The following is a 115,343-nucleotide window of genomic DNA, read 5'->3' as shown; positions in this document are numbered from 1 at the left end:
CGTCGACGACTCCGCCGTGTACCGCTTCCTCGAGGCCCACGCCGACCAGTAGTCCGCACCCCGCGCCCCCTCACGCGCGACCCCTCACGCGCGCCCCTCCCGCGCTGCCCCTCGCGCTCGCCGAGCCTCCTCCATCGCCGAGTCGGCGGATGAAACGCACGACACGCCGGCGCGACTCGGCGTGTCGCCCGGTTCATCCGCCGACTCAGCGGGCGCGAGTTCGACTGAGGCGACCGGTCGGCGTGCCCGCGGCATCCGCTGCACTATGAAGTCTCTGTTGCAATAGTGTGTGACACACAGTATCGTGTGACTCATGAACTTCGACGAGACGACCGCCGCGCACCTGCAGGAGCTCCGCCGCGGCACCGTCGTGCTCGCCTGCCTCGTGCGGCTGCGCACACCCGACTACGGCTACGCGCTGCTCGAGTCGCTGAACTCGCTCGGCATCCTCGTCGATGCGAACACCCTGTACCCCCTGCTGCGGCGACTCGAGAAGCAGGGCCTGCTCACGAGCGAGTGGAACACCGCCGAGGCCCGGCCTCGCAAGTTCTACCGCACGAGCCCGACCGGCGAGCTGCTCGCCGACGCACTCATGACCGATTGGCGACGCATCGACGACGCGCTCGCCGGACTCACGACCGGAGACGAATGATGACCAGCCTGACCGACCGCTACGTGTGGGCCGCCGCCCGCACCCTCCCCGAGGCACAGCGCACCGAGTTCGGCCGCGAACTGCGCGAGCGCATCGGCGACGCGACCGACGCGCTCGTCGAGACGGGCTCCTCCCCCGACGAGGCCGAGCGCGCGGCGCTCACCGAGCTCGGCGACCCGGCGGCACTCGCCGCACAGTACACCGACCGTCCGCTGCAGCTCATCGGCCCGAAGTACTACCTGACCTGGCTCCGCCTGCTGAAGCTCCTGCTCGTGATCGTGATCCCGTGCGCAGTGCTGGGCGTCGCGATCGCCCAGGCCGTGACCGGGGGCTCCATCGCCGACATGTTCGCCGGCGCGATCGGTCTCTCCATCTCCGTCGGCGTGCACGTGGCGTTCTGGACGACCCTCGTCTTCGCGATCCTCGAACGCACTCCCGCGAGCGCGGGACCGCGCGGCGTCGACGTGGCGTGGTCGCTCGACATGCTGCCTGCCGTGCCCGAGCCCGGGAAGGCCTCACGGCTCGCAGACCTCATCGCCTCGGTCGTCTTCCTCGCGGTGTTCGCCGTGGCACTCGTGGTGCAGCAGTTCGGCGTGCCGTGGGTGTCCGACCTGCAGGGCATCCCGATCCTCTCGCCCGAACTCTGGAGCTTCTGGCTCCCGTACTTCCTGGTGCTGATCGGCATCGAGATCCTCTTCGCCGTCGCGATCTTCGCCTGGGGCTGGAACTGGTGGCTCGCCGGCGCGAACCTCCTGCTGAACATCGCCTTCACCGTTCCCGCGCTCTGGCTGTTCCTCACCGGGCAGCTCATCAGCCCCGCCGCGCTCGAGGCCATGAAGTGGCCCTGGGGCGCCGCGGGTCCGGTCATCGTCGGCATCGTCGTGGTCGTCGTGGTCGCGGCAACCACCTGGGATGTCATCGATGGCGCCGTCAAGGCCTACCGGGCGGGCCGCGCGGCGTCCGCCGCCAGGCAGAGGGCCGCAGCAACCTCCGGCGCGACGGCATGAGGGAGCACACGATGAACGCCGCCACCGAGCTCACCGATCGCTACGTGCTCGCCGCGTCGCGGAGCCTGCCGCGCAGGCAAGGCCGGGAGTTCGCCCGCGAGCTCGAGGAACGCATCCGCGACGACATCGACGCCCGCATCGACTCGGGCTCGTCGACGGCCGAGACCGCCGAGTTCGATGCGCTCGCTGCGCTCGGCGAACCGACCCGGCTCGCCGCGCGCTACGCCGACCGCCCGCCGATGCTCATCGGTCCGCGCTGGTACGCCTCGTGGAAGCGGGTGCTCACCATCACGGAGTGGAGCGCCGTGCCGGCGATCACGGGCGCCTACCTGCTCGCCCAGTTCATCGCGGGCGACGTCGATGCCGGCACCATCGGCACGACGTGGTTCGTGCTGCTGACCACCGGCATCTACATCGCGTTCTTCACGACCGTGGCCTTCGCGGCGATCGACCGTGCGCCCGCGAGCGAGTCGGAGGTGGTGGCGTGGTCGCCTCGCGACCTGCCCGTCGTCGCTGGGGCGATCTCGGCCGAGCGACGCAGCGGCCTGATCGCCACGCTCTTCTGGCTCGCCGTCATCGTCGCGTTGCTGCTCTGGCAGCAGTTCGGGCCGAGCCGCTGGGGCGATCTCGACGGCATGCTGCCGGTGCTCGACCCGGCCCTCTGGTCGTTCTGGCTGCCCTACTTCCTCGTGCTCGTCGGGCTCGAGGCGGTCATGGCCGTGTGGATCTTCCGATCCTCCTGGACGTGGCCCGCGGCGGCCGCGAACATCGCGCTCGACCTCGCCTGGGCGGTGCCGTCGGTCTGGCTGATCGTGACCGGTGCGATGTTCGCCCCCGGGTTCGCCGAGCTGTTCGAGGCGAACCTCGACGCCGACGCGCAGCAGGTGCTGCCGATGCTGCTCATCGCAGGCATCGTGGCAGGTGCGCTCGCGGACGCCATCCTCGGCGTCGTCAGAGCGGCGCACAGGAGCCGTCGCGACGCGCTCGGTCTCGGGCGCGCCGGCGCGGACGCGCGGGCCTGACCGGCATCCGTCGTCGGCCGTCCCGACCGGCGACCGCGGCCGGCGGCGGGCGGCGGGCGGCGGGCGGCGGGCGGCCGTGCCTACTTCGGCTGCATCCGGATGGCGCCATCGAGGCGGATCGTCTCGCCGTTCAGCATCGGGTTGGCGATGATCGAACGCACGAGCGCCGCGTACTCGCTCGGGTGGCCGAGCCGCGACGGGTGCGGCACCTGGGCCTCGAGCGAGGCGCGCACGTCGTCTGGCATGCCGGCCATCATCGGCGTCTCGAAGATGCCGGGTGCGATCGTGACGACGCGGATGAGCAGCTTCGACAGGTCGCGGGCGATCGGCAGGGTCATGCCGGCGACGGCCGCCTTCGATGCCGCGTAGGCGGACTGCCCGATCTGGCCGTCGAACGCCGCGACCGAGGCCGTGCTCACGATGACGCCGCGCTCGGGAGTCGCCGGGCCACCGGGCACGCCGCTGCTCACGGGCTCGGTCGCAGCCATCGCGGCGGCCGCGAGCCGGGTGACGTTGAACGTGCCGATGAGGTTCACCCGAATGGTGCGTTCGAACGCGTCGAGCGGCGCAGGCCCGTCGCGACCGACTGTGCGGTTCGCCGTCACGATGCCGGCGCAGTTCACGGCGACGCGCAGGGGTGCCAGAGCGGATGCCGCGTCGATGGCCGCCTGCACCTGGGCCTCGTTCGCGACATCCGCTGCCACGAACCGTGCCCGGTCGCCGAGCTCTGCCGCGGCCTCCTCGCCTCGCGGGCCGGGCAGGTCGACGAGCACGACGGATGCTCCGCCGTCGATGAGTGCTCGTGCCGTCGCGCGCCCGAGGCCGGAGGCCCCGCCGGTGACGATCGCCGATGCGCCGTCGAGTTCCATGTGTGGTCCTTTCGTGTTGCTCCGAGACGGGTCAGATGCGTTCGATGATCGTGGCGTTGGCCATGCCGCCGCCCTCGCACATCGTCTGCAGGCCGAAGCGGCCGCCGGTGGACTCGAGCTGGTTGACGAGCGTCGTCAGCAGCCTCGTGCCCGAGGAGCCGAGCGCGTGCCCGAGGGCGATCGCGCCGCCGCGCGGGTTCAGCTTCGCGGCATCCGCCCCGGTCTCGCGCAGCCACGCGAGCGGCACCGACGCGAACGCCTCGTTGACCTCGTAGGCGTCGATGTCGTCGTGCGTGAGCCCGGCGCGCGCGAGCACCTTCTCGGTCGCCGGGATGACGCCGGTCAGCATGTAGAGCGGGTCGCTGCCGACGACCGAGAACGCGCGGAACCGGGCGCGCGGCGTGAGGCCCAGTTGCTCGGCCCGCTCGGCGCTCATGATGAGGGCTGCCGAGGCGCCGTCGGTCAGCGGCGAGGAGTTGCCGGGCGTGATGCGCCAGTCGAGTTCGGGAAAGCGTTCGGCGAGGTCGTCGGTGCGGAACGCGGCGTTCAGCCCGCCGAGCGCCTCGGCCGAGGTGCCCGGCCGCACGGTCTCGTCGGTCAGCGAGTCGACGCCGGGAACGGGCACGACCTCGCTCGCGAACGCCCCGGTCGACTGCGCGACCGAGGCGAGGGTGTGCGAATGTGCGGCGAAGTCGTCGAGCTCGGCGCGCGAGAAGCCCCACTTCGCCGCGATGAGCTCAGCCGAGACCCCCTGGTTGACGAGCCCGTCGGGATAGCGGTTGCGGATACGCGAGCCGTAGGGGTCGGCGCCCGCGGCGCTCGAACCGAGTCGCACACGGCTCATCGACTCGACGCCGCACGCGATGACGATGTCGGCCTGGCCGGCGAGCACGGCCTGCGCCGCGAACGTCGCGGCCTGCTGGCTCGAGCCGCACTGCCGGTCGATCGTGGTGCCGGGCACGTGCTCGGGAAAGCCAGCCGCGAGCACGGCGTTGCGCGTGATGTTGTAGCTCTGCTCGCCGATCTGGCTGACGCAGCCGCCGATCACGTCGTCGATGAGCGCCGGGTCGAGGTCGTTGCGATTGACGAGCGTGTCGAGCACCCCGGCGAGGAGGTCGACGGGGTGGACCTCCGAGAGGAGCCCACCGGGCTTGCCGCGACCGACGGGGGTGCGGATGACGTCGACGATGACGGCTTCAGTGCTCATGCGTCCAGCCTACGACGGTGCGAGAAGCACGGATGCCTCGGGCGCACACGCGCACCGAGGCATCCGGAATCTCGAGTCAGGCCGCGGCTCAGACCGCGGCGACGACCTCCGGCTCGAGCGCGACCGAGCGGCGCTCGGGCAGCACGACGGGGTGGGTGCCCGCCATGGCCTCGATGACGCGCACGACCTGGCAGGAGTAGCCGTACTCGTTGTCGTACCAGACGTAGACGATCGCGTCGGTGCCGTCGGCGATCGTCGCGAGACCGTCGACGATGCCCGCCCGGTTCGAGCCGACGAAGTCGGTCGAGACCACCTCGGGCGACTCGATGTAGTCGATCTGCTGGCGGAGCGGCGAGGTGAGCGACACCTGGCGGAGGTAGCGGTTCAGCGACGCCTTCTCGGCCGGCTGCTCGAGCTGCAGGTTCAGGATCGCGAGCGACACGTCGGGCGTCGGCACGCGGATCGCGCTGCCGGTGAGCTTGCCGGCGAATGAGGGCAGCGCCTTCGCGACGGCCTTCGCAGCACCGGTCTCGGTGATGACCATGTTGAGCGCAGCCGAGCGCCCGCGCCGGTCGCCCGAGTGGAAGTTGTCGATGAGGTTCTGGTCGTTCGTGAACGAGTGCACGGTCTCGACGTGGCCGCGCACGACGCCGTAGGCGTCTTCGATCGCCTTCAGCACGGGCGTGATCGCGTTCGTCGTGCACGAGGCGGCCGAGAGGATCGTGTCGGCGTCGGTGATGTCGGCGTGGTTGATGCCGTGCACGATGTTCTTGATCGCGCCCTTGCCCGGAGCCGTCAGCAGCACGCGGGCGACGCCCTTCGACTGCAGGTGCTGCGACAGCCCGGCCTCGTCGCGCCAGCGACCGGTGTTGTCGACGACGATCGCCTCGTCGATGCCGTAGGCGGTGTAGTCGATCGACGCGGGGTCGTTCGAGTAGATCACCTGGATCAGCGTGCCGTTCGCGAGAATCGTGTTCGCCTCCTCGTCGACCTCGATCGTGCCGGCGAAGGGTCCGTGCACCGAGTCGCGGCGCAGGAGGCTCGCGCGCTTGACGAGGTCGTTGTCGGATCCCTTGCGGACGACGATCGCGCGCAGGCGCAGGCCCTTGCCGTTGCCGGCGTGCGCGATGAGGATGCGGGCGAGCAGGCGCCCGATGCGGCCGAAGCCGTAGAGCACGACATCGGTACCGGATGCCTCGGGCTCGCCTTCGGCCGCGATGACCGGCGTGAGCTCGTCACGCACGAAGTCGGCGAGCTCGCGGGCGTCGCCCTCGCCGACGGCGTCGGCATAGCCGGAGACGAGGCGGGCGACGTCGATCGACGCGGGGCCGGGTGCGATCTCGCGCAGCACCTCGAGCACGCGCATGGTGTCGGCGAGGTCGAGCTCGACCTCACCGGCCTGGCGCGCGAAGCGGTGCGCCTTCAGCAGGGCGATCGGCGAGCGGTTGATGAGGCGCCGGCCGTGGATCGACGTCACCACCCCGTGGTCTCGGTAGAGGCCGCCGATGAGCGGGATCATCCGCTCGGCGAGCTCCTCTTTGGCGATCCATTCCGTGCGGCGGGCATCGAACTCGTGGCTCACGATCTTCCTTCCAGGTCGCGCCTGCCCTGGTGGGCAGCATCGACCACGTTCCTTCTCAGCCAACGTGCAGTGGGCGCCGTCGACCAGGGTCCTCGCGGGCGAGCCTGCCGGTGGGCAGCATCGGCCGCATTCTCTTCCGGGGATTGAGTCGATTCTACGGATGTCTCGCTGCGGGTGCGCTGTACACGGTGTCGAGCGGGCCTGGGTCGACGAGACGCGCGGTACGTCGTGCCGGTCTCGGCGAGACGCTCGGCGAGACGCTCAGTACGTCTCGACGAACGAGAGCCGCATCGACGCGACGCGGTCGGGCAGCCCGTCGAACACCGCCGCGCGTTCGGGCGACACCTTGTACGCGGCATCCACTCGCTCGAATTCGGCGACGTCGCCCGGCACGCTCACGGCCCAGGTGAACTCGTTCGACTCGGGCGAGCCGTAGGCGAACTCGACGATGAATCCCATCGCGGGCCGGAGCACGGGCATGGTCTCCTGCCACCAGGCGACGAACTCCTCGTAGAGTCCGTCGATGATCACATACTGGCGCAGCTGGGTGGTCTTCATGGCACCATCATGCCGTGCGCGGATGCCTCAGCCGCTCGGGTACACTCGTCTCGTCCAGGCGCTCTGCTGCGCCGGTGCTCGAAAAAAGGGCACGAAGCCGGTCGCGGGTCCCGCCGCCGCGCGAGACACATACGGAATCCGCATCCGTCATCGTCTCGAATGGACACCGCCATGTCTTCGGTCTCCGCGCACGTCGCGCACGCCCTCTCCGCCCACGTCGACCACGTCTTCGGCGTCATGGGAAACGGCAACGCCTACTTCCTCGACGCGATCGAACGCGCCACGGATGCCTCGTTCACCGCCGTTCGCCACGAGGCGGGCGGCGTCGTGGCCGCCGACGCCCACTATCGCGCCTCGAACCGTATCGCCGCGGCGACCTCGACCTACGGCGCCGGGTTCACGAACACGCTCACTTCACTCGCCGAGGCGGCGCAGGCCCGGGTGCCCCTCGTGCTCGTGGTGGGCGACGAGCCGACCTCCGGCCGTCGCCCCTGGGACGTCGATCAGATTGCGCTGGCCTCGGCCGTCGGCGCCCGAACGTACACGGTCGGCCGCACCGACGCGCAGGCGACGACGATCATCGCGATCGAGCACGCGCTGGCGTACCGGATGCCGGTCGTGCTCGCGATCCCCTACGACGTCGCCGCAGCCGAGGCCGGCCCGCTGCACGAGGCGACGAGCCCGCGGCTCCCGGCTCCGCTCGTGCCGACCGGTGAGTTCGCGCACCGTCAGATCGCCGAGATCGCACTCGCGCTGGCCGGTGCGAGCCGTCCGTTCCTCCTGGCCGGCCGCGGTGCCTGGCTCGCCGGCGCCGGCGAGGTGCTCGGCGAGCTCGCCGCCGCCACGGGCGCCGTGACCGCCTCGTCGGCGCTCGGCCGCGGCGTGTTCCCCGACGCGAGGCACGATCTCGGCGTCACGGGCGGGTTCGGCGCCGAGGGCGCGATGGAGCTCGTGCGCGAGGCCGACGTCGCGGTCGTGTTCGGCGCCTCGCTCAACCAGTTCACGATGCGCTTCGGCGAGCTGTTCGCGCCGGGCACCCGTGTGTTCCAGGTCGACGTCGCCCCCTCGGCGACGCACCCGAACGTGGGCGGCTACGTGCGGGGCGATGCGGCCGTCGTGGCCCGCGCGATCGTCGACGAGCTCGAGTCGCTCGGCGCGGAGCCCTCCGGCTGGCGCGATTCGATCGACGCAGCGGCCCTGCGGGCGTACGCGCCGGGCGACGAGCTCGCCGCCGACGGCCGTCTCGACCCGCGCAGCACCGCTCGCCGCATCGCCGAGCTGCTGCCAGAGGACCGCGTCGTCGTCTCCGACGGCGGGCACTTCATCGGCTGGGCGAACATGTACTGGCCCGTGGCGTCGCCCGACCGCATGATGATGGTCGGTACGGCGTTCCAGTCGATCGGGCAGGGGTTCCCGAGCGTCGCGGGCGCCGCGACGGCCAAGCCCGACGCCACCGTCGTGCTGACCACCGGAGACGGCGGCGGCCTCATGGCGATCGCCGACCTCGAGACGGCCGTCCGCACCGCAGGAGGCCGCGGCATCGCGGTCGTCTGGAACGACGCCGCATACGGCGCCGAGGTGAACCTCTACGGCCTCAAGGGCCTCGCCGAAGCACCGATGCTGATCCCGGAGGTCGACTTCGCAGCTGCGGCCGCCGCGTTCGGCGCCGAAGGCGTGATCGTGCGTCGGCTCGCCGACCTCGACCGACTCGCTGATTGGGCGACGACGCCGTTGGCGGATCGCCGCTTCCTGCTGCTCGACTGCCGCATCTCGGGCACGGTCGTCGCGCCGTACCAGGAGGAGATCATCCGGGTGAACTCGCGCTGACGGCCCGGCGCCGCGAACGACGGATGCCTCGGCGGGAACGTTCCCGCCGAGGCATCCGTGATGCTGCTGTGCTACTTCACGCCGTAGATCGCGCTCGCCGACTGCTCGGCCTCGTGGTCGGGGCCGAGCGGAATGCCCGTGCGGTCTTTCAGGAGCAGGGTCGCGATGAACGCGACGACCATGATGCCCGCGATGTAGAACGCGACCGAGGTCGCGGTGCCGGTCGCCTGCACGAGCCACGCCGAGATCATCGGGGCGAACGCGCCGCCGAGGATCGCGCCGAGCGCGTACGTGATCGAGACACCCGAGTAACGGATCGACGCGGGGAACAGCTCGGTGAAGTACGCGGCCTGCTGCCCATAAGTGAAGCCGTTGCCGATCGTGAAGAGCGCGAGCCCTGCGAAGAGCAGCCAGACGTTGCCGGTGTTCACGAGCGGGAACAGCAGGAACACGGTCGCGAGGAAGGCGATCCAGCCGATGATGTAGGTGTTGCGGCGACCGATGCGATCGGAGACGGAGCCGGCGATCCAGGTGACGATCAGCCACACGACCGCGGATGCCGCGACCGCGAGCAGCACGGGCGTGCGCTCCATGCCGACGTGGCCGCCGTCGGCGACCGGCGTGGTCGCGTAGTTCTGGATGTAGCCGCCGGTCGTCATGTAGCCCGCCGCGTTGTTGCCGGCGAAGGTCAGCGCAGCGAGGACCACGAGCAGCCAGTGCCGCTTGAAGAGCTGCTTGATGGGCGTCTTCGTCTGCTCCTTGCGGGCGGCGATCTCGGTGAAGACCGGGCTCTCGTCGACCGAGCGGCGCACGATCATGCCGACGATGATCAGCACGAAGCTGAGGAGGAACGGGATGCGCCAGCCCCACTCGAGGAAGGCGTCGCCGGGCGAGATGACGCCCGTCATGAGGGCGAGCACGCCCGAGGCGAGCAGGAGCCCGATCGGCACGCCGATCTGCGGGAACGCGCCGTAGCGGCCGCGTTTGCCGTCGGGTGCGTGCTCGACCGCCATGAGCACGGCGCCGCCCCATTCGCCGCCGGTCGAGAGGCCCTGCAGGATGCGCAGGAGCACGAGCAGGAGCGGCGCGAGGATGCCGACCTGCTCGTAGGTGGGCAGCACGCCGATGAGCGTCGTCGCCGCGCCCATGAGCACGAGGGTGACGACGAGCATGGCCTTCCGGCCGATCCTGTCGCCGAAGTGGCCGGCGAGGAAGGCGCCGAGCGGGCGGAACAGGAAGCTCACGCCGATCGTCGCGAACGACAGGATCGTCGCGAACTCGGGGCCGGCGGGGGCGAAGAACAGCACCTGGAACACGAGGCCGGCCGCGCTCGCGTACAGGAAGAAGTCGTACCACTCGATGGTGGTGCCGATCACGGTGGCGAAGGCGACGCGGCGGAGTTCCCGTCGTCTCGCGTCGCTCTGCGCCGGGGCGGGGGCGGATGTCGTGGTGGTCATGCGGGGGCGACTCCTCTGTCGTGTCCGCGGTCATGGGCAACTCGTCGTCGAGCCCGAGACGAGCTATCCCGACATGGTATACGATTTGAAATACGAAAAGTGACATGGGTGTCGCGGGGTTCGGATCGGGCTCGCTGCGACCGCGCGTGATCGTATACGATCAAGCCAATGCCCTGACGACGAAGTGGAGCCCGCGTGCTAGATCAGTCCACCATCGAGGCGATCGCCGACGAGCTCCTCGTCGCCGATCGTGACGGCTCCACCGTGCCGCGGCTCACCGCCCGGCACCCCGGAATGACCGTCGAGGACTCGTACGCGGTGCAGCAGCTCTGGGCCGAGCGCCGCGCCGCCGCAGGCCACCGCGTCGTAGGCCGAAAGATCGGACTCACCTCCAAGGTCATGCAGGTCGCCACCGGCATCACCGAGCCCGACTACGGCGTCATCTTCGACGACATGGTCGTCGAGTCCGGGGCATCCGTCGACTTCGACCGCTTCTCGAACGTGCGCATCGAGGTCGAGCTCGCCTTCGTGCTCGCAAAACCCCTCCAGGGCCCGGATGTCACGATCTTCGACGTGCTCGACGCCACGGCCTACGTCGTGCCGGCGCTCGAGATCCTGAACTCGCACATCGAGCTCGAGGGGCGCACGATCGTCGACACCATCTCCGACAACGCCGCGATGGGCGCGATGGTGGTCGGCGGGCGGCCCGTGAAGGTCGACGAGGTCGACCTGCGCTGGGTCTCGGCGCTGCTCTACCGCAACCAGACCATCGAGGAATCCGGCGTCGCCGCCGCGGTGCTCGGCCACCCCGCCATGGGCGTCGCCTGGCTCGCGAACAAGCTCGCCCAGCACGGGCAGTCGCTGGGCGCCGGCGAGATCATCCTGGCCGGATCGTTCACCCGGCCCATGTGGGTCGAGCGCGGCGACACCGTCCACGCCGACTACGGACAGCTGGGAGCCGTGACATGCCGATTCGAATGAACCTCCCCGAGACGCTCACGGCCCGCATCGCGGCCTCCGACCGCCCACTCGTCGGCATGTGGGTCTGCTCGGGCAGCCCGATCATGGCCGAGCTCGCCGCGGGCAGCGGCCTCGACTGGGTGCTCATCGACGCCGAGCACTCCCCCAACGGACTCGAGTCGATCCTCGCGCAGCTCTACGCGGTGTCGGCCTACCCGGTCGCGCCCCTCGTGCGCCCCCCGATCGGCGACACCGTGCTCATCAAGCAGTACCTCGATCTCGGCGTGCAGAACCTGCTCGTGCCGATGGTCGACTCGGCCGCGCAGGCCGCCGAACTCGCGCGGGCAGTGCGCTACCCCTCCGACGGCGTGCGCGGCGTCGGCGCCGCCCTCGCCCGCTCCTCGCGCTGGAACCGGGTCGACCGGTACCTGCACGACGCCTTGTCGACGATCAGCCTCACCGTGCAGATCGAGTCCGCCGCCGCCGTCGAGGCGGTCGAGGAGATCGCCGCCGTCGACGGCGTCGACGCGCTCTTCGTCGGCCCCGCCGATCTCGCCGCCTCGATGGGGCTGATCGGCCAGCAGTCGCACCCCGACGTCGTCGAGGGAGTGATGCGCTCGATCCGCGCCGGCGCCGAAGCCGGCAAGCCCGTCGGCGTCAACGCCTTCGCACCCGCCGACGCCGATCGCTACCTCGCCGCCGGCGCAGCCTTCGTGTCCGTCGGAGCGGATGTCGCGATCGTCGCCCGCGCCTCGGAGGCGTTCGCCGAGCGGTTCATCCCAGCTGGTCCTCCTGCGGCCGAATCGACGGATCCCTCCGAATCGACGGATGCCTCGACGCCCGACGGCCCCGGCGCACCGGCGACCTCCCGCCCGAGTTACTGACGAGCCGGTTCCCGACACTGCTCGACAGACCCGTTCAGATCGTATATCATTTGAGATATCAAGAGACGAGGATGTCCATGGACTTCGGCATCGCCACCCCCGGCAAGATCATCGCCGTGCACCTCAACTACCCGTCGAGGGCCGCGCAGCGCGGTCGCACGCCCGCGCAGCCGAGCTACTTCCTGAAGCCGGCCTCCTCGCTCGCACCGACCGGCGCGACGCTCGAGCGCCCCGCCGGCACCGAGCTGCTCGCGTTCGAGGGCGAGATCGCGATCGTCATCGGCGAGCCCGCCCGCCGCGTCTCCCCCGACGACGGCTGGCAGCACGTGGCATCCGTCACCGCGGCCAACGACTTCGGCCTCTACGACCTGCGCGCCGCCGACAAGGGCTCGAACGTCCGCTCGAAGGGCGGCGACGGCTTCACCCCGATCGGGCCCGTCGCGATCCCGGCCGCGGGCCTCGGTGAAGGCGACTGGCGCGTGCGCACGTGGGTGAACGGGCAACTCGTGCAAGAGGACACCTCCGACACCCTGCTCTTCCCGTTCGGCCGGCTCGTCGCCGACCTCTCGCAGCTCATGACCCTCGAGACCGGCGATGTGATCCTCACCGGCACGCCCGCCGGCTCCTCCGTCGTGCTGCCCGGCGACGTCGTCGAAGTCGAGGTCGATGCCCCGGGCGCCCCGGGTGCTCCGAGCACCGGACGACTCGTCACGACCATCACGCAGGGCGAGGCCGAGTTCGGCGACTTCGGCACGAAGCCCGCGACCGACGAACTGCAGCGCGTCGAGGCCTGGGGCGGCGACGACGAACTCGCTGCTGCGGTCGCCGCCGGGCGCGCATCGGCACCGCAGCCGGCTCCTCCGTCGTCCAGCGCGGCGGATGCCGCGGCTCCCGCCGCCGGCACCGCTCCCGCCTTCCAACTCACCGACGAGCTGCGCGCCGACTTCGGGCGCGTCGCCGTCGCGACCCTCTCGGTCGCCCTCCGCAAGCGCGGCTACCACGACATCTTCATCGAGGGCGTCGCCGCCAACCACCCGGGCGACCGCATCGTCGGCCGTGCGAAGACGCTCCGGTTCATCCCGTTCCGGCCCGACCTCTTCCAGAGCCACGGCGGCGGCTTCAACGCCCAGAAGCTCGCCTTCGACACCGTCGCTCCCGGCGAGGTGCTCGTCGTCGAGGCCCGCGGCGAGCGCGGCACCGGCACCGTCGGCGACGTGCTGGCCCTTCGCGCCCAGGTGCGCGGCGCGGCGGGCATCGTCACCGACGGCGGCGTCCGCGACTTCGACGCCGTGTCCGGGTTCGAGATCCCCGTCTTCTCGCAGGGCGCGCACCCTTCGGTGCTCGGCCGACGCCACGTGCCGTGGGAGGTCGACGTCACGATCGCGTGCGGCGGCGCCGCCGTGCAGCCCGGCGACGTCATCGTGGGCGACGGCGACGGCGTCATCGTGATCCCTCCGCAGCTCGCCCTCGAGGTGCTCGCCGAAGCACTCGAACAGGAACGGCAGGACGCGTACGTGGCCGAGCAGGTCGCGGCCGGGGCATCCGTCGACGGGCTCTTCCCCATGAACGCCGAATGGCTCGCCCGCTACCGCGCCGCGCAGGAGGCGTGATGAGCACCGAGACGATCCGCGCCACCGAGAGCAAGTCGCAGCAGGCGTACCGCTTCATCCGCACGCGCATCGACGACGGACGTTACGTGCCCGGCTACCGGCTCGTGCTCGGGGCGATCGCGCGCGAGCTCAACGTCTCGGTCGTGCCGGTGCGCGAGGCGATCCGCCTGCTCGAGGCCGAGGGTCTCGTGACGTTCGAGCGCAACGTCGGTGCCCAGGTCGCCCTCATCAAGGAGACCGAGTACCTGCACACGATGCAGACGCTCGCGCTCGTCGAAGGCGCGGCCACGGCGCTCTCGGCGCCGTTCGTCTCGCCCGACGACATCGCGCGAGCGCGCGAGATCAACGAGCGGATGCGCCGAACTCTCGACGACTTCGAACCGACGCGCTTCACCGAGCTGAACCTCGAGTTCCACGCCGTGCTCTTCGAGGGGTGCCCGAACCCGCACATCCTCGACCTCGTGCATCGCGGGTGGAACCGCATGAAGGTGCTGCGCGACTCCTCGTTCAGCTTCGCGCCGGGCCGCGCCCATGAGTCCGTCGATGAGCACGAGCGCATCCTCGCGCTCATCGAAGCGGGCGCCGACGACCTCGAGATCGAGCTCGCCGCGCGGCGCCACCGCACCGCGACGCTCGACGCCGTGCTCGCCGCCCAGTCGCGGCATCCGCGCCCCGCAACCTGACCGCTGCCTCCCGACAACGAAAGCCGCATGACATGACGCACTACATCCCCGAGGGCCTGCCCGACCGCATCCGCCACTTCATCGACGGCGAGTTCGTCGACTCGGTCGGCGGCGAGACGTTCGACGTGCTCGACCCCGTCTCGAACGAGACGTACGTGCAGGCGGCGGCCGGCCAGCAGGCCGACATCGACCTCGCCGTCGCCGCAGCGAAGCGCGCGTTCGAGGAGGGCCCTTGGCCTCGCATGCTCCCCCGCCAGCGCTCGCGCGTGCTGCACCGGATCGCCGACCTCGTCGAGGCCCGCGACGCCCGTCTCGCCGAGCTCGAGACCTTCGACACCGGGCTGCCGATCACGCAGGCGCTCGGACAGGCGCAGCGCGCCGCCGAGAACTTCCGCTTCTTCGCCGACCTCATCGTCGCCCAGCGCGACGACACCTACAAGGTGCCCGGTCGCCAGGTGAACTACGTGAACCGCAAGCCGATCGGCGTCGCCGGTCTCATCACGCCGTGGAACACGCCGTTCATGCTCGAGTCGTGGAAGCTCGCCCCGGCGCTCGCCACCGGCAACACCGTCGTGCTGAAGCCCGCCGAGTTCACCCCACTGTCGGCGTCGCTCTGGGCCGAGATCTTCCGCGAGGCGGGCGTGCCCGACGGCGTCTTCAACCTCGTCAACGGACTCGGTGAAGAAGCGGGCGACGCGCTGGTGAAGCATCCGGATGTGCCGCTCATCTCGTTCACGGGCGAAAGCCGCACCGGGCAGATCATCTTCGGCAACGCGGCGCCCTTCCTGAAGGGCCTCTCGATGGAGCTCGGCGGCAAGTCGCCCGCCGTGGTCTTCGCCGACGCCGACCTCGACTCGGCGCTCGACGCCACCGTCTTCGGCGTGTTCTCGCTGAACGGCGAGCGCTGCACGGCCGGCTCGCGCGTGCTCGTCGAACGCTCGATCTACGACGACTTCGTCGCCCGCTACGCCGAGCGTGCGAAGAACATCGTCGTCGGCGACCCGCACGACCCGAAGACCGAGGTCGGGGCGCTCGTGCACCCCGAGCACTACGAGAAGGTCATGAGCTACGTCGAGATCGGCAAGACCGAAGGCCGGCTCGTCGCCGGCGGCGGCCGTCCCGAAGGCCTCGACACCGGCAACTACGTCGCCCCCACGGTGTTCGCGGATGTCTCGCCCGACGCCCGCATCTTCCAGGAGGAGATCTTCGGGCCCGTCGTCGCGATCACGCCGTTCGACACCGACGAGGAGGCGCTCGAGCTCGCGAACAACACGCGCTACGGACTCGCCGCCTACATCTGGACGAACAACCTGAAGCGTGCGCACAACTTCGCCCAGTCGGTCGAGGCGGGCATGGTGTGGCTGAACTCGAACAACGTGCGCGATCTCCGCACCCCGTTCGGCGGCGTCAAGGCGTCGGGCCTCGGCCACGAGGGCGGCTACCGCTCGATCGACTTCTACACCGACCAGCAGGCCGTGCACATCACGCTCAACGAGGCGCACTCGCCGCGTTTCGGCGCGAAGTAGCGCCGACCCCACCTGCCACCACCGACCGCTCCACAACTGAAGGACGAACCAATGTCTGCGCTCAACGACCGAGTCAAGACCTCCTCCGGCTTCTACGTCACTCAAGAAGCCCCGATCCACACCGACAACCCGATCCCCACGCCAACGGCGGCGGCGCCCGACATCCTGCGCTGCGCGTACATGGAACTCGTCGTCACCGATCTCGCGGCATCGCGTGAGTTCTACGTCGACGTGCTCGGACTCCACATCACCGAGGAGGACGACGAGACGATCTACCTCCGCTCGACGGAGGAGTTCATCCACCACAACCTCGTGCTGCGCAAGGGCGACGTCGCCGCGGTCGCCGCGTTCTCGTACCGGGTCCGCTCGCCCGAAGAGCTCGACGTCGCGGTCGCCTTCTACAGCGAACTCGGCTGTCGCGTCGAGCGTCGCTCAGAGGGCTTCACGAAGGGCATCGGCGACTCGGTGCGCGTCGAGGACCCGCTCGGGTTCCCGTACGAGTTCTTCTACCAGACCGAGCATGTCGAGCGGCTGTCGTGGCGGTACGACCTGCACACCCCCGGCGAACTCGTGCGCCTCGACCACTTCAACCAGGTCACCCCCGACGTGCCGCGCGCCGTGAAGTTCATGCAGGACCTCGGCTTCCGCGTGACCGAAGACATCCAGGACGACGAGGGCACGGTGTACGCCGCCTGGATGCGCCGCAAGCCCACCGTGCACGACACCGCCATGACCGGTGGCGACGGCCCTCGCATGCACCACGTCGCCTTCGCGACGCACGAGAAGCACAACATCCTCGCGATCTGCGACAAGCTCGGTGCACTCCGTCGTTCCGACGCCATCGAGCGCGGCCCAGGACGCCACGGCGTGTCGAACGCGTTCTACCTGTACCTGCGCGACCCCGACGGCCACCGGGTCGAGATCTACACGCAGGACTACTACACGGGCGACCCCGACAACCCCGTCGTGACCTGGGACGTGCACGACAACCAGCGGCGCGACTGGTGGGGCAACCCCGTCGTGCCCTCGTGGTACACCGAGGCATCACTCGTGCTCGACCTCGACGGCAACCCCAAGCCGGTCGTCGCCCGCACCGACGATTCCGAACTCGAGGTCACGATCGGCGCCGACGGCTTCTCGTACACCCGCGAGGGCGACGAGGAGAAGGGCTTCAAGCTCGGCAACACTCTGTAGGCGGGCGACTCGCTCGCGGCCTCCGCCGCGATCGGGTCCTCGTCTCCTTCCGGTGTGCACAACTTCGGAATCGTCGCGCAACACGCCGCGGACGCGCCAGCAATCGCGGAGCGGCGCGTGATGGTTCCGAAGTTGTGCGCAAGGACAGGCGCCCCCGGCAGATGGCTTCGACCCGAGCGGATGCCGCGGAGCACCGCAGCTCAGCGGCACGACGGCATTCGCGACAGTGGGCCCCGCACGTCCGCCGGGCTCAGCCCCATTCGTGCAGGCCGCGCCGCATGAGCATCCTCACCACATCGAGCACCATGTCCCACTCGTGCAGGATCTGGCTGTGGCTGAACGACACGTACGTGTAGCCGATCGCCTTCAACCAGCCGGCCCGCGCCCGATCTCGGTCGAATGCGCCAGGGGCCGTGTGCGGCCCTTCGCCATCTGCTTCGAACACGAACCGATCGCCGATGAGCAGATCGGCGAAGAACCCGCCCGGCAAGGGTACTTGGGTCCTGACCTGGATCCCTGCAGCCCGGAGCCCCTCTCGCGCGACGGTCTCCGCGATCGATTGGCTCCCGGCATCGGATCGGACCGCGATCGCGCGTGTCGTGGCAGGCAGCCGCTCGAGAAGTTGCTCGAATGCGGTGTCGTCGAGCAACTGCGTCCGTTCGGGGCGCCACGCAACGCGCTCTCGAGCGGAGTCGAGCGCGCAGAGCGCATCGATCGAGGGAAGGCACCCGAGCATCTGCACGAGACAGTCCTCCAGCGAGACGATAGCGCCGCGCGTCGCCGCCGCCGAACCACCGCTCCAATGCACTCGGGGTCCGGGTACGGCCCCACGCCCGGGCATCGAGTGTTTCTCGTCGGGCGGTCGCAAGAGCGATGCGTGCCGATCCACTTCGACATGGAGCGCTCGCGGTGCTTCGAGTACCCGCAGCCCGAGCAGTGGCGCGGCGGAGACGCAGTCGAGCCTCCCGCCGACGCGGACCGCGCGCTTCAGCTGGTCGGGGATCCGTGGGTCGACGTAGACGCCCTTCCTCACCCGCTCGAGTTCGCGACGATCGAGCGCGACGGCGATGTCCTTGCGCGTGACTCCGTCGGCGAGCAGCTCCGCGTACGTGCAGACGCCACCGCGTTGCGAGGCGACATTCCGGGCTGTGTACATGTCGTGAGCATGGCGAGCGCCGACCGTCATGCGGCGCTCGGCGATGATGCGGTGGGCCGATCGCCGACCCCACCGCCTGTGGAGGCACAGTCGGCGAGTTCGCACCCGCACAACTTCGGAACGGACGGGTGACTCGCCGCGACCGCGGCCCGCGAGCGCGGCGCGGCGTGCGAACGTTCCGAAGTTGTGCTCGGCCGCCGTGCCGTGTGACGCCCCTGCAGCCCTGCTCCCGTGCAGCCTGCATCTGATGGCGCCGGCTCGAGGCATCCGTTCACCTGCAGGCCCCCGGCCAGTCATCCGCCATCCCTAACGTCGACCGCGGCGCCCTGCCGCGCCGCCACCGACGAACAGGAGAACGATCGATGCCAGGCATGCCGCCCGTCAGCCGCCGGACCATCCTCACCGCGGGAGGCCTCGGCGTGCTCGGCGCCGCCGCACTCCCGACGGCCGCCAACGCCGAAGCCGGCGACGCCGACCGCGGCGCCACCGGCAGTCCGCACGCGAAGGCGCCGAAGCTGCGCTTCCGCGACGACGGCACGTTCAAGGTCGTGCAGTTCAACGACACGCAGGACGACGAGCTCACCGACCGCCGCACCGTCGAACTCATCGAGAAGACCCTCGACGCCGAGGCTCCCGACTTCGTGCTCATCAACGGCGACGTCATCACGGGCGGCTGCGAGACGCGCCTGGCCGTCAAGCAGGCGATCAACAACGTCGTGTGGCCGATGGAGAGCCGCGGCATCCCGTGGGCCGTCACGTATGGCAACCACGACGAGGACTCGCTGCCGCAGTCGGGGGTCGACGAGGCGATGATGCTCGACTTCTACCGCAGCTACGACTTCAACATGAACGCCGAGAACATCGCGGGCGTCACTGGCACCGGCAACACGATCGTCCCGATCCGCTCGGCGGGCCGCGGCAACGACACGGCGTTCAGCCTCTGGCTCCTCGACTCCGGCCGCTACGCTCCGGGCACGATCGACGGGCAGGACTTCGCCGGGTACCCCGCGTGGGACTGGCTGCGCATGGACCAGGTCTCGTGGTACCGCGAGGAGTCGCAGCGCCTCGAGAAGAAGTTCAAGCGCAAGGTGCCGGGCCTGATGTTCATCCACATCGCGCTCTGGGAGCACCGCTTCATGTGGTGGGGCGGCGTCGACACCCGAACCGAAGCGGATGCCGCGCGCGGACGCACCCGTCACGCCATCGTCGGCGAGCGCAACGAGGACGAGTGCCCCGGGCCCTTCAACTCGGGCATGTACAACGCGATCCTCGAGCGGGGCGACGTCAAGGGCGTCTTCGTCGGCCACGACCACGTCAACGACTACGTCGGCAACTACTACGGCGTGCTGCTCGGCTACGCGCCCGGCACGGGATTCGGCGCCTACGGCCTGCCCGGTGCGGAGCGCAACCGCATGCGCGGCGGGCGTGTCTTCGAGCTCACGCAGGCGGGCGCGGAGGTCGACATCGCGACGCGCGTCGTCTACGCACGCGACTACGGCATCGACCTGACGGCGAACGACCAACCGATGGAGCCGACGCCGCTCGCGCCGAAGCAGGCGGCGATCTGACGAGTTCTGCGTCACCGCGGGCCCGGTGCTTCGGCGCCCGGCCCGCGGTCAGTTCTCGCCGAGGAAGGCGATCGCCGCCGACTTGAACGCCCGCGACGTGAGCGTCGAGACGTGGTCGCGACCGGGCACCGAGACGAAGTCGGCGCCCCACTCGCGGGCGAGCTCCTGCGCACCGGCGGGCACGGGATCGTTCTCCCCCGCGACGAACAGCACGGGGATGCCGCCCGGAATCGACAGCGGCGCGCCCGAGACGCCCTCGATGACGGCCAGCAGCGCCTCGCGGTCGGCGCCCGCCGTGATCGCGGGGCGCAGCACCTGTTCGATGACCGGGTCGCTCGGCGCCTCATCGCGGAGCAGCAGCGCGCGGGCGTCGTCGATCGACCACGAGGCGAAGAGCTCATTCGGTCCGGCGCCGCCGACGACGACGCGGCGCACCCGCTCGGGCGCGCTCGCCGCGAGCGCGGAGACCACGCGATTGCCCATCGAATAGCCGACGACATCGGCCGTGTCGGCGCCGGCGGAGTCGAGCACCGCCATGAGGTCGCCGCCGAGCAGATCGGGCGCGTACGAGGCGGCGTCGACGGGCTTGTCGCTCGCGCCGTGGCCGCGCAGGTCGACCGTGATCGTCGAGCGTCCTGCCTCCTCGAGCGCGCGCACCCATCCGGTGCCGTCCCAGGTGATCGCGGCATCGGAGGCGAAGCCGTGCACGAGCAGCACAGGCGGCAGCGAGGGGGCGCCGTCGCCGGCGCCGTCGACCGGATCCACCTCGTCGACCGGCTCGTCCGGCTCGACCGCATGCACGCGGTACCCGATCAGCACACCGTCGGGGCCTTCCGCATAGAGGGTCGGCGTCGCCGACGGACCGGCCTGCCTCACGATGCGGCCTCATCGAGCGCGGTCGATTCGGCGATGACGACCCCGGCGTGTCCGAGCTCGGCGAGCGCGTTCGCCGACGACTCGGCACCGACACCCGCGATGAGGTCGGTGAAGACCCGTACGTGCTGGCCGTGCTCCACAGCGTCGAGCGCGCTCGCGCGCACGCAGTGGTCGGTGGCGATGCCGACGATGTCGATGTCGGTGATGCCCCGTGCGGCGAGCACGTCGCTCACAGTGTCGCCCGCGTCATCCGTGCCCTCGAAGATCGAGTAGGCGGGCACGCCCTGCCCCTTGCGGATGTGCACGTCGACCTCCGACGTGTCGAGGTCGGGGTGGTACTCGGCGCCTGGTGTGCCCTCGACGCAGTGCGCCGGCCAGGTGCCGACGAAGTCGGGCTCGGCGTCGACGGCGAAGTGGCCGCCGTTGTCGTTCTCGCCCGAGTGCCAGTCACGGGATGCCGCGACGAGCTCGTAGTCGCCCCGATGCTGCTGCAGCAGGCGGGTGACGCCGGCGGCGACGGCAGCCCCGCCGTCGACCCCGAGCGCTCCGCCCTCGGTGAAGTCGTTCTGCACGTCGATGATGAACAGGGCCCGGGTCATGGCTCGCTCCTTCGCTCGTCACACTCGGCACGGCTCGGCCGATGCATCCATTCTTCCAGTGATCGGGGGCGGTGCGCAGGGGCCGGTGCGCGGTTCAGCGTTCGGCGAACCGCGCGAACAGGAGTTGGCGCGCGATCAGGAGTTCGAGAGATTGTCGCCGCAGAGGTAGAAGCCCGTCGTCAGCGTGTCGATCGCCTGCTTCGCCTCGTCGGTGACGTCGCCGAGGGCGTAGATCGCGAAGGTCAGCGTGGAGCCGTCCTGCGCACGCACGACACCCGAGAGCGTGTAGCCCGTGTCGATCCATCCGGTCTTGGCCGAGACGGCGCCGTCGGCGACCGCGTTGTCGCCCGAGAACCGGTCGTCGTACCCGAGCGAGCCCCGCTCGCCCGAGACCGGCAGTCCATCCATGAGCACGCCGAGGTTGCCCTCGCGGGCGTTGATCTTCACGAACAGCTGGGTCAGGTACGACGGCGGCACCGCGTTGTTGTCGGACAGGCCCGAGCCGTCGACGACGATGATGCCGGTGGTGTCGATGCCGTACGCGGCGAGTCCCTGCAGCACCCCGGCGTTGATGGCGCCGAAGCTGTTGCCGGCGCCGGTCTCGATCGCGACGAGGCGGGCGAGCATCTCAGCGGCGGTGTTGTCGGAGACGACGAGCGCCTTGTCGACGAGCTGCGCGACGGTGGGCGACTGCACCTGGCCGAGCTGCTGGGCTCCGGCGGGAGCGACGCCGCGTTCGATCACGCCGATGCCGCCGAGCTCGCTCGCGAACGCGTCGCCGGCGCGGCCCACCGGGTCGGCGCTGCGCCACGAGGTGTTCGAGCCGGGGTTGTCGCGGTCGCCGTCGACCATGAGCGCTGCGATGTTCGACATGTAGCCGTCGTCGCGTTCTTTGAGCGCCCAGCTCGGCTCCCACTCGTCGCCGCTGAAGTAGCTCGCGTCGAGGATGAGCTTCGTGAGCGGTGGGTTCGCGGGGTCAGCCGCCCACGCGGCCTCGACCTGGGCGGCGAGGTCGTCGAGGTGGGCGGCGCCCGGGTAGACGGTCTCCGTGCCGCTCGGCGTTCGGGAGAGCGTGACGTCGCCGCCGCCGACGAGCACGACCGAGCCGGGCTCCGAGCCCTTCACGACGGTCGTCGGGGTGCGATAGTCGGGCCCGAGCACCGAGAGCGCAGCGGCGGAGGTCAGCACCTTCATGACGCTCGCCGTGCGCGAGGGCGTCGTGCCGCCGCGGTCGTAGAGCACCTCGCCGGTCGCGGCGTTCATCACGTGCGCCTGCATGTTCGCGAGACGCCCGTCGGCTGCGCGGTCGGCGACCGAGCAGGTGCGCAGGCGGGCCGCCGCCGCGATCGTCGCCGGCACGGGCCGTGCCGGATCGACGGTGGGCGTGGGCGTCGGGGTCGTCACGGCCGCAACGGATGCCGCTGCGCCGCCGTTGCTCGCGACGCCGGCCGCGACCGCGCCGGCGCCGATCAGGCCGAAGGCGACGACGCCGCCTGCGATCACGAGGGGCAGTCGGTGCTTCCGCGCGAAGGCCGCGATCGAGGTGAGCACGCCGGTCTTCGCGGAGTCACCGGAGTTCACGGAGTCACCCGAGGAGGGGTCACCGGCGCCGGGGGTCTCCCCCTCGTCGGGGGCTCGCCCCGCGGCATCCGTCTCGTCGATCACCCGGGAATCCTACGCGAGCCATCCTCAAGAGAACCTGATCATGCGGCTGATCACGCTCACCGACGGGTCATTCGCCCGGGTAGGCGAGCCCGATCTGCCGGCGGATCTCGTCGAGCGACGCCATGATCGCGACGGTCTCGTCGATCGGAAGCAGGTCGCCGGTGAGGTTGCCCGCCGCGACGAGACGCTCGACCGCCTCGGCCTGGAAGTGCATGCCGCGGCCCGTGACCTCGGATCGGTACTCCTCGAGCACGGTTCCGTCGGCGGCGATGACCCTGAAGGTCGTCGGCGTGTACCAGACGTGGTCGATCTCGATGCGGGCCTCGGTGCCGAGCACGACGGCCAGGTTCGCCCCCTTCGCATCGCTCGCCGAATGCGTGACCGCCATGCGCCCGCCCTCGTACCCGTAGACCACGGCGATCTGCGCGTCGGCACCCGTCGGCCGGAAGGTCGCCGAGGCATGAGTGCTCTGCGGCGCTCCGAAGAGGTCCCACGCGAAGGAGACGGGGTAGATGCCGAGGTCGAGGAGCGCCCCGCCGCCGAGCTCGAGCGCGTTGATGCGGTGGGCCGGGTCGTCGGAGAGCAACTGCGTGTGGTCGGCGATGAGGGTGCGAAGGTCGCCGAGCGTGCCTTCGGCGATGATCTCGCGGATGCGCGCCATGTGGGGCAGGTATCTGGTCCACATCGCCTCGAGCACGAGCAGGCCCTTTGAGGCCGCGAGGTCCGCGATCGCTCGCGCCTCGGCGGCGTTGACCGTGAACGCCTTCTCGACGAGCACGTGCTTACCGGCCTCGAGTGCGAGCCTGGCACCTGCGGCGTGCATCGGATGCGGCGTGGAGACGTAGATCACGTCGACCTCGGGGTCGGCGACGAGGGCCTCGTAGCTGCCGTGCGCGTTCGGGATGTCGAACTCGGCCGCGAAGGCGTCGGCGCTGCCCTGCGAGCGGGACCCGACCGCCTGCACGGTGAAGCCGTTGACCTTCAGGTCGCTGGTGAAGAGGTGCGCGATGCCGCCGGTCGCAAGGATTCCCCATCGAAGTCGTTCCGTCATGCTGCCAGCCTAGGGGCCGGCGGGACCCTCCCCTGTTCGGGGACCGTGTGGATTCCTCATGATCGGTCTAGCGTTCAGCCATGACGGCCGTTCCCGCTTGGAAGGGCCGCGTCACCGGCATCGCCGCCGCGGCCATCATCGCCCTCGTGGCCATCCCTGCGGGGATCGCCGGCCCGGCAGCTGCCGTGCCACCCTCATCTCCCCCATCATCGTCATCGTCGGCCGTCGCCAAGTACGTCGCCCTCGGCGACTCCGTGGCGGCCGGCCAGGGTGCCGGCGGCTACATCGACGCCTGCCTCCGAAGCCCGAGCGGCTACCCGGCGCTCCTCGACGCCGCGCCGCGCACCAACCTGCTGCGCAATGCCTCCTGCAGCGGTGCCACGATCGCGGATGTCGCGGCGAGCCAGCTCTCGCAGGTGAACCGCGGCACGACGCTCGTGACCCTCACGGTCGGCGCGAACGAGGTCGACCTGACCGGCATCCTCGTCGCGTGCACACCGCCGTCACCGGTCGAGGCGTGCATCGCAGCCGTCGGCGCCGCGCAGGCGTACCTCGCTTCGGGCAAGCTGGCCACCGACGTCTCGGGACTCGTCGCCGTGATCGCCGACCGATCACCGGGCGCGGAGATCCTGGTGACCGGCTACGCCATCCCGTTCGCGCCCGGGTACAGCCCGTTGACCGATGACGTGAACGCGCTCACCGCGGTGATGAACGGGCTGATCCGAGCGGGCGTCGCGGGCGTCGCGGCATCCGGGATCGATGCGGAGTACGTCGATGTGACCCCGCTGTTCGCCGGCCACGGCGTCGGCAGCGTCGACCCCTGGCTCGGCGCCGACCCGAGCGACCCGCTGTCGTTCCTGCACCCGAACGCCGCCGGCTACCTCGCGTACCGCGACGCGATCCTCGCTGCACTGGCATTGCCGTGATCGCAGCATCCCGACACCGCGTCGTCCTCGCCGCGGCGGCCATCACCGCGATCGTCGCACTCGGGTCGATCGCCTCGCCGGCCCTGGCCGCCACCACCGGGAAGGGCAAGCCCGGCGGTGGGGGCAATGGCGGAGGCCACGGAGGCGGCGGCAGCTCCCAGCTCGCCTACGCGGCCCTCGGCGACTCCTACGCGGCCGGTCTCGGTGCCGGCAGCTACCTCGAGACGAGTTGCTACACGAGCTCGAAGGGGTATCCGGCGCTGCTCGACGCCGATGCGAACCTCGCCCTCGCGGCCCGGCCGGCCTGCCGCGGTGCGACCACCGCCGATGTGATCGCGATCCAGGTGCCCGCACTGCCGGCGAATGCCGTGCGGGTGACGCTCACAGGGGGCGGCAACGACGTCGGATTCGCGAACGTGATGCAGAACTGCTTCGTGCTGGTCAACAGCTCGTGCGAGTCGCACATCGTCGCCGGCGAGACGATGGTGCAGAACGGCGCACTCGCTCAGAACATGGTCGGCGCCATCGCCTCGATCAGGGCGAAGGCGCCGGCCGCCCGGGTCGTCGTCACGGGATACCCGTTGCTGTTCGCGCCGACATCGCGCTACCACTGGGCCTCGCGGGTCAACACCGGCACCATCGCGCTGAACGACGCGATCGAGGCCGCTGCCGCGCAGGCCGGCGCCGTGTACGTCGACGTCGAGGCGCCGTTCACCGGGCACGGCATCGGCAGCACCGCGCCGTGGATCAACGACTGGAACTGGCTGCGCTCCAGCGACTCGTTCCATGCCAACGCAGCCGGCTACCAGGCCTACGCGGTCGCGCTGCGCCCCGCGCTGAACTGAATCGCCGTGTCGCCGGCGCTCGGCCCTGGCTCAGGGCGAATCCGAACGGTGCGTCAGGAGGAGGTCGACTCGCGCTCGATGAGATCGATCGGGATCAGCGTCTCACCCTCGATGTGCGCGCCCTCGATGAGGCGCACGAGCGTCGCGACCATCGTCGCGCCCTTGTCTGAGGTGTGCAGGTCGACGGTGGTCAGCTGCGGGGCGGTGCTCGTCGAGAAGACGTTGTTGTCGATGGTCGCGATGGCAACATCGCCCGGCACGTGCCGACCGTGCGCCTGCAGCACCGGCAGCGCCCCTGAGGCCATCTGCGCCGACGCGATGAAGATCGCATCGAACGGGGTCGTGCCCGCGAGGAGTCGTTCGGCCGCCGCCGCTCCGCCGCTCGGCGTGTAGTCGCCCTCCTCCGAGGCGATCGCCTCGAGTCCGGCCGCGACCAGGGTGTCGCGCCAACCATGCAGTCGCTCTCGACCGGCCGAGGTGGCGAGCGGGCCCGTGATCGTCGCGATGCGCCGGCGACCCCGGTCGATGAGGTGCTGCGTCGCGAGCGCCGCCGCCGCGACGTTGTCGACGTCGACCGTGTGGATCTCGACGTCGAACTCGCCCGGCGGACGCACGCCGAACACGACCGGGAGCGTTCGGGAGAGCTCGAGGTACGCCGATGACGCGCTGTGGTGCGACAGGATCAGCGCGCCGTCGACGTTGCCCCGTCGCAGGAACTGATGGGTCTTCTCGGGATCCTGCTCCGACTCGATCAGCAGTGTCAGCGAGTAATCGGTCGACGACGCGTACATCGCCGCGCCCTGGATCACCTCGGCGAAGTACGGATCGGCGAAGAACTCCGCGGTGCGCTCGGGGATCATCATCGCGATGCTCTGCGTCTGACGGCGCACGAGGCTGCGAGCGGCCCGATTGGGCACGTACCCGAGCTGCGCGATCGCGTCGTTCACGCGCGCCACCGCGCTCTCGGTCACCTGAGGCGACCCGTTGATGACGCGCGACACGGTCGAGCTGGAGACGCCGGCCAGCGCCGCGACCCCTTCCAGGGTCGGGCTCGCGGTCGGCGCCATGCGGGGCGTCTGCGTCGTCACGTCTCGTCTCCTGCCGCCCGTCGGGCGCATCCGGTGGTTCCTCGCGTCGGAGGTGGAATCCCTTCACCGTACGTCACAACGGTGCCGTGACTCACTCCGGGATGACGTGCCCGTCGATGAGGCGGGCCAGCCATCGCCCACTGTCCTTGATCGTGCGCCGTTGTGTGTCGTAGTCGACGTGCACGATTCCGAAGCGCTTGCTGAATCCGTAGCCCCACTCGAAGTTGTCGAGCAGCGACCACACGAGGTAGCCGCGCAGGTCGACGCCGTGCTGCATCGCCCGGTGCGCGGCTGTGAAATGCCGGCGCAGGTAGTCGATGCGCTCATCGTCGACCACTCGGCCGTCGACCACCTCGTCGTCGAAGGCGGCACCGTTCTCGGTGATCATGAGCGGCAGGTCGGGATGCTCCTCGCTCAGCGACAGCAGCAGCGCCTCGAATCCGTCGGGGGCGATGTTCCAGCCCATGGCCGTGTACGGGCCCTCCTGCTGGAGGAATTCGACCTGGTCGCTGCCGGGCCACGGAGAGCCTCCGACGTCCTTGTGACCATCGGCGCGCTCCCGGGGCGAGACGCCGTCCCACATGCGGACCCGGGTCGTCGAGTAGTAGTTGACCCCGAGGAAGTCGAGCGGCTGCCGGATGATGTCGGTGTCGCCCGGGTGCACGAACGACCAGTCCGTCACGTCTGCCGTGTCCTCGATCAGGTCGGCCGGGTAACCCCCCACGAGCATGGGCTGGGTGAACGACCGGTTCGCCAGCGCCTCGATGCGGCGAACGGCCTCCGAGCTGCCAGCTCCGTCGCCTCGGACGACGTGGAAGTTCAGCGTCACCGAGACCTCCGCCTGCGGCACGACCTCGCGGAGCACCCGCACGGCGAGGCCGTGTGCGAGGTTGAGGTGGTGCATGGCGGCGAGCGCCGCGGCGCCGTCGGTGCGACCCGGCGCGTGCGCGCCGGAACCGTAGCCGAGGAACGCACTGCACCACGGCTCGTTCAGCGTCGTCCAGACCGGCACGCGGTCGCCCAGCGCCTCGGCGACGTGGCGCGTGTACTCAGCGAAGCGGTACGCGGTGTCGCGGTTCGTCCATCCACCGGCATCCTCGAGCGCCTGCGGGAGGTCCCAGTGGTACAGCGTCGCGATCGGGCGGATGCCGCGGGCGATCAGCCCATCGACGAGGCGGCGGTAGAAGTCGAGCCCCGCCTCGTTCACTGCACCGGAGCCGAGCGGCTGGATGCGCGGCCAGGCGATGGAGAAGCGGTAGGCCTCGAGCCCGAGTTCGACCATCAGGTCGAGGTCGGCGTCGAGCCGGTTGTAGTGGTCGTCGGCGACGGCGCCCGTGTCGCCGTTCACGATCTTGCCGGGCGTGGCGCTGAACGTGTCCCAGATCGACGGCCCGCGTCCGTCCGCCGTGGCCGCGCCCTCGATCTGGTACGACGCCGTGGCGGAGCCGATGACGAATCCGGTCGGGAACTCGAGCCCTACGTCCCGGTAGTCGGGTCGGTCCCTGGTGCGCGTCGGAGTCTCGATGGTCATTTCAGCCTTTCACTGCGCCTTGCATGATGCCAGCCACGAGCTGCTTGCCCGCGACGAAGAAGAGGATGAGGAGCGGGATGACCGACAGTACGGCGCCCGCGAGCACCATCGCGTTGTCGGGGTTCTGGCCGCCGCTGGCGCTCAGTGCCGCGAGGGCGGTCTGGACGCTGGGATTCCGGGGGCTCAGCACGAGCATCGGCCAGAGGTAGTCGGTCCACGCCGCCATGAAGGTGAACAGCGCGAGCACTGCCATCGCCGGCCGAGCCGCCGGCAGCGCCACGTGCCGGAAAGTGCCCCACATGCTCGCACCGTCCATGCGCGCGGCTTCGATGAGCTCGTCGGGGATCACGTCGACGAGGTACTGGCGCATGAAGAACACGCCGAACGCCGTGACCATGCCCGGCACGATGACCGCCTGGAGGGTACCGATCCACTGCCATTCGGCCATGAGCATGAACAGCGGGATGATGCCGAGCTGGGTCGGAATCGCCATCGTCGCGATCACCGCCAGCAGCATGCCGGTGCGACCGCGGAATCGCAGCTTGGCGAACGCGTATCCCGCCAGTGTCGAGAAGAACACCACCGAGATCGTGATCGCTCCCGAGATCACGATGCTGTTCAGCAGCGCCTGCAGGAACGGAACCGTGTCGAAGACCTTGGCGGCGTTCGAGAGGAAGTTCGGCCCGGGCAGCACCGCCGGGGGCACGAGGTTCGTGTCGGATGACTGGCGGCTGCCGATCACGAACGACCACCACAGCGGGAACGCCGAGCCGACGAAGAACGCGATGAGGAGGGCGTACGTGAGCACCCCGGGTCGCTCATAGGCGCGCTTGCGCTTCGCGCGACGTTCGGCGTCGACGATCCGGCGATCCGGGGCGGAGGGCGACTTGGGCGGCTTCGACGACCTGGGGGTCGTGACGGTGGCGGTCATGACTCTCCCTGCTGCGCGCCGACGGAGGCGGCGCTGATACGGGTCGGTTTCACGTCGGCGGTGCGGATGGCGCGGGTGATGGCGTAGCTGATGAGGCCGACGAGCACGATGATGAGGAACAGGATCCACGCGGTCGCTGAGGCCCGGCCGAAGTCGCGACGCGGGAAGGCGAGCTCGTAGAGGTAGAGGACGATGGTCTGGAACTGACGATCGCCGCCGCCGTTCGTGCGACCGTCGAACAGCTTGGGCTCCGTGAAGATCTGCAGGCCGCCGATGGTCGCGGTGATGACGACGAAGATCAGGGTCGGCCGGATCATCGGGATGGTGATGGACCAGAAGCGGCGGATCTTGTTCGCGCCGTCGAGTGCGGCCGACTCGTAGACGTCGCGGGGCACGGCCTGCATCGCGGCCAGGAGGAGGAGGGCGTTGTAGCCGGTCCAGCGCCAGTTGACCATGCTCGCGATGGCGACGTGCGAGGGGAAGACGTCGAATGCCCAGCGGATGGGATCGAGGCCGAACAGCTCGAGAAGCCCGGCGATGGGCCCGTGGTACTGGTTGAAGATCTGCAGGAAGATCACGGTGACCGCGACCGGCGCCACGATGTACGGGAGCAGGATGCTCATGCGCCAGAAGGTCTTGCCGCGGATCGCCTGGTCGAGCAGTGCCGCGATTCCGGTCGCGACGACGAGCTGCGGAATGGCCGAGAGCAGGAAGATGCTGACCGTGTTGCCGAAGGCGTTCCAGAAGAACGGGTCGCTGAGCACCGAGGCGTAATTCGCCAGGCCGACGAAGTCGCCCTGGCCCTTGAGCAGGTGCCAGTCGTAGAGCGAGACGTTCAGCGTATACGCGATCGGGAAGACGCCGATCAGGGCGAACAGGATGAAGAACGGCGCGACGTACAGGAACGGGGAGAAGGTGTAGTCGAAGCGACTGACCTTCTGTCGGAACGTGAGTTCCGAACGGGCCGGTCGGCCCAGGGTGGAGCTGATCATCGTTGAGCCAATCCGCGAGACGATGAATGGTGCAGTGGAGGGTGGTGAGCGGGCGGCCCGGCGTGACACCGAGCCGCCCGTAGGATCAGCCGACGAGCTGGTTGAGCAGCTCCATGGCCTCATCCCAGGCTTCGTCGGGATCGGTGACCTCGCCCTGGCTGACCCGGTCGAAGACCGGACCGAAGACGTTGTCCTGAATGTTGGAGTCCTCGGGACCCTTGACCTGGGCGATCACGCCCTCCGAGCGTGCCGCGAAGATCTCGCCGACCGGGGCGTCGTTGAAGAAGGCGTTCGTGGTGTCGGCGACGAGCTTCTGGCCCTCGGGCGTGCTCGGGAACGGCCCGGCGACCTCGAACGCGGCCCCCTGCTGCTCGGGCGAGGCGAGCCAGAGCGCGAGCTTGGCCGCCTCCTCCTTGTGCTCGGACGACTCGGCGACGCCGAGGAATGCTCCACCCCAGTTGGCCGCGCCGCCCGGGAGGACGTCGGCGAAGTCCCATCCGCTGTCGGTGGTTCCCTCGTCGTAGTATCCCTGCACGATGCCGAGCATCCAGCTCGGGCACATGTAGACGGCGAAGTCGCCCGCCTTCGCCTCGGGGCCGACCTCCCAGCCGGGAAGTCCGGCGCCGAGCTCGTTGTTCTCAGCCTCGACGATCTTCGCGAACTGGGCCTTCAGAACCTCGTTGTCCTCGATGTTCAGCGTCTCGCCGTCCTTCTTGTAGTAGCCCTCCTCCTGCTGGTTCACGAAGGAGTTCCAGAAGAATCGGGGGCTGTGGTAGAAGGCCTTGCCGGTGTTGTCGACGTATTCCTGGCCGACCTCGAAGAAGCGGTCCCACGTGGCATCCTCGCCGCCGAAGTACTCGGCGACCTCGGTGCGCTCGCTGGGCAGGCCCGCGGCCTCGAAGAGGTCGCCGCGGTAGCAGAGGCCCTGCGGGCCGATGTCGAGGCCGGCGCCGAGCACCTTGCCGTCGGTGGTCGTGCCCTGGTCGTACTTCCACTCGAGCCAGGTGTCCTTGACATCTTCGATGCCGTAGTCGCTCAGGTCGACGAAGGAGTCGGAGACCTCGGCGATGGTGCCGAGCCATCCTTCCTCGATCGCCACGATGTCGCTGAGGCCCGTTCCGGCTGCGATCTTGGCATACGCGTCATCGCGCGCAGCCCCGCCGCCTTCGAGGTTCGTCGCCTCGATCGTGATGTTGGGGTTCTCCTCCATGTACTTCTCATAGCTCGCATCGACGCCCATGGTGCCGAAGGTCGTGATGGAGAGGGTGATCTTCTCGTCACCGCCGCCCCCACCCCCGCCCGTCGAACAGCCAGTCGCGATGAGGGCCAATGCTGCGGCGCCGGCGACGGACGCGGCGATCCTGCTTCGTGATGAGTTCACGTCACTCCCTTGTGTGTGCGGTCGAACTCATGGGAGCGCTCCCATGATGCGCCATGGGAACGCTCCCATGAGTTCGACGCAACCATACGCGACTGCCGCCTGCGCAGTCAACAATTTTGTGGGCGCGCTCCCATCGGCATGAAATCGGGCTTCAGTGAATTCCGTGCGCGGGCCGAGGACGCGGGCGAGCTGCACGACCGCACGTGCTCTTCCCACCGAGGCGCGAACGACCCACCTGGGCGCCGATGTGCGAGCAAGCCCCCGTTCGGGGCGCTGCGGCGCAGGCCACCGCGGGTTAGCGTCGACAGGCGTCTGGCTCTTCCTCCTGCGCACGCGACCGGCCCGGAGACCCCGGGCCGTTCGTGCGCCGGCGACGCGATCGATCGCTCCGTTTAAAACGACGAAGGGCCCGGATCTCTCCGGGCCCTTCACGTGGAGCCGCCTGTGGGAATCGAACCCACGACCTTTTCATTACGAGTGAAACGCTCTGCCGACTGAGCTAAGGCGGCGTGGCATCCGGAGCGCTGAAGCGCACCGACTGGCACGAGAATCCATGTTAGCGGGTTTCGGGAGCCTCGTTGACCACCATCAGCACTTCGGGTCGCTGGAGGGCACGGTGCCGTCGATGAAGTATGCCTCGACCGCGTCGTTCACGCACGGATTCGACTTGTTGTATGCCGTGTGCCCTTCCCCCTCGTAGGTGATGAGTGCGCCGCTCTCGAGCTGCTCCGCCAGGGCGACCGCCCACTCGTACGGGGTCGCGGGGTCGCCCGTCGTGCCGATGACGAGGATCGGCGCGGCACCCTCCGCGTGGATCTCGGTCCGCTCCGCTTCGCTCTGGTGCGGCCAGTTGATGCAGCCGAGGTCGCCGAACCCGAAGTAGGGTCCGATGATCGGTGCGACCTCCGCGGTCGCCGCCGCCTTCTCGCGCATCACCGAGACATCGGATTGGTACGTGTAGTCGAGGCAGTTCACTGCAGTGAACGCCTCGGCCGAGTTGTCGAGGTAGGTGCCGTCTTCGCTGCGGCCGTTGTAGCCGTCGGCGAAGGAGAGCGCGATGTCGGCATCGCCGAACATGACCGACTCGAACAGGTCGTTCAGGTACGGCCAGGAATCCGCGCTGTACAGGGGGTAGATGATCGCGGTGACGAGGGTGTCGGCGCCGACGAGGCGGCCGTCGGTACCGCGAAGCGGGCTCGCGTCGACGGAGGCCAGGAGCCGGCTGATCTCGTCGACGGCGTCGTCGACGGTGCCGTCGAACGGGCACTCACTGCCCGCGAGGCAGTACTCGAGGTAGGCCTTCAGCGCGTTCTCGAAGCCGATGGCCTGCGCCTGACCCACCTCGGTCTCACTGGCCGAGGGGTCGATCGCCCCGTCGAGCACGAGCTTGCCGACCTTGTCGGGGTAGAGCCCGGCATAGGTCGCGCCGAGGAACGTGCCGTACGAGAAGCCGAGGTAGTTCAGCTGCTCGTCGCCGAGGATCGCGCGCAGCAGGTCCATGTCGCGCGCGGCGCTCTCGGTGTCGACGTTGCCGAGCAGTTCACCCGTGTTCTCGGCGCACGCTTCACCGAAGGCGCGCTCGGTGGCCTCGATCTCGGCGATCCATTCGTCGCTGCCCCGTTCTCCGGGCGTGGTGCCGTAGAGGTACTCGTCCATCTCGGGGGCGTCGTAGCAGGCGACACCCGCCGAGCGGCCGACGCCTCGGGGATCGAAGCCGACGACATCGAAGCGCTCCTGGAGCGGCTGGCCGACCGCGTAGTCGAGCGAGTCCATCACGAAGTCGTAACCCGAGCCCCCGGGGCCGCCTGGGTTCACGAGCAGCGAGCCGAGCTTCTCACCCGTCGCGACATGGCGCACGAGAGCGAGTTCCGTTTCGCCTGCCGAGGGGTCGCTCCAGTCGAGGGGTGCCTTCGCCGTCGCACACCCCATGCCGTCGCCGCAGCGCTCCCACTCCAGCACCTGCGTGTAGAAGGGCTCGAGCTCCGCCGCGACGTCTTCACCCGTCGGCGTCGAGACCGGTTGCTCCGGGCTCAGCAGCTCGGGCACGCAGCCGCTCAGCGCGAACATGGCCGCGAGGGCGCCGACGATCGCGATCGCGCGCGTGCCACGCGGCATCCGACGTGCGCTGGTCGATTCGGTCATGCGGCCCCTCGTTCGGTCGTTCGTCGGATGGCGGAGATGAGCATCGCCTCGAGCGCGAGCGCCGGCGACACGTTGCCGTCGATGCGGGTGCGCGCCTGCTGGATCGCGTCGAGCGTCGCGAGTGTTCGGGCGGGCGCAGCGGATGCCGCGGCCCGCTGCATGCCCGCTTCGAGCTCGCGGTTCACGAGCGGCACGTCGGCGTCGAGCTGGATGAGCAGGATGTCGCGGTACAGCGACGCCAGATCGACGAGGATACGGTCGATGCCGTCGCGGAGGCTCCGGGTGGCGCGGCGCTTCTGGTCGTCTTCGAGCGCCTTCAGCTGCGGTCGGAGCGCGTTCGGCACGGCCTGCCCGGGCGCGACGCCGAGCGAGTGCAGCGCATGCGCCCGCTCTTCCGCGTCGCGCAGCTCGCCGATGGCCTTGGCGTCTTCGCCGGCGATCTCGATGAATCGAGCGGCGGTGGCCACGGCACCCGACGCCGAACGCACCGCGAGCGCGAGTTCGAGCGTCTCGGAACGGCGGCGCCGAGCCTCTTCGTTGGTGGCCAGCCGGTGCGCCATGCCGATGTGGCTCTGCGCCTCTCGGGCGGCGCGCTCGGCGAGCACGGGATCGACGCCGTCTCGACGTTCGAGGAGCGCTGCGACATCCGCGATGCTCGGCACCTGGAGCCGCACCGAGCGCACTCGCGAGCGGATCGTGGGGATCAGGTCGGCCTCGCTCGGCGCGCAGAGGATCCACACGGTGCGCTCGGGCGGCTCCTCGAGTTCTTTGAGGAGGAAGTTGGAGGTCTGCTCGGTCATGCGATCGGCGTCTTCGACGATGATGACCCGGTGCCGGCCGATCGACGGCGCGTAGTGCGAGCGGCGCACGATGTCGCGTACGTCGTCGCGCTTGATGATGACGCCCTCGGTCGCGAGCACGTGCAGGTCGGGGTGGCTGCGCGCGTCGACCTGCGCCTGCGTTCGCTCGTCGCCGTCGGGCGAGCCCGAGATGAGCGCCGTAGCGAAGGCGTACGCGAGGTTCGAGCGGCCCGAGCCCGGTGGGCCGGTGACGAGCCACGAGTGGGTCATCTGCTGGGCGCCGGGGCCGGAGGTGGAGCCGGCGGTCGCGGTCACGCCGGCGGATTCGGCGGCTGCGCGGAAGAGCGCGATCGCGGCGTCCTGGCCGGTCAGTTCACTCCACACGCTCACGATTCCACGCTACCGTCAGCGGCTGACGATGCGCTCGACGCGGATGGCGCGTACGCTCCGACCGACGCACCCGATCCTCTGCTCGCGCTCAGAGCAGACCGGCCACTCGGGCGCGGATCGCCGCGGCGATCTCCTCGACCGGTTGCGCCGCGTCGACCACGAGGAAGCGCGCAGGTTCGGCGGCCGCGATCTCCAGATAGGCGCCGCGGACCCGGTCGTGGAACTCGGATGCCTCGGCCTCGAGCCGGTCGTAGCGCGTACGGGCGTCGTCGAGCCGCGTGCGCGCCGACGCGGCGTCGAGGTCGAGCAGGATCGTCAGGTCGGGTGCGAGCCCTTCGGTCGCCCACTCGGAGAGCCCGCGCACCGCCTCGGCGTCGAGCACCCGGCCGGCCCCCTGGTAGGCGACCGACGAGTCGATGTAGCGGTCTTGGAGCACGACGTCGCCGCGAGCGAGCGCCGGCCGCACGACGGTCGCGACGTGATGCGCCCGATCGGCGGCGTAGAGCAGCGCCTCGGCGCGCGGGGCGATGTCGCCGCGGTGGTGCAGCACGATCTCGCGCACCTCGACGCCCACGTCGGTGCCGCCGGGCTCACGCGTGCGCACGACCGTTCGGCCGGACTCGGCGAGCCAGGCCCCGAGCAGCTCGGCCTGAGTCGTCTTGCCCGACCCGTCGCCGCCCTCGAGGGTGATGAAGAGCCCGTCGCTCACTGGTCGGTCGCCGGCTTCTTCGCGGGAGCCTTCTTGGCAGCAGGCTTCTTCGCGGCCGGCTTCTTCGCAGCCGGCTTCTTCGCGGCGGGCTTCTTGGCTCGCGGCGCCGCGGGGCCCTTGTCGCGCTTGATCTGCAGCAGCTCGACGGCGCGTTCGAAGGTGATCTCCTCGACCGACTCGGCACGCGGGATGGTCGCGTTCGTCGTGCCGTCGGTGACGTAGGGGCCGAAGCGGCCGTCCTTCACCTTGATCGGCTTGCCGCTCACGGGGTCGGCGTCGAACTCCTTCAGCGCGCTCGACGCGGCGCGGCCGCCGTACTTGGGCTGGGCGAAGAGCTCGAGCGCACCGTCGAGGCCGATCTCGAAGATCGCGTCCTCGCTCGGGAGCGTGCGCGTGTCGGTGCCCTTCTTCAAGTACGGGCCGTAGCGACCGTTCTGCGCGGTGATCTCGGTCTCAGTCTCGGGATCGACGCCGACGACACGCGGCAGGTTCAGGAGCTTCAGCGCCGTCTCGAAGTCGATCTCGGCCACCTGCATGCTCTTGAAGAGCGACGCCGTGCGCGGCTTCTCGACCGGAGCCTTCTTCGCAGCTCGCTTGGCCTTCGGCTTCGGCGCGTCGACGACCTCACCGGTCGCCGGGTCGACGGATGTCTCGGCGACGGCCTCAGGAGCGACAGCGGGCTCGGGGTCGAGCTCGGTGACGTACGGGCCGAAGCGGCCGTCCTTCACGACGACCTCCTTGCCGTTCTCGGGGTTCACTCCGAGCACGCGCGCCTCCTGCACGGGTGCGTCGATGAGCTCGCGGGCCTTCGCCTCGGTGAGCTCGTCAGGCGCGAGGCCTTCGGGGAGGTTCACCCGTCGGGGCGTCGCGTCGGGCGCGGCGCCCTCGTCGACGACCTCGAGGTAGGGACCGTACTTGCCGATGCGCAGCGTGATGTCGGGCGCGATCCGCACGGAGTTGATCTCGCGCGCGTCGATCTCACCGAGGTTGTCGACGACCTGACGCAGGCCCCGGTGCTTGTCGGAGCCGAAGTAGAAGCTCGAGAGCCAGTCGACGCGGTCGGCCTCGCCGGCCGCGATGTGGTCGAGGTCGTCCTCCATCTCGGCGGTGAAGTCGTACTCCACGAGGTCGCCGAAGTGCTCTTCGAGGAGCCGCACGACCGAGAACGCGATCCAGCTCGGCACGAGCGCCTGGCCGCGCTGGGTGACGTATCCGCGGTCCATGATCGTCGAGATGATCGAGGCGAACGTCGACGGACGGCCGATGCCGAGCTCTTCGAGTCGCTTCACGAGGCTCGCCTCGGTGTAGCGCGGGGGCGGCGACGTCTCGTGGCCCTTGGCCTCGAGGTCGGCCATCGCGAGGGTCTGCCCCTCCTTCAGCGGGGGGAGCTTCGCCTCGCCGGGCGTCTCCTCGGCGTTGCGCTCCTCGTCGCGACTCTCCTCATATGCGGCGAGGAAGCCGCGGAAGGTGATGACGGTGCCGCTCGCGGTGAACTCCGCGATCGTGCCGCCGACCGGTGCCGATGCCTCGGCGGGAGCTGCTGCATCCGTCGCCGTCGGACCGACCTCGATCGTGACCGTGGCCGTCTGACCCTTGGCATCGGCCATCTGCGAGGCGACCGTGCGCTTCCAGATCAGGTCGTAGAGCTTGAACTCGCTGCCGCGCAGCACGCTCTGCAGTTCGGACGGGGTGCGGAACACCTCGCCCGACGGGCGGATGGCCTCGTGCGCCTCCTGCGCGTTCTTCGACTTGCCGGCGTAGACGCGGGGCTTGTCGGGAATCGAGTCGGCGCCGTAGAGCGCGGTCGCCTGGGCGCGGGCGGCGGTGATCGCCTGCTGCGACAGCGACGAGGAGTCGGTGCGCATATAAGTGATGTAGCCGTTCTCGTAGAGCGACTGCGCCACGCGCATCGTGTCGCGGGCCGAGAGACGGAGCTTGCGGGCTGACTCCTGCTGCAGCGTGGAGGTCGTGAAGGGCGCGGCGGGGCGACGCGAGTAGGGCTTCGATTCGACCTTGGAGACGGTGCGCGAGACCGATTCGGCCGACAGGGCGGTCACGAGTGCGGCGGCGGTCGCCTCGTCGAGCACGACGGCCTTGCTCTTCAGCGTTCCGGCGTCGTCGAAGTCCCGGCCGGTCGCGACGCGCTCGCCGCCGAGACGCACGAGCTTCGCCTCGAACGAGGTCGCGGTGTCGGATGCCTCGTCCGAGAAGCGTCCGGCCAGATCCCAGTACCCCGCCGCGACGAAGGCGAGGCGCTCGCGCTCGCGGTCGACGACGAGTCGGGTGGCCGCCGACTGCACGCGGCCGGCCGAGAGGCCGGGCCCGACCTTGCGCCAGAGCACCGGCGAGATCTCGTATCCGTAGAGCCGGTCGAGGATGCGACGGGTCTCCTGAGCGTCGACGAGTGCGGTGTCGAGGTCGCGGGTGTTGTCCTTCGCCTTCTGGATGGCGTCCTTCGTGATCTCGTGGAAGACCATCCGGCGCACGGGGACCTTGGGCTTCAGCTCCTGCAGCAGGTGCCACGCGATGGCCTCGCCCTCGCGGTCCTCATCAGTTGCCAGCAGGAGTTCGTCGGCGTTCTTCAGCGCGCGCTTGAGCTCGGCGACGGTCTTCTTCTTGGAGTCGGAGACCACGTAGTACGGCTCGAAGCCGTTGTCGACGTCGACGGAGAACTTGCCCAGGGGGCCCTTCTTCAGCTCGGCCGGCAGGTTCTTGGGCTCGATGAGGTCGCGGATGTGACCGACGGACGAAAGCACCTCGTAGCCGTCACCCAGATACTGGGCGATCGACTTCATCTTGGTGGGCGACTCGACGATGACCAGTTTTTTCGCGCCTGACACCAGACTCCTCTTTGTTGACAATTGGGACGGGAACGCACATTCGAAGCCGCGCCCCCGAGCGGTGTGCCAAAGCCGGCGAAAATGCTGCGCCGACAGCCACACCATACACACACCAGCCGGGAGGAAACGCACTCACCGAGCGGGCGATCGAGTTCTGCGGTGCTCATCGCGCCCCCTTGCGGTTCTCGGAACGCCGAGGAGAATGGCCATCATGGACACCTCAACGACGAGTTCGTACACGGCGATGCTGGTCGACGGGCCGCTCGAGGGAAAGACGGTGGCCACCGCCTTCCTCGAGTCCGGAGACCCTCGGCCGCGAATCGAGCTGAACACCGACCAGGGCAAGCACTACGTGTACTCGCGCGCGGCGGGCATGGAGTTCGCGGCACCAGGAGACGACCGGCCCAGCGCCGTCGAGTACCGCTTCGTGGAGACCGTCTTCGACTGAGTCCAGGGCGGCACGGCCACGGCGGCACGGCGCATTCACGGCGGCACGGGTGCGCCCGATCCGGGCGGCCCGGCACGAGCCGACGCGCTGACCGCGAACCCCGGCACCGCCTCGATGTGCACGGTGACGGATGCCACGGCGCCGTCGCCCTCGCACGTGCCGAGCCGTGCGCCGTTGCGAGCGGCAACGGCGCCGGCGAGCCGGCACGGCACGCCGGCGACGGCGCCCGACATGGCGTCCGCAGCTGCGAGCGCGGCGGCATCGGCGGCGTTCGCTGCGCGCTGCGAGACGACGAAGACGCCGAGCAGTGCGAGCAGTGCAACGGCGAACGCGGTCATCGCGCCGATGATGCCGACGGCGACAACGGATGCCGCTCCCCTCTCTTCGGCTCGCATGCGACCGGGGACGGCGGCGACTCGGTGAGCGGCAGTGCCGCACCGGATCATCACCGGCCGCCCGTCACTGCGCAGGACTCGGCACGCAGCTCGATCGCGGCGAGCAGGCCCGCTCCGGAACTGGTGAGCGTCGCGCAGACGAACTGCGCGTCGGTCGCCGCCGAGAGCACAGCTCCGCCGGAGACGCGATCGGCGATGGCGGCCGCGTCGGCCTCGGATTCGCCGCGGCCCAGCGCCCGAGCCGCGTCGGCCGCGGCATCCGTCAGCCGCACCTGCTGCGCCGCCAATTGCACCGAGGCGAGGCAGGCCGCGAGCACGAGTGCGATGGCGGGCAGCGCGACCGCGAATTCCGCGGTCACGCTGCCGCGTTCGCGCTCAGCCGACCGTGAGCGCATTCCGCACGAGGTCGGTGAGGATGCCGCGCACCTCGTCGCCGCGGAGGATGATGACGAGCAGCCCGGCGAATCCGACGGCCGCCATCGTCGCCACGGCGTACTCGGCGGTCGCGGCGCCGCGCTCGCCGGCCAGCCGAACGGCGACGCGGCGGGCGATGCGGCGGGCGCGACTCCGCAGGGCGCCGCCCCGGGCGCGACCTCGGGGCGGTGCGGTGGTCGAGTCTTCGTGCATGGTGTTCCCTTCTGTGGTGCCGGCTGACCGGCTCTCGAGTGGCACGAGTCGGGTCGGGTCAACGGGCACCGCCGAGGGTGCCGGTGACGACCGAGATCATGAGCGGCGCGACGCCGAGCAGCACGAATGCCGGGAGCACGCAGAGGCCGAGCGGCAGCATGAGCCGCACCCCGAGCGCCGCCGCCCGCTCGGTGCCGGCCGATCTCGAGGCTCGGCGCAGCCGGAACGCCTCGGCGCGCAACAGTTCGGCGACCGGGGCGCCAGCCCGCGCCGCGAGGCCGAGTACGGCGTCGATCTCGGCGCCGTCGCCGGCGTGCGGAACGAAGCGCACGATCGAGTCGCGAGTGAGTGTCCGCGCCCGATCGATCGACACCCCGCTCGACATCGCGATCGCGAGCAGCTCGAGCTCGAGACCGGCATCGACGCGCGAGCGACCGGCTCGTGCGGCGAGTGCGCGGTTCCACCGACGGCCGCCCCAGAGGCAGACGAGCCCCAGCGCCAGGCAGGCGAGTCCGAGCGGGTTGCCGAAGAGCACGCCGATCGTGTCGAAGCCGAGGGTCGCCCCGAACAGCACCGCGATCACCGGCAGCGCCATGACGAGCCGGGCGCTCGCGGCGGGTCCGGCGAGCGCAGCTCGCACCTCCCGGCGGAGCTGCGCCTCATCGCGCAGCACCGCAGCGAGCTCGCGAAGGCTGCCGGCCAGCGGTGCACCCGACTCCGCCGCGACCGCCCATGCGGCGGCGAGTACCGGCCAGGCGGCCGACGCGGTCGGGCGTTCGGGGAGGGAATCGGCAATGGCCGGCGCGACCGGGTCGCCCCGCCGGGCCGCCGAGGCGGCGAACTCGAGCACTTCGGCGTCGGCGCCTGAGGCTCCGTCAGCCCCGACGTTGCTCCATGCACCCGGGGCGGGCACGCCGGCGGCGAGCAGCACCGCGAGACGCTCGGTGACGGCGGCCACGGCATCGATCTCGGCCGCCGGGTCGATGCGCCGTCGGTCCTCGAGCCGATCGAGGAGGCGCGGGCGCCGCGGCATCCGCTCGCTCACATCGCCTCGACGACGAGCCGGTCGCCCGATTGCTCGAACCGCCCCATCTGGGCCAATCGGCGTCGACCGCCGACCCGGTCGAGGTGGAGCACGAGATCGAAGGCGCTCGCTGTCTGACGGGCGAGCGCATCGGGAGAGAGCCCGGCGATCGAGCCGAGCGCCTCGAGCCGAGCGGGCACATCGGCGAGCGAGTTGGCATGCAGGGTGCCTGCGCCGCCGTCGTGCCCGGTGTTGAGCGCAGCAAGGAGCTCTCGGAGCTCTGCGCCGCGGCATTCGCCGACGACCAGGCGGTCGGGGCGCATGCGCAGCGCCTCCCTGAGCAGCGCGTCGAGCCCGACCCGGCCCGTGCCCTCGAGATTCGCCTGCCGCGCTTCGAGCGAGACCACGTGCGGATGATCGACCTGCAGCTCTGCGACGTCTTCGATGACGACGAGGCGCTCCCGTTCGGGAGCCTCGGCGAGCAGCGCAGCGAGGAGCGTGGTCTTGCCGGTGCCGCCGGCGCCCGTGACGAGCAGGTTCTTGCGGGATGCCACGGCGTCTCGAAGCACCGCCTCCTGCGCCGCGTCGACCATGCCCGCGCGGGAGAGGGCCGCGAGCGAGAACCCGCCGGCCCGCGGTACGCGCACCGAGATCGTCGTACCGCTCGCCGACACGGGTGGCAGTACCGCGTGCACCCGGATGCCGGCGCCCAGCCGCACATCGACGGCGGGCGAAGCCTCATCGATGTGGCGCCCGCCGCGGGCGACGAGCTGCACGGCGAGCGCACGAACCTCGGCCTCATCGGCCGCCCAGCTCGGGTCTCGCTCGGCACCGGCACCTCGATCGACCCAGAGACCCCGGTCGCCGTTCACGAAGAGATCCGTGACCGGTCCGTCGGTGGCGAACGCCTCGAGCGGACCGAGGAGGGAGAGGTCGGTGCCGTTGCGATGGGTCGGCCGGGCGGACGAGGCTCGCAGCGAAGCAGCGACGCCCACGTCGACGTCGACGTCATCGAACGCATCATCGCGACGTTCGGCGCCGGCCGTCGCGGCGGTGAACGACGACGCGGCACGAGACGACTCCGGGGGTGACGAGTCTGCACGTGACGAGCCGGTGCGCGGCCCGAACGCGCGCTCGGTGGCGGGCGAGACCGGCGGTTCCCGCAGCCAGGACGGCGACGCCACGAAGGGATGAGTCATGTCGCGAGCGTAGGAACCGACTCGGGCACCGCAGCATCCGATCGGGCCCAGATACGGAAAGAGCCTCCCCCACACCGTTGTGGAGGAGGACTCGATCTGTTCGCGGCGCACATCGTGCACTGCCTGTTAACGAAAGGGGGCGGCACCCATTGGGGGGAACAGGTGCCGCCTCGGCAGCGCAAGGATTGGGGGGAATCACGAGCGCTGCAGGCCACGAAACGAGTGTTCGGGCGGTACTCAGCATACGGCCTGCAGAAGGATGCGCAAGCATTTTTTGTCCTCATTTGTGCCGACATACAGAATTCTCTGCGCTTAGACACAGGAAGGCGCGCCGTTCGGCCGCGAATCCACTCTGCGACGCTACAGGACGACACGATTCCTCGCCTGATCGGAGCGGCGGGTAGTGTGCTGCGTGGGGCAGGCGACCCATCCGAAGAACACTCGCGAAGGAGCGACTGAAGAACCATGACCGTTCAGATCGATCACGCGCTCGAGGAGATCCGGCGATTCCGCCCGAGTCCCGAGTTCGCCGCCCAAGCCGTCGCCGATGAGCGCCTCTACGAAGAGGCCGCGGCCGACCGGCTCGGCTTCTGGGCCGACCAGGCCCGCGACCTCCTCACGTGGAGCACGCCGTTCACGCAGACCCTCGACTGGTCGACCCCGCCCTTCGCCAAGTGGTTCCACGACGGCGAGCTGAACGTCGCCTACAACTGCCTCGACCGTCACGTCGAGGCGGGCCTCGGCGACCGCGTCGCCCTGCACTTCGAGGGCGAGCCAGGCGACAGCCGCTCCATCACCTACGCCGAACTGACCGCTGAAGTCAAGCGCGCCGCGAACGCGCTGCTCGGGCTCGGCGTGCAGGCCGGCGACCGCGTCGCGATCTACCTGCCGATGATCCCCGAGGCCGTCATCGCAATGCTCGCCTGCGCCCGCATCGGCGCCGTGCACTCCGTGGTCTTCGGCGGGTTCTCGTCGAAGAGCCTGCAGTCGCGCATCGACGATGCCCAGGCCGAGGTCGTCATCACCGCCGACGGCGGATACCGCAAGGGCAAAGCGTTCCCGCTGAAGCCCACGGTCGACGAGGCCATCGAGGCCGCCGAGACCACCGTGCGCTCCGTGCTCGTCGTGAACCGCACCGGCGGCGAGGTGGCCTGGGTCGAGGGGCGCGACGTGTCGTGGAGCGAGCAGCTCGCCGCGGCCGACGCCGACCACGAGGCGCAGGGCTTCAACGCCGAGCACCCGCTGTTCATCCTCTACACCTCGGGAACGACGGGCAACCCCAAGGGCATCCTGCACACCTCGGGCGGCTACCTCACCCAGACGGCGTTCACCCACAAGAACGTCTTCGACCTGCACCCCGAACGCGATGTGTACTGGTGCACGGCCGACGTCGGCTGGATCACCGGTCACTCTTACGTCGTCTACGGGCCGCTCGCGAACGGCGCCACGCAGGTGCTCTACGAGGGCACGCCCGACACGCCGCACCCCGGCCGCTGGTGGGAGATCATCGAGAAGTACCGCGTCTCGATCCTCTACACGGCGCCGACCGCCATCCGCTCGTTCATGAAGCAGGGCCGTGACGTCGTGCGCGACTACAACGTGCGATCGCTGCGCCTGCTCGGCTCGGTCGGCGAGCCGATCAACCCCGAGGCCTGGATCTGGTACCGCCACGTCATCGGCGGCGGCTCGATCCCCGTCGTCGACACGTGGTGGCAGACCGAGACGGGCGCGATCATGATCTCGGCGCTGCCCGGCGTGACCGACCTGAAGCCCGGGTCGGCGCAAGTACCGGTTCCCGGAATCTCGATCGACATCGTCGACGACGAGGGCACCCCGATCGAGGGCGAAGGCGGCGGCCTCCTCACGATCACCGAGCCGTGGCCCTCGATGCTCCGCGGCATCTGGGGCGACCCCGAGCGCTTCAAGGAGACCTACTGGGAGAAGTTCGGCGACAAGTACTTCGCCGGCGACGGTGCACGACGCGACGAAGACGGCGACATCTGGCTGCTCGGCCGGGTCGACGACGTCATGAACGTCTCTGGCCACCGTCTCTCGACCGCCGAGATCGAGTCCTCGCTCGTCGCCCACCCGTGGACGGCCGAGGCTGCGGTCGTCGGCGCGTCCGACGAGGCGACCGGCCAGGCCGTCGTCGCGTTCGTGATCCTGAAGGCCAGCCAGGCCGATCAGGTGAACGATCTCGCGGCAGCCAGCGACGAGCTCCGCAAGCACGTCGCCCAGCAGATCGGCGCGATCGCCCGCCCGCGTCAGGTCTTCATCGTCAACGAGCTGCCGAAGACGCGCTCGGGCAAGATCATGCGCCGGCTCCTCCGCGACCTCGCAGAAGGCCGCGAGATCGGCGACACGACGACGCTCGCCGACACCTCGATCATGCAGGTCATCAGCGAGCAGGTGAAGTAGGGCATCCCGGCCCTGAAACGACGGATGCCGCGTCGGGATCGCTCCCGACGCGGCATCCGCTGTTCGTGGCTGCTGACTGCGTCTACTCGAACTCGACCACGAGTTCGAGCTCGACCGGCGAGTCGAGCGGCAGCACGGCGACGCCCACTGCGGAGCGTGCGTGGCGGCCGGCCTCGCCGAAGATCTCGCCGAGCACTTCGGATGCCCCGTTGATGACGCCGGGCTGGCCGGAGAATGAGGGATCGGATGCCACGAAGCCGACGAGCTTCACGATGCGGGTGACCCGGTCGAGCGTACCGATCTCGGCGCGCACCGCCGCGAGCGCGTTGAGCGCCGCGGTGCGGGCGTACGTCTTCGCGTCGTCTGCGGGAACGAGCCCGTGGCCGTCGCCGACCTTGCCGGTCGCGGGCAGCACGCCCGCGGTGAAGGGCAGCTGACCCGAGGTGTAGACGTGGGCGCCGGTGACGACCGCCGGCACGTACGCGGCGACGGGCGGTGCGACGTCGGGCAACTCGATGCCGAGTTCGGCGAGGCGCGCCTCGATGGCGGCCATCAGGCGTGTCCCTCGCCCTCGAACTGCTTGGCGGCCTGCGCGGCGGCCGCTGCGCCGGCGGATGCCGCGGCAGACGACTCGCCGCCGGTCGGGCGCTTCAGGTAGGCGACGAGGCCGCCCTCGGGGCCCTGCACGATCTGCACGAGCTCCCAGCCCTCGGAGCCCCAGTTGTTCAGGATCGCCGCCGTGTTGTGGATGAGCAGCGGAGTGGTGATGTACTCCCAGGTCGTCATGGTTCCTCGTCTCTGTGTCGCATGCATCGACGGTGCGGTCGATGCGGTGCGGCGATGTCGAACGGAGCGCGGGATTCGCGTGGATCGGCGCGCCTCCCCTCCGACGACGCGTTCAGCGTGCATAGCGGGATTTGTCAGCCTTCTCCGTTAAGCTCCACTATATGTCTGCCCAAAAACGTACGATGAGCGACGTCGGCGCCGGAATCCTCGGCTTCGTCGGCATGAGCGCTCTCGCCGGCGTGCTCGTCACCGCCGCGGTGACTCCAGCCCTCGCCGTCACCGGCATGGCCACGAACAACAGCATCACCATGTTCGAGAACCTGCCCGGGTACCTCGAACCCGGCGAACTGTCGCAGAAGTCGAACATCTATGCCACGCAGCCCGACGGCTCGCGCTACCTCCTCGCCTCCTTCTTCGATGACAACCGCGAAGAGGTCGGTTGGGAGGCGATCAGCCAGTACGTCAAGGACGCAGCGATCGCCGGCGAGGACCCGCGCTTCTACGAGCACGGTGGCGTCGACATCCAGGGCACGATCCGCGGCGCCCTGAAGACCGTCACCGGCGAAGACACGCAGGGCGGCTCGTCGATCACGCAGCAGTACGTCAAGAACGTGTTGATCAACAACAACACGAAGAAGGCGAGCAACCAAGAGGAGTTCGAGAAGGCGTACGACGAGGCGACCGAGGTCAGCGTCTCGCGCAAGCTCAAGGAGATCCGCTACGCGATCGCGCTCGAGAAGGAATACACGAAAGACGACATCCTCAAGGGATACCTGAACATCGCCGGGTTCGGCGGGCGCGTGTACGGCATCGAATCCGCCGCCCAGTACTACTACTCGAAGACGGCAGCGACGCTGTCGCTGCCCGAGGCCGCCAGCCTCATCGCCATCGTGAACTTCCCCGATGCGCTTCGCCTCGACCAGCCCGAAGACGAAGAGAACGGTGTGGCGCCCGTCGATGAGAACGGCGTGCCCGTCGTCGACGAGGCTGGCGCTCCTATTCCGTATGTGAAGAACAAGGAGCGTCGCGACTACATTCTCGGCGAGATGCTCGAATACAAGAAGATCACGGCGGAAGAGCACGCGGCCGCCGTCGCGACTCCCGTTACACCGGTGATCGCCCCGCCGAGCACCGGCTGCCAGACCGCGGGCGGCTCGGCCTTCTTCTGCGACTACGTCACCTGGGTGATCAAGCGCCACTACGACGACCCGACGACCCCCGACGTCAACGAGGGCACCCAGATGCTGCAGACCGGTGGTCTCGACATCGACACGACTCTCGACCTCGAGTTGCAGAACCGCGCTGAGGCCGCGATGACCGAGAACGTGCCGATGGTCGACGAACGGTTCGACGTCGGCTCGGTTGCCGTGAGCATGGAGGTCGGTACCGGCAAGGTGCTCGCGATGGTGCAGAACAAGAAGTACTCGCAGGACGAGGAGCAGTTGAACTCGAGCGCCGAGTTCGAGTCGATCAACTACTCGACCGACTTCGCCCACGGCGGCTCGAGCGGGTTCCAGCCCGGGTCGACGTTCAAGGTCTTCACCCTCGGCGAATGGCTGAACGAGGGGCACTCCCTCCGTGAGACCTTCAACGGCAAGCGCCGCGTCTTCACCTCCTTCCCCGACAGCTGCAACGGCACCTGGCAGGGCAGCTACGACCCGAAGAACGACGATGGGACGGGGGCGAACAACGCCGTCGACGCGACGAAGTACTCGGTGAACACCTCGTTCGTCGCCATGGCCCAGCAGCTCGACCTCTGCAAGATCAAGCAGACCGCAGAGGCATTCGGCGTGAAGCGCGCCGACGGCCTCGAGCTCGGCCAGAAGTTCGAGTACGACGACAACGGCCCCGTGTACAACGAAGACGGCACGCGCAAGATCAATCCCAACGAAGTCTTCAGCCCGAGCGCAGTCCTCGGCACCGAAGAGGTCTCCCCTCTCGCGATGGTCGGGGCCTTCGCGGGCATCGCGAACAACGGGTCGACCTGCTCGCCGATCGCGATCACCGCGATCACCAAGGCCGATGGCGAAACGGTTGCGCCGCCCGCCAGCACGTGCACGCAGTCAGTCGCACCGAATGTCGCCGCGGGCATGGCCTACGCGATGGCCCAGACGTTCAGCGGCACCGCGAGTGCCTCGAACACGGGTACCGGGGTGCCGCACATCGGCAAGACGGGTACCACCGACGAGAACAAGGACACCTGGATGAACGGCGCCTCGACGCGCGTCGCCACCGCGGTGTGGGTGGGAAGCGTCACCGGCAAGGCCGACCAGCGGAGGCTCGACTCGTGGGACAGCGGTCCGGTCGCCACGGCCCGCCACCGCATGTGGAAGTCGATCATGACCCTCGCCGACGAGAAGTACGGCGGCGCGGAATTCACTCAGCCCGATCAGTCGCTGTTCAAGCAGGTGCTGGTCGACATCCCGCAGGTCGCAGGGCTCTCGTTCGACGCTGCGAAGCAGGCGATCGAGACGGCCGGCTTCGTCGCCGAAGACGGCGGCCAGCAGGACTCCAACCTGCCCGCCGGCACGGTGTCGGGCACCGATCCGGCCGGCCAGGCCGGCAAGGGCACGACGATTCGCATCTTCACGAGCAATGGCTCGATGACCGGAGTACCGAACGTCGTCGGCATGACGGGTGAACAGGCGGAAGCCGCGTTGAAGCAAGCCGGCTTCAAGGTGCAGCGCCAGAACGAGAACACGGTCGATCCCACGAAGGTGGGCGTCGTGATCTCGCAGAACCCCGCCGGCGGTGGTTTCGCCAAGCCCGGCGACCAGATCACGATCAGCGTCGGCAAGCTCGGCGGGGGCGGCGACGCCCCCGGCGACGACTAGTCGCGGGCATGGCGAACACTCGCATCCCGCCGGTCGCGACGATCGCCCTGTCGATCGCCGCGGCCGGCGCGGCCGCTTTCGCGTACGGATCGCTCGTCGAGCGCACGCGATGGACCCTCCGCCAAGTGGACGTGCCTGTGCTTCCGCCCGGCTCGGAGCCGATCCGCGTGCTGCACCTCTCCGACCTGCACATGGCGCCGTGGCAGCGCGACAAACAGGAGTGGGTGCGCAGCCTCGCCGACCTGAAACCCGATCTCGTCGTCGACACGGGTGACAACCTCGGCCACGAGCGCGGCATCGAGGGCATCCGACGCGCGCTGGAGCCGTTCCGCGGCGTTCCCGGCGTGTTCGTCAACGGCTCGAACGACTACTTCGGCCCCGTCGCGAAGAATCCGTTCGCCTACTTCACAGGGCCGTCGCGCCTCGGTCGCAGCGCGAAGCGACTCGACATCGGCGAACTGCACGACTTCTTCGCAGAACTCGGGTGGCGCGACCTCGACAACACCGCGACCGCCCTCGACCTGCGTGGCACGCACTTCGAGTTCTTCGGGGTCGACGATCCGCACAAGGGCTATGACCGGCTCGATCTCATCACCGCGGCGATCGACGAGTTGCGCGCCGACGACCCGCTCGGCGACGAGACGTGGCCCGACGAGGCATCCGTCGTCGACCGCCCGACCGTGACCGTGGGCGTCGCCCATGCCCCCTACCAGCGGGTGCTCAACTCCTTTGTGAACCACGGCGCGCAGTTGCTGCTCGCCGGTCACACGCATGGGGGTCAGGTGTGCGTGCCCGGTTTCGGCGCACTCGTCACGAACTGCGACATCCCGCGCGACCAGGTCAAGGGGCTCAGTGTCTGGCGCCACGGCCTGCGGTCGGCGTTCTTGAACGTCTCCGCGGGGCTCGGCACCTCGATCTACGCCCCTGTGCGTTTCGCCTGCCCGCCCGAGGCCACGCTGCTGACGCTCGTGCCCACGGCATGACCGAGGTGGTCTGACGGCCGCCATTTATCGGCTATCCTTGTTGAGGCTCGCAAGGGCCGGCCCGGGGTGTGGCGCAGCTTGGTAGCGCGCGTCGTTCGGGACGACGAGGTCGCAGGTTCAAATCCTGTCACCCCGACCGGGTGAAACCCCCTCCTTCGGGAGGGGGTTTTCTCATTCCCGATCCGACCCGACCCGATCCGATCGGGCTACGGCCGGCCGATCCCGCGGTAGTGCCAGCCCGCGGCCCTCCATGCAGCCGGATCGAGAACGTTGCGTCCATCGATGATCCGCCGCTCCCCTACGAGCCGACCGGTCGCTTCCGGATCCAGCGTGCGGTACTCGTTCCACTCGGTGGCGAGGATCACGAGATCCGCCCCGAACAGAGCCTCCCGGGTCGTCGATGCCGTGACCAGGTCGGGGCGTCGCGCGAGAGCGCTCTCGATGCCCTCTGGGTCGGTGACGACGACGTCGGCGCCGTGCTCCTGCAGGCTGACCGCGATGTCGAGGGCGGGCGAGTCGCGCACGTCGTCGGAATCGGGCTTGAAGGTCACACCGAGCACGGCAACCTTCTTCCCGGCCGCCGAACCGCCGAGGTCCTGCACTGCGAGCTCCACGACTCGACGGCGCTGCCTGAGATTAACCTGGTCGACCTCGCCGAGGAACGCGAGGGTGTCGTTCAGGCCGAGCTCCTCGGCCCGAGCGATGAATCCACGGATGTCCTTCGGAAGGCAGCCGCCACCGAAACCGACGCCGGCGTTCAGGAATCGCCGACCGATGCGGACGTCGTGCCCGATCGCGTCCGCGAGCGCCGTGACGTCTGCGCCGGTGGCATCTGCGATCTCCGACATCGCGTTGATGAAGCTGATCTTCGTCGCAAGGAAGGCGTTCGCGGCGACCTTCACGAGCTCGGCGGTAGCGTAGTCGGTGACGATGCGAGGCGTGCCGGCCTCGATCGCGGCTCGATACACGTGATCGAGCACGGATGCCGCGTGGTCATCGCCCGGTGCGACGCCGTAGACCAGCCGATCGGGCGAGAGGGTGTCCTTCACGGCGAAGCCCTCGCGCAGGAACTCGGGGTTCCACGCGAGACTCGCGTGAGGGGCCTCGAATGCGAGCTGAGCGGCGAGGCGAGCAGCCGTGCCGACGGGCACGGTGCTCTTGCCGACGATGAGTGACCCTGCGGTCAGGTGCGGCAGCAGTGCGGTGAAGGCCGCATCGACGTATGACACATCGGCGGCACCGGTCTCAGCCGCCTGCGGGGTGCCGACGGCGAGGAAATGGACCTCGGCATCGGCGGCAGCAGCGATGTCGGTGCTGAAGCGCAACCGTCCGCTCGCCGTGGCCGAGGCGAGGATCTCGGGGAGCCCCGGCTCGTAGAACGCGGGCCGACCGGCCGCGAGCGCCGCGATCTTGCGTTCGTCGACATCGATGCCGACCACGTCGTGGCCGAGCTCGGCCATCGCAGAAGCATGCACCGCGCCGAGATAGCCGCAGCCGATGACGGAGATGCGCATGGAGATCCTCCCGATCGAACCGTTCCATTCTGCCGTACCGCCGCTGCGCCGACGCCGGACGGAGCGGTGCGCTACCGGAACGCCCGCTGCCGTTCACTTCGGAGGTGTCACACGCGCGGCATCCGCTCGGCCGCGACCGCTCGCCCACCTGAGCAGACGCTCGAGCGGACCCCGGCCGAGGTAGCGCCGCCACAGCCAGGCGAAGACCATCGATCCTGCGATGAGCCCGAACAGGAGCTCGCCGGAGTCGTCGGTGTAGTAGCCGTTCTCGATGCGGATCGACGCGGCGAGCACGAGCAGGTGCAGCGTGTAGATCGTCAGCGGCATCGCCCCCATCGCGATGACCGGCGAGAGCACGGCACCGGCCACCCGGCGCACCGACGGGCGTGCGAAGAAGGTGAGCAGCAGCATCCCCGCCACGATGACGACGCCGACACCGACGTTGCCGAGCGCCTCGAGCGAGGTGCGCAGCGCCGAGACGCCCGGATCGACCTCGCCGGCGAACGAGGAGGCACCGCCGCCGGGCATCAGGGCGACGAGGGGCAGCAGCACCGATGCCGTCGCGGCCCCAGTGACGGCCGCGACCGTGACCACACGCGGCGATGCGAGGTCGAAGCGCACGAGGGCGAGGCCGATCATCATGACGGGAACCCACTCGACGACGGGATAGGCGCCGCTCACGAACCAGTCCGCGACGATCGCGAACGAACCCGACTGCAGATCGGCGACGACCTCGGTGGTGCTCGCGAGCTCGGCGAGCCCCGGCATGACCGCGAGCAGGGCGATGCCCGCGGCGAGGGCCGCACGAGCAGGGATGAACAACAGGGGCAGCATCACGAGGAAGGCGACCCCGTAGACATCGAGGATGATGAACACGAGCGGATGCAGCGTCACCGCGATGAGCACCCCGAGCGCGATGAGAATCACCGCCCTGATCGCGATCTGCCGCCGCAGCGGGCCCCGGCCCGTCACGATCGGGCGGACGCCGCCGGAGATGAAGGCCAGGCCCATTCCAGCGGTCAGAGCGAACAGCAGTCGAGGACGCTCGTCGGCGATCGCCAGCAGCGAGGCCAGGTCAGCGGATGTCGCAGCAGGCGCGACGTGCGCGATGAACATGCCGATGAGCGCGAGCCCCCGAGCGGCGTCCACGCCGTCGACTCTCCTCGCGGTGGGCACGACGGACGACACGGTGTCGAGACGGGCGGCGCCGGTCACCTGAGCACGATCGTCGGAGCCACGAGATCGGCGAGCACGCCCTGACTGACGGATCCGAGCAGGAATCGCGCGAGTGCCCCGCGTCCGTGGCTGCCGACCACGAGCATGCTCGCCTCCGAGGCGGCCTCGGTGAGATCGTGCACGGGATCGCCGGCCACCACCGAGCGACGTACCTCCAGTCCGGGGTGCGCGGCGACGACCGGCGCGAGCGCAGCGTCGAGGATCTCGGACTCCGCCCGGGCGAGGTCGTCGGCGGCGACGAGCGGGGCGCCATAGCCGTACTCGCCGCCGACCATCGCGACCACGTCCCAGGAGTGCACGGCGATGAGCGGTTCGCCCGTTCGCGCGGCCTCGTCGGCCGCGAATGCGAGGGCGTGATCGGAGATGTGCGAGCCGTCGACTCCCACGACGACGCCCCGGCGATCGCCGGGATCGAGGTCGGGGATGACCGCGACCGCAGCTCGACTGACCGCGGCGATGCGAAGGCTCAGTACTCGGCGGCGGCTCGCCCGGCGACCTCCGTGCCAATCGCTGCCCACCACGAGCATTTCGGCGTCGGCCGAGATCCGTTCGAAGACGTCGACGGGCGACCCGTGTTCGAGCGTCGTGACGATCGAGATGCGGTCGTCGATGCCCAAGACGAGCGCCGCGGCTTCGTCGAGGCACTGCCGCACCTGGCGTTCGGCGTCGATGCTGTCGACGCTCGTCGCCTCCCCCGGTGCGGCTGCGGCGCGCGCCACGATCGCCGAATCGTCGTCGACGACGTGCACGAGGCGCAGGCTGCTGCCCGACGCCGACGCTCGCTCGGCCGCCCAACGCACGGCGCGCATCGTGGCGGATCCGCCGGTACTGACGCCCACTGCGATCTCGTTCATGGCGCACCTCCGTGGAGTCTCACTCCATCTTCACGCGCCGCGCACCGAAAGCGCCAGCCCCGCTTCACGCGCCGCGCACCGAAAGCGCCAGCCCTCGCGGCATCCGCTCAGTGGCGCCCGTTCAGCACGCCGCCGCTCTCTTCGAGGTAGCAGACGCCGCAGAGCGATTCGTAGGTGACGGCCTCGCCGTCGATCGCGACCTGGTCGCCGTCGAAGACGAACTCCCCATCGATGAGCCGCGCGTTGAAGATCGCCTTGCGACCGCAACGGCAGATGGTCTTCAGTTCCTCGAGGCTGTGCGAGATCTCGAGCAGCCGTCTGCTGCCGGGGAACGCCACCGTCTGGAAGTCGGTGCGAATGCCGTAGGCGAGCACCGGCACACCGTCGATGAGCGCGATGCGCAGCAGATCGTCGACCTGATCGGAGTTCAGGAACTGGGCCTCGTCGACGAGCAGGCAACTCACGTCGCGACCTCGCTGTTCGATCACCCGATCGCGATGCGCCGCGAACAGCTCGCGCACGCTCGAGTCGGGGGCGATGGTGAAGTCGACCTCGCGCACCACTCCGAGCCGGGAGACGATGTCGCAATCACCCTTCGTGTCGACCGCCGGCTTCGCGAGCAGCACCTGGTGCCCGCGCTCTTCATAGTTGAATGCCGCCTGGAGCAACGCCGTCGACTTGCCGGAGTTCATCGCCCCATAGCGGAAGTACAGCTTCGCCATCTACTCGAGGTACCCGTCTTCCGCCGCGCGACGGATCAGCTCGGCCTTGCGGCTCGCCGGCCGGCCCGCCTTGGCGTACTTCTCGCGCACACGTCGCAAGTAGGTCTTCGCCGTCTCGTAGCCGACCTCCATGCGTCGGCCGACCTCCACCGTGCTGAGTCCTTGCGCGTAGTAACGCAGCGCCTTCTCTTCGGCCGCGCTCAGCGCCACGCCGTGCCGGTCGGGTGGATCGCCGTCGCCGGCGGCGTCGGCGCGCACCGCGGTCGACGGATGCCGCTGCACCCGCTCGCCTCGCATGACGCGCCGCGCGTAGTCGACGAGTTCATCGGCCGGCAGCGTCTTGGAGACGAAGCCGGCTGCACCCGCCACGAGCGATCGGCGGCGAGATTCCTCGTCGTCGATCGCGGTGACGACGATCACCTTCGCCCCTGCGGCGCGGCACGCCCTGATGCGCGACTCGATGGAGACGGTGTCGCCGAGTTGCAGGTCCATCAGAACGAGGTCGACGGGGAACTCGGGGTCCCGCACAAGATCCAACCAGCTCGTGACACGGATGACGACCGTGAAGTCAGCGGCGAAGTCGGTGAACCACCGTGCGAGCCCGTCGACGATGAGCTCGTGGTCGTCGAGCAGGGCCAGTCGGTACGGCGCTGCCGGGACCGCTGGCGGTGCGTGCTCAATCGATGTCATAACTCAACCCCACCGTCACATTCTCTCGCGTCAGCGTCGCATCCGCACGTAAGGCGACTGCGCGCGCCACGGCGACGAAGCGATCGAGTTCGCGTCGGCTCGGCGGCGAGGCCCCGGAATCGGAGACGAGCACGATGTCACCATGCCCGTCACCATCGCCCGCGCCGGTGAACGCGACCCGGATGAGCTGTGATCGGGAGGCATCGCCGAGCCACGAGATGAGGGCGGTGAGCGCCGAGCGTTGGTCGGCGGTGAGCGCCGCTGCGGCACCCGTCGGGTCGTCGATGATCGTGTCCACGCCCCGATTCATCCGGATGTTCATAGCGAGGTCATCGAGCCAGGTCGACTCGATGCCCGCCCGCAGCGCCCGGCGGAGGGCTTCGGCGAGCTCGCGCGCCCGGTCGGCGTCGGCCACCGAGATGCGTTCGGCCGTCATGACGCCGGCGAGGAAGGGCAGCACCTCCCGCCCGAGCACCGAGACCCGGCTCTGCTGCACCGAACGGGCGATGCCGGCGCGCAGCTCGGCGTCGCGCTGCAACGCCGCCCGGTTGGCCTCGCGTTGCCAGGCGAGGGTCTCGGCGACGATCCCGTACGAGTAGCCGGCCGCCGCCGCCGACATCGCGAGCACGGGCGCCGAGTTCAGGGTGATGAGCGCGGCGATCGGCGCCTCGGACGACGCGTACATCGAGGCTCCGATGACGAGGATCGAGAGGACCGCAGCAGACAACACTCCGGCGAGCGCGAGCGACACCCACGTGCAGAACGGGGCGAGCGCGAGAATGAGCATGCCGATGACGGTCGGCCCGAAGTCGTCGGAGAGCTGGCGATTGTTGCCGATCGTGCTGACGTACTCCGCGATGGCGCCGCCCACCGCCAGCGTCACGATGATCCAGAGGCGCTCGTTGGTGAACGGGGCGCGCGCCGGCGACGAGGCGATCACCGCTGCAGCGCCCGCCGCGGCCACGAGCACGAGCGCGATGCCGGCCGCCAGCGGTGAGCCCACTTCGCTCCGATGCGACCAGGTCAGGCCGGTGGCGAGCAGGAAGGCGAGGATCGAGCCGACGGTCACGATCGGCGACGCGCTGATGGCCCCGATCGGATCGGCCTCCTGCGGGGTGAGCCGCAGGTGCCCGCTCATTCGCCGCCCTCGGGCACGGTCAGCACGATGGTCGTGCCGATCCCCTTCGTCGACCAGAGGCGAACCGTGCCCTGCTCCTGCTCGATGCGGGCACGGATCGAGGTGCGCAGGCCGATGCGATCGGGCGGCACCTCGCTCTCGTCGAAGCCCACGCCGCTGTCCATGACGGCGACCGTCACCTCGCCGCCCCCCAGTCCGAGCGCGAGTTCGGCCTGATCGACTCCAGCGTGGCGGGCGACATTGATGAGGCACTGCGCGACCGCGGCGTCGAGCGCTGCGACCCGGCGTGGACCCAAGGTGGCGAGCACCGAGAAATCCCCGGTCACTCGCACGTCGAGGCCCGCGTTGGCCGCAGCCGAGAACGCATGCGAGAGCGATGGCACGGTCTCCTCCACAGGTGTTCGGGGGTCGGTCGCCATGCCGTTGGCTCGCGCTCGGCCGCGCCATCCGCTCGCCCGCCCGCCCCGTGCAGTCGCACCCGGCGGCGTCGATGACGATGCGCCCGCGGGCGGCGCGAAGGAGCGCAACGCCGTCGTGCCCGTCGAGCCGTCGTTGCCGAGTGCGTGGTCGATCGCCCAGTCGCGCCCCACGATGAGGCCGAGATCTTGACGGATGCCGACCCGCAGGCGCTCGTCGACCGGGCCGGACCCTGCTGCGGCGATCGCCACCAGGTGACTGAGCGCGGTGTCGTGCAGACGCGCGGTGGCACGAAGCTCGTAGTCGTGGCGGATCGCGAGCTCCCTGGTCTGCTGGCTCGCGCGATGCAGGCCGGTCTCGCGGCGCATGTCGAACCGGCGGGTGACCCCGTCGAACACCCGCACGATCACGACGATGGCGAACGCGAAGCACACCGCGAGGTTCGGCGAGTACACGCTCCCGGCGATGACGACGCCGAGGAAGGCCGCCGCCTCGCTGAGGGCGAAGCCGAGCGTCGTCCACGTGACTGCGATCGCCGAACCGCTGCCCGCACCGCCCACGAGGAGGAGCGCGGTGGCCGGCAGCGCGAGCGCGGCGTTGCTCGTCGTCGGGAACTCGCCGTCGGGCATGATCATGATCGTGATCGCCAGGACGATCCCGGCTCCGACGATGAGGTATAGCACGGTCAACGTCACGGTCGGGTACCGCGCGACGAGCGTGAGCAGCACGACCATGATGATGAGGAGCAGCGCCACGTTCCAGCGCTCCGGTCGGCCGCCGATCGTCGCCATGACGCCGCACAGCACCACGCCGATGCCGAGGCAGGTGTACGCCGCCGCGTGGCCGGCGTTCGCGAGCGCTCGGCTCTGCGAATCGCGCGCGAGGTGCCCCGGCAACCCCAGGGTCATCGTTACCTCCGCTCGTACCGCCTGCGAACACCACTGTTCGGGCCTCCAGCGGATTATCCCAGTTTCCGGGAGGCTCGCGGGGACTTGCGATCAGAACAGCGCCGACGGGTCGGGCGGCAGGCTCAGCGATTCGGGGAGTTCGCCGCCCGAGGCGACCGGTCGCGCATGCCCGGCGGGCCGCCGGCCGTCGACGAAGCCACTGGCCGGACCACCGGCGAGCGCCGAGGAACGCACTCCCCCGGTGACGGGGTCTTCGCGACCACGTTCGAGTCGATGGGCCCTGATCAGCGGCCGGATGCGCTCGCCGAGCCACTGTCGGTACGCCTTTGGCGCGTAGGCATTGTTGCCGTAGTACATCGAGCGGTACTTGGGCACGAGGTCGGGGTGGGCACGCTCGAGCCACTGCATGAACCACGGCTTCACCGCGCCGCGCAGGTGCAGGGCGGAGTAGAGCACGCTCGTGCCACCGGCCGCCTTCACCGACCGCAACGCCTCGTCGAGGTGCGCCTTCGTGTCGGTGAGGTAGGGCAGGATCGGCATCAGGAACACCGAGCAGTCGAGCCCCGCGTCGCGAACCGCGGTGACGGTGGCAAGCCGCGCCTTCGTGCTCGGGGTGCCCGGTTCGACGGAATGCTGCAGTTCGTCGTCGTAGATCGCGATCGACATGGCGACGTCGACGGGAACAAGGGCTGCGGCCTCGACGAGCAGCGGCAGGTCGCGCCGCAGCAGCGTGCCCTTGGTGAGGATGCTGAACGGCGTGCCGCTCGTGGCGAGTGCCTCGATGATGCCCGGCATGAGCGTGTAGCGCCCCTCGGCACGCTGATACGGGTCGGTGTTGGTGCCGAGGGCGACAGGTTCATGCCGCCACGACGGCTTCGCGAGCTCGCGTCGCAGCACGTCGGCGACGTTGACCTTCACGATGATCTGCCGGTCGAAGTCGTCGCCGGCGTCGAGGTCGAGATAGGTGTGCGTGGGCCGGGCGAAGCAATAGACGCAGGCATGGCTGCAGCCCCGATACGGGTTGATGGTCCAGCCGAACGGCATCGCCGACTGGCCCGGCACGCGGTTGAGGGCGGACTTCGCGAGCACCTCGTGAAAGGTGACGCCCGCGAAGTCTGGCGTCTGCACCGAGCGAACGAGGTTGTTGAGCTTCGCGAGCCCGGGGAGCGCGCCGGTCTGCTCCACCCCCAGTTCCTGCCCGCTCCACCGCATACCGATATTCGAACACATGTTCGAACGAGAAGCAAGCGGATGCCGCGGCGACACGCGCGCCGCGGCATCCGCTCGTCTATCGGAGCGCTCCTACCGGCACCGCGCCACTCGTCACGGCGCTTCCCGCCACGAGTTCGAGCTCCTCCCCCGCCCACCTGCGCCGCAGCCACCGGTCGTGGCTCGCGATGACGACGGCGCCGGGGTAGGCGCCGAGCGCCTCCTCGAGGTCGGTCGCGAGGGCGAGCGAGAGGTGGTTCGTCGGCTCGTCGAGCAGGAACACGTGCGGCGGCCGCGCGATCACGAGCGCGAGCGCGAGGCGCCGCTGCTGGCCGACGGAGAGCGCGCCGACCGGGCGCGACTCGTCGCGAGGGGCGATCAGGCCGAGGCTGCCGAGCGGCACCTGCTCGACCCGTCGTTCGCCGAGCACGCGCTCGTACAGCCGCCGCGGTGTCGCGTCGGGGTCGGCGAAGCGCACGTCCTGCTCGAGCAGTTGCACGCGCAGCCCCTTTCGCCGGTGCACGGTGCCGTCATCGACACGCTGAGCGCCCGCGAGCACGTTCAGCAGCGTCGACTTGCCGGCGCCGTTCGCACCCGTCACGAGGAGCCGCGTGAGCGGGGCGACCTGCAGGGTCTCGAGCGAAAGCCGGCCGTCGACGGTCACCTCCGACAGCTGCAGCAGCAGGCCGGACTCCTCGTCGAAGGCGTGCGAGCCCGACGGGATGCCGGCGAAGACGAGCGGCGCTGGAGGCTTCGGCACCTGCTCTCGCTCGAGGGTCGCGAGGCGCATCTCGAGGTTCCGCACGCGCCGCGAGATCGCCTGGTCGACATTCTCGCCCTTGAAGTGCCTGATGAACTTGTCGTTGTCGGTGGCTGCCCGGCCATGGGCGACACGACGGGCAGCGCCGCCGACCTCGCCCCGGAGTCGCCTCAGCTCCGCCTGCTCGTCGTCGTACTGGCGGAGCCAGCGCTGCCGCTCGTCGGCCTTCACCTGCAGAAACTCGCTGAACCCGCCGCCGAAGACGGTTCCGCCCGCTGCGGCGAGCACCGCGTCCGGCTGGCCGTCGGGAGACCCGGCTCCCGCCCCGGCACGTGCGAGAGCGCCCTCCCTGCCGGGGTCGAGGTCGAGCAGCCCCGTGGCCGCCCGTTCGAGGAACGCCCGGTCGTGACTCGCGAACACGACCGGACCGCGCCACGAGCGAAGCCGGTCCTCCAGGAATGCCGCTGCGGCATCATCGAGGTGGTTGGTCGGCTCGTCGAGCAGCAGCGCGTCGGGCGCGCTGAGCAGCAGCGCGGCGAGCGCGAAGCGCGATCGCTGGCCGCCCGAGAGCTCGTCGACACGCCGGTCGAGGCCGAGCGAGCCGACGCCGAGCCCGTCGAGCAGCTCGTCGCGACGCGCCTCGGCGCTCCACACGTCGGCGCGTTCTGCGGCGTCGAGCGCGGCCGAGTAGCGCGCGGCGGAGGCGTCGGGGCCGGCGCCCGAGTCATCGTCCGACTGGTCGTCGGCCAGCGCCGCCGAGGCGTCTTCGAGCTCGCGCTCGATCGCCCGCACCTCGGCGAGTGCGGCCTCGAGCACCTCGCCGATACGGTCGCCCGGGCCGAACGGCAGCTCCTGGGCGAGCAGCGCCGTGCGACGCGGCCGGGTGATGCGGCCCGAGGTGGTGGCCTCCGAGCCGACGGATGCCGCGGCATCCGCTCGCTCGAAGTCGCCGGCCATGAGCCGGAGCAGGGTGGACTTGCCGGCTCCGTTCTCGCCGATCAGCCCGAGGCGCTGGCCCGGGGCGACGGCGAAGCCGAGGTCTGAGAACACGCGTCGATCGGGATATGAGACGGAGAGCCCGTCGACACGGAGATGGTGGGAATGGGTGACGGATACAGCCATGCGGTACGCCCTTTGCGCGAATGCCCCCGGGCAGTCGACGGATGCCGCGGCGCGCGTGCCGTGCGCACGATGCACCGAGCTGGCGGAACGCGGGCGCGCGGCGCCGACGACCGCCCGGGAGCGGAAGGATCCCGCCGGGCATTGCCGTCGATGGGTGCGCACTGTCGCGGTCGCGACCGGCACGGCCTGATCAGAGCCGTGAGCACACCCGATGTCGACGGCGCCTCAGGCGCGGGACGGGGTGTGTGCTCACTTCATAGCGGGTACGACGGTACCAGAGCGCTCCGGGTTTCGACAAGCTCGGGTTTCGACGTGCTCAGGTTTCGGCTGACTCAACCCGCAGAAGCTCGCTGGTCGGGCCTGTCGAGACCCGGCATCGAGAGCGTCAGGCCGTGATGTTCAGCACCTTCGCCGTGGCCGCGAGCGAGGCGGCGGCCGCCTCGGGGTCGCTCGAGAGCTTCGTGCCGTAGCTCGGGATCATCTCGCGCAGCTTCGACTCCCAGCCGGCCATGCGGTCGGGGAAGCAGCGGCCGAGCACGTCGAGCATGATGGGCGCGGCGGTCGACGCCCCCGGAGAGGCGCCGAGCAGGCCCGCGATCGTTCCGTCGGCGCCCGTGATGACTTCGGTGCCGAACTGCAGCACGCCGCCCTTCTCGGGGTCCTTCTTCATGACCTGCACGCGCTGGCCGGCGGTGATGAGCTCCCAGTCCTCGCTCTTGGCGGTGGGCATGAACTCGCGGAGCGCTGCGAGCTTCTTCTCGCGCGAGGCGACGAGCTCGGAGACGAGGTACTTCACGAGGTCGAAGTTCTTCAGGCCCACCTGGATCATCGGGCCGAGGTTGTGCAGCCGGATCGAGAACGGCAGGTCGAACCACGTCGAGCTCTTCAGGAACTTCGGCGTGAAACCGGCGTACGGCCCGAACAGCAGGGCGGTCTCGCCGTCGACGACGCGGGTGTCGAGGTGCGGCACCGACATCGGCGGCGCACCCTTCGCGGCCTTGCCGTAGACCTTCGCGTGGTGCTGCGCGACGATCTTGGGGTTCGTCGTGCGGAAGAACTGGCCCGAGATCGGGAAGCCGCCGAAGCCCTTGATCTCGGGGATGCCCGAGTGCTGCAGGAGCGCGAGCGCCCCGCCTCCGGCGCCCACGAACACGAAGCGTGCGTTGACCGTCTTGGGAGTGTTGCCGACGAGGTGACGCAGGCGCAGCTTCCACGTGCCGTTCGGCTGGCGCTTCAGCCAGGTGACCTGGTGGTTCGTGGCGATCTCGGCGCCGCGGCGCTCGATGTCGCGGAAGAGGAGCTTCGTGAGCGCTCCGAAGTCGACGTCGGTGCCGGCGACCGTGCGGGTCGCGGCGACGCGCACCTTCGGGTTGCGCTTCTTCGCGAGGAGCGGGGTCCACTCGGCGATGCGCTCGAGGTCCTCCGTGAACTCCATCTCTTCGAAGAGCGGCTGGCCCTCGAGGGCGGCGACGCGCTTCTTCAGGTACTCGATGTTCGCCTTGCCCTTGACGAAGGTCATGTGCGGCGCGGTGTTGATGAAGTTGTGCGGCTCGGGCAGTGCACCCTGTTCGACGAGGTACGACCAGTACTGCCGGCTCACCTGGAACTGCTCGTTGATCGAGACCGCCTTGTCGGCGCTCACCGTGCCGTCGGAGTTCTCGGGCATGTAGTTGAGCTCGCAGAGGGCGGCATGGCCCGTGCCCGCGTTGTTCCACGCGTTCGACGACTCCTGCGCGACTTCACCAAGTCGCTCGTAGACGCGGATCGTCCAATCGGGTTGGAGTTGCGAGAGCAGGGAGCCGAGTGTCGCACTCATGATGCCCCCGCCGATCAGCACGACGTCGACGGTTTCCTCTGAAGTCACGGATTCCAGTGTAGATGGCGCGGATGCCACCCCGGACCAGCCGCGTTCAGGCCCCGCGAAGCACCGGCAGGCCCCGTTCGTCGAGCGGCCACGAGGGGTTGTGCGCGAGTTCCCAGAGGTTGCCGTCGGGGTCGGCGACGTACCCGCTGTAGCCGCCCCACTCGGTCGCGGCGGCCGCCTTGGAGATCGAGCCGCCCGCGAGCACCCAGTCGCCCACGGCATCGTCGACCTCTTCGGGCGAGGCGAGGTTGATGGCCAGGGCGACGGCCCGGAAACCCGGGGCGTTCGCGTGCATGGTGGGGAGCGCGGCATCCTTCGCGAGCTCGGCGGTCTCCCACAGGGCGAGCACGCCGCCGGGAGTGGCGAAGAAGGCGACTTCACCTGCGACCGACGACGGCGCCTCGCGCCAGCCGAGCCTGCGGTAGAAGGCCGTGGCGACCTCGACGTCGGCGACGCCGAGCGTGATGAGTGAGAAGCGCTGCGGAATGGCCATGGGCCGACGCTACGCCGGTCGGGCCCGTCTCGCACCCCACCCGCTCGCTCAGAGGGCCGCGATGCCGCCCGCGATGAGGCCGACTCCGGCGGTGACGAGCCCGGCGGTGAGGGAGGCGGCGCCGACCCAGAGGAGCACGATGAGCCGGTTCGGCTTCTCGGGCTCGCGGCCGAGCACGGAGAGGAAGAAGCCCGCCGGCATGAGGATCGCCGCGATCGGCACGCCGACGCGTGCGAGCCAGAGCCAGAACCCGTCGAGTGCGGCGTTCGAGACGACGGAGAGGATGACGATCGACAGCACGAGCAGCACGGCGGCGTGCGCGTGTCCCGCGCGGAAGAAGCTCGTCTGCAGCCCGTTCGCGGGCGCCAGGCCCCGCACGACGCGGGTGAGGAAGTAGCCGCCGCTCTCGACCGTGACGAGCGCGAGCAGGAGGACGCCGATGAGGATGAGATCTGGTGCTGACGGCATGGCCGGTCCCTTCGTCGCGGATTCATGATTGGATAGTGATACTCTCCAATATTAGAGAGTTACACTATCCAATGCAAGGGGTTCCGATGCGCATCTCCGCACTCGCCGCCGAGGCCGGCCTGCCGGTCGCGACCGTGAAGTTCTACCTCCGCGAGGGGCTCCTGCACCCGGGCGCCGCGTCTTCGGCCACCCAGGCGAGCTACGACGACAGCCATGTGCGCCGGCTCCGGCTCGTCCGCGCGCTCACGGGACCAGTCGGCCTCAGCGTGCAACAGGCGCGAGCCGTGCTCCAACTCGTCGACGAGCCCGGCGACGACCTCTACTCGACGCTCGGTCGCGCGGTCGGCGCACTGCCGCCCGCAGGGGCAGAAGCCGCCGGCGACGCCGACCCGTATCCGCGTGCGCGCGCCGCGCTCGATGCGCTCGGCCAGGTCTACGACCCGGGGTTCGCCGCGGTCGCGCAGCTCGAGGGCGCCCTCGCCGCCGCCGAAGACGCGGGCATGCCGATCACTCCCGAGCGCCTCGCCCGGTACGGCCGGGCAGCCGCCGACCTCGCCTCCTACGACCTCGAGCGGATGCCGCGCGAGCCGCGCGATGCCGTCGAGTACACGGTGCTCGGCACCGCCCTGTACGAGCCGGTCCTGCTCGCACTCCGCCGGCTCGCGCACCAGGACGCCGCCGTGCGGCGTCTCGGGCGGTCATCGGTCGGGTAGCGAAGCGAATCGAGGCCACCCCGATGGCCACGATGCGCGCCTTCGTCGCTACTCGGCCGACCCGACCGTCGCCGGGATGCGCCCCCGTGTTGCGCGCATGACGCCATCTCGAGCCCGATCGAGCGCATCGACGCTCGCGCCTGCCCGCTCGAGTGCGAGCAGTGCCGCACCGACGATCGGTGCCGCGTCGAGCAACTCGATGCGCGCGCGGGGAGCGGCGACGACGAGCCCCGAAGCGATGCCGCCGATGAGCCGCTCGTCACCGGAACGGACGATGCCGCCGCCGAGCACGATCGGGATCGCCCGCTCGGCGAGCCCGAGTCGGGTCACGCACGCGCGTGCGAACGCCACGATCTCATCGGCCTGACGGTCGACGAGCCCTGTCGCCACATCGTCGCCCGCCCGTGCAGCATCGAAGACCGTCGGCACGAGCGAGATGAGGTCGCTCGAGTCCCGCCGGCCGAAGTGCAGGTCTTCGATGAGCGCCGGCACGGAGACCGCGCCGAGCTGCTCGAGCAGCGCAGCGGTGAGCACGGTGTGCGGCCCCCGACCGTCGACGTCTCTCGCAGCGTGCCAGAGCACCTGCTCGCCGATGCCGCTGCCCCCGCCCCAGTCGCCCGAGAGGGCGCCGAGCGAGGGGAACCGCACCTCGGCGCCGTCGGCGCGTACACCGACCGCGTTGACTCCCGTGCCGCAGACGATCGCGACGGCGTCGGGTTCGTCGGTGCCGGCTCTGAGCACGGCGTAGAGGTCGTTGGCGACGACGACCGAGGGTCGGGCCCATGCGAATCCGGAGATGGCGGCGGCGTACTGCTCGACCTCGACCGGCAGGTCGAGGCCCGAGATGTAGAGTCCGGCGTGGGCCACCGGCTGCTCCCCCGCAACCGCCCGCACGAGTTCATCGACGACGGCCACGGCCTCGCCGAGCCCCTCGAAGTGAGGGCTCGAACCAGCGGCACGCGCGTGAGCGATGAGGTCGCCGTCGATCGTGAGCGCGACCGCATCGGTCTTGGAGCCGCCGCCGTCGACGGCGACGATGACGCCGTTCATCGCGCCCACTCGAGGAACGACGCGTTCTCGGCCATCAGCAGGTCGGTGAGCCGCTCGGCGCGATCGTGCTGCAGCACGAGCGGGTGGGCGCGCATGGCACGGAGCACTCGGTCGCGACCGCCGTGCACCGCTGCGTCGAGCGCGAGGCGCTCGTAGCCCGCGACTCCAGCGACGAGCCCGCGAATGTCGTCGGGCAGCGGCGCGACCGGTTCCGCGACGAATCCCCCGTCGCGGAACACGGCCGGCACCTCGATGACGTGGTCGTCGGGAAGGAACGGCAGTACGCCGTCGTTGCGCAGGTTGACCACGCGGGCTCGACTCCCGCCGTCGCGCATGGCCGCGAGCAGCTCGATCGCCGCTTCGGAGTAGAAGGCGCCGCCCCGGCCCTCGAGCGCAGCGGGCTTCTCGTGCTGGGCAGGGTCTGCGTAGAGCTCGAGCAGCTCGCGCTCGATCGCGCGCACCGCTGCCGCTCGCGTCGGCTCTCGCAGTTGCTCGCGCAGCACCTCGTCGTGCGCGTAGTAGTAGCGCAGGTAGTACGAGGGCACGACGCCGAGCTGCGCGATGAGCGCCGGCGCCAGGTGCACCTCGTCGGCGAGCTCGTCGAGTCGGTGCTCGAGCAGCCCCGGCAGCCGGTCGGCGCCGTCGATCACGACGCTCCGTTCCCAGGTGAGGTGGTTGAGGCCGACGTGGCCGAGGCTCACCCGGTCGTGCTCGACGTCGAAGAGCGAGGCGAACCGGCGCTGGAAGCCGATCGCGACGTTGCAGAGTCCGACGGCGCGGTGGCCTGCCTCGAGCAGCGCCCGGGTCACGATGCCGACCGGGTTCGTGAAGTCGACGATCCACGCGTCGGGTTTGGCATGCGCCCGCACGGCGTCGGCGATGCGAAGCACCACGGGCACGGTACGCAGCGCCTTCGCGAGGCCGCCGGGCCCGGTCGTCTCCTGGCCGATGCATCCGGCCTCGTGCGGCCAGGTCTCATCGGCGTGACGGGCGTCCTGCCCTCCGACGCGCAGCTGGATGAGCACCGCGTCGGCATCGGCGACGCCCGCGACGAGATCGGTCGTGCCGATGACCTTCGCAGGATGCCCGACGTGCTCGAGCATGCGCTGCGACATACCGGCGACGAGTGCGAGACGGCCCTCATCGGGGTCGACGAGACGGATCTCCTCGAGCGGCAGGGAGTCGCGCAGGCGAGCGAACCCGTCGATCAGTTCGGGCGTGTAGGTCGAGCCTCCGCCGACGATGGCGAGCTTCATGGGTCCTCAATTTCCGTGCGTGGTGCGCCCCGCGCATTAGCGCCGGGGCGAAGGGTCGGTGGCCGGACGACGGATGCCCCGTGGCATCCGTTCTCTCTTCGGCTGAAGTCAGGAGGCGAGCGAGATGTCCGCCTCGAGGTGGTCGCGGATCTGCTCGACGAGCTGCTGGCGCGCACCGAGAAGCACCGGCTGCGCGCCCGTGCCGCTCGTGCGCATCACGAGTTTCGGGTGCGCCGCCGCGTCGACGCGCTCGGCGACGAGCTCCGCGAGCCGGGCGCCTCCGGCGATGCCCGTGGGCCCGCCGAGCACGATCATCGAGGGATCGAGGATCGCGAGCAGCGGGTTGACGGCAAGGATCACCCGGTCGGCGAGCGCCGACAGGGCATTGTCGTCGTGGGCGAGGCGTGGCAGCACCTCGGCGAGCGTCTCGCCGCGCCCGCCATCGCCGAGCAGGCGCACCACGGCCGGGCCGCCGAGCAGGTCGGTGAAGTCGTTCGCGGCGGGAGCGAGTGGCTCCGCCGTTCGCGGCACCGCGAGGTAGCCGATCTCACCGGCTCCGCCCGAAGCGCCCCGGTGCACGACGCCGCCGAGGTCGAGACCGACGCCGAGGCCATCGCCGATCCAGAACAGCGCGAAGCTCGCGGCCTGCTGGGCCGCACCGGCAGAGCGTTCGGCCATCGTCGCGAGGTTGACGTCGTTGTCGATCGTCACCTGCAGGCCGAGCTCGCGTTCGATGCGCGCACGCGCCCCGATCTCCGGCCACCCCGGCAGGGTGTCCGTGAACGAGAGTTCGTCGCCGTCGACGAAGAACGCCGCCTGCACGCCGATCACGACGCGGCTGACCGTGCTCTCGTCGATGCCCGCCTCGGCGCAGGCCGCCCTCACGGCGGCGCGCACATCCCCTTCCGGCGAGCGCTCGAGCGCCTCTGTCGAGATCTGCACGATCGGGTGGTCCTGGTCGACGGCATCGACGACGACCGCCTGGATCGCTCGATCGAGGATGGAGATCGCGACGCCCGTGATGCGGTCGGTGCGCACGCCGTAGGTGATCGCGTTCGGCCCACGGCCGCCCGAGAGCTCGCCGACCGGCCGGATCAGGCCGACCCGCTCGAGTCGTGCGAGCATCTGCGACGCCGTGGGCTTGGAGAGCCCGGTGAGCTCGCCGAGCTGCGATCGAGTGAGCGCGCCGTGCTCGAGGATGAGCCGGAAGGCAGTGCGGTCGTTGCGCGCGGCGAGCCACGTCGGGGTGCCGGGGTCGATCTGGTTCACGTCGGGCCGCCTCTCTCGTTTCATGTTCGTGGTCACTCTATCTGAAAAGAATGTTTACTGTTTGTCGACTCACCCGCCGTTCCGCACGTCGTCGCGCAACCGCCCGAGCCGATCCGGGTCGGCCGCGGCCTCGAGCAGCGTCTTCGTGTACTCGTGCTGCGGATCGAGGATCACCTGCTCGCTCGGCCCTCGTTCGACGATCTCCCCGCGGTACATGACGAGGATCTCGTCGGAGAAGTGCCGCGCGGTCGCGAGGTCGTGCGTGATGTAGAGCACGCCGAGGTGCTCCTGCCGCTGCAGCTCCGCGAGCAGGTTCAGCACGCCGAGGCGGATCGAGACGTCGAGCATCGACACGGGCTCGTCGGCGATGATGAACCGCGATCCTGGCGCGAGCGCACGTGCGATCGCGACACGCTGCCGCTGTCCGCCCGAGAGCTCGTGCGGCCGACGATCGGCGAAGCTCGCCGCCGGCGAGAGACGCACGCGCTCGAGCAGTTCCTCGGCGCGTTCGCGGATCTGCCGCGACGACAGCCGCGGGTTGTGGATGCGCAGCGGCCGTTCGAGGTGGTGCAGGATCGGATGGAACGGGTTCAGCGAGCTGAACGGGTCCTGGAAGACCATCTGCACGTCGCGCCGATACCGGGCGAGTCCTCCGCCTCGAGTCGCGCTCGTGCGCCCGTCGAGCAGCACCTCGCCCGACGTCGGCATCTCGAGCTTGGCCATCATGCGGGCGATCGTGGACTTACCCGAGCCGCTCTCGCCGACGAGGGCGATGGTGCGCCCGGGCTCCAGCGTGAACGAGACATCCTTCACCGCATGGAGCGTGCGCACCCTGGTGCCGCTCCGCAACCGGAAGTCCTTCACCAGGTTGCGCGCCTCGAGCGTGGTCGCCGTGGTCGCCGTCTGCGCGCTCATGCCGCACCCCCGGCCGCGGCGCCGGTGCGGATGAAGTCGCCGCGCTCGCCGCGCAGGCTCGGGAAGCTCGAGAGCAGCCGCCTCGTGTACGGATGTCCCGGCGCCCGGTAGATCTGCTCGGCATCTCCCTGCTCGATGATCTCTCCGTCGAGCATGATCGCGATGCGATCGCTGATCTCGATGAGCAGCGGCAGGTCGTGCGTGATGAAGATCACGGCGAAGCCGAGCCGCTCGCGCAGCCGCATGATCTCGCGGATGATGCCGCGCTGCACGACGACGTCGAGCGCCGTGGTCGGTTCGTCCATGATCATCACCTGCGGATCGAGGGCGAGCGCCATCGCGATCATGACGCGCTGGCGCATGCCGCCCGACAGCTCGTGCGGGAAGCTCGAGAGCCGCGTCGGGTCGACGCCGACGAGGGTCAGCAGCTCGGCGCTCCTGGCTTCGCGCTCGGCGCGCCTCATCGCCGGCCGGTGGGTCGTGAACACGTCGTGCAACTGCTTCCGCACGTTCATGACGGGATTCAGCGAGTTCATCGAACCCTGGAAGACCATCGACACCTTGTTCCAGCGGAACCTGCGCAGCGCCTCGCCGTCGAGGGCGACGACGTCGACGTCGTCACCGGATGCGTCGTGGAACACCACGTCTCCCCCGGTCATGAGCGCCGGGGCCTTGAGCAGACGGTTGAGCCCGTAGGCGAGGGTCGTCTTGCCGCAGCCCGACTCCCCCGCGAGGCCGAGGATCTCACCTCGGTGCAGCGTGATCGACGCGCCGCGCACGGCCTTCACCGGCGGGTCGACCTCGTACTCGATCGAGACGTTCCGTGCGGTGAGCACGGGCTCGCCGAGGGCGGCGAGGTTCGTGGCGTCGGCGTTCATGCGAATGCTCCGGTGTCGGCGACGCCCTTGCCGGCCTTGGCGGCCCTGCGCTGGCGCTTCGCGTTCTCAGGCGCGAGCCTGAGCTTCGGGTTCACGACCTCGTCGATCGCGAAGTTGATGAGGGAGAGCCCGGCGCCGAGGGCGGCGATGACGAGGCCCGGCGGCACGAACCACCACCAGGCGCCGGTGCCGACGGCTTGGCCGGTCTGGGCGTCGTTCAGCATCGTGCCGAGCGTGATCGAGCCGGTCGGCCCGAGGCCGAGGTAGGAGAGTCCGGCCTCGCCGAGCACCGCGAAGATGACGCCGAAGATGAATTGCGCCGCGAGCAGCGGCACGAGGTTCGGCAGGATCTCGACGAAGATGATGCGGCCGGGCTTCTCGCCCGCGACTCGGGCCGCCGCGACGTACTCGCGGGTGCGCAGCGAGCGCGCCTGCGCCCGCAGCACGACCGCGGATCCGGCCCAGCCCGTGATGCCGAGCACGAGCGCGACGAGCAGGGAGCTTCGGGCGAGCGGCCCGAGGCCCTCGGCGTTCTGCACGTAGGCGGCGATCACCATGACGACCGGAAGGCCGGGGATCACGAGCACGATGTTCGTGAAGAGCGTGAGCACCTCGTCGAGCACTCCACCGAAGTAGCCGGCGAAGACGCCGAAGATCACGGCGAGGAGCAGGGCCACGATACCCGCGACGATGCCGATGAAGAGCGAGCCCTGCGTGCCCCAGGCGAGCTGCGAGAAGACGTCGTACCCGAGCTTCGTCGTGCCGAGCCAGTGCTCCGCGGAGGGCGGCTGCAGCGCCTCGTTGCTGGAGTCACGGGGCGGCTGGGCGATCATCGGGCCGAAGATGCCGAAGAGCGTGATGAGGCCGACGATCACGACGCCCGTGACGAGCTTGCCTGAGCGACTCGGCAGGATGTGCCGGAACCGGCCGCCGCGAGTCGCCCGTGCGGCCGCGATCGCGGCCGTGGCGGTCGCCTCGCGGTTCGTCTCGCGCACCGCCTCGGCGGAGACGGGCGACTGGAAGAGTGCGTCGTCGCCGGTCGCGTAGGAGTCGTCGGCGCGCTCGAGCGTGGGCTGGGAGTCAACCATTGTGTCGCACCCTCGGGTCGATGAAGCCGTAGATGAGGTCCATGAAGAAGTTGGCGGCGAGCACCGTGAGCGTGATCACGAGGAAGACGCCCTGCATGAGCGCGTAGTCGAGGCCCTGCACCGCCTGGATCATGAGCTTGCCGATCCCGGGATAGCTGAACACCTGCTCCATGACGATGGAGCCGGCGACCACGAAGCCGAGGGCGATGCCGAAGCCCGCGAGGCTCGGGATGGCGGCGTTGCGCGAGGCGTACTTGGTGCGCACCCGGCGAGGGGTGAGCCCCTTCGCCTCCGCGGTGACGACGTAGTCCTCCGACATCGTCGACACCATCATGTTGCGCATGCCGAGGAGCCAGCCGCCGACCGAGGAGAGCACGATCGTGATCGCGGGGAGGATCGCGTGGTAGATCGCGCTGCCGATGAACGCCCAACTGAGCTCGGGTCCCGCCGGGAACTCGAAGACGTCGTAGCCGCCGACGATCGGGAACAACCCTAACTGCACGGAGAACACGGCGACGAGCACGAGCGCCAGCCAGAAGTACGGGATCGACTGGAAGACCGTCGTCACCGGCACGAGGTGGTCGAGCCAGGTGCCGCGCCGCCATCCCACCCACGCGCCGACGATGATGCCGAGCACGAATGAGATGACGGTCGCGACGCCGACCAGGATGATCGTCCACGGCAGCGCCGCGGCGATGAGATCGGCGACCGGGGCCGGGTACCTCGTGGAGGAGACGCCGAGGTCTCCCTGAAGCAACCGGCCCCAGTACGCCACGTACTGGTCCCAGAGGGACATGTCCTTCCCGGCGCCGAGGATCGAGGTGATCGCATCGATCGTCTCCTCGGAGAGCGGGCGCCCGCCGCTGGCACGCCGAAGCTTGCCCAGCATGATGGCTGCGGGATCGCCCGGCAGGAGACGCGGGAGCAGGAAGTTGAGCGAGATCGCCGCCCAGAGGGTCACCAGGTAGAAGGCGATCCGCCGAAGGTAGAAGCTCATGCCGCTGCCGTCCTCGAGTCGGGAAGATGTCGTTCCATGGGACAGGCCGAGCTACTTCGCCGGGGTGAGGTGTGAGAGCACCACCGCGTTGGCCACCGCGAGGTACGGCAGCGGCGCGGCGTACAGGTCGCCCTCGCTCGGCCATCCGCTGAACTTCTCGGTGTTGAAGAACGATTGCGAGGCGTTCAGCACCACGGGGATGTACGGCAGGTCGCGTGCGATCTCCGTCTGGATCGTCGCGTAGGCCGCCTGCTTCGTCGCGACGTCCGGCGTCGCGCCGGCCGCGAGCACGGCCGCGTCGACGGCCGGGTTCGAGTAGCGCGCGTAGTTCTGTCCGTCGAGCGGGCTCTCACCGGTCTTGACCGTCGAGCTCGAGGCGAAGTACTCGTGATAGTTCGAGTACGGGTCGGCGACGAGGCTCTGCGTGAGGCCGTAGAGCGCCATCTGGAAGTCGCCCGACTGGATCGGCGTCCAGTATTCGGCGTCGGAGACGGTGCGGGCGTTGATGCGGATGCCCGCCTCGGCCGCCTGCTCGGAGATGAGCTTGGCCGCGTCGTTGTAGTCGGTCCAGCCGTCGGGCGAGAACAGGTCGATCTCGATCGCCGTGCCGCCCTTGCCGTAGAAGCCGTCGGCGTCCTTCGTGTAGCCGGCTGCCTCGAGGATGGCGCCGGCTTCCGCGGCATCCGCCCCCTGTGGGCTCATCGCGAGCTCGGGGTCGCTCAGCCACTGCTCGTCGCGCGGCTGCAGGGTGAACGACGGGGAGGACTCGCCCGCGAGCCCGGCGAACGCCTTGTCGGCGATCGTGGCGCGGTCGATCGCGACGTTGATCGCCTGGCGCACGGCCGGGTCGGTCTGCGGCCCCTCGCACCCGAGGTCGGCGTTCGCGCAGGTCGTGATCGTCGTCGGGTCCTGCTGGAGGTTCAGCGTCGTGATGTCGCCCGCGCCCGTGACGGCGTCGGGGTTCGCGATGAACTGGCCGACCCAGTCGATCTTGCCGGTCGTCAACAGGTCTTGCGACGACTGGTTCGAGTCGAGGCCGAGGTACTGCACCTCGGTCACGGCAGGGGCGCCGTCGCGGAAGAGCTCGTTGGCCTCGACGGTGTACGCGGCGTCGGAGAAGCTCTTCAGCACGTACGGACCCGAGCCGACGGGCTCGGGATTCGTCTCGGCCATGAAGTCGTCGATGTCGGCCCAGATGTGCTCGGGGATGATGTAGGTCGAGCCGAGCGTGAGCGACGCGCTCGTGAACTGCGGCTCAGTGTAGGTGAGCACGACGGTGGTGGCATCGGTGGCCTCGGCCGAGACGAACTGCTCGGACTTGTTCGAGCCGTAGCCGAAGGTGAAGGCGACGTCGTCGGCGGTGAGCTCTTCGCCGTCACTCCACTGCAGGTCGGGCTTGATCGTGACGGTGAGGGTGCGGCCGTCTTCGCTGTACTCGTAGCTGTCGCCGATGAGCCCGACCGGCTCGTCGGCCGAGAGCTGGTTGAAGAAGAACAGCGGCTCGTAGATCGCGCCGAAAGTCGCGTGCACGGCCGTGTCGACGGCGAACGGGTTGAAGTTGTTGTTGATCGGGGTGGCGCTGCCGGCCCAGACGCGGAGAACCGAGGCGTCGTCGCCCCCGCCTCCCGTCGACGGGGTGCATCCGGTCATTCCCAGGGCGATCGCGGCCGCTCCGGCGGCCAGTGCCACCGCGAGGGAGCGTTTGGTTCGAGTCATCTCCGGCATTCCTCTCGTGCTTCGTTGCGTGGAAGGTGGTGCAGTTCGCCGTGCGCGGGGGTTCGGTGCTCAGCGTTACTGGAAGCGACCCTAACAGAAAAGATAGTAACTGGAAACAAATCATTCAGTTTCTGCTGCCGGGTGATTTCCCGCACGTTTCCGGTGCGGAGACGACGAAAGCGCGGTGCCGACCAGGTCGGCACCGCGCTTCGGTTCCTTCGAACGCCTCGGCTACTCGGCGAGCAGTGCCGCGAGCGCCGGCAGCTGCGCCGGGTCATCGAGCGCCGAACCGACGGCGACGGCGCGCACACCCCGCCCGAGGAACTCGCCGGCGTTCGAGGCATCCATGCCGCCGGTGGCGACAAACCGGGCACCGGGGAACGGTCCGGCCATCGCCGGGAACCAGGCCGACCCCAGCAGCGAAGCCGGGAACGCCTTCAGCCACGTAAGGCCGGCGGCCATCGCGGCCTGCACCTCGGTCGCCGTCGCGACGCCCGGCAGCGGCGGCATACCCGCCTGCGCCGAGGCGCGCGAGACGTCCGCGTCGAAGCCGGGGCTCACGGTGAAGGCCGCGCCGGCGGATGCCGCGAGCTCGACGTGGCGCAACGACACGACCGTGCCGGCCCCGACGAGGTGACCGGCAGCCCGCCCGGCCGCCGCAACGACCCGCAACGCCTCGAGGTCGGCGTCGGTCTGGATCGGCAGCTCGACCACGTCGATGCCGAGGCTCCATGCGCGCTCGGCGAGCTCGAGGCTCCGTTCGACGCCCAGACCTCGGAGGATCGCCATGAGCGGCTGCCCTTCGAAGATCGCGTCGAACTCAGCGTTGCTGATGGTGGTCATCGGGTGCTCCTCGTGGTCGTCTCGGCGCGGGGGAAGTCTGCTGTGTCGCCGAGCACGGTGACGGCTCTGGCGTGCCCGGCGGCGAGCCGATCGCTCGGGTCGCCGCCGCTGAGGAACGATGCCAGGTAGCCGGCCGCGAACGCGTCGCCGGCGCCCACGGCCTCGACCACTTCGACCGACATCGCCGGCACGTGGGCCCGCCCGGGCTCCGCGCCGCCGCGGTACTCGGTGGCACCGATCGCGCCGTCCTTCACGACGAGGAGTGCCGGCTCGGGCAGCAGCGCTCGTACCGCTTCCGGCGTCGACGTGCCCCACAGCCCCTCGGCCTCGTCGAGACCGACGAAGACGAGGTCGGCGCGAGCGGCGAGGTCGCGAAGGCGACCGGCGGCGACCCCCGCCGGCCAGAGTGCACTGCGGTGGTTGACGTCGAAGCTCAGCAGCGCGGATGGCGCCTCGACGCGTGCGACGAGCGCGTCGACGAGCGCGTCGCAACTCGCGGAGAGTGCCGGCGTGATGCCGCTCACATGCACGATCCGAGCCGTGTCGATCGGGAGCGAGTCGAGGAAGGAGGGCGCCATGCGCGATGCAGCAGAGCCGGCCCGGTAGTAGCGCACACCGTTGCCGGGGTCCTTGAAGTACACGCCGGTCGGCGCCTCGTCGTCGGTCTCGACCCAGCGGGTGTCGACCCCGCGATCGTGCAGGTGCCGCACCACGCGCCGACCGAGGGCGTCGTCGCCGACCCGTCCGGCCCAGGCTGCGTTGCGGCCGAGCGCGGCGAGGTGGGCGGCGACGTTCGCCTCGGCGCCCGCGGTGTCGACGCGGAACTCGTCGGCGGTCTCGAGCGGTTCGGCGAGTACCGGCGCGACGAGCGCCATCGTCTCGCCGATGGCGACGACTTCGGGCAGCGGAATGGCAGTCACGCCCCTATGCTGTCGTGTGTGCAGTTTCAGCGCAAACGCGTTGCAACATATGCAACACATGAGGGGGCCAGCGGATGCCGCAGCACGCGCGACTCGAAGCACTCGCCGATGAACGGCTGAGCGCGGCCGACAAAGGGCTGCCCGCCCGCGCCGTCGGCCTGACCGTGACGGAGTTCCTCGCCACCGGCCCGAGGCTCGCCGAGTTCTGGACGCCGCTCCTCGCCCTCGACGGGCGAGCACTCGCACACAACGCCGCGGTGATCCAGCGCTGGTGCGACGAGCGCGGTCTCGAGCTCATGCCGCACGGCAAGACCACGATGGCCCCCACCCTCTGGCAGCTGCAGCTCGACGCAGGCGCCACCGGCCTCACGCTCGCGACTCCCGGGCAGGTGCGCACGGCCCGCTCGTTCGGCGTCGCCTCGATCATGCTGGCCAACACGCTCGCCGCACCTGCCGCCCTCGCATACATCGCGGGTGAACTCGCCGACCCGGCCTTCGCGTTCCGCGCATGGGTCGACTCCGTCGAGACCGTCGAGGCGATGGAGCGCGGGCTCGCCGGTGTGACGCTCCCCCGCCCCATCGAGGTCCTCGTCGAGCTCGGCGGGGCGGGCGGGCGCACTGGCGCGCGAGGCGTCGCCGAAGCTGCGCACATCGCCGAACGCGTGGCGGCTTCACCCGTGCTCCGCCTCGCGGGCACCGCCGGGTACGAGGGCAGCCTCGGCCACGACCGCTCCCCCGCGGCGCTCGAGGCCGTGCGGGCCTACCTCGCCGAGATGCTCGAGGTGCACGACGCCGTGCGCCGCCTCGCCGACGGCGAACTCATCGTCACGGCCGGCGGCAGCGCCTACCTCGAACTCGTCGCCGAGGTGTTCGGACCGGCGATCAGGGCCGAGGCCGAGCGCACCGAAGCCGCAACCGCCGAGGCCCCACGCGGCACCCGCTGGATCCTCCGCTCGGGCGCCTCCCTCCTGCACGACGACGGCTTCTACCACGGCATCTCGCCGATCGACGGTGAGCTCACCCCTGCAATGCGCGGCTACGCCCGAGTCGTCTCGCACCCCGAGCCGCGCCTGGCACTGCTCGACGGCGGCAAGCGCGACTTCCCCTACGACGAGGGCCTGCCCGTGCCGTTCGGCGTCACCGAGACCCCAGGCTCCGACGAGCGACCGCTCGCCGGGGCATCCGTCACCGCGCTCAACGACCAGCACGCCTACCTGCGCGCCGATGCCCCCCTCGACCTCGCCGTCGGCGAGGTCGTGTCACTCGGGCTCTCGCACCCCTGCACCGCCTTCGACAAATGGCGCCTCATCCCGGTCGTCGAGGGCGGCGGATCCGACCGGGTGGTCGCACTCGTGCGCACGTTCTTCTAGGAGCCCCGGTGTCGATCCTCATCCGCAACGTGGTCGTCGTCGATGCCGACGGCATCGGCGCAGCGGCATCCGACGTGCTCATCGACGGCGAGCGCATCGCTCGCATCGCACCGGCGCGTTCGGGCGCCCTCGAATCGGGCGCCGGCCGGGTCATCGACGGCCGCGGCCGGCTCCTCATGCCCGGCTTCATCGACGCGCACGCCCATGCCGACGGTGCCCTCTTCGACCCCGAGGTGCAGCTCGCACTGCTCCGCCAGGGCGTCACGACTGTCATCGGCGGTCAGGACGGCGTCGGCTACCCTCCCGGCGACGGCACCTACGCGACCGAGTACTTCGCCGCGATCAACGGGCCGCACCCGAGCTACCGCGGCGGCGGTGTCGCCGCCATGCTCGCCGCCTACGACGACGCCACCGCCCTGAACGCCGGCATGCTCGTGCCGGCGGGCACGGTGCGCTTCGAGGTGATGGGCCGGTCGACGGATGCCGCTTCGCCCGCCGAGCTCGATCGCATGCGCACCCTCGTGGCCGACGGGCTCGGCGACGGCGCCCTGGGTCTCTCGACGGGCCTCGACTACGTGCCGGGACTCTTCGCCGGCACCGACGAGCTCGCGGCCCTCGCCGAGCCCGTCGCCGAAGCAGGAGCCGTCTACGTCTCGCACATGCGCGGCGGCTACGAGGCGAACTCCGCCGCCGGCATCGCCGAGCTCGCCGCGATCGCCCGCGCATCGGGTGCCCGCGTGCACGTCTCGCACTTCCACGCCGAGCCGCACCTCGTGACGGGGCTGCTCGCGGAACTCGACCGCGACGGCGTCGACGCGACGTTCGACGCCTACCCCTACTCGCGCGGCTGCTCGATCCTCGCGATGCCGATCCTGCCTGCCTCGCTCACCGTGCGGGAGGCGACCGAGGTCATCGCCGAACTCCTCGACCCAGCGGTGCGCGAGGCGCTCCGCGAGGAGTGGTTCCCGACGATCGCGGGCTCGGCGAGCCTCGGCCCCGGGTGGCCGTCGATGCTGACCCTCGCCCACGTCGCTGCCCCCGAGTACGATTGGGCGCACGGCCTCACGATCGAGCAGGGCGCTGCCGAGGCATCCGCTCGCTCCGGTGCTTCGATCGATGCGATCGACTTCGCGCTCGACCTGCTCGTCGCGGCGCGGCTCGAGGTCAACGTCGTGATGGCCGTGCAGGTCGAACGCAGCGACGCCGGGCTCGCCGAGATCCTGTCGCACCCGGCCGCGATCGCCGGCTCTGACGGCATCTTCATCGGCCGCTGGCCGCACCCGCGGGCGCGCGGCTCGTTCTCCCGCTCCCTCGCGATGCTCGTGCGCGAGCAGACGGTGCTGGGCTGGGCGGATGCCGCGGCGCTCGTCTCGGCCCGTGCGTCGGCCCGGTTCGGGCTCGGCGACCGCGGCGCCGTTCGCGAGGGCTACGTGGCCGACCTCGTGCTCGTCGACCCCGACATCGTGGGCTCGACCGCGAGCTACGACGAACCGCTCGGCCTCGGCGTCGGCATCGACGACGTGCTCGTGGCGGGGGTGCCCGTGCTCGCGGGCGGCGAGCTCACCGGCGCGACGCCGGGCCGCGGCATCCGTCGCGCTGCCGCGGCCACCGCCCCTGCCACTGCCGGCTCCGCCGGGCTCGGTTCGGGACCACTCGTGTCGCACCGGACCGCGGATATCCGGGGTCCCGTGCGAGACGAGTGGTCCCGAGGCATCGAGCAAGAGGAAGAGGAGGTCTGACATGTCGCAGAGCGTGAAACGCGCAGCCAGGATCATCGACGCCATCGCGGCCGACCCGCGCACGGTCGCCGAACTCGCCGAGGCGTTCGAGCTGCACCGGTCGACGATGTTCCGCGAGCTGCAGGCGCTCGAGGAGGTCGGCTGGGTGCGCCGGCGCGCATCGGGCCGCTACACGCTCGGCACCCGGCTCGCCGCCCTCTCGAAGGAGGCGCTCGACTCGCTCGACCTGCGCGAGGCGGGCGCCGAGCACGTGCGCCGCCTGCAGCGCCGCACGGGCAACACCGTGCACCTCGCGGCGCTCATGGACCGATCGATCGTGTACGTCGACAAGGCCGAAGACGAGTCGGGCGTGCGCATGTACTCCCGCATCGGCCGCGCCGTCATTCCCAACTGCTCGGCCGTCGGCAAGGCGATCCTCGCCGACCTCGACACCGCCGGCCGCGACGCCGTGCTCGCCGGCATCACCTGGGAGCAGTACACCGAGCTCACCATCACCACGCGCGAACGCCTCGACCGAGAACTCGCTCTCGTGCGCTCGCGCGGCTGGGCGGTCGACGACCGCGAGTTCGAGGCCTTCGTCAACTGCATCGCCGTGCCGATCCGGAGCTCCCTCGGCATCGTCGGCGCACTCTCGGTCACGGCGATCCGCATGGTCGCCGACCTCGACCGGTTGCGGGCGAACCTGCCCGCGATGCGGGAGACCGCCGATGCCATCGCCCGAGAGCTCGGCTGAGTTCACGGGCTCGCCACAGACCATCACGACCTCGACCGACCACCACGCAGGAGGAACCATGTCCAAGATCGCCGTCACACTCTCGAACGCCCCGAAGCCCGCCGGCCCCTACAGCCACGGCGTCGTCGCCAACGGCTTCCTCTACACGGCGGGCTTCGGCCCCCAGGACCCGGCGACCGGTGAGGTCGTGCCCGGCGGGGTCGCGGAGCAGACGCGCCAGGTGCTGCGCAACATCGGCGCCGTGCTCGCCGAGTACGCCCTCACCTTCGACGACGTCGTGAAGGTCACCGCCCACCTCGAAGACCTCGCCGACTTCGCGGAGTACAACGGGGCCTACGCCGAGTTCTTCAGCGAGCCCTACCCCGTGCGCACCACGGTCGGCTCGCGCCTCGCGAACATCCTCGTCGAGATCGACGTGGTCGCCGCGATCCCGACGCGCACCTATGGGTAGACGCCCGCCGATCGTCAGGCGATGCCGCCCCCGTCGACGACGAGCGCCGAACCCGTGACGTAACTCGATTCGTCGCTCGCGAGCCACACGACCGCCGCCGCGATCTCGCGCGGCTCGCCCATGCGCTGCAGGGGCCGGTCGGCGGCTTCGGCGAGGAACGCGTCGGCGTCTTGCGAGAGCTGGCGCGCCTCGTCGCGGAGCATCCCGGTGTTGACGTCGCCCGGGTTCACCGAGTTGACCCGGATGCCCTGGGGGCCATGGTCGATCGCGAGCGCGCGCGTCATGTTCACGACGGCGCCCTTCGAAGCGCAGTACGAGAGCGCCTGGCCGCCGCCCTTCAGGCCCCAGCCGGAACCGGTGTTCACGATCGAACCGCCGCCGGCGGCCGCCATGATCGGCACGATGTGCTTGCACATCAGGAAGATCGAGCGCACGTTCACGCCGAAGACGCGATCCCACTCCTCGACGGTGGTCTCGACGGCCGTCGTGCGCCGGATGATGCCCGCGTTGTTGAAGACCACGTTCACCCCGCCGAACTCGGCGACCGCCGTCGCAACCACGCGCTCGATGTCGGTCTCGGACGACACGTCGGCGGCGATCGCGATCGCGGTGCCGCCCGCCGCGCGGATCTCCTCGGCGACCGCTGCCGCGGCATCGGCGTTCAGGTCGACGACCGCGACGGCCGCTCCTTCGGTGGCGAGGGCGATCGACGTGGCGCGGCCGATGCCGCCTGCGCCGCCGGTGACGATGGCCTGCTTGTTCTCAAGGCGCATGGCCTTCTCCTTCGGGTTCGGATGCCTCGGCATCGGGTGCGGTGACAGGGTAGATGCTGGTGGTGGCCGCGCTCGTGATCACGCGGACGAAGCCCGCGAGCCGCGCGTCGACCGTGGAGTCGCCGGTGTCGACGAGCAACGGACGCCCGCCGAGGTCGATGAGCTTCTGCTCCGGCGCGACGGCGACGAGCGGGTCTGGGCCGAGGGCGCGCAGCACTCGCGCCGAGAGCTGCTGGTTGCCGCGACCGAGCAGGAAGCCCTGCCCGCCGATCACGGAGACGACCGCCTTCGCCGGGCCCGCAGCGATCTCGTCGAGCAGCTCGGCCTCGGACGCGCCGGAGCGCACGACGGCGCCGTCGAGCACGACGTCGACGCCGAGCGGGGTCTTCGCCACGCCGAGCTCGCGAGCGACCTCGGCCATCGTGCCGCCCGGTCCGAGCAGGTAGCGGACGCCGGGCCGGAGCGACCGGGCCGCCCCGCGAGCCGCTGCGACGACGGCCGCGTGCTCGCTCGCCGGCGTCGCCGACTTGCGGGCCTGGGTGCGGCCGGCGAGGTAGGGCACCGCCATGGTCGCGTAGAGGCGCGGCTCGACCCTGGCGACGCGCAGCTGCGCCTCGTCGACGTCGAGCACCTCCCGCTGCTGCACCGGCAGCGAGCGACCGGCCTCGGATGCCGCGACCCACGCCGCGGCGAGCGCGCCCGCCGCACGGGGGCTCACCGCGAACACGGGCGAGTACATCTTGACGCCGGCCGGGATGCCGAGTGCCGCGGCATCCGTGCCGAGCCCCGCGGCGACATCTCGTGCGGTGCCGTCGCCGCCGGCGAAGAGCACGAGGCTCGCGCCGGCGTCGACGAGCGCACGTGCGGCTGCGGTCGTGTCGGCTGCAGTCGTCGCACGCTCGTCGCCCGACGGGCGGAAGACGACGCGCGGCTCGAGCCCGGCGGCCCGCACCGCGTCCTCCCCCATCGCGCCGGCCGCCGTGAGCACGACCGGCTTCCCGCCGGTCGAGTAGGCGCGCAGCGCCGTATCCAGACCTCGTACGTGGCGTCGATACGCTCCTTCGTCGCTCCTCGACCGGCGAGTCGCCGCAACCACCTCGAGTGCGAGCCGTGCGCGCTCGGCGGCGCGACGGCGGGAACCGAGCGCCGCCGCCCGCTCCTGCACGGCCGCGCCGTCGGAACCGGCGAGCCCGGCGGGCCCGCCGACTCCGGCGATCGGGTTCACGACGAGAGCGATCACGCTCAGGCCGCGGTCTCCGCGTCGCGGGTCTCGAGACGCACCGCTCCTCGACCTGCGGCCCCGGCGCCGAAGTACTTGCGCTGGTACGCCCGCCACGTGATGGCCCAGCGCTCGGGGTCGTCGAGGTCGTCGTGGTGCGTGTGGTGCACCGTCTGGTTGTGCGGTGCGGTGCGCACGACCTCGGGGGTCTCGCGCGCCTCCCGTGCCACCTCGGCGAGCACCGCCACGTACTCGTCGATCTCGGCCTTCGAGTACGACTCCGTCGGCTCGAGGGTGAAGGGCTGCGGCACGACGTACGGGTGGTGGCTCGTCCAGTAGTGCATGCCGAAGTCCGTCATGCGGATTCCGATCTCCTCCGACGAGATGCCCGTGTCCTCGAAGAGCTCCTGCCACGAGTACCTCACCTGCTCGATGCGGCGACGGCCCGCCGCGTACGGCGCGGAGGCGCCGGGGATCTCGAGCACCTTCGCGAGCAGGTAGTTGTTGTTCAGCACCGCGATCTCGGCGGCGGCGAGCAGGCCCTCGGCGCCGAGCGCCATGATCCACGAGTAGGCGCGCACGATGTTCGGGATCACGCCGTGGAACGGCGCGACCGAGCCGATCGATCGTGCGTCTGCGTCGTGCAGGTCGAAGCTCACGGCGCCGTCGGCGGCGACCTCGCGCACGACCCGAGGGCCGGGCAGGAAGGGCGCGAGCGCGGCGCTGACCGCGTTCGCACCGGCGCCCGGGCCGCCGCAGGCGTGCGGCGTCGAGAACGTCTTGTGCAGGTTGAAGTGGCACACGTCGAAACCGGCGTCGCGGGCGCGGGTGATGCCGAGGATCCCGTTCGCGTTCGCCTGGTCGTACGCGGCGAGCGCGCCGACCTCGTGCGCGGCATCCACCCACTGCTTGATCGCCGGGTTGTAGATGCCGGTGTCTTCAGGGTTGGTGACCATGATCGCCGCCGTGCGCGGCGAGAGCGCCGCCTTGAGGGCGGCGAGGTCGGGGTACCCCTCCGCGTCGGGGAAGATCGTGATGACCTCGTAGCCCGCGGCCTTCGCGGCGGCCGCGTTCGACGGGTGGCTGAAGATCGTCGTGATCACCTCGCGACGCTGCTCCCCCTCGCCGTTCGCCTCGTGGTAGGCGCGGATCATGGCGATGTTGGCCCAGATCGCGGCCGAGCCGCCCTGGGTGTGCAGCGAGACCTCGCTCATGCCGGAGATCTCGGCGAGCATGCGCTCGAGGCTCCAGACGATCTCGAGCACGCCCTGCGCGTCGGCCGGGTCCTGCAGCGGGTGCATCGCCGTGAGCTTCGGAGTGCCGATGAGCTGGTCGTTGATCTTCGGCGAGTACTTCATGGTGCACGTGCCCTGGCCGATGTCGACGTTCAGGTCGGCGCCGAGGTTCTCCTGCGAGAGGCGCAGGTAGTGCTTCAGCACGCGCATCTGGCCGAGTTCGGGCAGCGCGGGCGGCGCCGCACGGCGGAGGCCGGCGGGTAGTGCAGCCACGACGTCGCCGACCGCGTCGCGCACGCCCTGTTCGATCGGCGTGACGAACACGCCGCGCTCGCCCGGTGTCGAGAGCTCGAAGATGACCGGCTCGTCCCAGCTGGCCTGGTGGAACCGGCGGATGGCCGGCTTGGGCGCGAGAGGAAGGCTCATGCGTTCTGCTCCTGAGTGAGTTCGGGGGCGAGAGGAAGGACAGCGTCTGACACCAACGCGTTCTGCTCCTGAGTGAGTTCGGGGGCGAGAGGAAGGACAGCGTCTGACACCAACGCGTTCTGCTCCTGAGTGAGTTCGGGGGCGAGAGGAAGGACAGCGTCTGACACCAACGCGTTCTGCTCCTCGAGGATCGTGGCGGTCGTGGCGGGGGTGGTCGAGGCATCCGCTGCGGTCGCGAGACCGGCGAGGGATGCCGCGAGCCGATCGATGTCGGCCTGGCTCGTGAGTTCGGTGACGCAGACGAGCAGCGTGTGCTCGCCGACGACGACGCCGGGCTCGATGCCCTCGCGACGCAGCGCCTCGACGACGCCCTCGGCGGTGAGGCCCGCGCGGGCGACGTTCACCGTGAACTCACGCAGGTGCAGCGCGCCGTCGCCGAGCACGACCCCGGAGATCGTGGCGAGCCGCTGCTGCGCGTAGCGGGTGCGGGCGAGCAGCAGCTCGCCGAGGTCGGCCATGCCCTGCGGACCCATGAGCGCGAGGTAGACGCCGGCGGCGATGCCCCACAGCGCGGCGGCCGTGCCGACCCACTCCTTGCCCTCCTCGCGCTGGGCGAAGGATGTGCGCTCGTAGGCGACGTCGCCGAAGCCCACCTCGCCGGGCACGTCGGTGGTGGCGAGGCCGAAGAGGCGCGACGGCATCTCCATGATGAAGGTCGGGTCGTCGGCGACGGCGATGAATCCGCCGTGCGCGCCGCCGTACCACTGGTGCAGGCCGAGCGACTGGATGTCACCGGTGACGATGTCGGCGCCCTGCTCGGCGGGCGGGGTGAGCACGCCGTAGCCGATGGGGTCGGTGCCGACGACGACGATCGCACCCGCCTCGTGGGCGAGGTCGGAGATCGCGCGCAACGCCGTCTCGACGGCACCCGTCGCGCTCGGCGTCTCGAACCAGACCGCTGCGACGTCGTCACCGAGGCGGGCGGCGATGGCAGCGGCATCCGCGGTGCCGTCGACCGTGGGAACCCGCTCGAGGTCGAGATGGACCCGCACGAAGTCGGCCACCTTCGAGAACTTCGCCGGCAGCACGTCGCTCGCGACGAGCACCCGCCTGCGGCCCGTGATGCGGCCGGCCATCGCGAGGCCGGTCGCGGTCGCCTGGTAGCCGTCGTAGGTGGGCACGTTCACGACGTCCATCGCGAGCAGCTCGGCCATGAGCGACTGGTACTGGAACAGCGCCTGAAACCGGCCGTGGTCCTCGTAGGGCTCGCCGGCGTAGGCAGTCAGGAACTCGCTCCGGTTGATGACCTCGTCGACGACCGCCGGCACGTAGTGCTGGTAGGTGCCGTGTCCGAGGAAGCTCAGGCGGTCCTCGGTCGAACGGTTCTTCGCGAGGATGCCGCACACGTGCCGCGCGAGGTCCTGCTCGGCCGGGAACGGCGTGGGCAGATCGAGGGGCCGGCTGAGGCGCAGCTCGTCGGGCACGTCGGCGTAGAACTCTGCGACGGATGCCGCACCGGTGGCGTCGAGCATGGCCTGCTTGACGTCGGGTGCGGTGCTCGGCAGGTACGGGTGGGTGAAGGGTTGGGTCATGGGAGCCTTCAGTCGTCGAGGTCGGACAGGGTGATGAACGGCGCGGCACCGGCCCGCGGGGTCGCGAGCACGGCGGCGCCGAAGCGCGGCAGGGTGAGGGTGGCGCCGAGCGGGGACTCGGGGTCGCCGAGCAGGTCGCGGGCGCCTTCGGGCACGTCGACGACGAGTTCGTCGCGACCGTGGTTCAGCACGAAGGTGTAGTCGGTGGTCTCGTTGCTGCGGGTGACGGCTTCGAGGTCGGCGTGGGTGCGGTCGCGCGCCGGCAGGCCGGCGGCGCGGAGCACGGAGCGGAAGAGCTCGACGAGGCCGGTCGGCTCGAGCACGCAGCTGACGTACCAGGCCCCGCCGGCCTCTCGTCGGTCGAGGAGCGACGAAGGAGCGTCTCGAGACCACGAACGCCGAGTGATCGCCGGCCGGCCGTCGAGCTCGCCACTCGCGTAGCCCGCGAGCACTTCGGTGCCGGGGAGCACTTCGAGCCACTCGCCCCAGATAGGCGCGTCGAACGCTGTGCGTCCGTCGAACTCCGCGCCGCCATCGGCGAAGGCGACGCGCTCCGCTCGCCCGTCGGCCACCGGCCACTGCTCGTCGACCTCGACGCCGAGGAGACCCCGGAGCGGGCCGGGAGCACCGCCGTCGTGCACCTTCTCGGTCGCGTCGACGACGCCCGAGAACGGACCGACCACGAGCTGTCCGCCGCGCTCCACGAACGCTTCGAGCACAGCCGCCTGCGCGGCATCCGCTACATAGAGGTTCGGCACGACGACCACGTCATACCCGGCGAGATCGGAGGTGGCCTGCACGGCGTCGACGGGGTGACCGAGCGCGAAGAGGGCGGCATTCCAGGCGCGTGCCTGCGCGAGCCACTCGAGGCGCTGCGACGGCAACGACTCGGCGGCCGAGGAGCCCCACCACGAGTCGTGGTCGATGACGAGCGCGACGCGGGAGCGCACGCGGCTGCCGCGCACGGGTTCGAGGCGCTTGAGCTCGGCACCGAAGGCCTTCGCCTCCTGGAAGGTGCGGGAGGCCTCGCCGCGGTGACCGAGCATCGCGGAGTGGAACTTCTCCTGCCCGTACTTCGCCTGACGCCATTGGAAGCACATGGCACCGTCGGAGCCGTGCGCGATCGCCTGCAGGCTGCCGATGCGCATCTGGCCGGGCGCCTTCGGCACGTTGACATCGCGCCAGCTCACGCCGCTCGGGGCCTGCTCGAGCAACAGCCACGGCTGCCCGCCCTTGAGCGAGCGCATGTAGCCGTAGTTCAGCGCCGCGGGCACGTGTGCCAGCGGATCCGCCGGGTCGGGATACGCGTCGTCGGTGACGAGGTCTTCGAGCGCCGCGAAGTCCCAGTAGTTCAAGTCGCGCAGGATGCTCATGAAGTTCGTCGTCACGCCGATCTCGGGCGTGACCTCCCGGAGGATCTCGACCTCGATCTGGAAGAGCTCGAGCAGCGCGTCGGACGAGAACCGCTCGAAGTCGAGCAGCTGCGTGGGATTCACCGGGCCGGTCGAGCGCCGCGGTGCCTCGATGTGCGCCCACTCGGTATACCGCTGGCCCCAGACGTTCACGCCCCAGGCCTCGTTCAGCCCGTCGAGCGTGCCGTAGCGCTGCTCGAGCCAGCGGCGGAAGTGAGCGGATGACTCGGGGCACCAGCACCGCGAGACGTGGTCGCCGTACTCGTTCGAGACGTGCCAGAGGGCGAGCGCGGGGTGCTCGCCGTAGCGTTCGGCCATCGCCCGCGTCATGCGCCCGACGTGTTCGCGCCAGACGGGCGAGCTCGGGCAGTAGGCCTGTCGCGAGCCGAACTCGAGGCGCTGACCGCTCTCATCGCTCGGCAGCATCTCGGGGTGGCTGCGAACGAGCCACGACGGCGGGGTCGCCGTCGCCGTCGCGAGGTCGATGCGGATGCCGGCCTCCCAGAGGATCTCGATCACTCGGTCGAGCCAGGCCCAGTCGTAGACGCCGGGGGCGGTCTCGAGCTGCGGCCACGAGAAGACCGGGAGGCTCACGATGTTGACGCCGGCCTCGCGCATGAGTCGGGCGTCTTCGTGCCAGACCTCTTCGGGCCACTGGTCGGGGTTGTAGTCGCCGCCGTAGGCGAGCGCATCGAGTCGGATGCTGCGGGGGACGTCGACGGCCACACCTGCTCCTTGGTTTCTCGGGGTGTACACCCTGCAATGCAGAATGTATTCTGTATACAGACACCGTAAGCGGAATGCCGGAACCGGTCAAGCCCTCGCCAACGCCTAGGCTGGCCGCGGATGGCCCCAGTGGCCGTGAGCGGCCCGGAAGGCGAAGACATGGCGATCGAACGCAAGAACCTGCGATCGCAAGTGCGCGAGGAACTGCTCGCGCGCATGCGATCGGGCGCGGTGCAGCCCGGCGAAGGCATCAACGAGGTGCAGCTTGCCGGCGAGCTCGGCGTCAGCCGCACACCGCTTCGCGAAGCACTCATCGCCCTCGAGAGCGAGGGGCAGATCACGAGCGAGAACGGCAAGGGCTTCCGGTTCGTGCCTCTGAGCGCGAGCGAGTTCGAAGACCTCGCCCCCGTGATGGCCACCCTCGAAGGACTGGCGCTGGAGCTCAGCCCCGTCGATCGGCTGCGCGAGATCGGCGGGCGGCTCGCCACGCTGGCCGCCGAATTCGATCAGGAGGTCGTCGAGCACTCGCTCGTGGTCACGAAGGACGACGAGTGGCACGGCATCATGCTCTCCGCCTGCCCGAACGTGCGCCTGCTCGACGTCATCGCGAGCGTGCGCGGCGCCTTCCATCGCTATGAGTCGCTGCTCGTGCCGAATGACGTCATGGTCGAGCGCGTCGCCGCCGAGCACGCCGCGATCGCCGCACGTCTCGAAGTCGGCGACGTGCCCGGCGCCGTGGAGGCGCTCAAGGCGAACTGGATGCACGGCATGCAGCGCATCCTGGACAACGCCTCGAGCGCCTACTTCTCCGCCTGACCGCAGCGGGACCCGGCTCAGCCCTTCACGGCTCCGCCCATCAGGCCCGACACGAACTGCTTCTGGAACACCAGGAACAGCACCATGAGCGGCAGTGTCGCGAGCAGCGAGCCGAGCATGAGCCCCGAGTAGTCGACGCGCGACATGCCGATCATGGTGTTGAGCGCAACGGGGACCGTGTACCGGTCCTCGGTGTTCAGCATCAGCAGGGGCCAGATGAACGAGTTCCACTGGCTGATGAACGTGTAGATCACAAGGGCGGCGAGCTGGGGCCGCGCCACAGGCAGCACGATGCGGTAGAAGGTGCGCAGCTCGCCGGCCCCGTCGATGCGCGCCGCCTCGATGAGCGTCATGGGGAAGTCGAGGAACGCCTGGCGCATGAGGAAGATGCCGAAGGCGTTCGCGAGGAAGGGCAGGATGACGGCCTGGTAGCTGTCGATCCATCCGGCGCTCGCCATCATCTGGAACAGGGGCACGAGCAGCACCTGCATCGGGATCATCATCGTCACGAGCACGATGCCGAGCAGCACGCCGCGCCCCCGGAACCGGTACGTGGCGAGCCCGTAGCCGGCCATGACGCTCACGACCGACGAGAACGCCGTGTAGACGACGGCGATGCCGAGGCTGTTCAGCATGACCTGGCTGAAGTTCACCGATTCCTGCAGTCGCGCGAGGTTCTCCCACAGCTGGCCGCCCGGCAGCACGGGGAGCGGCGTGCCGAAGAGCTCGGAGGTCGAATGCGTCGAGGCGATCACCATCCAGAGGAACGGCAGCACCGAGAAGACGCTCGCGACCGCGAGCAGCAGGTAGACGGGCAGCCGCAGGATGCCGCGGGCGAACGCCGGGCGGAACCCGGCCTGGCGCGGCTCACGCGCACCCTTCGCTTCGGGGTTGACGGACGTCAGTGCCGAGGTCGCGGTCACGGCTTCTCCCTCATGATGCGGAACTGCACGAGCGCGATGATCGCGGTGATGACGACGAGCATCCACGCGATCGCGGAGGCGTAGCCGAAGTCGAACTGGCGGAACCCGACCTTGTAGAGGTAGAGCACGGGGGTGAGCGTGGCGTCGTTCGGGCCGCCCTCGGTGAGGATCCAGTTCTCGTCGAACAGCTGCAGCGCGCCGATCGTCGAGGTCACAGTGGTGAAGATGAGCACGGGCCGCAACTGCGGAATCACGATCTTCGTGAAGATCTGCCAGCGACCGGCGCCGTCGATGCGGGCGGCCTCGTACAGCTCCGCGGGAATGGCCTGCAGGCCGGCGAGGATGATCACCATGTTGTAGCCGGTCCATCGCCACGTGATCGCCGCGACGAGCGCGACCCGCGCCCACCACTCGTTGTTGAGCCAGTCGACGGGTGCGACGCCGACGATGCCGAGCATCTGGTTCACCGCTCCCCCGCCGGTCGCGAGCATCACGCGGAACACGACGGCGTAGGCCACGAGCGTCGTCACGGCCGGCAGGAACGTCAGCAGACGGAATCCCGAGCGGAACCTGAGCCACGACTGGTTCAGCAGGTACGCGAGCCCGACGGCGAGCCCGATCATGAGGGGCACCTGCACAATCAGGATGAGGCCGGCGTTGAAGAGGCTCTTCGCGATGAGCGGGTCGGAGAAGAGCCGCGCGTACTGCTCGAGGCCCACCCAGCTCGAGACTCCGCCCGAGGTGGCGAAGAAGCTCTGCCAGAGCGAGGTGACGAGCGGGTAGGCGAAGAAGATCGCGAGCAGGGCGGCCGCGGGCAGCGCGAACCACGCCCCCGGACGCTGGAGTCTGCGCCCCAGCGTCCGGGAACGGCGGGGCGCGGCATCCGATTCGGTGCCTCGGATGCCTCGCCCCTCGTTCGCGCCACGCCCGCGCTCGCCGGTGGCGAGCGTCGGAGCGGTCATGGTGCTACTCCGCGATCTCGCGGTCGGTCGCCGTCGCGATCTGCTGTGCGGCGTCGTCGAGCGCCTGCTGCGGGTCGGCGCCGTTCAGCACGGCGGCGACGACGGCGTTCGCGACGATGTCGCTCGCCTCGGCGTTGTCGGTCGTGAAGGTGATCGCGGGGATGTTCGCGGTCTGCTCGGCGAAGAGCTGGTACACGGGCTGACCACCGAAGTACTCCTGCGGCTCGGCGAAGTACTCGCCCTGCAGCGCCGGCAGGTACGACGGGAAGAGGCCCTCGTGCTCCATCATCGACGCCTGGTTCTCGGCGTCGGCGAGCGCGAAGTCGACGAACGCGGCCGCGAGCTGCGGGTTCTTCGCCTGCGCCGGCACGGCGAGACCCGAGCCGCCGCTGTTGGACGTGCGGACGCCGCCCTCCTCGAAGGCCGGCAGCTCGGTCACGCCGTAGCTGCCGCTGAGTTCGGGGGCATCGCCGAGCAGCGTGCCGATCCACCAGACCGCCTCGGGCGTGACCGCCGAGTCGCCGTCCTTGGCGCTCGTGACGCGGCCGTCCCAGCCCTTGACGTTCTTCAGCAGGCCCTTCTCGTTGAGCGTCTGCAGCAGGGTGAGCGCCTCGACGGCTTCGGGCGAGTTGACGGTGATGTCGCCGTTCTCGTCGAAGAGCCCTTGCCCCTGCTGCTGCAGGAGCATCTGGAACCCACCGCCGGTCGCGACGTCGAGAGAGAGGAGGGTGTGGCCGCTCTCGGCCTTGATCTGCTCGCCGGCCGCGACGAGGTCGTCCCAGGTCGCGATCGAGGCCGGGTCGATGCCCGCCTCCTCGAAGTAGTCGGTGCGATAGAACAGGCCGACGGTGCCCGAGTCCCACGGCGCGACCTTGAGCGCGCCGTCGGCATCGGACTGCGCGGCCCACTTGAACGGGTCGAAGTCGGCCTCCGCCTCGCCGAGCACCGGCTCCAGGTCGACGAGCCCGGTCGGGAACTCGTTGATGTAGCCGGGGGCGCGGTCGGTCTCGATCGTCACGACGTCGGGCAGGCCGCTGCCGGCCTGCAGCCCGACCGAGAGCTTGTCGTACGCGTTGTCGTACCCGACGTCCACCACGTTCACGGTCGTGCCGGGGTGCTCGGCCTCGAACTCGGCGCCGAGCCGGTCGAGCGCGGTCGCGGCGACATCCCACGACCACACGGTGATCTCGCCCGCGAGCTTCGCGTCGGGGTCGAGCACAACGGGGCCTGCGGTCTGGCCGCCGCCCATGGCGCAGCCGGCGAGGAGCGCGGCTCCCGCGAGGGTCGCAGCGGAGGCGAGCAGGGTTCGGGTCGTGTTCATCTGGACTTCCTTGTCTGATCTGAATATTGAATACAGCAGGTAGGTGCACTGGCCCCGGTCTACGTCGCGTCGGGAAGCGACGAAGGAGCGTGTCGAGACCAATCGCGAGGTCTCGATACGCTTCGCTACTCGACCGGCGAGGGCTCGACCGGCAGGAGGGCGGCCGGCGGTGGCTCGACCGGCGGAGTCGAGAGACCCACCGCGAGCTCGATGAAGAGCGCCGCCGACCAGCCGAACGCGGTCGTCGCAGTGCGCGCCTTCCGCCCCGTGGCCGGGTTGAAGTACTCGTGCGGGCCGCCTGCGTTCACCACGAGCGCGACCGTGCGCTCGGCGAGATCGCGTGCGAGTTCCGGATGCCCCGAGGCCCGCAGCCCCTCGATGATGAGCGTGTTGGTGTTCACCCACACCGGTCCGCGCCACATCCGCTCGGCGGAGTAGTCGGGATCGGCGGCGGAGACGGTCGGCACCGTCCACGGCAGGCCGTATCGGGCGGGGTCGGCGAGCGCAGCGATGAGTGCGTCGACCATCGGCTGCGGCAGTTCTCCGGTCAGGAGCGGCATGAAGCCCACGATCGCGTCGCTGCCGACCGTCTCGCCCGCAGCTCGGGCGAGGAACCGGCCGGATTCCGGATGCCACATGCCGAGGAGCAGTTCGAGGGTGCGAGCGGCACGATCCCGGTGCGCGCGAGGGTCGCCCGCGGCATCCGCGCCATAGCGCTCGGCGAGACGTGCAAGCTCCAGGTCCTGGAGCACGAGGTAGGCGCCGAGGTCGGGGGCGGTCGTCGGCAGCGGACCGTCGAAGATGGGGCTGTCGTCGAGGCCCGAGGAGTAGGGGTGACCGTACTCGGGCATCCCGTCGCCGTCGAGGTCGCTGCCGGCGAACCACCAGTCCTGCGAGCGACGGATCGTCGCGAGCTGTGCGCGGGCCCATTCCGGCGCATCCTCGACCTCGAGCACCTTCGCGAGTGCCCACGCCGCGAGCGGCGGCTTGGTGAGCGGCACCGGGGCGTTCGGATCGGCGATCTGCGAACCCGCACGACGCAGGCGGTCGCGGTCGGCGGCGGGCAGGTCCTCGCTCGACGCGAGCACGCCCTCCTCGTGCACGACGTCGGGCAGCTGCCCGTCGTCGCCGGCGAACCGGAAGGCGATCTCGAGCTGCTCGCGGGCGAGTTCCGGGTCGCCGTGGCGCAGGCCCACCGCGATGAAGTACGCGTCCCACTGCCAGACGCCGACGTAGCCGATCTTCGACGGCACGACCCCGCGAGCATCGCCGATCGACGGCAGCTCGACGATGTTCGCACCGAGCACCCACCAGCAGAAGGCAGCCATCTGCTGCAGGTCGCCGCGCACGATCGGACACTTCGCGAACCAGTCGAGCCACAGCCGCTCGGTCGCCGCGAGTTCGGCGACCGGAGCAGCGGATGCCTCGTGCCGCACCGAGCGGTCGGCTCCGACGTGCAACCGCACTGCCGGCGTCTCGGCGGTGAGCTCCACACGGGTGCGCGCGCCATCCGGCACCGTCCACTCGACGCTCACCCCGCCGCCGGCGATGCCGAGCGCTGCCGGCCCGGCGAACGTGAGCGTCGCCGCTCCCCCGCCGAACTCGATGACGTGCGGCAGCACGCGCGTGACGGGCAGCGCTTCGCCGTCGGCGCCGCGCACGACGAGTTCGTCGATGACGTGGCAGTCGTCGAGCCATCGCTCGTACTCCGAGGTGTGCACGCGAAGCGCGGTCGCGGGCGCAGCAGCGACGGCCTCCTCGGCGCCGATCTGCTCGGCGAGCTCCGCCCGATCGGCGCGGAACACGAGCACGCGGGAGCGCGGCAGCGTGAACGGAGCCTGCACGAGATCGAGGTGGCGGCCGGCGAGGCCGGCCAGCTCCGAGGCATCCGTCACGCTCATCGTCCGCCCAGCCCCGAGGCAGCCATGCTGTTCAGGATGCGTCGCTGGCCGATGACGAACACGATGAGCATCGGGATCGTCGAGATCGCCGAGGCGGCCATGACGAGCCCGTAGTTCACCGAGCCGAACTGCCCCTGGAAACTCGAGAGCAGGAGCGGCACCGTGAACAGGTCGGGGGTGTTCAGCAGCACGAGCGGGAACAGGAACGCGTTCCACACGCCGAGCGACACGATGATGCTGAGTGCCGCGAGCCCGGGCTTCAGGTTCGGCAGGATGACGCTCCAGAAGATGCGCCACCGGCCGGCACCGTCGACGATCGCCGCCTCTTCGAGCTCCTTCGGCAGCGACAGCACGAACTGCCGCATGAGGAACACGGCGAAGGGGTTCGCGAGCAGCCCCGGAACGATGAGCGCGAGGTGCGAATCGACCCAGCCGAGCTGCGTCATCAGCAGGTAGAACGGGATGAGTGTGACCTGCGCGGGGATCATCTGCGTCGCGAGGAACACGATGAACAGCACCTTGCTGCCCTTGAACGGGATGCGAGCGAACGCGTACCCCGCCATGGAGGCGGTGATGAGCGTGCCGACGACGACGAGCACCGCGATGTAGATGCTGTTGAGGTACGCCTGCCCGAAGGGCACCGCGTTCCAGGCCTCGGAGTAGTTGTCGAAGGTCCACGGGTCGGGGATGAACGCGAGCGGATCCTGGAGCAGCTGGGGCAGCGACTTGAACGAGGTCAGCAGCATCCAGATGAACGGGAACACCATCGCGATGCCGCCCACGATGATCAGCGCATGAAGGAGGGTCGCGCTGAGACGCCGCTTTCCGCGACCGGTGCGCTGGGCATTCGGCCGGTAGTCGTAGCCGGGCGCCGCGATCGCGATCGTCGAGTCGGTGGGCGGCGTCTGCACGCCGTCGATCAGGCTGGGGTTCGTGAGACTCATGCCGCGTCATCCTCGTAGTGCACGAACTTCTTCTGGGCGCCGAACTGGATCGCCGTGATCACGAGCGTCAGGATCAGCAGGATCACGCTCGCCGCACTCGACGGGCCGAATTCGAAGCGGCCGAAGCCGAGATCGTAGATGTGGTACACGATCGTTCGGGTCGCGTTGTCGGGCCCGCCGTTGGAGACCAGAACGTAGACGATGTCGAAGGTCTGCAGCGAGGAGATGAACGCCACGACCGAGGAGAAGAACACGATCGGCGAGAGCAGCGGCAGGCGGATCTGCGTGAACAGTCGCCAGGCACCGGCGCCGTCGATGCGAGCGGCCTCGATGACCGACGGAGAGATGTTCTGCAGGCCCGCGAGGAAGATCACGACGTTGAGGCCGAGCGAGGCCCAGATCGCGACGATGCAGACCGCGAGCAGTGCGAGCTTCGGATCCTGCAGCCAGTCGGGCGGGGCGACGCCGAACACCTTCGAGATCGTCGTCGACATCACGCCGTCGGCGCGGAACATCTGCTGCCAGATCATCGCGACCGCGACCGTCGAGGTCATCACCGGGGCGAAGAAGAGCAGCAGGTACAGGGTCCGGGTCTTCAGCCGCTCGAGTGCTACCGCGATGACGACGGCGAGACCGAGACCGATCGGCACCGTGATGAGGGCGATCAGCAGGGTGTTCAGGATGGAGCGGCCGAGCAGTTCGTCCTGGAGCTGGGCGCTGAAGTTCTCGAGTCCCACCCAGGTGAGCTCGCCGAGGCCGTCCCAGCTGGCGAAGGCGAGCACGAGGCTCGCCGCGAAGGGCAGCACGACGAAGAGCAGCATGCCGAACAGCTGCGGCCCGACGAAGACGTAGCCCCAGAGGCGGTCGCGCCGCCGCCATGCGGACTCTTTGCGCGGCGTGCGCGGGGACGCGGCGGATGCCGCAGGCTGGGCCTGCGGCATCCGCTCACCGGTTGCGAGGTCGGTCACTCTACTCGCCCGACTTCTCCGCGACGAGATCTGCGACGGCATCGAGGGTGCCCTGCGCGTCGGTCTTGTCCTCGTAGAGCTCCAGGAAGAGTTCGCTGATGTCGGTCGAGAGCCCCGGCACCCGCGCCTCGGCGGCGTAGTTCGTGAAGCCCACGTCGCGCATGTCGAGGAAGGTCTGGGCGTGTGCCGGGTAGTCGCCGTCGAGCACGACGTCGTCGGCGCCCTTGATCGAGGGCACCGCGTTGCCGCCGCCCTCGAGCCGGAAGGTCTGGCCCTCGGCCGAGAGGAACTCGGTCCAGAAGGTGAACGCGGCATCGCTCGCGGCCGTCTTGCCGTTGATCGCGAGGAACGAGACGGCGACGCCGGTCGGCGCGGCCTCCCCGTCGGGCGTCGGCCAGCGCACGATGTCGTAACTGTCCTGCTCACCGGTCGCTTCGACGGTGCCGATCGTGTATCGGCCCTGCACGAAGAACCCGGCCTTGTGGGTCACGAAGATGCTGTCGGCGCCGGCCCCGTCGGGCAGCGTGTCGGCGACGACGAAGGTGCCGTCCTGGAACTGCTCGCCGAGTTCCTCGATCGCGGCGACGCTCGCCGGGTCGGCGTTCGCGACGAAGGCGCCCGACTCGTCGTACGGCGCGGGCAGCCCCTGCGACGACAGCCAGCTCCAGTGCGTGGCCCAGTAGTTCCAGAACATCGAGCCGGTGAGGCCCGCATCCTTGAGCTTCGCGTTCATCTCGAGGTACTTCTCGGTCGTCCACTCGCCGTTCTCGGCGAGGGTGGCCGGGTCATCGGTGATGCCCGCCGCCTCGAGGGCCTGCTTGTCGTACCAGAGCACGTCGGGATTGGAGTCGTTCGGCGCACCGTAGTACTCACCGTCCTTCTCGGCCGCACCGAAGAGTCCGGGGAAGAAGTCGTCGGGCTTCGTCTCGCTGTCCTTTCCCTCCATGAGCTCCTTCAGCGGCATGAGCCGGCCCGAGTCGACGAACTGCCCCATCATGTCGTCGCCGACGTAGAAGACGTCGGGTGCCGTGTTGCTCGTCAGCTGGGCGAGGAGCTTCGAGTGGTAGTCGCCGTAGCCGGCGACGGGCTGCAGCTTGACGGTGATGTCGGGGTGACGCTCCATGAACGCCTCGTTGAACTCCTTGTAGCGCGTGAGCTCGTCGGCGGTGCCCCAGGTCGACCACACGACGGTGTTCTCGTCCTTCGCACCTCCTCCGCCGCTGCAGGCCGCCAGGCCGACGGCGAGAGCGCTTGCCGCGCCGATCGCCAGGAGACGTCTCATCTTCGAGTTCGCGCGGGCCATTCCGCTACCTCTTTCGTCATTGCAGGAGGGCCGGCGTCGAGCGCCGGATCGGGGGAACTGCTACCTCAGTATTCTGTATACAAAACTCAATAACGTCAAGATCCCCGAGATCACGAACCGGCAACGGCCCGCATTGGCCCGTCGAGTAGCGCAGCGTATCGAGGCCCTCCGCACACCCGCAGGTCGAGTAGCGCAGCGTATCGAGACCCGTGACGAGGTCTCGATACGGCGCTGGCGCGCCTACTCGGCCGACGAACGAGATGACGCTGGCGCGCCGACTCGACCGACGACAGCGAAAACGACGGATGCCCCGTGGCCGGTCGGCCACGGGGCATCCGTCTCGAATCTGCGGCTAGACCGCGGCAGGCAGCTTCGCCGCGATGAGCTCCGCGATCTGCACGGCGTTCAGGGCCGCGCCCTTGCGCAGGTTGTCGTTGGAGACGAAGAGCACGAGGCCCTTGCCCTCGGGCGCCGACTGGTCTTGGCGGATGCGCCCGACGTAGCTCGGGTCGGTGCCGGCCGCCTGCAGCGGCGTGGGCACGTCGGAGAGCTCGACGCCGGGAGCGACGGCGAGCAGTTCGGTCGCCCGCTCGGGGGTGATCTCGTTCGCGAACTCGGCGTGGATCGTCAGCGAGTGACCCGTGAAGACGGGCACGCGCACGCACGTGCCCGCGACGCGAAGGCCCGGCAGCTCGAGGATCTTGCGGCTCTCATTGCGGAGCTTCTTCTCTTCGTCGGTCTCGAGGTCGCCGTCGTCGACGATCGAGCCGGCGAGCGGGATCACGTCGAACGCGATCGTGCGCGGGAACTTCGAGGCTTCGGGGAATTCGACGGCCGCGCCGTCTTGCACGAGCCCGATCGCGTCTTGCGCCACGGCGGCGCGCGCCTGCTCGAGCAGCTCCTCACCGCCCGCGAGACCAGCACCCGAGACCGCCTGGTACGTGCTCACGATGAGCCGCTCGAGGCCGGCCTCGTCGTGCAGCACCTTCAGCACGGGCATCGCGGCCATCGTCGTGCAGTTGGGGTTCGCGATGATGCCCTTCACGGCCTGGTCGATCGCGTGCGGGTTCACTTCGCTCACGACGAGCGGGACCTCGGGGTCCATGCGCCAGCCGCTCGAGTTGTCGATCACGGTGACGCCGGCGGCGGCGTAGCGCGGGGCCTGCGCCTTCGAGAGCGTCGCGCCGGCGGAGAAGATGGCGACGTCGAGGCCGCTCGGGTCGGCGGTCGAGGCGTCTTCGATGACGATCTCCTCGCCCTTCCACGGCAGCGTCGTGCCCGCGGATCGCGCCGAGGCGAAGTAGCGGATGGAGGCGACCGGGAAGTCGCGTTCCTCGAGCAGGCGTCGCACGACCGCGCCGACCTGACCGGTGGCGCCGACGACGCCGATGTTCACTCCGTGTGCCATGTGCTCTTCCTCATTCCCGGTGTCGGCTCGTCGAGCCGGTGACCGTACGTCTCTTCAAGTGTGCAGGAGATCGGCGCCTGCTCAGGACGCAATCAGGTGATACGTCCTGTTCTGGCAGCTTCTTCCCGATTTGCGGCAGTCGACGGATGCCGCGTGGTGCGGGCCCCTCGAAGGGCGTGGTGCCGCGACATCCGCTCGGCGAGCAGGCCTGACGCTCAGCGCCCGGTGCCGCCGTGCACGACCGCGTCGTCGTCGCCGTCGAGCTCGAACGCCGAGTGCACGGCGCGAGCTGCGGCGTGCACGCTGTCGGCGCGTGTGACGACCGAGATGCGGATCTCGCTCGTCGAGATCATCTCGATGTTGATGCCCGCCGTGTAGAGCGCCTCGAAGAGTCGGGCGGAGACGCCTGCGGCCGAGCGCATCGCGGCGCCGACGAGTGAGAGCTTGCCGATCTGGTCGTCGTACTGCAGCGAGAGGAAGCCGATGGCCTCCTGCGAGCCGGCGAGGGCGGTGAGCGCGCGCTCGCCCTCGGACTTCGGCAGCGTGAACGAGATGTCGGTGCGGCCCGTCGAGGCGGCGGAGACGTTCTGCACGATCATGTCGACGTTCGCGTTCGTGCCGGCGACGATCTTGAAGATCTTGGCGGCGACTCCCGGCTTGTCGGGCACGCCGACGACCGTGATCTTCGCCTCGGTCAGATCGACCGCGACACCTGCGATGACGGACTCTTCCACAGCTTCTCCTTCGGGAAGGCGCGCGGGGTCGTAGACGATGGTCCCCTCGCTGTTGTTGAACGACGAGCGCACATGCAGGGTCACGCCGTGGCGGCGCGCGTATTCCACTGCGCGGATGTGCAGGACCTTGGCTCCGGATGCCGCGAGCTCGAGCATCTCTTCGCTCGTGATCTTGTCGAGCTTGCGGGCCTTCTTCACGATGCGCGGGTCGGAGGTGAAGACGCCGTCGACGTCGGTGTAGATCTCGCAGACGTCGGCGTCGAGCGCGGCAGCGAGGGCGACGGCGGTCGTGTCACTGCCGCCGCGGCCGAGCGTCGTGATGTCGCGGGTGTCGCGATTGAAGCCCTGGAAGCCGGCGACGATGACGACCGCGCCGTCGTCGAGTGCTTCGCGCAGGCGCACCGGCGTGACGTCGACGATGCGGGCGGCGCCATGCGTGGCATCCGTGATCATGCCGGCCTGGCTGCCCGTGAACGAGCGCGCCTCGTGGCCCATGCCCTTGATCGCCATCGCGAGCAGCGCCATCGAGATGCGCTCACCGGCCGAGAGCAGCATGTCGAGTTCGCGGGGCGCCGGAAGCGGGGTGACCTCGTTCGCGAGGTCGAGCAGTTCGTCGGTCGAGTCGCCCATGGCAGAGACCGCCACGACGACGTCGTTGCCCGCCTTGCGGGTCTCGACGATGCGCTTGGCGACCCGCTTGATGCTCTCCGCGTCGGCGACGGACGACCCGCCGAACTTCTGCACGATGAGGCTCACGTGGTCTCCCAGGGGTGGTTTGCTGGCTGCCGCTCGGGTGGCCGGCGCCGGAAGCACCATCATACGGCGGGGTCGCATGCGCGCCCGGCTATGTGACGCCCGCGGGAGCTGGGCAGCGGTAGCGTGGTCCCATGTCGGAGCCGCTGGCGAGCTGGTCGGAGTTCAACGTCGCGATGGTGGGCGCGACCGCGGCCCTCGCGGGCCTCCTCATCGTGGCGATGTCGGTGAACATCGCCGAGATCATGAAATCGGCGACGCTGCCGCCCCGTGCCGCGTCCTCGATCGCAGCGCTCGTGCTGGCGATCACCGCGGGAGCGTTCGGGTTGGTGCCTGGCCAGCCCGTCGCGGCCTACGGCATCGAGGTCCTCATCGCGGCGCTCGTGGCGGGCAGCTTCCAGGTGCACGCGATCCGGGTGGTCGCCGGGGAACGTCGCGTCGCGCCGATCGAGCGGGTGCTGAAGAGCATCGCCGGGGTGCTTCCCGTCGCTGCCTTCCTCGCCGGCGCCGTGCTCGTGATCGCCGGCACGGTCGAGATCGGCCTCATCGTCATGGCGGTCGGCTCGGTGCTCAGCATCATCGCGGCGCTGATCATCGCGTGGGTGGTGCTCGTCGAGGTGCTGCGATAGTCGCAGTCAGCCCTGCGGCCTCGGCATGTACCACTCGGTGTATTCGGTGGCGCGCCCGTCGGCTGCGAGGCGGATGATCCAGAGGTTCAGGTAGTCGCGCTCAGCAGGGTAGCCGGTTCGACCCTGCACGACGACGAAGTCGCCGTCTTCGTGCACGATGTGCCAGTCGAACGTCCATGAGCCCGGCTCGTCGAGGTCGTCGAGCCAGCCCGCGACGATCGCGTCGCGACCGACCCTCGGCTCGGCGTCGGGAGCCGTGAAGTACCGCGCATCGTCGGTGAAGAGCGCCCCGATCTCGGCCGGATCGTTCGACTTCCATGCCGCGACGTATCCCGCGACCCACTCCTCGCCCTTGCTCGCCATGGCTCCGTTCTAGCTACGTGCAAGCGCAGCGTCAAGGGGACGACGCGAGTTCAGCCGACCACGCGGCGGCCCTCGAACGCGCGGCCGAGGGTGACCTCGTCGGCGTACTCGAGGTCGCCGCCGACGGGCAAGCCGGAGGCGAGTCGCGTGACCCGGATCTCGAGCGTCGAGAGCAGGCGGCTGAGGTACGTCGCAGTCGCCTCGCCCTCGAGGTTCGGGTCGGTCGCGATGATGACCTCGGTGACCGTCGCATCGGCGAGCCGCTGCATCAGTTGGCGGATGCGCAGCTCGTCGGGGCCGATGCCGTCGATCGGGCTGATGGCGCCGCCGAGCACGTGGTAGAGCCCGCGGAACTCACGGGTGCGCTCGATCGCGACGACGTCTTTCGCCTCTTCGACCACGCAGATGAGGGCGGGGTCGCGTCGCGGATCACGGCAGATGCCGCACGTCGACTCTTCGGAGACGTTGCCGCAGATCTCGCAGAACCGCACCTTCTCGCGGATCTGCATGAGGATCTCGGCGAGTCGGCTGACGTCGAAGTGCTCGGTCTGCACGATGTGGAACGCGATGCGCTGGGCCGACTTCGGACCGATGCCGGGCAGACGCCCGAGCTCGTCGATCAATTCTTGGACGATGCCTTCGTACATGCTCAGCCACGCTCCCCGAAGCCGGGCCGCTGCGGTGCTTCGACCTCTTCGAGGAAGGTCGCGCCGAGCACCTCGCGCACCACGGCCTCGCCGTAGCGCTGGAAGCCGTCGCCCGATGCGGCGTTCGAGACCGGACGGGTCGACCGCTCGGGAGCGCGAGCGGCGCCGGCGGCGCGCGCGGCCGGGGCAGCGGGCGCGGCCGCGTGGGCCGTCGAGCCGGCCCCGACGGTCGCAGCCGGCGCGGATGCCTCGACGATCATCTCGGGCTCGGGCCCGGGGTCGAACGGCGGCTCTTCATCTTCAGGCGGCGCGTCGGCGTCGTCGGGAAGCTCGCCCCCGTCGACGTGCGGGGGTACTGCGGTTCGCGGGGCGGACGCCTCGGCGGTGGGAGCCGGCGGCGCCGGTTCGGGTCGTTCGGCGAGCGCCGTCGCCGTGCGGCCGCCCGACGGCGCGGACTCGGCGCCCGCGGCCTCGCCATCGCTCGGATCGCGCGGGATGGCCACGGTCGCCCATGAGTCGACCGGCGCGCCGGAGGCGACCTGGCTCGGGCCGGCCGGAGTCGCAGGCCTCGGAGCGTCGGCCGACCGCGACCCGGCCGGCGAGGTGGACGACGTGCCCGAACCCGCGGCGGAACCGGCAGGAGCGACGGCAGGAGTTGCCGTTGTCGTGACCGGAGCCTGCGGTGTCACCGGTGCCGGCGGAGCGGTGACCGGGGAACCACCGGCAGGCGAGCCACCGGGGCCGTCGACCCGCGCCACGAACTTCACCCGCACGCCGAGCACGTCGACGATGGCACCGCGGAGCAACTCGCTGACACTCTGTCCGGGTGCGCCGCCGCGGAATCCCGCGACGTCGTGCTCGCTCGGGAAGGCCAGCACGAGCACGTCGCCATCGCGGAAGTCGCGCACCTGTGCGGTGAACGCGACCATCCAGGCGCTGCGCTTCGTGCGCTGGAGTGAGGAGAGCACCTCGGGCCAGGCGTCGCGCATCTGCTGAAGCGTGACCGGCCCGACGGGTTTCGCAGGCTTCGCGACTTCGGGCTCGACGGGGGCGGTCGTCGCGGAGTTCGCGGAAGGAGCCGCCGCTGCAGGAGCCGTCTCGGCAGCACGAGATGCCTCGGGCTCGGCCGATGCGGGGGTCGCCGTCGACTCGGGCGCGGGTCGAGCCGGCGCGGGCGCAGCCGTGGGCGGCACGACGCGTTCCGACGGAAGACGGGTGGGCGGCACCACGGGCTCGGTACGGGCCGGACGCGCATCAGAGACCGCGGGACCACCGGTGGCCGAACCGGCGGCACCCGCCGCGTCGGCCACGCCGACCCGGCGCTCGAGCCGCTCGACGCGCGCGAGTGCTCCGCGCTCGGTGTCATCGGCCGCCGGCACGAGCACCCGCGCGAGCATGAGCTCGAGGTGCAGGCGCGGCGAGGTGGCGCCGGTCATCTCGGTGAGGGTCTGGTTGACGAGGTCGGCGACCCGCGAGAGCTCGGCCTGGCCGAACGCAGCGGCCTGGGTCGCCATGCGGGCGAGTTCGTCTTCGGGTACCCCGCGGAGCACCGCCGCGGCGGTCTCTGGCGACGAGGCGGCGACGACGATGAGGTCGCGGAGTCGCTCGAGCAGGTCTTCGACGAATCGCCGCGGGTCTTGGCCGGTCTGCACGACGCGGTCGGCGGCAGCGAAGGCCCCGGCGGCATCGCCCGCGCCGATCGCGTCGACGACCTCGTCGAGCAGTGCGCCGTGCGTGTAGCCGAGCAGCGCGACCGCACGTTCGTAGTCGATGGTCGGGCCGTCAGAACCAGCGATGAGCTGGTCGAGCAGGGAGAGCGTGTCTCGCGGCGAGCCGCCGCCGGCGCGGACGACGAGCGGCAGCACCCCCGGCGCGACCTCGACGCCCTCTTCGGTGCAGAGCTGCTGCACGTACTCGAGCATGGGCCCCGGCGGCACGAGACGGAACGGGTAGTGGTGCGTACGCGAGCGGATGGTGCCGAGCACCTTGTCGGGCTCGGTCGTCGCGAAGATGAACTTGATGTGCTCGGGCGGCTCTTCGACGAGCTTCAGGAGTGCGTTGAAGCCCTGCGGCGTGACCATGTGGGCCTCGTCGAGGATGAAGATCTTGAAGCGGTCGCGCGCCGGCGCGAACACGGCGCGCTCGCGCAGGTCGCGCGCGTCGTCGACGCCGTTGTGGCTCGCCGCGTCGATCTCGACGACGTCGAGCGACCCGCCGCCGCCCCGAGCGAGCTCGACGCAGCTGGGGCAGACACCGCACGGGACATCCGTCGGGCCCTCTGCGCAGTTCAGGCAACGCGCCAGGATGCGTGCCGACGTCGTCTTGCCGCAGCCGCGAGGGCCGCTGAAGAGATAGGCGTGATTGACACGGTCGGTGCGGAGCGCCGTCATGAGCGGCTCCGTCACCTGGGACTGGCCGATCATCTCGGCGAACGTCTCTGGCCGGTAGCGGCGATACAGGGCGGTGACCACGTCTCAATCGTAGTTGCCGCGTCCGACACCACGGCCGGATACCGTTGGCGTAGCATTCGGGGATCGAAAGAGAGGCGTGATCGTGACGATGACTCCAGCGCAACTCGAGCGGTTCCAGGCGAAACTCCTGAAGGAGCGCGCAGACGCGGAGGGCCGGTTCGCCGAGTTCGACGACGTCATGGCTGAGGTGCGCGCAGCCAGATCGGGTGCGTCGGCCGACGACGAGCACGACCCCGAGGGCCCGACGATGACGCAGGAGTGGTCGCAGCGCAGCGCCGTGCTCGCCGATGCCCGCACCGAGCTCGCCGACATCGATCACGCGCTCGCTCGCATCGAAGACGGTTCCTACGGCGTCTGCCGCAATTGCGGCAAGCGCATCACCGTCGCACGGCTCGACGCGCGACCCACCGCCGAGCTCTGCATCGACTGCGCGCGGCTCGCCCGCTGACGCGCACGCCCTCCCGACGAATCGCGACCCGCGCAGACGGATGACCCGGGCGATCTCTCGCCCGGGTCATCCGTTCACCGATCAGTGCTGCGAGTTCCTCCGGCGTCGGGCGATGAAGAGCGCCACCATGCCGAGCACCATCGCGACTCCGCCGAGCGCGATCGGTGCGATCGCCTCGATGCCGGTCTTGGCGATGCCTCCGGCGGCCGGAGCGCTCGCCGCGAGGTAGGTGAATCCGCCCGGCAGCGTCGCGGTGCCGCAGCTCGCACTGCCGATCACCGTGACATCGACCTTGCCGGCGCCCGACGGCGAGACCGCCACGATCGTCGTGTCGTTCACGATGCGGAACGACGTGGCGGGCTTCGAACCGAACAGCACGCCGGTCGCACCCGTGAAGCAGTGGCCCGAGATGGTCACCTCCGTGCCGCCGGTCGCCGGCCCGCTCGGCGGAGTGACTCCGTCGATCACCGCGGCCGGCGTGTAGGTGAACACGAGCGGCGCCGACGACCCACCGGGCGTGGTGACCACGATGTCCACCTCACCGGGTGCATGCGGCGGTGTCACGAACGTGATCTCGGTGTCGCTCACCTGCGTGAACGGCACCTCCACCCCGTCGACCGTGACGCTCGTCGCCCCGCCGAGGTCGGTTCCGATGACGGTCACCGTGGTGCCACCCGTCTCTGGACCGTTGTCGGGGTTGAGGCTCGCTGGAGCCGGAGCCGGCACGTAGGTGAAGGGCAACGCGTTGCTTTCACCGCCCGGTGTCGTCACGATGACATCGACCGCGCCTGCTGCGTGCGGCGGAGTCTCGAAGGTGACCTCGGTGGCGCTCACTTGCGTGAACGGCACGGATGCCCCGTCGATCGTCACATCGGTGGCACCGGCCAGATCGGCGCCCGTGATCGCCACGAGCGTGCCACCTGCGGTCGGCCCCTCATCGGGGTCGAGCGACGTGAGCGCGGGCACCTCCAGGTAGGCGAACGGCAGCGCGTTGCTCGGGCCGCCCGGTGTCGTCACCACCACATCGACCGCGCCTGCTGCGTGCGGCGGAGTGACGAAGGTGATCTCGGTGCCGCTCACCTGGGTGAAGGCCACGGAGACTCCGTCGATCGTGACGGTCGAGGCATCCGACAGGTCGGTGCCCGTGATGGTCACCAACGTGCCGCCCGCGGCCGGACCCTCATCAGGAGCCAGCGACGCCAGCGCGGGAGCCGGAACGTACGTGAACGGCAATGCGCCGCTCTCGCCGCCAGGCGTCGTCACCGTCACATCGACCGCGCCCGCTGCGTGCGGCGGCGTCACGAATGTGACCTCGGTACCACTCACCTGCGTGAACGGAACGGAGACACCGTCGATCGAGACCTCGGTCGCGCCAGCGAGATCGGTACCCGTGATCGTCACGAGCGTGCCACCAGCCGTCGGACCCTCATCGGGAGCCAGTGACGTGAGCGCCGGTACGTCGTAGTACGTGAACAGCAGCCCGTTGCTCGAGCCGCCAGGAGTCGTCACCGAGACGAGGGCGTTGCCCGCGATGTGCGGCGGAGTGACGAACGTGATCTCGGTGCCGCTCACCTGCGTGAACGGTACGGAGACCCCATGGATCGTCACCGCCGTCGCATCGGCCAGGTTGGTGCCGGTGATCGTGACCAACGTGCCACCGGCCGTCGGCCCTTCATCGGGGTCGAGCTCGAGCAGCACGGGCGCCGGCACGTAGGTGAACGGCAGGGCGTTGCTCGGGCCTCCGGGAGTGACCACGATCACGTCGACCTCACCCGCGACATGCGGCGGAGTGAGGAAGGTGATCTCGGTGCCGCTCATCTGCGTGAACGGTACGGATGCCCCGTCGATCGAGACCTCGGTCGCACCAGCCAGATCGGTACCCGTGATCGTCACGAGCGTGTTCCCGATCGTCGGCCCATCATCAGGCGCCAGCGACGTCAATGCCGGAGCCGGCACGTACGTGAACGGCAACGCATTGCTCTCGCCTCCCGGCGTCGTGACCGTCACGTCGACGGCGCCGGCCACGTGCGGCGGCGTCACGAACGAGACCGTCGTGTCGTTCACCTGCGTGAACGGCACCGACACGCCATCGATCGTGACGGCGGTCGCGTCCCCGAGGTCGGTACCCGTGATCGTCACGATCGTGCCACCGATCGTCGGCCCCTCATCGGGAGCCAGCGTGGTCAGCACCGGCGCCGGCACGTAGGTGAACACGAGCGGGTTCGTCACCCCACCGGGGGTCGTCACGACGACGTCCACCGGTCCCGCCGCGTGCGGCGGGGTGACGAACGTGATCTCAGTGCCACTCACCTGGGTGAACGGCACGGATGCCCCGTCGATCGACACCTCGGTCGCACCAGCCAGATCGCTGCCCGTGATCGTCACCAGCGTGCCACCGGCCACCGGCCCCTCATCGGGTGCCAGCGACTGCAGCATCGGCGCGACGAGATAGGTGAACGGCAACGCGTTGCTCGGACCACCGTCGGTCGTGAGAACGACGTCGACGACACCCGGCAGATGCGGCGGCGTCACGAAGGTGACCTCGGTGCCGCTCACCTCGGTGAACGGAACGGACACGCCGTCGATCGTCACACCCGTGGTGCCCGCGAGGTCGGTGCCCGTGATCGTCAGGAGCGTGCCACCGGAAGCGGGCCCCTCGTCGGGCGCGAGCGAGACGAGCACGGCAGCCGGCACGTACGTGAACGGCAATGCGCCGCTCTCACCACCGGGCGTCGTCACCGTCACGTCGACCGCGCCAGCTGCGTGCGGCGGCGTGACGAACGTGATCTCGGTGCCGCTGACCTGCGTGAACGGAACGGATGCGCCGTCGATCGACACCTCGGTCGCACCGGCCAGATCGGTGCCGGTGATCGTCACGATCGTGCCGCCGGCGATCGGACCGGCATCAGGGTCGAGCTCCGTCAGCACCGGTGCCGCGACGTAGGTAAACGGCAGCGGGTTGCTCGAGCCGCCAGGTGTGACCACGATCACGTCGACCGCACCCGCGGCATGCGCCGGAGTCGTGAACTCGATCTCAGTCGGGCTCAACTCGGTGAACGCCACGGAGATGCCATCGATCGTCACCGAAGTGGCACCGGCAAGATCGGTGCCCGTGATCGTCACCAGCGTGCCGCCCGCGGTCGGTCCCTCATCAGGAGCCAGCGAGACCAGCACGGGAACCTCGAAGTACGTGAACGGCAGCGCGTTGCTCGGGCCACCAGGAGTGACCACGATCACGTCGACCTCGCCCGCAGCGTGCGCCGGGGTCGTGAACTCGATCTCGGTCGGGCTCACCTGTGTGAACGGAACAGAGACGCCATCGATCGTCACAGAGGTGGCACCGGCCAGATCGCTACCCGTGATCGTCACAGTCGTGCCACCGGCGATCGGGCCTGCATCAGGATCGAGCTCGGTCAGCACCGGAGCCGGCACGTACGTGAACGGCAACGCATTGCTCTCGCCACCGGGCGTGGTCACCGTCACATCCACCGCGCCTGCCGCGTGCGGCGGAGTGACGAAGGTGACCTCTGTAGCGCTCACCTGCGTGAACGGCACGGATGACCCGTCGACCGTCACCCCGGTCGCACCGGCCAGATCGGTACCCGTGACCGTCACGAGCGTGCCGCCCGCGGTCGGTCCCTCATCGGGAGCCAGCGAGACCAGCGCCGGAGCCGCCACATACGTGAACGGCAGCGCGTTGCTCGGGCCACCAGCGGTGGTCACGATCACGTCGACCTCGCCCGCCGCATGCGCCGGAGTCGTGAAGTCGATCTCAGTCGGGCTCACCTGTGTGAACGGCACGGAGATACCGTCGATCGTCACGGCGGTCGCGTCGCCGAGGTCGGTACCCGTGATCGTCACCAGCGTGCCGCCCGCGGTCGGTCCCTCATCGGGAGCCAGCGAGACCAGCGCTGGAGCAGGCACGTACGTGAACGGCAAGGCGCCGCTCTCGCCGCCGGGCGTGGTCACTGTCACGTCGACCGTGCCTGCAGCGTGCGGCGGGGTGACGAACGTGATTTCAGTGCCGCTCACCTGCGTGAACGGAACCGAAGCGCCGTCGATCGACACCTCGGTCGCGCCGGCGAGATCGGTGCCCGTGATCGTCACGAGCGTGCCGCCCGCCGTCGGGCCTTCGTCGGGAGCCAACGATGTCAGCGCCGGGGCCGGCACGTACGTGAACGGCAGCGCGTTGCTGGTGCCGTTCGGCGTCGTGACCACGACATCGACCGCGCCGGCCGCGTGCGGCGGTGTCACGAATGTGACCTCAGTGCCACTCACATGCGTGAAGGGAACGGAGACGCCGTCGATCGAGACCTCGGTGGCACCCGCGAGTTCGGTGCCCGTGATCGTCACGAGCGTGCCACCAGCCGTCGGCCCCTCATCGGGAGCCAACGACGTCAGCGCCGGAGCGTCGAAGTACGTAAACGGCAGCGCGCCGCTCTCGCCACCCGGCGTGGTCACCGTCACATCGACCGGTCCCGCTGCGTGCGCCGGCGTCGTGAACGTGATCTCAGTACCGCTCACTTGGGTGAACGGAACGGAGACACCATCGATCGACACCTCGCTCGCACCAGCCAGGTCGGTGCCCGTGATCGTCACGAGCGTGCCACCGGCCGTCGGCCCCTCATCGGGAGCCAGCGACGTCAGCGCCGGAGCGTCGAAGTACGTGAACGGCAGTGCGCCGCTCTCGCCACCGGGAGTGGTCACCGTCACATCGACCGCGCCGGCAGCGTGCGCCGGCGTGACGAACGTGACCTCGGTACCACTCACCTGCGTGAACGGAACAGAAGCCCCGTCGATCGACACCTCGGTCGTCCCGGCCAGGTCAGTGCCCGTGATCGTCACGAGCGTGCCACCGGCCACCGGACCTGCATCGGGGTCGAGCTCGGTCAGTGCCGGAGCCGGAACGTACGTGAACGGAAGGGCGTTGCTCGGGCCACCGGGGGTGACCACGATCACGTCGACCTCACCCGCGACGTGCGCCGGGGTGACGAAGGTGATCTCGGTGCCGCTCACCTGCGTGAACGGAACAGAGACACCGTCGATCGACACTTCAGTCGCGCCCGCGAGATCGGTACCCGTGATCGTCACGAGCGTGCCACCGGCCGTCGGGCCTTCGTCAGGAGCCAGTGCCGTCAGCACCGGCGCCGGAACGTAGGTGAACGGCAGAGCGTTGCTCTCGCCGCCCGGCGTCGTGACCGTCACATCGACCGCGCCTACTGCGTGCGGCGGAGTCACGAACGAGATCGTCGTGTCGTTCACCTGCGTGAAGGGAACGGATGCTCCGTCGATCGAGACCTCGCTGGCATCCGCCAGATCGGTGCCCGTGATCGTGACGATCGTGCCGCCGATCGTCGGACCCTCATCGGGAACCAACGAGATCAGCGACGGAGCCGGCACGTACGTGAACGGCAGTGCGTTGCTCTCGCCACCGGGAGTGGTGACCACGACATCGACGGCGCCCGCAACATGCGGCGGAGTGACGAACGTGATCTCGGTGCCGCTCACCTGCGTGAACGGCACGGATGCGCCATCGATCGTCACGTCGGTCGCCCCGTCGAGATCGTCGCCCGTGATCGTCACGAGCGTGCCACCGGCGATCGGGCCGGAGTCAGGATCGAGATCCAACAGCACCGGTCCGGGCAGGTACGTGAAGGGAAGCGGTGCGCTCTCTCCGCCCGGAGTGGTCACCGTGACGTCGACCGCGCCAGCCGCGTGCGGCGGCGTCACGAAGGAGATCTCCGTGGGGCTCACCTGCGTGAACGGAACCGACGCGCCATCGATGGTCACTGCAGTCGCGTCGCCGAGGTCGGTGCCCGTGATCGTCACGAGCGTGCCGCCGGCAGCGGGGCCCTCATCGGGTGCGAGGGAGATGAGCGCTGGCGCCGGCACATACGTGAACGGCAGTGCGTTGCTCTCACCGCCCGGCGTCGTGACGACGACATCTACAGCGCCCGCCGCGTGCGGCGGTGTCGTGAAGGTGATCTCGGTGCCACTCACCTGGGTGAACGGCACGGACACGCCGTCGATACTCACCTCGGTGGCATCGGCCAGGTCGGTACCGGTGATACTGACGATCGTGCCGCCGGCTACCGGGCCCGAGTCGGGCGTCAGCGAAATGAGCGCGGGCGCAGGAACGTAGGTGTACGGGAGCGCATTGCTGTCACCGCCGGGCGTCGTCACGACGACGTCGACAGACCCCGCGGCGTGCGGCGGCGTCACGAACGTGATCTCGGTGCCGCTCACCTGGGTGAAGGGAACGGATGCGCCGTCGATCGACACCTCAGTGGCGCCGGCCAGGTCAGTGCCCGTGATGGTCACCAGCGTTCCGCCGGCCACCGGCCCCGAATCGGGGGCGAGCGAAAGCAGGGCCGGAGCCGCCACATACGTGAACGGCAGCGGGTTGCTCGCACCGCCCGGGGTCGTCACGACGACGTTCACCGGGCCGACTGCGTGCGGCGGCGTGGTGAAGGTGATCTCGGTGCCACTCACCTGGGTGAACGGAACGGATGCCCCGTCGATCGTCACTTCAGTGGCGCCGGCGAGATCGGTGCCCGTGATCGTGACCGATGTGCCGCCTGTGGTGGGCCCCTCATCGGGAGTCAGCGTCGTGAGCACGGGCGCGAGGGGCGCCACGACATTCGGTCCCACGAGCGCGCGCGCCAAATTGAGCTGCAGCAGTTCAGGCACGATCGTGGTCGGCAGCAGGCTCAGGCGGAGTGCCGTCTCCTGGAACACGGCACCCTGCGCGGGAGGCTCCGGCTCTTGCACGTTCGCGAGCAGCGACAGCACCGTGTTGAGCAGCAGGATGGCCGGGTTCAGGGAGTCGATGACCGGGTTCACCACGGTCGTGGTCAGGGAGGTGAGCAGGGTGCCGAGTGCGCCCGTGTCGGGATCGATCACGGCGTCAACGATCGGGGCGAGCGCCTCGAGGACGATGGCGTCGGTGAGTAGGTCGACTGGGGCCAGGCCGAGCGCGGTGATGTCGACGTCGGCCGTGCCCTGAGAGATCTCGAGCAGGGTGCCGGTGACGGTCACGTTGACGAGCGGCACGAGACCGAGTGCGTTCACATCCACGTCGATCGCGACCGTCGCGTTGTTGAGTGCGGTGGTGATCGCCGCGCCGAGATCATCGACGAGGCCGTCGATGAGCGCGGCCACCTGAGTGGTCACTTCCGTGAGCACCGCGGCGGAGAGGAGCTCGGTACTGGGATCCAGGCTGTTGAGGCCGCCGACGAGCTGGTCGAGGTTGAGAGTGATGGTGCCGTCACCCAGATTGATGACGACACCGCCGCCGGAGTCGAGCGGAGCCGCGAGAATCGGCGCAACTGCCGCGGGCAGGTCGACGGTGACCGATGCCGAGGCATCGCCGAGGCCGCCGACGGCGAGCACGCTGTCGGCGGCGCCGAGCACCCCCGACACGAGCGAACCCGACGGGCCGGCGAGCCCGTCGACGGCGGTGTCGAGCGTGGCGACGGCGCCGTTCACGGAGCCCGTCACGCCTTCGATCACCGGACTGTCGAGCACGACCGTGGCGCTCGCGATCTCGTAGTCGCCGACCGGCGTGCCGCCCGCGGCCACCGAGGCGTTCGCGCTCACGGCACCGAGGGTCAGATCAAGATCGGAGATGGTGCTGGCGAAGCCGGCACCGAGCAACTGGGCGAGGTCGAACGTCATCGGCCCCGGTGCGACACCAGGAGCAGGGTCGACCCCCGTGCCGATCGCCCCGGAATCGGAGATGAGGCCCGAAGCACCGATCGACGAGGCATCCGTCGCGGCGCTCGCGTATTGACCGACGACCCCCGCGTTCGTGAAGTTGATCGGCAACTGGATGCCGCCGCCGATGTCGACGCTCAGCAGGCCGAGCGCGCCGAGGCCGAGGTTCTGGGAGTTGGTCTCGGGCGTGATGCCGTCACTCGTGGCCGTCTCGCCGTCGATGCCGATAACGGCGTCGAGGTTCATGAGGTCGAGGAGAGAACCCGAGAGGAACTGCCCTTCGGCATACGAGGTGTCGCCTGGCGCGGCCTGAGCGGAGATCGCTCCCCCGCCCGCGACGAGGGCGAGAGCACCACCGAACGCGAGAGCCCGGAACGCGCCTCCCCGACGATGCACCGGATCGGCACGGTGCGCGCCGCGGCGCCGCCCCTGCGAAGTCGATTTCGTCAACGACAGCATCGAACGCATCGGATACCCCCCCAGATATCAGTGCAAACCCCACGGCAGCGTGACGATACCGGCACGCGCTCAGGTTCAACATATTGGAGAATGCCGATGCGCGATACGCCCAGCCGCAAATCCGCCTCGAAGCGGGGGTGACCTTCGTGTCCTCCGCAATGAGGACAACCGCATCCGCATCGGCACCGTAGGCTCCACCACATCACACGATGACGGTCGGGGGGCCGCGGAGCGGGGGCACGTGATGGATTCAGTCATGCAGCAGAACACGGCAGCCACGGGAGCGACGGCGCGTTCGAACCGCAGACGCAAGGTCTCGGCGATTCTCGCCGGTGGTCTCGTCTTGGGTGTCGGCGCCGCCATCACATTGGCAGCGTGGAACGACTCCGAGTTCGCAACCGGCACCTTCGGTTCGGGCCAGTTCGGAATCGAGGGCAGCCTCGACGGCACGGCGTTCTCGAGCAGCTCGACTGCGCCGGGCAAGACGCTCGCCTTCGAGATCGACGCCGACGCGCTCGCTCCGGGCGACACCGTGTACGCGCCGTTCGCCGTGCAACTGGAAGCGGGCTCGACGAATGCCGCCGACGTCACGATCGAGGCTGTGAGTGCTGCAGCGATCGCGGCCGACCTCACGTACACGCTCATCGAACCGACGGCGTTCGGCTGCGACGAGACGACGACGGGCACGGCACTCGTGACGGATGCCGCGACGACCGCGAGCGGGCCGACGGCCGTCTTCGATCTTCCGGCCGTCACGACTCCGGTGTACCTCTGCTTCGCCGTGACCGCGGGAACGGAACTCGACCCGAGCCTGACCGGAGCGGTCACGTGGGAGTTCGTCGGGACCTCGACGACCCCGCTGCCGTAGGCACCCGGTGGCACGGCACCGCGGCTCCTCCGTCCGGGCACCACTGTCCGGGCGTTGGCGCGCCCTGCTTGCCGGCGGTCTCGTGCTCGGGGTCGGGGCCACTGCCACGCTCGCGGCCTGGAACGACGCCGAGACTGCGACCGGCACCTTCGGTTCGAGCGTCTTCGACACCGTGTCGAAGAACTCGACCGACGCGACGTTCGCGAGCCACGACCAGACCGCAGCGACGCTGACCTTCGCGGCGACCGGGATGTCTCCCGGCGCGCTCTTCACCGCCGGACTCGATGTGCGAACCACGGGCGCGGGCGATGCGCCGGCGCTCGCGAGCACGGTGGGCGGCACCGCCGTGTTGACCTCGGCGGTGCCGGCCGGTGACAGCGCACTGACGGGGCAGCTCGAGTATCGAGTGGCGGTGACGACGACGACGACCGCGTGCAGCGCCGCGACGTACGCCGGTGCCTACGTTGCAGCGTCGGCGGTACCCGCCGCGGTGCAGGGCGCGCTTTCAGCGAATGCCGGCAACACGGTGCGGTTCTGCTTCCAGATCCGGCTCAAGACGGATGCCCCGAACACCACGCAAAGTCGCAGCGGCACCGTGACGTGGGCGTTCACGTCGACCTCGGCGTCGTAGGTGCACCGATGAGGAGACGGCGCAGTGCGGCATCCGTCGTCGGCGACGTGCTCCTGACGATCGCCGCGGCGGCTGGTGCCGTCTGCATCGCGCTCGTCGTCGCGGCCGTGGCCTTCGACGTGTCGATCATGCTGTTCAAGACGGGGTCGATGTCACCCTCGATTCCGGCCGGGTCTGCGGCCCTCGTGCGCGAAGTGCCAGCGGCATCGGTCGACGTCGGCGATGTCGTCACGGTCGATCGGCCGGGCAAGTTGCCGGTCACGCACCGGGTTGTCGCGATCTCCGGCTCGGGCGCCGAACGGGAGCTGACGCTGCGCGGCGACGCGAACCCGGTCGACGATCCGATGCCCTATCGGGTCAGCACGGTGCGCATCGTGCTGTTCGCCGTGCCGGGCATAGCGACGGTGATCGCGGCGCTCGGGAATCCGCTCGTGCTCGGCGGGCTCACGCTCGGCGCGACGGCACTCGTCGTCTGGGCGTTCTGGCCGCGAACGGGAGGCGGAGGCAACGACAATGGCGGCGGCCGACATCGCGAACCGCAACCGGCCCGCCCGCGGGTAGCGGCCGCGAACGGGGAGCACGAGCAGCACGCGCGCGGCGCGGCCACGACCGCGCTCTCAGCGGCGACGATCGCAGCGGCCGCTTCCTTCTGCCTCCTGACACCGGCAGCTCACGCCGAAGCCGCGACCGCCGAGACGGTCGTGCAGGGCGAGGTGATCCGGCTCACCTCGATCGGCGACGCCGCGGCGATGGCCTCGCTCGGTGCCGGCGAGAGTGCCGTCTGGATCGTCGGCGTGCAGGCCGAAGCGCCATCGCCGGGCGTGATCCGCATGTCGCTCGCCGCCGAGGGCGCCGCGAACCCGGTGCTCGAGGTGACCGTGACGGCCTGCGACCACCGAACCGTCGACGGACATTGCACCGACGAACTCGTGCTCGTGACGTCGACCGCGCTCGCTGCGCGGCACACCTTCGACCTCGGCACCATGAGCGACACCGAACAGCGCTGGCTGCGGGTGGAGACCCGTCTGTCGGCCCTCGGCACGGAGCTTCCGGTCGAGAGCGAGTTCACGGTCACGGCCGACGGCTTCGGCGAATCGGTGGGCACCGATGGTGGCGGGGCCATCGCGGCGAGCGGTATCGACCTCGCACCGTGGCTCGCGGTCGCCGCGGCATCCGTGGTCGCGGGCGTCGCGACTGCGCTCGTGGTCGCGGCCCGACGACGAGGCGCCGCATGAACCGGCCCGTGCGAACCGCTGCCGCGGCGCTCGCCGGTGCCACGCTCATCGCCGCGATCGCGATCACCGGATCCACTCGCGAGACCGATGCCGCGTGGTCCGCCGGTGAGGCCGCAGCCGGGTCGTTCACCGCCATGACGGTGGGCACCCCGACCATCGTCGGTTGCACGGCCGGTGGCAACATCGTTGCCCCGACCCTGTCGATGCGCTGGTCGTTCCCCGCCGGGAGCGGATACAGCGTGCCGACGAACGCCAATCTCTACTTCTCGAACAACGGCCTGATCCCGAATCTGCTGCCGATCACGACGGGTGCGACGACGACGGGTCCCGACGGTGGCGGCGTCTACACGACGACGTACGACATCGGTCTGCTCGGCGGCATCCTCAGCACCCAAGCGGCGATCGCAGTGGAATCGAAGGTCGGCACCTGGACTTCTCCACGGGTGTCTCGCATCGCGACGTGGCCGCTGCTGATCGGCACTGCGACGTGCACGGCGCCGTGACCCGAGTGCTGCCCGGCACTCGGTCGCAGCGTCTCAGTCGCGCCGGCGGTACGAGTTGATCATCGGGCAGTCGAAGGGGTCGCGCGCCGCGAGCCCGACCCGGTTGAGGTAGGCGATGACGATCGCATACGACTCGACGAGCCCGGTCTCGGTGTAGCGCACGTCGTTCTCACGGCAGTACTCGCGCACGATCTGCTGCGTGCGGGCGAGCGCGGGCCGCGCCATGCTCGGGAAGAGGTGGTGCTCGATCTGGTAGTTCAGGCCACCCATGAACGAGTCCATGAACTTGCCGCCGCGGATGTTGCGGCTCGTGAGCACCTGGCGCTCGAGGAAGTCGACGCGCATGCCGCGCGGGATGAGGGGCATGCCCTTGTGGTTCGGGGCGAACGAGGCGCCCATGTAGACACCGAACACGCCGAGCTGCACGAGCAGGAACACACTGGCGAGCAGGGGCGGGAACGCCCAGAAGACGAGCGCGAAGGTGCCGATGAGGCGAACCGCGATGAGCGTGATCTCGAGTCCGCGACGCTTGACCGCACCCTTGCCGAGCACGTGGCGGATGCCGTGCACGTGAAGGTTGATGCCCTCGAGCAGCAGCAGCGGGAAGAACAGGTAGCCCTGCTTGCGCGTGATCATGCGCACGAGCCCGCGGCTCTCCGCGGCATCCTCTTCGAGGAAGGAGATCGTGTCCTTGACGATGTCGGGGTCGCGGCCGATCACGTTCGGGTTGCCGTGATGGCGCGTGTGCTTGTTCATCCACCAGCTGTAGCTGATGCCGACGACGAAGTTCGCGAGGAAGAGTCCCGCCCAGTCGTTCGCCGGTCCGGAGCGGAAGACCTGGCGGTGCGAGGCCTCGTGCGCCATGAAGGCGAACTGGGTGAAGATCACGCCGAGTGCGGCCGCGATGACGAGCTGCCACCACGAGTCGCCGATCATGACGGATGCCGCGATGACGGCGCCGAGCACGACGGTCCAGAACGCGGCCTTGCGCACGTAGAAGCCGACGAATCGGTCGAGCAGTCCCTCGGCCTTGATCTGGCGGGAGAGCTGGGCGAAGCCGCTCTGCGCCGGATCAGCACCCTCGCGGCGACGACCTGCCGTGAGGATCACGGGCGACATGGTGCCCAGTGCACCGTCGGGGCGTTCTACGACCTGCAAGCTCATGTGCGCTCATCTCGTCATCCGAAGGTGCGAATGGAACTCAGACGAACGTTTCGGGGGTGTGGTTCATCGGCCGATATCGACCGTGCTGCGAGCGTACGTAGCCGGCATCGCGGTCGCATCACACGGGTGAGCCATTCGCACCCCGTACCCCCGTAGGGGTGCGGGCCGCGGCGAGCCCCGTGAACGAGCGCAGGTAGAACGGGCTCGAGCCGAGCACG

Annotated in this window: 99 protein-coding genes and 2 tRNA genes (2 of these 101 running past the window's edge); 32 read left to right on the top strand and 69 right to left on the bottom strand. The window is 69.8% G+C overall.

What is annotated here, in order from left to right; all coding sequences use genetic code 11:
* The 4 genes from VPH61_RS07975 to VPH61_RS07960 form a co-directional block, all read left to right on the top strand.
* Window positions 1–52, top strand: the 3' end of a protein-coding gene (locus VPH61_RS07975; protein ID WP_332062968.1) for a helix-turn-helix domain-containing protein. Its footprint begins 1,391 nt before the window's first position; only the last 52 of its 1,443 coding nucleotides appear in the window; the start codon falls outside the window, past its left edge; it ends in the stop codon at window positions 50–52.
* A 261-nt stretch (window positions 53–313) separates the two neighbouring features.
* The gene (locus VPH61_RS07970) at window positions 314–652 is read left to right on the top strand and encodes a PadR family transcriptional regulator (protein WP_332062967.1); all 339 of its coding nucleotides are present in this window, start codon (window positions 314–316) and stop codon (window positions 650–652) included.
* On the top strand, window positions 652–1,659 hold the full coding sequence (locus VPH61_RS07965; protein ID WP_332062966.1) for a permease prefix domain 1-containing protein: 1,008 nt from the start codon (window positions 652–654) through the stop codon (window positions 1,657–1,659). Before VPH61_RS07970 ends, VPH61_RS07965 begins: the two co-directional genes overlap by 1 nt.
* Window positions 1,660–1,670: 11 nt before the next feature.
* A complete protein-coding gene (locus tag VPH61_RS07960) occupies window positions 1,671–2,681 on the top strand; it encodes a hypothetical protein (protein WP_332062965.1) in 1,011 nt (336 codons plus the stop codon).
* A gap of 80 nt (window positions 2,682–2,761) precedes the next feature.
* Here VPH61_RS07960 and VPH61_RS07955 read toward each other — a convergent pair whose 3' ends face one another.
* The 4 genes from VPH61_RS07955 to VPH61_RS07940 form a co-directional block, all read right to left on the bottom strand.
* Window positions 2,762–3,550, bottom strand: a complete 789-nt coding sequence (locus VPH61_RS07955) for an SDR family NAD(P)-dependent oxidoreductase (protein WP_332062964.1) — start codon at window positions 3,548–3,550, stop codon at window positions 2,762–2,764.
* 31 nt (window positions 3,551–3,581) lie between these two features.
* Window positions 3,582–4,757 (bottom strand): thiolase family protein, encoded by a 1,176-nt coding sequence (locus VPH61_RS07950; RefSeq protein WP_332062963.1) that lies wholly within the window; start codon window positions 4,755–4,757, stop codon window positions 3,582–3,584.
* Window positions 4,758–4,845: 88 nt separating this feature from the next.
* Window positions 4,846–6,303, bottom strand: a complete 1,458-nt coding sequence (locus VPH61_RS07945) for a glyceraldehyde-3-phosphate dehydrogenase (RefSeq protein WP_442879072.1) — start codon at window positions 6,301–6,303, stop codon at window positions 4,846–4,848.
* A 297-nt stretch (window positions 6,304–6,600) separates the two neighbouring features.
* Complete coding sequence (locus tag VPH61_RS07940; protein ID WP_332062961.1) at window positions 6,601–6,897, bottom strand: hypothetical protein; 297 nt, start codon at window positions 6,895–6,897, stop codon at window positions 6,601–6,603.
* Window positions 6,898–7,068: 171 nt separating this feature from the next.
* On the opposite strand from VPH61_RS07940, the gene VPH61_RS07935 reads away from it, so the two are divergent.
* Window positions 7,069–8,724, top strand: a complete 1,656-nt coding sequence (locus tag VPH61_RS07935; protein WP_332062960.1) for a thiamine pyrophosphate-binding protein — start codon at window positions 7,069–7,071, stop codon at window positions 8,722–8,724.
* 71 nt (window positions 8,725–8,795) lie between these two features.
* Here VPH61_RS07935 and VPH61_RS07930 read toward each other — a convergent pair whose 3' ends face one another.
* Window positions 8,796–10,181 carry an MFS transporter gene (locus VPH61_RS07930; protein WP_332062959.1) on the bottom strand — a complete coding sequence of 462 codons (1,386 nt, stop codon included), beginning with the start codon at window positions 10,179–10,181 and terminating at the stop codon, window positions 8,796–8,798.
* A gap of 195 nt (window positions 10,182–10,376) precedes the next feature.
* Between VPH61_RS07930 and hpaH the strand changes: the two genes are divergently transcribed.
* From hpaH to hpaD, 6 genes are all read left to right on the top strand, one after another.
* Window positions 10,377–11,162 carry a 2-oxo-hept-4-ene-1,7-dioate hydratase gene (gene hpaH / locus VPH61_RS07925; RefSeq protein WP_332062958.1) on the top strand — a complete coding sequence of 262 codons (786 nt, stop codon included), beginning with the start codon at window positions 10,377–10,379 and terminating at the stop codon, window positions 11,160–11,162.
* Entirely contained in the window at window positions 11,147–12,025 is an 879-nt protein-coding gene (locus VPH61_RS07920; RefSeq protein ID WP_332062957.1) for an HpcH/HpaI aldolase family protein, read from the top strand. Before hpaH ends, VPH61_RS07920 begins: the two co-directional genes overlap by 16 nt.
* 77 nt (window positions 12,026–12,102) lie before the next feature.
* Entirely contained in the window at window positions 12,103–13,635 is a 1,533-nt protein-coding gene (locus VPH61_RS07915) for a fumarylacetoacetate hydrolase family protein (RefSeq protein WP_332062956.1), read from the top strand.
* The gene (locus tag VPH61_RS07910; RefSeq protein WP_332062955.1) at window positions 13,635–14,318 is read left to right on the top strand and encodes a GntR family transcriptional regulator; all 684 of its coding nucleotides are present in this window, start codon (window positions 13,635–13,637) and stop codon (window positions 14,316–14,318) included. Before VPH61_RS07915 ends, VPH61_RS07910 begins: the two co-directional genes overlap by 1 nt.
* A gap of 32 nt (window positions 14,319–14,350) precedes the next feature.
* Complete coding sequence (gene hpaE, locus VPH61_RS07905; RefSeq protein WP_332062954.1) at window positions 14,351–15,844, top strand: 5-carboxymethyl-2-hydroxymuconate semialdehyde dehydrogenase; 1,494 nt, start codon at window positions 14,351–14,353, stop codon at window positions 15,842–15,844.
* Between the two features lie 51 nt (window positions 15,845–15,895).
* Window positions 15,896–17,038, top strand: coding sequence for a 3,4-dihydroxyphenylacetate 2,3-dioxygenase (gene hpaD, locus VPH61_RS07900; RefSeq protein ID WP_332062953.1), 1,143 nt, complete (start codon window positions 15,896–15,898; stop codon window positions 17,036–17,038).
* A gap of 250 nt (window positions 17,039–17,288) precedes the next feature.
* Here the strand turns inward: hpaD and VPH61_RS07895 are convergent, their stop codons facing one another.
* On the bottom strand, window positions 17,289–17,687 hold the full coding sequence (locus tag VPH61_RS07895) for an endonuclease domain-containing protein (RefSeq protein ID WP_332062952.1): 399 nt from the start codon (window positions 17,685–17,687) through the stop codon (window positions 17,289–17,291).
* 228 nt (window positions 17,688–17,915) lie between these two features.
* Here VPH61_RS07895 and VPH61_RS07890 point away from each other — a divergent pair, with 228 nt between their 5' ends.
* Window positions 17,916–18,326 carry a hypothetical protein gene (locus VPH61_RS07890; protein ID WP_332062951.1) on the top strand — a complete coding sequence of 137 codons (411 nt, stop codon included), beginning with the start codon at window positions 17,916–17,918 and terminating at the stop codon, window positions 18,324–18,326.
* Between the two features lie 230 nt (window positions 18,327–18,556).
* Window positions 18,557–19,762 (top strand): metallophosphoesterase family protein, encoded by a 1,206-nt coding sequence (locus VPH61_RS07885; RefSeq protein ID WP_332062950.1) that lies wholly within the window; start codon window positions 18,557–18,559, stop codon window positions 19,760–19,762.
* Window positions 19,763–19,810: 48 nt separating this feature from the next.
* Here VPH61_RS07885 and VPH61_RS07880 read toward each other — a convergent pair whose 3' ends face one another.
* The 4 genes from VPH61_RS07880 to VPH61_RS07865 form a co-directional block, all read right to left on the bottom strand.
* A complete protein-coding gene (locus VPH61_RS07880; RefSeq protein WP_332062949.1) occupies window positions 19,811–20,638 on the bottom strand; it encodes an alpha/beta fold hydrolase in 828 nt (275 codons plus the stop codon).
* A complete protein-coding gene (locus tag VPH61_RS07875; RefSeq protein ID WP_332062948.1) occupies window positions 20,635–21,237 on the bottom strand; it encodes an isochorismatase family protein in 603 nt (200 codons plus the stop codon). The genes VPH61_RS07880 and VPH61_RS07875 overlap by 4 nt, the downstream gene beginning before the upstream one ends.
* Window positions 21,238–21,372: 135 nt before the next feature.
* Entirely contained in the window at window positions 21,373–22,902 is a 1,530-nt protein-coding gene (locus VPH61_RS07870; protein WP_332062947.1) for a D-alanyl-D-alanine carboxypeptidase/D-alanyl-D-alanine-endopeptidase, read from the bottom strand.
* A 67-nt stretch (window positions 22,903–22,969) separates the two neighbouring features.
* Window positions 22,970–23,953, bottom strand: a complete 984-nt coding sequence (locus VPH61_RS07865; RefSeq protein WP_332062946.1) for a Gfo/Idh/MocA family protein — start codon at window positions 23,951–23,953, stop codon at window positions 22,970–22,972.
* 80 nt (window positions 23,954–24,033) lie between these two features.
* On the opposite strand from VPH61_RS07865, the gene VPH61_RS07860 reads away from it, so the two are divergent.
* Window positions 24,034–24,879, top strand: coding sequence for an SGNH/GDSL hydrolase family protein (locus tag VPH61_RS07860; RefSeq protein WP_332062945.1), 846 nt, complete (start codon window positions 24,034–24,036; stop codon window positions 24,877–24,879).
* A complete protein-coding gene (locus VPH61_RS07855) occupies window positions 24,876–25,724 on the top strand; it encodes an SGNH/GDSL hydrolase family protein (RefSeq protein WP_332062944.1) in 849 nt (282 codons plus the stop codon). The genes VPH61_RS07860 and VPH61_RS07855 overlap by 4 nt, the downstream gene beginning before the upstream one ends.
* A 53-nt stretch (window positions 25,725–25,777) precedes the next feature.
* On the opposite strand, the gene VPH61_RS07850 is transcribed toward VPH61_RS07855, so the two are convergent.
* From VPH61_RS07850 to topA, 10 genes are all read right to left on the bottom strand, one after another.
* Window positions 25,778–26,812 (bottom strand): LacI family DNA-binding transcriptional regulator, encoded by a 1,035-nt coding sequence (locus tag VPH61_RS07850; RefSeq protein ID WP_332062943.1) that lies wholly within the window; start codon window positions 26,810–26,812, stop codon window positions 25,778–25,780.
* Between the two features lie 91 nt (window positions 26,813–26,903).
* The gene (locus VPH61_RS07845) at window positions 26,904–28,343 is read right to left on the bottom strand and encodes a GH1 family beta-glucosidase (RefSeq protein ID WP_332062942.1); all 1,440 of its coding nucleotides are present in this window, start codon (window positions 28,341–28,343) and stop codon (window positions 26,904–26,906) included.
* A 1-nt stretch (window position 28,344) separates the two neighbouring features.
* Window positions 28,345–29,274 (bottom strand): carbohydrate ABC transporter permease, encoded by a 930-nt coding sequence (locus tag VPH61_RS07840; RefSeq protein WP_332062941.1) that lies wholly within the window; start codon window positions 29,272–29,274, stop codon window positions 28,345–28,347.
* The gene (locus tag VPH61_RS07835) at window positions 29,271–30,266 is read right to left on the bottom strand and encodes a carbohydrate ABC transporter permease (RefSeq protein WP_332062940.1); all 996 of its coding nucleotides are present in this window, start codon (window positions 30,264–30,266) and stop codon (window positions 29,271–29,273) included. Before VPH61_RS07835 ends, VPH61_RS07840 begins: the two co-directional genes overlap by 4 nt.
* A gap of 85 nt (window positions 30,267–30,351) precedes the next feature.
* Window positions 30,352–31,647 (bottom strand): ABC transporter substrate-binding protein, encoded by a 1,296-nt coding sequence (locus VPH61_RS07830; protein ID WP_332062939.1) that lies wholly within the window; start codon window positions 31,645–31,647, stop codon window positions 30,352–30,354.
* A gap of 433 nt (window positions 31,648–32,080) precedes the next feature.
* Window positions 32,081–32,156, bottom strand: a tRNA-Thr gene (locus VPH61_RS07825).
* A gap of 79 nt (window positions 32,157–32,235) precedes the next feature.
* Entirely contained in the window at window positions 32,236–33,789 is a 1,554-nt protein-coding gene (locus VPH61_RS07820; RefSeq protein WP_332062938.1) for an alpha/beta hydrolase, read from the bottom strand.
* Entirely contained in the window at window positions 33,786–34,979 is a 1,194-nt protein-coding gene (locus tag VPH61_RS07815; RefSeq protein WP_332062937.1) for a DNA polymerase III subunit delta', read from the bottom strand. Before VPH61_RS07815 ends, VPH61_RS07820 begins: the two co-directional genes overlap by 4 nt.
* 88 nt (window positions 34,980–35,067) lie before the next feature.
* The gene (tmk, locus tag VPH61_RS07810; RefSeq protein WP_332062936.1) at window positions 35,068–35,688 is read right to left on the bottom strand and encodes a dTMP kinase; all 621 of its coding nucleotides are present in this window, start codon (window positions 35,686–35,688) and stop codon (window positions 35,068–35,070) included.
* Window positions 35,685–38,483, bottom strand: coding sequence for a type I DNA topoisomerase (topA, locus tag VPH61_RS07805; protein ID WP_442879071.1), 2,799 nt, complete (start codon window positions 38,481–38,483; stop codon window positions 35,685–35,687). The genes tmk and topA overlap by 4 nt, the downstream gene beginning before the upstream one ends.
* 256 nt (window positions 38,484–38,739) lie before the next feature.
* Between topA and VPH61_RS07800 the strand changes: the two genes are divergently transcribed.
* A complete protein-coding gene (locus VPH61_RS07800; protein ID WP_332062934.1) occupies window positions 38,740–38,976 on the top strand; it encodes a hypothetical protein in 237 nt (78 codons plus the stop codon).
* Window positions 38,977–39,011: 35 nt separating this feature from the next.
* Here the strand turns inward: VPH61_RS07800 and VPH61_RS07795 are convergent, their stop codons facing one another.
* Genes VPH61_RS07795 through VPH61_RS07775 form a run of 5 tightly spaced genes read right to left on the bottom strand, consistent with a single transcriptional unit; the run spans window position 39,012 to window position 42,221 of the window.
* Entirely contained in the window at window positions 39,012–39,371 is a 360-nt protein-coding gene (locus VPH61_RS07795; protein WP_332062933.1) for an Rv3654c family TadE-like protein, read from the bottom strand.
* Window positions 39,372–39,421: 50 nt separating this feature from the next.
* Complete coding sequence (locus VPH61_RS07790) at window positions 39,422–39,730, bottom strand: TadE family type IV pilus minor pilin (RefSeq protein ID WP_332062932.1); 309 nt, start codon at window positions 39,728–39,730, stop codon at window positions 39,422–39,424.
* Between the two features lie 16 nt (window positions 39,731–39,746).
* On the bottom strand, window positions 39,747–39,998 hold the full coding sequence (locus tag VPH61_RS07785; RefSeq protein WP_332062931.1) for a DUF4244 domain-containing protein: 252 nt from the start codon (window positions 39,996–39,998) through the stop codon (window positions 39,747–39,749).
* A 58-nt stretch (window positions 39,999–40,056) separates the two neighbouring features.
* Entirely contained in the window at window positions 40,057–41,031 is a 975-nt protein-coding gene (locus VPH61_RS07780) for a type II secretion system F family protein (protein WP_332062930.1), read from the bottom strand.
* An 8-nt stretch (window positions 41,032–41,039) separates the two neighbouring features.
* Complete coding sequence (locus tag VPH61_RS07775) at window positions 41,040–42,221, bottom strand: TadA family conjugal transfer-associated ATPase (protein WP_332062929.1); 1,182 nt, start codon at window positions 42,219–42,221, stop codon at window positions 41,040–41,042.
* Between the two features lie 465 nt (window positions 42,222–42,686).
* Here VPH61_RS07775 and acs point away from each other — a divergent pair, with 465 nt between their 5' ends.
* A complete protein-coding gene (acs, locus tag VPH61_RS07770) occupies window positions 42,687–44,639 on the top strand; it encodes an acetate--CoA ligase (protein WP_332062928.1) in 1,953 nt (650 codons plus the stop codon).
* 82 nt (window positions 44,640–44,721) lie between these two features.
* Here the strand turns inward: acs and VPH61_RS07765 are convergent, their stop codons facing one another.
* Window positions 44,722–45,192, bottom strand: a complete 471-nt coding sequence (locus tag VPH61_RS07765; RefSeq protein WP_332062927.1) for a RidA family protein — start codon at window positions 45,190–45,192, stop codon at window positions 44,722–44,724.
* Entirely contained in the window at window positions 45,192–45,425 is a 234-nt protein-coding gene (locus tag VPH61_RS07760) for a hypothetical protein (RefSeq protein ID WP_332062926.1), read from the bottom strand. The genes VPH61_RS07765 and VPH61_RS07760 overlap by 1 nt, the downstream gene beginning before the upstream one ends.
* Window positions 45,426–45,607: 182 nt before the next feature.
* Here VPH61_RS07760 and VPH61_RS07755 point away from each other — a divergent pair, with 182 nt between their 5' ends.
* From VPH61_RS07755 to VPH61_RS07745, 3 genes are all read left to right on the top strand, one after another.
* Complete coding sequence (locus VPH61_RS07755; RefSeq protein ID WP_332062925.1) at window positions 45,608–48,259, top strand: transglycosylase domain-containing protein; 2,652 nt, start codon at window positions 45,608–45,610, stop codon at window positions 48,257–48,259.
* Window positions 48,260–48,267: 8 nt separating this feature from the next.
* Entirely contained in the window at window positions 48,268–49,242 is a 975-nt protein-coding gene (locus VPH61_RS07750; protein ID WP_332062924.1) for a metallophosphoesterase, read from the top strand.
* 62 nt (window positions 49,243–49,304) lie between these two features.
* Window positions 49,305–49,378 (top strand) — tRNA-Pro (locus tag VPH61_RS07745).
* Window positions 49,379–49,448: 70 nt separating this feature from the next.
* On the opposite strand, the gene VPH61_RS07740 is transcribed toward VPH61_RS07745, so the two are convergent.
* The 12 genes from VPH61_RS07740 to VPH61_RS07685 all read right to left on the bottom strand — a co-directional run bounded on the left by VPH61_RS07740 (window position 49,449) and on the right by VPH61_RS07685 (window position 62,637).
* A complete protein-coding gene (locus VPH61_RS07740) occupies window positions 49,449–50,756 on the bottom strand; it encodes a UDP-glucose dehydrogenase family protein (protein ID WP_332062923.1) in 1,308 nt (435 codons plus the stop codon).
* A gap of 93 nt (window positions 50,757–50,849) precedes the next feature.
* Window positions 50,850–51,971: a heparan-alpha-glucosaminide N-acetyltransferase domain-containing protein gene (locus VPH61_RS07735; protein WP_332062922.1), complete on the bottom strand. Its 1,122-nt coding sequence runs from the start codon at window positions 51,969–51,971 to the stop codon at window positions 50,850–50,852.
* A complete protein-coding gene (locus VPH61_RS07730; protein WP_332062921.1) occupies window positions 51,968–52,846 on the bottom strand; it encodes a universal stress protein in 879 nt (292 codons plus the stop codon). The genes VPH61_RS07735 and VPH61_RS07730 overlap by 4 nt, the downstream gene beginning before the upstream one ends.
* 107 nt (window positions 52,847–52,953) lie before the next feature.
* Window positions 52,954–53,568, bottom strand: a complete 615-nt coding sequence (locus VPH61_RS07725; protein WP_332062920.1) for a thymidine kinase — start codon at window positions 53,566–53,568, stop codon at window positions 52,954–52,956.
* Window positions 53,569–54,258: a response regulator transcription factor gene (locus tag VPH61_RS07720; protein WP_332062919.1), complete on the bottom strand. Its 690-nt coding sequence runs from the start codon at window positions 54,256–54,258 to the stop codon at window positions 53,569–53,571. It lies immediately after the preceding gene.
* A complete protein-coding gene (locus VPH61_RS07715) occupies window positions 54,245–55,396 on the bottom strand; it encodes a hypothetical protein (protein WP_332062918.1) in 1,152 nt (383 codons plus the stop codon). Before VPH61_RS07715 ends, VPH61_RS07720 begins: the two co-directional genes overlap by 14 nt.
* Entirely contained in the window at window positions 55,393–56,721 is a 1,329-nt protein-coding gene (locus VPH61_RS07710) for a sensor histidine kinase (RefSeq protein ID WP_332062917.1), read from the bottom strand. The genes VPH61_RS07715 and VPH61_RS07710 overlap by 4 nt, the downstream gene beginning before the upstream one ends.
* 90 nt (window positions 56,722–56,811) lie before the next feature.
* On the bottom strand, window positions 56,812–57,933 hold the full coding sequence (locus VPH61_RS07705; protein WP_332062916.1) for an Rv2578c family radical SAM protein: 1,122 nt from the start codon (window positions 57,931–57,933) through the stop codon (window positions 56,812–56,814).
* A gap of 76 nt (window positions 57,934–58,009) precedes the next feature.
* Window positions 58,010–59,812: an ABC-F family ATP-binding cassette domain-containing protein gene (locus VPH61_RS07700; RefSeq protein ID WP_332062915.1), complete on the bottom strand. Its 1,803-nt coding sequence runs from the start codon at window positions 59,810–59,812 to the stop codon at window positions 58,010–58,012.
* Window positions 59,813–60,197: 385 nt separating this feature from the next.
* On the bottom strand, window positions 60,198–61,676 hold the full coding sequence (locus VPH61_RS07695; RefSeq protein WP_332062914.1) for a malate:quinone oxidoreductase: 1,479 nt from the start codon (window positions 61,674–61,676) through the stop codon (window positions 60,198–60,200).
* A gap of 46 nt (window positions 61,677–61,722) precedes the next feature.
* Window positions 61,723–62,169, bottom strand: a complete 447-nt coding sequence (locus tag VPH61_RS07690; protein WP_332062913.1) for a VOC family protein — start codon at window positions 62,167–62,169, stop codon at window positions 61,723–61,725.
* Between the two features lie 48 nt (window positions 62,170–62,217).
* Window positions 62,218–62,637 carry a hypothetical protein gene (locus VPH61_RS07685; protein WP_332062912.1) on the bottom strand — a complete coding sequence of 140 codons (420 nt, stop codon included), beginning with the start codon at window positions 62,635–62,637 and terminating at the stop codon, window positions 62,218–62,220.
* Window positions 62,638–62,723: 86 nt separating this feature from the next.
* Here VPH61_RS07685 and VPH61_RS07680 point away from each other — a divergent pair, with 86 nt between their 5' ends.
* Complete coding sequence (locus tag VPH61_RS07680) at window positions 62,724–63,350, top strand: MerR family transcriptional regulator (RefSeq protein ID WP_332062911.1); 627 nt, start codon at window positions 62,724–62,726, stop codon at window positions 63,348–63,350.
* Between the two features lie 48 nt (window positions 63,351–63,398).
* Here VPH61_RS07680 and VPH61_RS07675 read toward each other — a convergent pair whose 3' ends face one another.
* The 10 genes from VPH61_RS07675 to VPH61_RS07630 all read right to left on the bottom strand — a co-directional run bounded on the left by VPH61_RS07675 (window position 63,399) and on the right by VPH61_RS07630 (window position 74,282).
* Window positions 63,399–64,400, bottom strand: a complete 1,002-nt coding sequence (locus tag VPH61_RS07675) for an N-acetylglucosamine kinase (RefSeq protein ID WP_332062910.1) — start codon at window positions 64,398–64,400, stop codon at window positions 63,399–63,401.
* Complete coding sequence (locus tag VPH61_RS07670) at window positions 64,397–65,656, bottom strand: family 4 glycosyl hydrolase (RefSeq protein WP_332062909.1); 1,260 nt, start codon at window positions 65,654–65,656, stop codon at window positions 64,397–64,399. Before VPH61_RS07670 ends, VPH61_RS07675 begins: the two co-directional genes overlap by 4 nt.
* 108 nt (window positions 65,657–65,764) lie before the next feature.
* Complete coding sequence (locus tag VPH61_RS07665) at window positions 65,765–66,949, bottom strand: ROK family transcriptional regulator (protein WP_332062908.1); 1,185 nt, start codon at window positions 66,947–66,949, stop codon at window positions 65,765–65,767.
* Window positions 66,950–66,994: 45 nt separating this feature from the next.
* Window positions 66,995–67,840, bottom strand: coding sequence for an ABC transporter ATP-binding protein (locus VPH61_RS07660; protein ID WP_332062907.1), 846 nt, complete (start codon window positions 67,838–67,840; stop codon window positions 66,995–66,997).
* The gene (locus tag VPH61_RS07655) at window positions 67,837–68,718 is read right to left on the bottom strand and encodes an ABC transporter ATP-binding protein (RefSeq protein WP_332062906.1); all 882 of its coding nucleotides are present in this window, start codon (window positions 68,716–68,718) and stop codon (window positions 67,837–67,839) included. The genes VPH61_RS07660 and VPH61_RS07655 overlap by 4 nt, the downstream gene beginning before the upstream one ends.
* On the bottom strand, window positions 68,715–69,806 hold the full coding sequence (locus VPH61_RS07650) for an ABC transporter permease (protein WP_332062905.1): 1,092 nt from the start codon (window positions 69,804–69,806) through the stop codon (window positions 68,715–68,717). Before VPH61_RS07650 ends, VPH61_RS07655 begins: the two co-directional genes overlap by 4 nt.
* Window positions 69,799–70,803, bottom strand: coding sequence for an ABC transporter permease (locus VPH61_RS07645; protein WP_332062904.1), 1,005 nt, complete (start codon window positions 70,801–70,803; stop codon window positions 69,799–69,801). The genes VPH61_RS07650 and VPH61_RS07645 overlap by 8 nt, the downstream gene beginning before the upstream one ends.
* Before the next feature lie 51 nt (window positions 70,804–70,854).
* Window positions 70,855–72,519, bottom strand: coding sequence for an ABC transporter substrate-binding protein (locus VPH61_RS07640; protein WP_332062903.1), 1,665 nt, complete (start codon window positions 72,517–72,519; stop codon window positions 70,855–70,857).
* A 231-nt stretch (window positions 72,520–72,750) separates the two neighbouring features.
* Window positions 72,751–73,362 (bottom strand): bifunctional 4-hydroxy-2-oxoglutarate aldolase/2-dehydro-3-deoxy-phosphogluconate aldolase, encoded by a 612-nt coding sequence (locus VPH61_RS07635; protein WP_332062902.1) that lies wholly within the window; start codon window positions 73,360–73,362, stop codon window positions 72,751–72,753.
* Window positions 73,359–74,282 carry a sugar kinase gene (locus VPH61_RS07630; protein ID WP_332062901.1) on the bottom strand — a complete coding sequence of 308 codons (924 nt, stop codon included), beginning with the start codon at window positions 74,280–74,282 and terminating at the stop codon, window positions 73,359–73,361. Before VPH61_RS07630 ends, VPH61_RS07635 begins: the two co-directional genes overlap by 4 nt.
* 74 nt (window positions 74,283–74,356) lie before the next feature.
* Between VPH61_RS07630 and VPH61_RS07625 the strand changes: the two genes are divergently transcribed.
* Genes VPH61_RS07625 through VPH61_RS07610 form a run of 4 tightly spaced genes read left to right on the top strand, consistent with a single transcriptional unit; the run spans window position 74,357 to window position 78,575 of the window.
* Window positions 74,357–75,652, top strand: a complete 1,296-nt coding sequence (locus VPH61_RS07625) for an amino acid aldolase (protein WP_332062900.1) — start codon at window positions 74,357–74,359, stop codon at window positions 75,650–75,652.
* An 8-nt stretch (window positions 75,653–75,660) separates the two neighbouring features.
* Window positions 75,661–77,391, top strand: coding sequence for an N-acyl-D-amino-acid deacylase family protein (locus VPH61_RS07620; RefSeq protein ID WP_332062899.1), 1,731 nt, complete (start codon window positions 75,661–75,663; stop codon window positions 77,389–77,391).
* 1 nt (window position 77,392) lies between these two features.
* Window positions 77,393–78,124: an IclR family transcriptional regulator gene (locus tag VPH61_RS07615; RefSeq protein WP_332062898.1), complete on the top strand. Its 732-nt coding sequence runs from the start codon at window positions 77,393–77,395 to the stop codon at window positions 78,122–78,124.
* A gap of 58 nt (window positions 78,125–78,182) precedes the next feature.
* Window positions 78,183–78,575, top strand: a complete 393-nt coding sequence (locus VPH61_RS07610; RefSeq protein WP_332062897.1) for a RidA family protein — start codon at window positions 78,183–78,185, stop codon at window positions 78,573–78,575.
* Window positions 78,576–78,589: 14 nt separating this feature from the next.
* On the opposite strand, the gene VPH61_RS07605 is transcribed toward VPH61_RS07610, so the two are convergent.
* From VPH61_RS07605 to VPH61_RS07585, 5 genes are read right to left on the bottom strand one after another with little or no spacing between them, the layout of a single operon-like run.
* Window positions 78,590–79,348, bottom strand: coding sequence for an SDR family NAD(P)-dependent oxidoreductase (locus tag VPH61_RS07605; RefSeq protein ID WP_332062896.1), 759 nt, complete (start codon window positions 79,346–79,348; stop codon window positions 78,590–78,592).
* Window positions 79,338–80,588 carry an ATP-NAD kinase family protein gene (locus tag VPH61_RS07600; RefSeq protein ID WP_332062895.1) on the bottom strand — a complete coding sequence of 417 codons (1,251 nt, stop codon included), beginning with the start codon at window positions 80,586–80,588 and terminating at the stop codon, window positions 79,338–79,340. The genes VPH61_RS07605 and VPH61_RS07600 overlap by 11 nt, the downstream gene beginning before the upstream one ends.
* Before the next feature lie 2 nt (window positions 80,589–80,590).
* Window positions 80,591–82,228 carry an aminomethyl-transferring glycine dehydrogenase subunit GcvPB gene (gene gcvPB / locus VPH61_RS07595; protein WP_332062894.1) on the bottom strand — a complete coding sequence of 546 codons (1,638 nt, stop codon included), beginning with the start codon at window positions 82,226–82,228 and terminating at the stop codon, window positions 80,591–80,593.
* Window positions 82,225–83,820 carry an aminomethyl-transferring glycine dehydrogenase subunit GcvPA gene (gene gcvPA / locus VPH61_RS07590; RefSeq protein WP_332062893.1) on the bottom strand — a complete coding sequence of 532 codons (1,596 nt, stop codon included), beginning with the start codon at window positions 83,818–83,820 and terminating at the stop codon, window positions 82,225–82,227. The genes gcvPB and gcvPA overlap by 4 nt, the downstream gene beginning before the upstream one ends.
* Before the next feature lie 8 nt (window positions 83,821–83,828).
* Complete coding sequence (locus VPH61_RS07585; protein ID WP_332062892.1) at window positions 83,829–85,958, bottom strand: beta-galactosidase; 2,130 nt, start codon at window positions 85,956–85,958, stop codon at window positions 83,829–83,831.
* Between the two features lie 159 nt (window positions 85,959–86,117).
* Between VPH61_RS07585 and VPH61_RS07580 the strand changes: the two genes are divergently transcribed.
* A complete protein-coding gene (locus VPH61_RS07580; RefSeq protein ID WP_332062891.1) occupies window positions 86,118–86,774 on the top strand; it encodes a GntR family transcriptional regulator in 657 nt (218 codons plus the stop codon).
* A gap of 17 nt (window positions 86,775–86,791) precedes the next feature.
* Here VPH61_RS07580 and VPH61_RS07575 read toward each other — a convergent pair whose 3' ends face one another.
* The 9 genes from VPH61_RS07575 to VPH61_RS07535 all read right to left on the bottom strand — a co-directional run bounded on the left by VPH61_RS07575 (window position 86,792) and on the right by VPH61_RS07535 (window position 97,994).
* A complete protein-coding gene (locus tag VPH61_RS07575; protein WP_332062890.1) occupies window positions 86,792–87,697 on the bottom strand; it encodes a carbohydrate ABC transporter permease in 906 nt (301 codons plus the stop codon).
* On the bottom strand, window positions 87,694–88,659 hold the full coding sequence (locus VPH61_RS07570) for a carbohydrate ABC transporter permease (protein WP_332062889.1): 966 nt from the start codon (window positions 88,657–88,659) through the stop codon (window positions 87,694–87,696). The genes VPH61_RS07575 and VPH61_RS07570 overlap by 4 nt, the downstream gene beginning before the upstream one ends.
* 4 nt (window positions 88,660–88,663) lie before the next feature.
* A complete protein-coding gene (locus tag VPH61_RS07565; protein WP_332062888.1) occupies window positions 88,664–89,980 on the bottom strand; it encodes an ABC transporter substrate-binding protein in 1,317 nt (438 codons plus the stop codon).
* Between the two features lie 125 nt (window positions 89,981–90,105).
* A complete protein-coding gene (locus VPH61_RS07560) occupies window positions 90,106–91,875 on the bottom strand; it encodes an amylo-alpha-1,6-glucosidase (RefSeq protein WP_332062887.1) in 1,770 nt (589 codons plus the stop codon).
* Window positions 91,876–91,877: 2 nt separating this feature from the next.
* Entirely contained in the window at window positions 91,878–92,825 is a 948-nt protein-coding gene (locus tag VPH61_RS07555; RefSeq protein WP_332062886.1) for a carbohydrate ABC transporter permease, read from the bottom strand.
* On the bottom strand, window positions 92,822–93,793 hold the full coding sequence (locus VPH61_RS07550) for a carbohydrate ABC transporter permease (protein WP_332062885.1): 972 nt from the start codon (window positions 93,791–93,793) through the stop codon (window positions 92,822–92,824). The genes VPH61_RS07555 and VPH61_RS07550 overlap by 4 nt, the downstream gene beginning before the upstream one ends.
* Window position 93,794: 1 nt before the next feature.
* Window positions 93,795–95,075, bottom strand: coding sequence for an ABC transporter substrate-binding protein (locus VPH61_RS07545; protein WP_332062884.1), 1,281 nt, complete (start codon window positions 95,073–95,075; stop codon window positions 93,795–93,797).
* Window positions 95,076–95,448: 373 nt separating this feature from the next.
* On the bottom strand, window positions 95,449–96,504 hold the full coding sequence (locus tag VPH61_RS07540; RefSeq protein WP_332062883.1) for an aspartate-semialdehyde dehydrogenase: 1,056 nt from the start codon (window positions 96,502–96,504) through the stop codon (window positions 95,449–95,451).
* A 215-nt stretch (window positions 96,505–96,719) separates the two neighbouring features.
* Window positions 96,720–97,994: an aspartate kinase gene (locus VPH61_RS07535; protein WP_332062882.1), complete on the bottom strand. Its 1,275-nt coding sequence runs from the start codon at window positions 97,992–97,994 to the stop codon at window positions 96,720–96,722.
* Between the two features lie 131 nt (window positions 97,995–98,125).
* Between VPH61_RS07535 and VPH61_RS07530 the strand changes: the two genes are divergently transcribed.
* The gene (locus tag VPH61_RS07530; protein WP_332062881.1) at window positions 98,126–98,620 is read left to right on the top strand and encodes a hypothetical protein; all 495 of its coding nucleotides are present in this window, start codon (window positions 98,126–98,128) and stop codon (window positions 98,618–98,620) included.
* 6 nt (window positions 98,621–98,626) lie between these two features.
* Here the strand turns inward: VPH61_RS07530 and VPH61_RS07525 are convergent, their stop codons facing one another.
* Genes VPH61_RS07525 through VPH61_RS07515 form a run of 3 tightly spaced genes read right to left on the bottom strand, consistent with a single transcriptional unit; the run spans window position 98,627 to window position 102,101 of the window.
* The gene (locus VPH61_RS07525) at window positions 98,627–98,983 is read right to left on the bottom strand and encodes a nuclear transport factor 2 family protein (RefSeq protein ID WP_332062880.1); all 357 of its coding nucleotides are present in this window, start codon (window positions 98,981–98,983) and stop codon (window positions 98,627–98,629) included.
* A 50-nt stretch (window positions 98,984–99,033) separates the two neighbouring features.
* Window positions 99,034–99,630, bottom strand: coding sequence for a recombination mediator RecR (gene recR, locus VPH61_RS07520; RefSeq protein ID WP_332062879.1), 597 nt, complete (start codon window positions 99,628–99,630; stop codon window positions 99,034–99,036).
* 2 nt (window positions 99,631–99,632) lie between these two features.
* Complete coding sequence (locus VPH61_RS07515; RefSeq protein WP_332062878.1) at window positions 99,633–102,101, bottom strand: DNA polymerase III subunit gamma and tau; 2,469 nt, start codon at window positions 102,099–102,101, stop codon at window positions 99,633–99,635.
* An 88-nt stretch (window positions 102,102–102,189) separates the two neighbouring features.
* Between VPH61_RS07515 and VPH61_RS07510 the strand changes: the two genes are divergently transcribed.
* Window positions 102,190–102,549: a TraR/DksA family transcriptional regulator gene (locus VPH61_RS07510; RefSeq protein ID WP_332063004.1), complete on the top strand. Its 360-nt coding sequence runs from the start codon at window positions 102,190–102,192 to the stop codon at window positions 102,547–102,549.
* An 81-nt stretch (window positions 102,550–102,630) separates the two neighbouring features.
* On the opposite strand, the gene VPH61_RS07505 is transcribed toward VPH61_RS07510, so the two are convergent.
* On the bottom strand, window positions 102,631–110,715 hold the full coding sequence (locus VPH61_RS07505) for an IPT/TIG domain-containing protein (RefSeq protein ID WP_332062877.1): 8,085 nt from the start codon (window positions 110,713–110,715) through the stop codon (window positions 102,631–102,633).
* A gap of 265 nt (window positions 110,716–110,980) precedes the next feature.
* On the opposite strand from VPH61_RS07505, the gene VPH61_RS07500 reads away from it, so the two are divergent.
* Genes VPH61_RS07500 through VPH61_RS07485 form a run of 4 tightly spaced genes read left to right on the top strand, consistent with a single transcriptional unit; the run spans window position 110,981 to window position 113,961 of the window.
* Window positions 110,981–111,592 (top strand): SipW-dependent-type signal peptide-containing protein, encoded by a 612-nt coding sequence (locus VPH61_RS07500; protein ID WP_332062876.1) that lies wholly within the window; start codon window positions 110,981–110,983, stop codon window positions 111,590–111,592.
* A gap of 7 nt (window positions 111,593–111,599) precedes the next feature.
* Complete coding sequence (locus tag VPH61_RS07495; protein WP_332062875.1) at window positions 111,600–112,223, top strand: SipW-dependent-type signal peptide-containing protein; 624 nt, start codon at window positions 111,600–111,602, stop codon at window positions 112,221–112,223.
* 8 nt (window positions 112,224–112,231) lie between these two features.
* Window positions 112,232–113,458, top strand: coding sequence for a signal peptidase I (locus tag VPH61_RS07490; RefSeq protein WP_332062874.1), 1,227 nt, complete (start codon window positions 112,232–112,234; stop codon window positions 113,456–113,458).
* Window positions 113,455–113,961 carry a hypothetical protein gene (locus VPH61_RS07485; protein ID WP_332062873.1) on the top strand — a complete coding sequence of 169 codons (507 nt, stop codon included), beginning with the start codon at window positions 113,455–113,457 and terminating at the stop codon, window positions 113,959–113,961. The genes VPH61_RS07490 and VPH61_RS07485 overlap by 4 nt, the downstream gene beginning before the upstream one ends.
* A gap of 33 nt (window positions 113,962–113,994) precedes the next feature.
* Here VPH61_RS07485 and VPH61_RS07480 read toward each other — a convergent pair whose 3' ends face one another.
* On the bottom strand, window positions 113,995–115,125 hold the full coding sequence (locus VPH61_RS07480; RefSeq protein WP_332062872.1) for a fatty acid desaturase family protein: 1,131 nt from the start codon (window positions 115,123–115,125) through the stop codon (window positions 113,995–113,997).
* Window positions 115,126–115,243: 118 nt separating this feature from the next.
* Window positions 115,244–115,343, bottom strand: the final stretch of a protein-coding gene (locus tag VPH61_RS07475; RefSeq protein ID WP_332062871.1) for an MFS transporter. The gene runs 1,235 nt beyond the window's last position; the window shows 100 of its 1,335 coding nt (coding positions 1,236–1,335); its start codon lies beyond the right edge, outside the window — the gene reads right to left on this strand; the stop codon is at window positions 115,244–115,246.

The sequence above is a fragment of the Agromyces sp. CCNWLW203 genome (assembly GCF_036576125.1).
Taxonomy (GTDB): domain Bacteria; phylum Actinomycetota; class Actinomycetes; order Actinomycetales; family Microbacteriaceae; genus Agromyces.
This window is presented reverse-complemented; position numbering and strand designations above follow the sequence as displayed.

Bases quoted from the DNA above. Each gene is read 5' to 3' on its own strand.
- acs (WP_332062928.1), top strand. From the start codon at position 42,687: ATGACCGTTCAGATCGATCACGCGCTCGAGGAGATCCGGCGATTCCGC.
- VPH61_RS07555 (WP_332062886.1), bottom strand. From the start codon at position 92,825: ATGAGTCTCACGAACCCCAGCCTGATCGACGGCGTGCAGACGCCGCCC.
- VPH61_RS07720 (WP_332062919.1), bottom strand. From the start codon at position 54,258: ATGACATCGATTGAGCACGCACCGCCAGCGGTCCCGGCAGCGCCGTAC.
- VPH61_RS07500 (WP_332062876.1), top strand. From the start codon at position 110,981: ATGCAGCAGAACACGGCAGCCACGGGAGCGACGGCGCGTTCGAACCGC.
- VPH61_RS07795 (WP_332062933.1), bottom strand. From the start codon at position 39,371: ATGCGAGCCGAAGAGAGGGGAGCGGCATCCGTTGTCGCCGTCGGCATC.
- VPH61_RS07540 (WP_332062883.1), bottom strand. From the start codon at position 96,504: ATGGCACACGGAGTGAACATCGGCGTCGTCGGCGCCACCGGTCAGGTC.
- VPH61_RS07920 (WP_332062957.1), top strand. From the start codon at position 11,147: ATGCCGATTCGAATGAACCTCCCCGAGACGCTCACGGCCCGCATCGCG.
- VPH61_RS07835 (WP_332062940.1), bottom strand. From the start codon at position 30,266: ATGATCAGCTCCACCCTGGGCCGACCGGCCCGTTCGGAACTCACGTTC.
- VPH61_RS07965 (WP_332062966.1), top strand. From the start codon at position 652: ATGACCAGCCTGACCGACCGCTACGTGTGGGCCGCCGCCCGCACCCTC.
- VPH61_RS07860 (WP_332062945.1), top strand. From the start codon at position 24,034: ATGACGGCCGTTCCCGCTTGGAAGGGCCGCGTCACCGGCATCGCCGCC.
- VPH61_RS07875 (WP_332062948.1), bottom strand. From the start codon at position 21,237: ATGACCCGGGCCCTGTTCATCATCGACGTGCAGAACGACTTCACCGAG.
- VPH61_RS07910 (WP_332062955.1), top strand. From the start codon at position 13,635: ATGAGCACCGAGACGATCCGCGCCACCGAGAGCAAGTCGCAGCAGGCG.
- VPH61_RS07565 (WP_332062888.1), bottom strand. From the start codon at position 89,980: ATGAACACGACCCGAACCCTGCTCGCCTCCGCTGCGACCCTCGCGGGA.
- topA (WP_442879071.1), bottom strand. From the start codon at position 38,483: ATGAAGTCGATCGCCCAGTATCTGGGTGACGGCTACGAGGTGCTTTCG.
- VPH61_RS07725 (WP_332062920.1), bottom strand. From the start codon at position 53,568: ATGGCGAAGCTGTACTTCCGCTATGGGGCGATGAACTCCGGCAAGTCG.
- VPH61_RS07635 (WP_332062902.1), bottom strand. From the start codon at position 73,362: ATGACCACCATCAGCAACGCTGAGTTCGACGCGATCTTCGAAGGGCAG.
- VPH61_RS07950 (WP_332062963.1), bottom strand. From the start codon at position 4,757: ATGAGCACTGAAGCCGTCATCGTCGACGTCATCCGCACCCCCGTCGGT.
- VPH61_RS07660 (WP_332062907.1), bottom strand. From the start codon at position 67,840: ATGAGCGCGCAGACGGCGACCACGGCGACCACGCTCGAGGCGCGCAAC.
- VPH61_RS07935 (WP_332062960.1), top strand. From the start codon at position 7,069: ATGTCTTCGGTCTCCGCGCACGTCGCGCACGCCCTCTCCGCCCACGTC.
- VPH61_RS07490 (WP_332062874.1), top strand. From the start codon at position 112,232: ATGAGGAGACGGCGCAGTGCGGCATCCGTCGTCGGCGACGTGCTCCTG.
- VPH61_RS07970 (WP_332062967.1), top strand. From the start codon at position 314: ATGAACTTCGACGAGACGACCGCCGCGCACCTGCAGGAGCTCCGCCGC.
- VPH61_RS07655 (WP_332062906.1), bottom strand. From the start codon at position 68,718: ATGAACGCCGACGCCACGAACCTCGCCGCCCTCGGCGAGCCCGTGCTC.
- VPH61_RS07480 (WP_332062872.1), bottom strand. From the start codon at position 115,125: ATGAGCTTGCAGGTCGTAGAACGCCCCGACGGTGCACTGGGCACCATG.
- gcvPA (WP_332062893.1), bottom strand. From the start codon at position 83,820: ATGACCCAACCCTTCACCCACCCGTACCTGCCGAGCACCGCACCCGAC.
- hpaD (WP_332062953.1), top strand. From the start codon at position 15,896: ATGTCTGCGCTCAACGACCGAGTCAAGACCTCCTCCGGCTTCTACGTC.
- VPH61_RS07685 (WP_332062912.1), bottom strand. From the start codon at position 62,637: ATGCCGTCAGCACCAGATCTCATCCTCATCGGCGTCCTCCTGCTCGCG.
- VPH61_RS07915 (WP_332062956.1), top strand. From the start codon at position 12,103: ATGGACTTCGGCATCGCCACCCCCGGCAAGATCATCGCCGTGCACCTC.
- VPH61_RS07800 (WP_332062934.1), top strand. From the start codon at position 38,740: ATGGACACCTCAACGACGAGTTCGTACACGGCGATGCTGGTCGACGGG.
- VPH61_RS07650 (WP_332062905.1), bottom strand. From the start codon at position 69,806: ATGGTTGACTCCCAGCCCACGCTCGAGCGCGCCGACGACTCCTACGCG.
- VPH61_RS07680 (WP_332062911.1), top strand. From the start codon at position 62,724: ATGCGCATCTCCGCACTCGCCGCCGAGGCCGGCCTGCCGGTCGCGACC.
- VPH61_RS07755 (WP_332062925.1), top strand. From the start codon at position 45,608: ATGAGCGACGTCGGCGCCGGAATCCTCGGCTTCGTCGGCATGAGCGCT.
- VPH61_RS07580 (WP_332062891.1), top strand. From the start codon at position 86,118: ATGGCGATCGAACGCAAGAACCTGCGATCGCAAGTGCGCGAGGAACTG.
- VPH61_RS07705 (WP_332062916.1), bottom strand. From the start codon at position 57,933: ATGCGGTGGAGCGGGCAGGAACTGGGGGTGGAGCAGACCGGCGCGCTC.
- VPH61_RS07610 (WP_332062897.1), top strand. From the start codon at position 78,183: ATGTCCAAGATCGCCGTCACACTCTCGAACGCCCCGAAGCCCGCCGGC.
- VPH61_RS07710 (WP_332062917.1), bottom strand. From the start codon at position 56,721: ATGACCCTGGGGTTGCCGGGGCACCTCGCGCGCGATTCGCAGAGCCGA.
- VPH61_RS07845 (WP_332062942.1), bottom strand. From the start codon at position 28,343: ATGACCATCGAGACTCCGACGCGCACCAGGGACCGACCCGACTACCGG.
- VPH61_RS07775 (WP_332062929.1), bottom strand. From the start codon at position 42,221: ATGACTCATCCCTTCGTGGCGTCGCCGTCCTGGCTGCGGGAACCGCCG.
- VPH61_RS07740 (WP_332062923.1), bottom strand. From the start codon at position 50,756: ATGCGCATCTCCGTCATCGGCTGCGGCTATCTCGGCGCGGTGCATGCT.
- VPH61_RS07930 (WP_332062959.1), bottom strand. From the start codon at position 10,181: ATGACCACCACGACATCCGCCCCCGCCCCGGCGCAGAGCGACGCGAGA.
- VPH61_RS07715 (WP_332062918.1), bottom strand. From the start codon at position 55,396: ATGAGCGGGCACCTGCGGCTCACCCCGCAGGAGGCCGATCCGATCGGG.
- VPH61_RS07510 (WP_332063004.1), top strand. From the start codon at position 102,190: ATGACTCCAGCGCAACTCGAGCGGTTCCAGGCGAAACTCCTGAAGGAG.
- VPH61_RS07750 (WP_332062924.1), top strand. From the start codon at position 48,268: ATGGCGAACACTCGCATCCCGCCGGTCGCGACGATCGCCCTGTCGATC.
- VPH61_RS07760 (WP_332062926.1), bottom strand. From the start codon at position 45,425: ATGACGACCTGGGAGTACATCACCACTCCGCTGCTCATCCACAACACG.
- VPH61_RS07640 (WP_332062903.1), bottom strand. From the start codon at position 72,519: ATGACTCGAACCAAACGCTCCCTCGCGGTGGCACTGGCCGCCGGAGCG.
- VPH61_RS07765 (WP_332062927.1), bottom strand. From the start codon at position 45,192: ATGGCCGCCATCGAGGCGCGCCTCGCCGAACTCGGCATCGAGTTGCCC.
- recR (WP_332062879.1), bottom strand. From the start codon at position 99,630: ATGTACGAAGGCATCGTCCAAGAATTGATCGACGAGCTCGGGCGTCTG.
- VPH61_RS07675 (WP_332062910.1), bottom strand. From the start codon at position 64,400: ATGAACGGCGTCATCGTCGCCGTCGACGGCGGCGGCTCCAAGACCGAT.
- VPH61_RS07605 (WP_332062896.1), bottom strand. From the start codon at position 79,348: ATGCGCCTTGAGAACAAGCAGGCCATCGTCACCGGCGGCGCAGGCGGC.
- VPH61_RS07485 (WP_332062873.1), top strand. From the start codon at position 113,455: ATGAACCGGCCCGTGCGAACCGCTGCCGCGGCGCTCGCCGGTGCCACG.
- VPH61_RS07545 (WP_332062884.1), bottom strand. From the start codon at position 95,075: ATGAGACGTCTCCTGGCGATCGGCGCGGCAAGCGCTCTCGCCGTCGGC.
- VPH61_RS07885 (WP_332062950.1), top strand. From the start codon at position 18,557: ATGCCAGGCATGCCGCCCGTCAGCCGCCGGACCATCCTCACCGCGGGA.
- VPH61_RS07665 (WP_332062908.1), bottom strand. From the start codon at position 66,949: ATGAAACGAGAGAGGCGGCCCGACGTGAACCAGATCGACCCCGGCACC.
- VPH61_RS07645 (WP_332062904.1), bottom strand. From the start codon at position 70,803: ATGAGCTTCTACCTTCGGCGGATCGCCTTCTACCTGGTGACCCTCTGG.
- VPH61_RS07570 (WP_332062889.1), bottom strand. From the start codon at position 88,659: ATGACCGCTCCGACGCTCGCCACCGGCGAGCGCGGGCGTGGCGCGAAC.
- VPH61_RS07940 (WP_332062961.1), bottom strand. From the start codon at position 6,897: ATGAAGACCACCCAGCTGCGCCAGTATGTGATCATCGACGGACTCTAC.
- VPH61_RS07955 (WP_332062964.1), bottom strand. From the start codon at position 3,550: ATGGAACTCGACGGCGCATCGGCGATCGTCACCGGCGGGGCCTCCGGC.
- hpaE (WP_332062954.1), top strand. From the start codon at position 14,351: ATGACGCACTACATCCCCGAGGGCCTGCCCGACCGCATCCGCCACTTC.
- gcvPB (WP_332062894.1), bottom strand. From the start codon at position 82,228: ATGAGCCTTCCTCTCGCGCCCAAGCCGGCCATCCGCCGGTTCCACCAG.
- VPH61_RS07525 (WP_332062880.1), bottom strand. From the start codon at position 98,983: ATGGCGAGCAAGGGCGAGGAGTGGGTCGCGGGATACGTCGCGGCATGG.
- VPH61_RS07865 (WP_332062946.1), bottom strand. From the start codon at position 23,953: ATGACGGAACGACTTCGATGGGGAATCCTTGCGACCGGCGGCATCGCG.
- VPH61_RS07960 (WP_332062965.1), top strand. From the start codon at position 1,671: ATGAACGCCGCCACCGAGCTCACCGATCGCTACGTGCTCGCCGCGTCG.
- VPH61_RS07670 (WP_332062909.1), bottom strand. From the start codon at position 65,656: ATGAAGCTCGCCATCGTCGGCGGAGGCTCGACCTACACGCCCGAACTG.
- VPH61_RS07615 (WP_332062898.1), top strand. From the start codon at position 77,393: ATGTCGCAGAGCGTGAAACGCGCAGCCAGGATCATCGACGCCATCGCG.
- VPH61_RS07700 (WP_332062915.1), bottom strand. From the start codon at position 59,812: ATGGCTGTATCCGTCACCCATTCCCACCATCTCCGTGTCGACGGGCTC.
- VPH61_RS07820 (WP_332062938.1), bottom strand. From the start codon at position 33,789: ATGACCGAATCGACCAGCGCACGTCGGATGCCGCGTGGCACGCGCGCG.
- VPH61_RS07625 (WP_332062900.1), top strand. From the start codon at position 74,357: ATGCCGCAGCACGCGCGACTCGAAGCACTCGCCGATGAACGGCTGAGC.
- VPH61_RS07690 (WP_332062913.1), bottom strand. From the start codon at position 62,169: ATGGCCATTCCGCAGCGCTTCTCACTCATCACGCTCGGCGTCGCCGAC.
- VPH61_RS07785 (WP_332062931.1), bottom strand. From the start codon at position 39,998: ATGCACGAAGACTCGACCACCGCACCGCCCCGAGGTCGCGCCCGGGGC.
- VPH61_RS07730 (WP_332062921.1), bottom strand. From the start codon at position 52,846: ATGAACGAGATCGCAGTGGGCGTCAGTACCGGCGGATCCGCCACGATG.
- VPH61_RS07780 (WP_332062930.1), bottom strand. From the start codon at position 41,031: ATGCCGCGGCGCCCGCGCCTCCTCGATCGGCTCGAGGACCGACGGCGC.
- VPH61_RS07530 (WP_332062881.1), top strand. From the start codon at position 98,126: ATGTCGGAGCCGCTGGCGAGCTGGTCGGAGTTCAACGTCGCGATGGTG.
- VPH61_RS07840 (WP_332062941.1), bottom strand. From the start codon at position 29,274: ATGACCGCCACCGTCACGACCCCCAGGTCGTCGAAGCCGCCCAAGTCG.